This window comes from Ruegeria marisrubri (genome assembly GCF_001507595.1).
Taxonomy (GTDB): domain Bacteria; phylum Pseudomonadota; class Alphaproteobacteria; order Rhodobacterales; family Rhodobacteraceae; genus Ruegeria; species Ruegeria marisrubri.
In genome coordinates this window covers 1-114191 of record NZ_LQBQ01000039.1, presented here as the reverse complement: position 1 = coordinate 114191, position 114191 = coordinate 1, and the positions used below count along the sequence as shown (strand labels likewise).

General features: G+C 63.7%; 100 protein-coding genes and 3 tRNA genes (1 of these 103 running past the window's edge). 49 read left to right on the top strand and 54 right to left on the bottom strand.

The genetic code is table 11. The annotated features are described in order from the left end of the window. On the bottom strand, nt 1–728 hold the 5' portion of the coding sequence (locus AVO45_RS19035) for an MraY family glycosyltransferase (RefSeq protein ID WP_068350193.1). Its footprint begins 265 nt before the window's first position; the window shows 728 of its 993 coding nt (coding positions 1–728); the start codon lies at nt 726–728; the stop codon falls past the left edge of the window. A 449-nt stretch (nt 729–1177) separates the two neighbouring features. On the opposite strand from AVO45_RS19035, the gene AVO45_RS19030 reads away from it, so the two are divergent. Continuing rightward, the gene (locus tag AVO45_RS19030; protein ID WP_068350191.1) at nt 1178–1456 is read left to right on the top strand and encodes a hypothetical protein; all 279 of its coding nucleotides are present in this window, start codon (nt 1178–1180) and stop codon (nt 1454–1456) included. 283 nt (nt 1457–1739) lie between these two features. Then, nucleotides 1740–2201 (top strand): hypothetical protein, encoded by a 462-nt coding sequence (locus AVO45_RS19025; RefSeq protein ID WP_099045755.1) that lies wholly within the window; start codon nt 1740–1742, stop codon nt 2199–2201. A gap of 33 nt (nt 2202–2234) precedes the next feature. Here AVO45_RS19025 and AVO45_RS19020 read toward each other — a convergent pair whose 3' ends face one another. The 7 genes from AVO45_RS19020 to lpdA form a co-directional block, all read right to left on the bottom strand. Beyond that, on the bottom strand, nt 2235–3233 hold the full coding sequence (locus tag AVO45_RS19020; RefSeq protein WP_068350189.1) for a GlxA family transcriptional regulator: 999 nt from the start codon (nt 3231–3233) through the stop codon (nt 2235–2237). A 95-nt stretch (nt 3234–3328) separates the two neighbouring features. Continuing rightward, nucleotides 3329–6184: an aminomethyl-transferring glycine dehydrogenase gene (gene gcvP / locus AVO45_RS19015; protein ID WP_068350188.1), complete on the bottom strand. Its 2856-nt coding sequence runs from the start codon at nt 6182–6184 to the stop codon at nt 3329–3331. An 82-nt stretch (nt 6185–6266) separates the two neighbouring features. Further along, a complete protein-coding gene (gcvH, locus tag AVO45_RS19010; RefSeq protein WP_068350186.1) occupies nt 6267–6632 on the bottom strand; it encodes a glycine cleavage system protein GcvH in 366 nt (121 codons plus the stop codon). A 16-nt stretch (nt 6633–6648) separates the two neighbouring features. Then, nucleotides 6649–7746: a glycine cleavage system aminomethyltransferase GcvT gene (gene gcvT / locus AVO45_RS19005; protein ID WP_068350184.1), complete on the bottom strand. Its 1098-nt coding sequence runs from the start codon at nt 7744–7746 to the stop codon at nt 6649–6651. Nucleotides 7747–8000: 254 nt separating this feature from the next. After that, nucleotides 8001–9371: an alanine/glycine:cation symporter family protein gene (locus AVO45_RS19000; RefSeq protein WP_068350182.1), complete on the bottom strand. Its 1371-nt coding sequence runs from the start codon at nt 9369–9371 to the stop codon at nt 8001–8003. 23 nt (nt 9372–9394) lie between these two features. Then, nucleotides 9395–10339: a lipoyl synthase gene (lipA, locus tag AVO45_RS18995; protein WP_068350180.1), complete on the bottom strand. Its 945-nt coding sequence runs from the start codon at nt 10337–10339 to the stop codon at nt 9395–9397. Between the two features lie 13 nt (nt 10340–10352). Then, on the bottom strand, nt 10353–11735 hold the full coding sequence (gene lpdA, locus AVO45_RS18990) for a dihydrolipoyl dehydrogenase (RefSeq protein WP_068350178.1): 1383 nt from the start codon (nt 11733–11735) through the stop codon (nt 10353–10355). Between the two features lie 175 nt (nt 11736–11910). On the opposite strand from lpdA, the gene AVO45_RS18985 reads away from it, so the two are divergent. From AVO45_RS18985 to AVO45_RS18975, 3 genes are all read left to right on the top strand, one after another. After that, entirely contained in the window at nt 11911–12525 is a 615-nt protein-coding gene (locus AVO45_RS18985; protein ID WP_068350175.1) for a helix-turn-helix domain-containing protein, read from the top strand. A 153-nt stretch (nt 12526–12678) separates the two neighbouring features. Next, the gene (locus AVO45_RS18980; RefSeq protein ID WP_068350173.1) at nt 12679–13818 is read left to right on the top strand and encodes a DUF819 family protein; all 1140 of its coding nucleotides are present in this window, start codon (nt 12679–12681) and stop codon (nt 13816–13818) included. A 3-nt stretch (nt 13819–13821) separates the two neighbouring features. Beyond that, complete coding sequence (locus AVO45_RS18975) at nt 13822–15243, top strand: pyridoxal phosphate-dependent decarboxylase family protein (RefSeq protein ID WP_068350172.1); 1422 nt, start codon at nt 13822–13824, stop codon at nt 15241–15243. A 12-nt stretch (nt 15244–15255) separates the two neighbouring features. Here AVO45_RS18975 and AVO45_RS18970 read toward each other — a convergent pair whose 3' ends face one another. From AVO45_RS18970 to AVO45_RS18955, 4 genes are all read right to left on the bottom strand, one after another. Further along, nucleotides 15256–16929 carry a sulfatase-like hydrolase/transferase gene (locus AVO45_RS18970; RefSeq protein ID WP_068350171.1) on the bottom strand — a complete coding sequence of 558 codons (1674 nt, stop codon included), beginning with the start codon at nt 16927–16929 and terminating at the stop codon, nt 15256–15258. 92 nt (nt 16930–17021) lie between these two features. After that, nucleotides 17022–17264: a (Na+)-NQR maturation NqrM gene (gene nqrM, locus AVO45_RS18965; protein ID WP_068350170.1), complete on the bottom strand. Its 243-nt coding sequence runs from the start codon at nt 17262–17264 to the stop codon at nt 17022–17024. Between the two features lie 15 nt (nt 17265–17279). Next, entirely contained in the window at nt 17280–18305 is a 1026-nt protein-coding gene (locus tag AVO45_RS18960) for an FAD:protein FMN transferase (protein WP_068350168.1), read from the bottom strand. A 66-nt stretch (nt 18306–18371) separates the two neighbouring features. Further along, nucleotides 18372–18557, bottom strand: coding sequence for a hypothetical protein (locus tag AVO45_RS18955; protein WP_068350166.1), 186 nt, complete (start codon nt 18555–18557; stop codon nt 18372–18374). A gap of 125 nt (nt 18558–18682) precedes the next feature. Between AVO45_RS18955 and AVO45_RS18950 the strand changes: the two genes are divergently transcribed. The 3 genes from AVO45_RS18950 to tviB all read left to right on the top strand — a co-directional run bounded on the left by AVO45_RS18950 (nt 18683) and on the right by tviB (nt 21693). Beyond that, nucleotides 18683–19207: a CBS domain-containing protein gene (locus tag AVO45_RS18950; protein WP_068350164.1), complete on the top strand. Its 525-nt coding sequence runs from the start codon at nt 18683–18685 to the stop codon at nt 19205–19207. Between the two features lie 173 nt (nt 19208–19380). Continuing rightward, a complete protein-coding gene (locus AVO45_RS18945; protein WP_068350162.1) occupies nt 19381–20394 on the top strand; it encodes a GDP-mannose 4,6-dehydratase in 1014 nt (337 codons plus the stop codon). Nucleotides 20395–20409: 15 nt separating this feature from the next. Further along, nucleotides 20410–21693 carry a Vi polysaccharide biosynthesis UDP-N-acetylglucosamine C-6 dehydrogenase TviB gene (tviB, locus tag AVO45_RS18940; protein WP_068350160.1) on the top strand — a complete coding sequence of 428 codons (1284 nt, stop codon included), beginning with the start codon at nt 20410–20412 and terminating at the stop codon, nt 21691–21693. 93 nt (nt 21694–21786) lie between these two features. Here tviB and nqrF read toward each other — a convergent pair whose 3' ends face one another. Genes nqrF through AVO45_RS18910 form a run of 6 tightly spaced genes read right to left on the bottom strand, consistent with a single transcriptional unit; the run spans nt 21787 to nt 27646 of the window. Then, nucleotides 21787–23007: an NADH:ubiquinone reductase (Na(+)-transporting) subunit F gene (gene nqrF, locus AVO45_RS18935; protein WP_068350158.1), complete on the bottom strand. Its 1221-nt coding sequence runs from the start codon at nt 23005–23007 to the stop codon at nt 21787–21789. 12 nt (nt 23008–23019) lie between these two features. Then, nucleotides 23020–23628, bottom strand: a complete 609-nt coding sequence (gene nqrE / locus AVO45_RS18930) for an NADH:ubiquinone reductase (Na(+)-transporting) subunit E (RefSeq protein ID WP_068350156.1) — start codon at nt 23626–23628, stop codon at nt 23020–23022. Beyond that, nucleotides 23628–24281: an NADH:ubiquinone reductase (Na(+)-transporting) subunit D gene (locus AVO45_RS18925; RefSeq protein WP_068350154.1), complete on the bottom strand. Its 654-nt coding sequence runs from the start codon at nt 24279–24281 to the stop codon at nt 23628–23630. The genes nqrE and AVO45_RS18925 overlap by 1 nt, the downstream gene beginning before the upstream one ends. Then, entirely contained in the window at nt 24281–25096 is an 816-nt protein-coding gene (locus AVO45_RS18920; protein ID WP_068350153.1) for a Na(+)-translocating NADH-quinone reductase subunit C, read from the bottom strand. Before AVO45_RS18920 ends, AVO45_RS18925 begins: the two co-directional genes overlap by 1 nt. Further along, on the bottom strand, nt 25089–26297 hold the full coding sequence (locus AVO45_RS18915; RefSeq protein ID WP_068350152.1) for an NADH:ubiquinone reductase (Na(+)-transporting) subunit B: 1209 nt from the start codon (nt 26295–26297) through the stop codon (nt 25089–25091). Before AVO45_RS18915 ends, AVO45_RS18920 begins: the two co-directional genes overlap by 8 nt. A gap of 5 nt (nt 26298–26302) precedes the next feature. Then, complete coding sequence (locus AVO45_RS18910) at nt 26303–27646, bottom strand: Na(+)-translocating NADH-quinone reductase subunit A (protein WP_068350151.1); 1344 nt, start codon at nt 27644–27646, stop codon at nt 26303–26305. A gap of 302 nt (nt 27647–27948) precedes the next feature. On the opposite strand from AVO45_RS18910, the gene AVO45_RS18905 reads away from it, so the two are divergent. Together AVO45_RS18905 and AVO45_RS18900 are read left to right on the top strand one after the other, a co-directional pair. Continuing rightward, the gene (locus AVO45_RS18905) at nt 27949–29064 is read left to right on the top strand and encodes a THUMP domain-containing class I SAM-dependent RNA methyltransferase (RefSeq protein ID WP_068350279.1); all 1116 of its coding nucleotides are present in this window, start codon (nt 27949–27951) and stop codon (nt 29062–29064) included. Between the two features lie 147 nt (nt 29065–29211). Continuing rightward, nucleotides 29212–29288 (top strand) — tRNA-Pro (locus AVO45_RS18900). Nucleotides 29289–29909: 621 nt separating this feature from the next. Here the strand turns inward: AVO45_RS18900 and AVO45_RS18895 are convergent. Genes AVO45_RS18895 through AVO45_RS18875 form a run of 5 tightly spaced genes read right to left on the bottom strand, consistent with a single transcriptional unit; the run spans nt 29910 to nt 34105 of the window. Beyond that, nucleotides 29910–30428 (bottom strand): DUF3299 domain-containing protein, encoded by a 519-nt coding sequence (locus tag AVO45_RS18895; protein ID WP_240482179.1) that lies wholly within the window; start codon nt 30426–30428, stop codon nt 29910–29912. Further along, on the bottom strand, nt 30425–31498 hold the full coding sequence (locus AVO45_RS18890; RefSeq protein WP_157770200.1) for a hypothetical protein: 1074 nt from the start codon (nt 31496–31498) through the stop codon (nt 30425–30427). The genes AVO45_RS18895 and AVO45_RS18890 overlap by 4 nt, the downstream gene beginning before the upstream one ends. 44 nt (nt 31499–31542) lie before the next feature. After that, nucleotides 31543–32796 (bottom strand): ABC transporter permease, encoded by a 1254-nt coding sequence (locus AVO45_RS18885; RefSeq protein ID WP_068350145.1) that lies wholly within the window; start codon nt 32794–32796, stop codon nt 31543–31545. Further along, nucleotides 32793–33518, bottom strand: a complete 726-nt coding sequence (locus AVO45_RS18880) for an ATP-binding cassette domain-containing protein (RefSeq protein WP_068350141.1) — start codon at nt 33516–33518, stop codon at nt 32793–32795. Before AVO45_RS18880 ends, AVO45_RS18885 begins: the two co-directional genes overlap by 4 nt. Nucleotides 33519–33520: 2 nt before the next feature. Next, nucleotides 33521–34105: a DUF2796 domain-containing protein gene (locus AVO45_RS18875; protein WP_082688874.1), complete on the bottom strand. Its 585-nt coding sequence runs from the start codon at nt 34103–34105 to the stop codon at nt 33521–33523. Between the two features lie 695 nt (nt 34106–34800). On the opposite strand from AVO45_RS18875, the gene AVO45_RS18870 reads away from it, so the two are divergent. Then, nucleotides 34801–36843 (top strand): hypothetical protein, encoded by a 2043-nt coding sequence (locus AVO45_RS18870; RefSeq protein WP_068350139.1) that lies wholly within the window; start codon nt 34801–34803, stop codon nt 36841–36843. 1317 nt (nt 36844–38160) lie between these two features. Here the strand turns inward: AVO45_RS18870 and AVO45_RS18865 are convergent. The 4 genes from AVO45_RS18865 to AVO45_RS18850 form a co-directional block, all read right to left on the bottom strand. Beyond that, nucleotides 38161–38236: transfer RNA gene (locus AVO45_RS18865), tRNA-Val, on the bottom strand. 91 nt (nt 38237–38327) lie between these two features. Beyond that, nucleotides 38328–39584 carry an aminotransferase class V-fold PLP-dependent enzyme gene (locus AVO45_RS18860; protein WP_068350275.1) on the bottom strand — a complete coding sequence of 419 codons (1257 nt, stop codon included), beginning with the start codon at nt 39582–39584 and terminating at the stop codon, nt 38328–38330. A 180-nt stretch (nt 39585–39764) separates the two neighbouring features. Beyond that, entirely contained in the window at nt 39765–40406 is a 642-nt protein-coding gene (locus tag AVO45_RS18855; RefSeq protein ID WP_068350138.1) for a YjbF family lipoprotein, read from the bottom strand. Further along, entirely contained in the window at nt 40403–42487 is a 2085-nt protein-coding gene (locus tag AVO45_RS18850; protein ID WP_082688872.1) for a YjbH domain-containing protein, read from the bottom strand. The genes AVO45_RS18855 and AVO45_RS18850 overlap by 4 nt, the downstream gene beginning before the upstream one ends. 154 nt (nt 42488–42641) lie before the next feature. On the opposite strand from AVO45_RS18850, the gene AVO45_RS18845 reads away from it, so the two are divergent. Together AVO45_RS18845 and AVO45_RS18840 are read left to right on the top strand one after the other, a co-directional pair. Next, nucleotides 42642–43373 (top strand): metallophosphoesterase family protein, encoded by a 732-nt coding sequence (locus AVO45_RS18845; RefSeq protein WP_068350137.1) that lies wholly within the window; start codon nt 42642–42644, stop codon nt 43371–43373. 201 nt (nt 43374–43574) lie between these two features. Continuing rightward, the gene (locus AVO45_RS18840) at nt 43575–44234 is read left to right on the top strand and encodes a sugar transferase (RefSeq protein WP_240482178.1); all 660 of its coding nucleotides are present in this window, start codon (nt 43575–43577) and stop codon (nt 44232–44234) included. On the opposite strand, the gene AVO45_RS18835 is transcribed toward AVO45_RS18840, so the two are convergent. Beyond that, the gene (locus AVO45_RS18835) at nt 44150–45307 is read right to left on the bottom strand and encodes a glycosyltransferase family 4 protein (protein ID WP_068350136.1); all 1158 of its coding nucleotides are present in this window, start codon (nt 45305–45307) and stop codon (nt 44150–44152) included. The genes AVO45_RS18840 and AVO45_RS18835 overlap by 85 nt on opposite strands. Then, nucleotides 45304–46449: a glycosyltransferase gene (locus AVO45_RS18830; protein ID WP_169796029.1), complete on the bottom strand. Its 1146-nt coding sequence runs from the start codon at nt 46447–46449 to the stop codon at nt 45304–45306. The genes AVO45_RS18835 and AVO45_RS18830 overlap by 4 nt, the downstream gene beginning before the upstream one ends. Nucleotides 46450–46572: 123 nt before the next feature. Between AVO45_RS18830 and AVO45_RS18825 the strand changes: the two genes are divergently transcribed. From AVO45_RS18825 to AVO45_RS18805, 5 genes are read left to right on the top strand one after another with little or no spacing between them, the layout of a single operon-like run. Next, on the top strand, nt 46573–47289 hold the full coding sequence (locus tag AVO45_RS18825) for a sulfotransferase family 2 domain-containing protein (protein WP_068350133.1): 717 nt from the start codon (nt 46573–46575) through the stop codon (nt 47287–47289). Next, nucleotides 47286–48572, top strand: a complete 1287-nt coding sequence (locus tag AVO45_RS18820; RefSeq protein WP_068350132.1) for an O-antigen polymerase — start codon at nt 47286–47288, stop codon at nt 48570–48572. The genes AVO45_RS18825 and AVO45_RS18820 overlap by 4 nt, the downstream gene beginning before the upstream one ends. Continuing rightward, on the top strand, nt 48565–49566 hold the full coding sequence (locus tag AVO45_RS18815; RefSeq protein ID WP_068350129.1) for an acyltransferase family protein: 1002 nt from the start codon (nt 48565–48567) through the stop codon (nt 49564–49566). Before AVO45_RS18820 ends, AVO45_RS18815 begins: the two co-directional genes overlap by 8 nt. Next, complete coding sequence (locus tag AVO45_RS18810; RefSeq protein ID WP_068350127.1) at nt 49563–50750, top strand: oligosaccharide flippase family protein; 1188 nt, start codon at nt 49563–49565, stop codon at nt 50748–50750. The genes AVO45_RS18815 and AVO45_RS18810 overlap by 4 nt, the downstream gene beginning before the upstream one ends. Then, nucleotides 50747–51865, top strand: a complete 1119-nt coding sequence (locus tag AVO45_RS18805; RefSeq protein ID WP_068350126.1) for a GumK N-terminal domain-containing glycosyltransferase — start codon at nt 50747–50749, stop codon at nt 51863–51865. The genes AVO45_RS18810 and AVO45_RS18805 overlap by 4 nt, the downstream gene beginning before the upstream one ends. On the opposite strand, the gene AVO45_RS18800 is transcribed toward AVO45_RS18805, so the two are convergent. From AVO45_RS18800 to AVO45_RS18765, 8 genes are all read right to left on the bottom strand, one after another. Continuing rightward, nucleotides 51805–53151 carry a hypothetical protein gene (locus AVO45_RS18800; RefSeq protein ID WP_068350124.1) on the bottom strand — a complete coding sequence of 449 codons (1347 nt, stop codon included), beginning with the start codon at nt 53149–53151 and terminating at the stop codon, nt 51805–51807. The two genes, AVO45_RS18805 and AVO45_RS18800, sit on opposite strands and share 61 nt — an antisense overlap. Then, nucleotides 53151–53420, bottom strand: coding sequence for a spike base protein, RCAP_Rcc01079 family (locus tag AVO45_RS18795; RefSeq protein WP_068350269.1), 270 nt, complete (start codon nt 53418–53420; stop codon nt 53151–53153). The genes AVO45_RS18800 and AVO45_RS18795 overlap by 1 nt, the downstream gene beginning before the upstream one ends. A 106-nt stretch (nt 53421–53526) precedes the next feature. Next, the gene (locus AVO45_RS18790) at nt 53527–54429 is read right to left on the bottom strand and encodes a LysR family transcriptional regulator (protein ID WP_068350120.1); all 903 of its coding nucleotides are present in this window, start codon (nt 54427–54429) and stop codon (nt 53527–53529) included. Nucleotides 54430–54441: 12 nt separating this feature from the next. Further along, nucleotides 54442–55842, bottom strand: a complete 1401-nt coding sequence (locus tag AVO45_RS18785; RefSeq protein WP_068350118.1) for a Glu/Leu/Phe/Val family dehydrogenase — start codon at nt 55840–55842, stop codon at nt 54442–54444. A 176-nt stretch (nt 55843–56018) separates the two neighbouring features. Beyond that, complete coding sequence (locus tag AVO45_RS18780; RefSeq protein WP_068350116.1) at nt 56019–56321, bottom strand: hypothetical protein; 303 nt, start codon at nt 56319–56321, stop codon at nt 56019–56021. A 92-nt stretch (nt 56322–56413) separates the two neighbouring features. After that, nucleotides 56414–58096: a D-lactate dehydrogenase gene (dld, locus tag AVO45_RS18775; protein ID WP_068350114.1), complete on the bottom strand. Its 1683-nt coding sequence runs from the start codon at nt 58094–58096 to the stop codon at nt 56414–56416. Nucleotides 58097–58110: 14 nt separating this feature from the next. Further along, nucleotides 58111–60180, bottom strand: a complete 2070-nt coding sequence (locus tag AVO45_RS18770) for a TRAP transporter large permease subunit (RefSeq protein WP_068350112.1) — start codon at nt 60178–60180, stop codon at nt 58111–58113. Nucleotides 60181–60333: 153 nt separating this feature from the next. After that, entirely contained in the window at nt 60334–61386 is a 1053-nt protein-coding gene (locus tag AVO45_RS18765; RefSeq protein WP_068350110.1) for a TRAP transporter substrate-binding protein, read from the bottom strand. Between the two features lie 321 nt (nt 61387–61707). Here AVO45_RS18765 and AVO45_RS18760 point away from each other — a divergent pair, with 321 nt between their 5' ends. Further along, nucleotides 61708–62481, top strand: coding sequence for a FadR/GntR family transcriptional regulator (locus AVO45_RS18760; RefSeq protein ID WP_068350109.1), 774 nt, complete (start codon nt 61708–61710; stop codon nt 62479–62481). Here AVO45_RS18760 and AVO45_RS18755 read toward each other — a convergent pair whose 3' ends face one another. From AVO45_RS18755 to AVO45_RS18745, 3 genes are all read right to left on the bottom strand, one after another. Continuing rightward, complete coding sequence (locus AVO45_RS18755; RefSeq protein ID WP_068350107.1) at nt 62482–63246, bottom strand: slipin family protein; 765 nt, start codon at nt 63244–63246, stop codon at nt 62482–62484. Then, complete coding sequence (locus tag AVO45_RS18750) at nt 63246–64679, bottom strand: NfeD family protein (protein WP_068350106.1); 1434 nt, start codon at nt 64677–64679, stop codon at nt 63246–63248. Before AVO45_RS18750 ends, AVO45_RS18755 begins: the two co-directional genes overlap by 1 nt. 144 nt (nt 64680–64823) lie before the next feature. Beyond that, a tRNA-Leu gene (locus tag AVO45_RS18745) sits at nt 64824–64908 on the bottom strand. A gap of 340 nt (nt 64909–65248) precedes the next feature. On the opposite strand from AVO45_RS18745, the gene AVO45_RS18740 reads away from it, so the two are divergent. From AVO45_RS18740 to AVO45_RS18685, 12 genes are all read left to right on the top strand, one after another. After that, on the top strand, nt 65249–65692 hold the full coding sequence (locus tag AVO45_RS18740) for a hypothetical protein (RefSeq protein ID WP_068350101.1): 444 nt from the start codon (nt 65249–65251) through the stop codon (nt 65690–65692). Between the two features lie 3 nt (nt 65693–65695). After that, complete coding sequence (locus AVO45_RS18735; RefSeq protein WP_068350099.1) at nt 65696–67708, top strand: dynamin family protein; 2013 nt, start codon at nt 65696–65698, stop codon at nt 67706–67708. A gap of 8 nt (nt 67709–67716) precedes the next feature. Further along, nucleotides 67717–69399, top strand: coding sequence for a dynamin family protein (locus tag AVO45_RS18730; protein WP_068350098.1), 1683 nt, complete (start codon nt 67717–67719; stop codon nt 69397–69399). A 131-nt stretch (nt 69400–69530) separates the two neighbouring features. Beyond that, nucleotides 69531–69932 (top strand): hypothetical protein, encoded by a 402-nt coding sequence (locus tag AVO45_RS18725; protein ID WP_068350096.1) that lies wholly within the window; start codon nt 69531–69533, stop codon nt 69930–69932. Nucleotides 69933–69954: 22 nt separating this feature from the next. After that, entirely contained in the window at nt 69955–70821 is an 867-nt protein-coding gene (locus AVO45_RS18720) for a hypothetical protein (RefSeq protein WP_068350095.1), read from the top strand. A 70-nt stretch (nt 70822–70891) separates the two neighbouring features. Next, nucleotides 70892–72934: a dynamin family protein gene (locus AVO45_RS18715; RefSeq protein WP_068350091.1), complete on the top strand. Its 2043-nt coding sequence runs from the start codon at nt 70892–70894 to the stop codon at nt 72932–72934. After that, the gene (locus AVO45_RS18710; protein WP_068350088.1) at nt 72931–74235 is read left to right on the top strand and encodes a dynamin family protein; all 1305 of its coding nucleotides are present in this window, start codon (nt 72931–72933) and stop codon (nt 74233–74235) included. Before AVO45_RS18715 ends, AVO45_RS18710 begins: the two co-directional genes overlap by 4 nt. Before the next feature lie 348 nt (nt 74236–74583). Next, entirely contained in the window at nt 74584–76833 is a 2250-nt protein-coding gene (locus AVO45_RS18705) for a protein kinase domain-containing protein (protein WP_068350086.1), read from the top strand. 215 nt (nt 76834–77048) lie between these two features. Further along, on the top strand, nt 77049–78053 hold the full coding sequence (locus AVO45_RS18700; RefSeq protein WP_068350084.1) for an FHA domain-containing protein: 1005 nt from the start codon (nt 77049–77051) through the stop codon (nt 78051–78053). 3 nt (nt 78054–78056) lie between these two features. Next, complete coding sequence (locus tag AVO45_RS18695; protein WP_068350082.1) at nt 78057–78842, top strand: PP2C family protein-serine/threonine phosphatase; 786 nt, start codon at nt 78057–78059, stop codon at nt 78840–78842. Nucleotides 78843–78863: 21 nt separating this feature from the next. Beyond that, entirely contained in the window at nt 78864–80126 is a 1263-nt protein-coding gene (locus tag AVO45_RS18690) for a transporter substrate-binding domain-containing protein (RefSeq protein ID WP_068350081.1), read from the top strand. 42 nt (nt 80127–80168) lie between these two features. Continuing rightward, complete coding sequence (locus tag AVO45_RS18685) at nt 80169–81272, top strand: transporter substrate-binding domain-containing protein (RefSeq protein ID WP_068350080.1); 1104 nt, start codon at nt 80169–80171, stop codon at nt 81270–81272. Between the two features lie 312 nt (nt 81273–81584). Here AVO45_RS18685 and pcaQ read toward each other — a convergent pair whose 3' ends face one another. Beyond that, complete coding sequence (gene pcaQ, locus AVO45_RS18680; protein WP_068350079.1) at nt 81585–82493, bottom strand: pca operon transcription factor PcaQ; 909 nt, start codon at nt 82491–82493, stop codon at nt 81585–81587. Nucleotides 82494–82583: 90 nt separating this feature from the next. Between pcaQ and pobA the strand changes: the two genes are divergently transcribed. The 6 genes from pobA (at nt 82584) to AVO45_RS18650 (ending at nt 87147) form a co-directional block, all read left to right on the top strand. After that, entirely contained in the window at nt 82584–83753 is a 1170-nt protein-coding gene (gene pobA, locus AVO45_RS18675) for a 4-hydroxybenzoate 3-monooxygenase (protein WP_068350077.1), read from the top strand. Nucleotides 83754–83787: 34 nt separating this feature from the next. After that, a complete protein-coding gene (pcaC, locus tag AVO45_RS18670) occupies nt 83788–84165 on the top strand; it encodes a 4-carboxymuconolactone decarboxylase (RefSeq protein WP_068350075.1) in 378 nt (125 codons plus the stop codon). 46 nt (nt 84166–84211) lie between these two features. After that, nucleotides 84212–84940 (top strand): protocatechuate 3,4-dioxygenase subunit beta, encoded by a 729-nt coding sequence (gene pcaH, locus AVO45_RS18665; RefSeq protein ID WP_068350073.1) that lies wholly within the window; start codon nt 84212–84214, stop codon nt 84938–84940. A 62-nt stretch (nt 84941–85002) separates the two neighbouring features. Next, on the top strand, nt 85003–85623 hold the full coding sequence (gene pcaG / locus AVO45_RS18660) for a protocatechuate 3,4-dioxygenase subunit alpha (protein ID WP_068350071.1): 621 nt from the start codon (nt 85003–85005) through the stop codon (nt 85621–85623). 12 nt (nt 85624–85635) lie between these two features. Beyond that, on the top strand, nt 85636–86472 hold the full coding sequence (locus AVO45_RS18655; protein WP_068350069.1) for a 3-oxoadipate:acetyl-CoA acetyltransferase: 837 nt from the start codon (nt 85636–85638) through the stop codon (nt 86470–86472). Between the two features lie 63 nt (nt 86473–86535). After that, nucleotides 86536–87147: a glutathione S-transferase N-terminal domain-containing protein gene (locus AVO45_RS18650; protein WP_068350067.1), complete on the top strand. Its 612-nt coding sequence runs from the start codon at nt 86536–86538 to the stop codon at nt 87145–87147. Between the two features lie 27 nt (nt 87148–87174). Here AVO45_RS18650 and AVO45_RS18645 read toward each other — a convergent pair whose 3' ends face one another. The 3 genes from AVO45_RS18645 to AVO45_RS18635 are packed head-to-tail and all read right to left on the bottom strand — an operon-like array spanning nt 87175 to nt 90270. Then, entirely contained in the window at nt 87175–88212 is a 1038-nt protein-coding gene (locus tag AVO45_RS18645) for an ABC transporter substrate-binding protein (protein ID WP_068350066.1), read from the bottom strand. Beyond that, nucleotides 88209–89606: a sensor histidine kinase gene (locus AVO45_RS18640; protein ID WP_068350065.1), complete on the bottom strand. Its 1398-nt coding sequence runs from the start codon at nt 89604–89606 to the stop codon at nt 88209–88211. Before AVO45_RS18640 ends, AVO45_RS18645 begins: the two co-directional genes overlap by 4 nt. Continuing rightward, nucleotides 89599–90270 (bottom strand): response regulator transcription factor, encoded by a 672-nt coding sequence (locus tag AVO45_RS18635; protein WP_068350064.1) that lies wholly within the window; start codon nt 90268–90270, stop codon nt 89599–89601. Before AVO45_RS18635 ends, AVO45_RS18640 begins: the two co-directional genes overlap by 8 nt. A gap of 119 nt (nt 90271–90389) precedes the next feature. Here AVO45_RS18635 and AVO45_RS18630 point away from each other — a divergent pair, with 119 nt between their 5' ends. Genes AVO45_RS18630 through AVO45_RS18620 form a run of 3 tightly spaced genes read left to right on the top strand, consistent with a single transcriptional unit; the run spans nt 90390 to nt 93423 of the window. Further along, nucleotides 90390–91379 (top strand): Bug family tripartite tricarboxylate transporter substrate binding protein, encoded by a 990-nt coding sequence (locus AVO45_RS18630; protein WP_068350062.1) that lies wholly within the window; start codon nt 90390–90392, stop codon nt 91377–91379. A 60-nt stretch (nt 91380–91439) separates the two neighbouring features. Further along, entirely contained in the window at nt 91440–91871 is a 432-nt protein-coding gene (locus tag AVO45_RS18625) for a tripartite tricarboxylate transporter TctB family protein (protein WP_068350056.1), read from the top strand. A gap of 13 nt (nt 91872–91884) precedes the next feature. Continuing rightward, on the top strand, nt 91885–93423 hold the full coding sequence (locus AVO45_RS18620; RefSeq protein WP_068350054.1) for a tripartite tricarboxylate transporter permease: 1539 nt from the start codon (nt 91885–91887) through the stop codon (nt 93421–93423). 86 nt (nt 93424–93509) lie between these two features. Here the strand turns inward: AVO45_RS18620 and AVO45_RS18615 are convergent, their stop codons facing one another. Next, nucleotides 93510–94376, bottom strand: a complete 867-nt coding sequence (locus AVO45_RS18615; RefSeq protein ID WP_068350052.1) for a fumarylacetoacetate hydrolase family protein — start codon at nt 94374–94376, stop codon at nt 93510–93512. 212 nt (nt 94377–94588) lie between these two features. On the opposite strand from AVO45_RS18615, the gene AVO45_RS18610 reads away from it, so the two are divergent. From AVO45_RS18610 to AVO45_RS18600, 3 genes are read left to right on the top strand one after another with little or no spacing between them, the layout of a single operon-like run. Next, nucleotides 94589–95830, top strand: a complete 1242-nt coding sequence (locus tag AVO45_RS18610) for a class I adenylate-forming enzyme family protein (protein WP_068350044.1) — start codon at nt 94589–94591, stop codon at nt 95828–95830. Then, nucleotides 95830–96948, top strand: a complete 1119-nt coding sequence (locus tag AVO45_RS18605; protein ID WP_068350042.1) for a thiolase family protein — start codon at nt 95830–95832, stop codon at nt 96946–96948. Before AVO45_RS18610 ends, AVO45_RS18605 begins: the two co-directional genes overlap by 1 nt. After that, nucleotides 96945–97499, top strand: coding sequence for a hypothetical protein (locus AVO45_RS18600; protein ID WP_068350040.1), 555 nt, complete (start codon nt 96945–96947; stop codon nt 97497–97499). Before AVO45_RS18605 ends, AVO45_RS18600 begins: the two co-directional genes overlap by 4 nt. Before the next feature lie 33 nt (nt 97500–97532). Here AVO45_RS18600 and AVO45_RS18595 read toward each other — a convergent pair whose 3' ends face one another. From AVO45_RS18595 to AVO45_RS18585, 3 genes are read right to left on the bottom strand one after another with little or no spacing between them, the layout of a single operon-like run. Next, on the bottom strand, nt 97533–98084 hold the full coding sequence (locus AVO45_RS18595) for a biotin transporter BioY (RefSeq protein ID WP_068350039.1): 552 nt from the start codon (nt 98082–98084) through the stop codon (nt 97533–97535). Nucleotides 98085–98098: 14 nt separating this feature from the next. Beyond that, a complete protein-coding gene (locus AVO45_RS18590; protein ID WP_068350038.1) occupies nt 98099–98707 on the bottom strand; it encodes an energy-coupling factor transporter transmembrane component T family protein in 609 nt (202 codons plus the stop codon). Beyond that, nucleotides 98682–99440, bottom strand: coding sequence for an energy-coupling factor ABC transporter ATP-binding protein (locus tag AVO45_RS18585; RefSeq protein WP_068350037.1), 759 nt, complete (start codon nt 99438–99440; stop codon nt 98682–98684). The genes AVO45_RS18590 and AVO45_RS18585 overlap by 26 nt, the downstream gene beginning before the upstream one ends. A 259-nt stretch (nt 99441–99699) precedes the next feature. Here AVO45_RS18585 and nadA point away from each other — a divergent pair, with 259 nt between their 5' ends. From nadA to nadC, 3 genes are read left to right on the top strand one after another with little or no spacing between them, the layout of a single operon-like run. Continuing rightward, nucleotides 99700–100752, top strand: a complete 1053-nt coding sequence (gene nadA / locus AVO45_RS18580) for a quinolinate synthase NadA (protein WP_068350267.1) — start codon at nt 99700–99702, stop codon at nt 100750–100752. A gap of 8 nt (nt 100753–100760) precedes the next feature. Then, nucleotides 100761–102329, top strand: a complete 1569-nt coding sequence (locus AVO45_RS18575; RefSeq protein WP_068350035.1) for an L-aspartate oxidase — start codon at nt 100761–100763, stop codon at nt 102327–102329. Further along, nucleotides 102326–103174 (top strand): carboxylating nicotinate-nucleotide diphosphorylase, encoded by an 849-nt coding sequence (gene nadC / locus AVO45_RS18570; RefSeq protein ID WP_068350033.1) that lies wholly within the window; start codon nt 102326–102328, stop codon nt 103172–103174. Before AVO45_RS18575 ends, nadC begins: the two co-directional genes overlap by 4 nt. Before the next feature lie 107 nt (nt 103175–103281). Here the strand turns inward: nadC and AVO45_RS18565 are convergent, their stop codons facing one another. Continuing rightward, the gene (locus AVO45_RS18565; protein ID WP_099045754.1) at nt 103282–105609 is read right to left on the bottom strand and encodes a Tex family protein; all 2328 of its coding nucleotides are present in this window, start codon (nt 105607–105609) and stop codon (nt 103282–103284) included. Nucleotides 105610–105945: 336 nt separating this feature from the next. On the opposite strand from AVO45_RS18565, the gene AVO45_RS18560 reads away from it, so the two are divergent. Further along, complete coding sequence (locus AVO45_RS18560) at nt 105946–108159, top strand: NADP-dependent isocitrate dehydrogenase (RefSeq protein ID WP_068350031.1); 2214 nt, start codon at nt 105946–105948, stop codon at nt 108157–108159. A 159-nt stretch (nt 108160–108318) separates the two neighbouring features. Next, entirely contained in the window at nt 108319–108921 is a 603-nt protein-coding gene (locus AVO45_RS19545; RefSeq protein WP_205627916.1) for a YfbK domain-containing protein, read from the top strand. 64 nt (nt 108922–108985) lie between these two features. Here AVO45_RS19545 and AVO45_RS18550 read toward each other — a convergent pair whose 3' ends face one another. Genes AVO45_RS18550 through AVO45_RS18535 form a run of 4 tightly spaced genes read right to left on the bottom strand, consistent with a single transcriptional unit; the run spans nt 108986 to nt 113316 of the window. Beyond that, on the bottom strand, nt 108986–109654 hold the full coding sequence (locus AVO45_RS18550) for an ABC-type transport auxiliary lipoprotein family protein (RefSeq protein ID WP_240482177.1): 669 nt from the start codon (nt 109652–109654) through the stop codon (nt 108986–108988). Continuing rightward, nucleotides 109651–111366, bottom strand: a complete 1716-nt coding sequence (locus AVO45_RS18545; RefSeq protein ID WP_068350029.1) for an MlaD family protein — start codon at nt 111364–111366, stop codon at nt 109651–109653. The genes AVO45_RS18550 and AVO45_RS18545 overlap by 4 nt, the downstream gene beginning before the upstream one ends. 8 nt (nt 111367–111374) lie before the next feature. Next, nucleotides 111375–112190 (bottom strand): ABC transporter ATP-binding protein, encoded by an 816-nt coding sequence (locus tag AVO45_RS18540; RefSeq protein WP_068350028.1) that lies wholly within the window; start codon nt 112188–112190, stop codon nt 111375–111377. Nucleotide 112191: 1 nt separating this feature from the next. After that, nucleotides 112192–113316 (bottom strand): ABC transporter permease, encoded by a 1125-nt coding sequence (locus AVO45_RS18535; protein WP_068350027.1) that lies wholly within the window; start codon nt 113314–113316, stop codon nt 112192–112194. Between the two features lie 6 nt (nt 113317–113322). Between AVO45_RS18535 and AVO45_RS19925 the strand changes: the two genes are divergently transcribed. Next, the gene (locus tag AVO45_RS19925; RefSeq protein WP_169796028.1) at nt 113323–113598 is read left to right on the top strand and encodes a hypothetical protein; all 276 of its coding nucleotides are present in this window, start codon (nt 113323–113325) and stop codon (nt 113596–113598) included. 131 nt (nt 113599–113729) lie between these two features. Here AVO45_RS19925 and AVO45_RS18530 read toward each other — a convergent pair. Beyond that, the coding region (locus AVO45_RS18530; protein WP_420819940.1) for a calcium-binding protein at nt 113730–114191 on the bottom strand (462 nt) is incomplete at its 5' end.

Sequence of the window (114191 nt, the reverse complement as noted above, 5' to 3'; positions counted from 1 at the left end):
ACCAACTGGTGGAAATGCAGCCGGTCGGCCGTATCAATGCTGACGCCCTTGCGCCGGCGCCGGTAAATCGCGAACAGCGTGTCCGCCAACGGCCAGAAGAACAGCAGGAACATGGCCCAGGTCGAGGTTTCCGGCGCGACATGCAAGATCACCAGTGCCGTCCAGGTCAGCATGTAGCCGATGATGTAGGCCCCGCCATCGCCAAGGAAGATACGCCCGAAAGGGTAATTGAACAGAAAGAACCCCGCGATGGAAACCGCCGTGATCACGGACATGGTGATGATCTCGGCATGTCCGATCTGGGCACCGATGGCGGCCAGACCGGCGGCGATCAGGATGCCGGTCCCCGAGGCCAGCCCGTTGAGGCCGTCGATCAGATTGAAGGCGTGGCAATAGCTGGCCACGACGAACAGGGTCACCAGAATTGCCGCCGGCATGAAATAAAACAGCCATTCCAAAACATAGGAATCGGCGGTGGTGATCCAGATGCCCAGGATCCATACCGCGAGCAGCGCAGATAGCGCAGTCGAGGCATAGCGAACCCTTGTGGAGATATGGCGGAAAAGGTCTTCGGCCAGACCGGTTGCGTACATCGGCAACGATGTCAGCAGAAGAATCAGGTAGAGCGGCTGGCCCTGAAGAAAGGCAATTCCTGCCCCGACCAGCATCCCCGCCATGACCGCCACGCCGCCAATCCGCGGCGTCGGCGCTGTGTGCGAGGCCTGCACGGCAAATGTATCCTGGCCAGAGCCAGTCAGTTTCAGATGCCTTTTCTTGGTGTACACGAGAGCGGCACACGCCAAGAAGGACACGAAAAAAGAAGCCCAGAAAATAAGCATTACCAGATTCTACGGATGTGGTGACTCGAGTTACAAAACTCTTGGTTGCGGGAGTAACTTGAAATCGGAAGAGAGGTAAACCGGGTGGAGGTGGATTTTCCTGCACGTCTCAAACAGCAACTTCCGGTCTGTTGCCTGCCGGACACAGCGCGACTTGGCGGAGGCAAGCCGATCAGACCGCTTGGACCATTGATTTCAATACGATACTACAAAATTTTCCACAACCACTTGTGAGGAAGACAGAAAATCATCCCATTTTTCTTTGACCTTTGGCCAGTACCCTGTTCATATCGCTCTCGACTCATGCTACGCGCGCAGCGATTGGAAGGAGATTCTTTATGGCGTTACGCAAAACCCTGATTTTGACTGCAACGCTGGCTGTGACCGCAAATTCCGGACTTGCACAGAGCTCTGGGGAGCCGCAGCCGCTACCGACCGAGATCACGCGGGAGTTGTGCCTGAAGCCCGAGAATGCCGAGCGTCCGGAATGTACCGCCCTGCTGGAGAACGCGCAGAACTTCGTTCCCTTGATCGGCGGTGCCGCCGGTCTCCTTGCGCTCGGGGCCTTGGCTGGCGGCGGTGGCGGCTCGACTACCAGCACCACAGGCACAAGATGAGTTTTCGCTCTTCGAAGTCACCCTGGCCCGCCGATCGGCGGGCCTTTTTCATGAGGCTTTCCAGCGAACTCGACTTCCAGCCCACAAACTGTTAAGATTTTCCACGTTTTACCAAGCTTGCTAACTCCCGCTTAGGTCTCTTTCGCTAGCCTGCGAAAGAGTGTGGGTGGAACCGTTTCTGCGCGGTTCGATTGAGGGAGAGTTTGAATTTATGAAACTCATTAGACAGGCCGCATTGCGGCCACGGAAGAGTTGTGTCCGAACATCCGAAGCCGTGCGGTGCTTGCATCTATTCAAGTCCGCAATCGCCGCGTTTATTCTGGTGCTCTGTGCCGGTGCGGCGGTGCAGGCAACGGCTCAGACCCAGTCGCAAGAGCCCTTCGTGGTCGGAAATGACCGGGGCGGGTCGATCAAGGAGCGCCTCTATCAGCTGCACAAACTGCGCAGCACTGGCCAGCGCGTCGAGATCCGCGGCAGGATCTGCTATTCGACCTGCACGATGCTGCTTGGCCTGCCCGAAACCTGTGTTCTGCCCGAGACGCAATTCGGCTTTCACGGGCCGTCGTTGAATGGACGGCGCCTTGCGCCGGATCGGTTCGAGTATTTCTCGCGCGTCATCGCCCAGTATTATCCACGGCCGCTTCGGGACTGGTACATGGACACCGGCAGAAAGCGGCTGAACCGGATTTACAGAATCTCGGGATCGGAAATCATAGCCATGGGCATCCAGGCCTGCGACCTGTGACAGGCCGCGCCCCGCGAGGCGACGTGATCTGCGCTAAACCGGCCTGACCGACCTGCCGCTGAATGCGCGTTGGCGCGCGGCCTGCGGAGTTTCTCCGTATTCACGCCGGAACCAGCGGGCCAGGTTCGAGCAGGTTCCGAACCCGGTCGCCACGACGACCTCGGACAGCGACAGGCTGGTGTGAACCAGCAACTGCCGCGCGCGCTCGACCCGCAGCGCGCGATAGGCGGTCAGGGGGCCGGTGCCTGTGCGTTCGAGAAACCGTCTTTGCAGCTTGCGGGTCGAAACACCCAGCTTCTCTGCCAGTTCGCCGATTTTCAGAGGCTCTTCGATGTTGTCGCTCATCAACTCGATCGTATGGTCGATCAGTTGATCCCCGCCAGCCTTCTGGCGCAGTTCCAGCGACACCTTGCTCTGGGGCTTGGCGCCGTGCGCGCTGAGACCGACATAGTCGCCCAAGGCACCGGCGACGAATTGCCCGTGATCCTTGCCGATAAGCTCCAGCAACAGGCGCAAGGCGGCAAAGCTGCTGATCGCGCTGCAGACCGTTCCCGAGACGGCATAATGCACCCCGGCCGCCGGTTCGCAAAGCGACTCCTCGGCAGCCGCAGCCGCGAAGTTCGGGTGAATGGACACGGTGTGGCGCTCTTGCATCCCGGTCTCGCACAGCAGGAAGATGGCACTGCCGACCAGCACCGAGCGGTTCGCCAGGCGCAGGATCTGGTGGACCCGGTTTCTCTCGTCCGGGGTCAGTGTCCAGCGTGCATGGATATCGCCCAGGAAGATCACCGTGCGGCGCGACCAGTAACGGGAATCCTGTGCCGGCTGGGCCGACAGATCGCGCACCGAAACCCGGTAGGGCGCGTCGTTCAACAGGTCATTGCAGGCGTCAAACAGGTCGGCCACGATCCGCCCCGCCGACGCCGGAGTTCCGGTGGGCAGGATGATGTCAACGTCAAGGGTGCGGCGATCGGTTCGCGGGAATGCCACGACCGTGGACTCTGCCTGTGGGACCGAAGCGAAATAGGTCATGTCTGCCTCCTCCTGTGGATGAGAAAGGACACGGGATCATCCGGTGATGATGGACCGCCCCGCCGGTGTCCCGGCGGGGCCTTGGCTGCCTGAACTCAGGCGACCTCTTCTTCGTAGTCGGACATCGGCGGGCAGGTGCAGACCAGGTGACGGTCGCCATAGGCGTTGTCCACCCGGTTGACCGGCGACCAGTACTTGTCGACGCCCAGGTTGCCGGCCGGGAAGCAGGCCTCCTCGCGGGTGTAGGGACGATCCCAGTCGCCCACCAGGTCGCGCACCGTGTGCGGCGCGTTCTTCAGCGGGTTGTTCTCGGGGTCGATCTTGCCGTCGATGATGTCCTGCGCCTCTCGACGGATCGAGAGCATGGCGTCACAGAAGCGGTCCAGCTCGTCCTTGGGTTCGGATTCCGTGGGCTCGACCATCAGGGTTCCGGCCACCGGCCAGGACATGGTCGGCGCGTGGAATCCGCTGTCGATCAGGCGCTTGGCGATGTCGTCCACGGTCACCTTGCCCTCTTCGTTCAGCGGCCGGGTATCCAGGATGCACTCATGCGCGACCCGACCGTCCTTGGAAGTGTAGAGGATCGGGTAGGCATCCTTGAGCCGCGCGGCGATGTAGTTGGCGTTCAGGATCGCCACCTTGGTCGCCTGGGTCAGACCCGCGCCGCCCATCAGCAGGATATAGGCCCAGGACACGGGCAGGATCGAGGGCGAGCCGAAGGGTGCCGCCGAAACCGGTCCCACGGCGGATCCGTATTCCGGGTGGCCCGGCAGATAGGGCTCCAGATGCGCCTTGACGCCGATCGGGCCCATGCCGGGGCCGCCGCCACCATGCGGGATGCAGAAGGTCTTGTGCAGGTTCAGGTGGCTGACGTCGCCGCCGATCTTGCCCGGCTGGGCCAGCCCCACCATGGCGTTCATGTTGGCGCCGTCGATATAGACCTGCCCGCCGTGGTCATGGGTGATCTGGCAGACCTCCTGCACCGTTTCCTCGAACACGCCGTGGGTCGAAGGATAGGTGATCATGCAGGCCGCCAGGTTGCCCGAGTGCTTCTCGGCCTTCTCGCGGAAATCGGCGATGTCGATGTTGCCGTGCTCATCCGCCTTCACCGGCACCACCTGATAGCCCACCATCTGCGCCGAGGCCGGGTTGGTTCCGTGGGCCGAGGTCGGGATCAGGCAGACATTGCGGTGCCCTTCGCCGCGCGCGGCGTGGTAGTTGCGGATGGTCAGCAGACCGGCATATTCGCCCTGCGCGCCCGAGTTGGGCTGCTGGCTGATCGCGTCATAGCCGGTGATCTGGCACAGCTTGTCGTTCAGATCGGCGATCATCTCGTGATAGCCCTGCGCCTGATCTTCGGGCACGAACGGGTGCATGTTGGCGAATTCGGGCCAGGTGACCGGGATCATCTCGATCGTGGCGTTCAGCTTCATGGTGCAGCTGCCCAGCGGGATCATCGCCCGGTCCAGAGCCAGGTCGCGGTCGGCCAGACGGCGCATGTAGCGGGTCATCTCGGCCTCGGCCCGGTTCTTGTGGAAGATCGGGTGGGTCAGATAGGGCGTCTCGCGCAGCGCATAATCCGGCAGGCGGTACTGCTTGTTCGAGCTGTCGTCCTTCTTGTCGATGCCGAAGGCGCCCCAGACCGCCTCGATGGTCTCGGCGCGGGTCTGCTCGTCAAGGCTGATGCCGACCCGGGTCTCGCCCACCTTGCGCAGGTTGACGCCGCGCGCCACCGCCGCCTCCATGACGGTCTTCTGCAGCGGGCCGACCTCGACCGTGATGGTGTCGAAGAACACCTCGGGTTCGACCTTGAAACCGTGCTCTTCCAGCCCCGCAGCCAAGCGCGAGGTCTTGCGGTGCACCGACTGGGCAATCGCCTTGATCCCGTCGGGGCCGTGATAGACCGCATACATCGACGCCATCACCGCCAGCAGCGCCTGCGCGGTGCAGACGTTCGAGTTGGCCTTTTCGCGGCGGATGTGCTGTTCGCGGGTCTGCAGCGCCAGGCGGTAGGCCTTGTTGCCGCGGCTGTCGATCGACACGCCGATGATCCGCCCCGGCATCGCCCGCTTGAGCTTGTCGGTCGTGGCCATGTAGGCGGCGTGCGGGCCGCCAAAGCCCATCGGCACGCCGAACCGCTGGGTCGAGCCCACCGCGATGTCGGCCCCCATCTCGCCGGGGCTTTTCAGCAGCGCCAGCGCCAAGATGTCGGCGGCGACGATGGCGATCGCGTTGTGTTCATGCAGGGCCGCGATCTCCTTGGTGAAGTCACGCACATGGCCGTAGGTGCCCGGATACTGGAAGATCGCGCCGAACACCGCGCCGGGATCCAGATCGTCGGGATCGGCGACCTTGACGTCGATGCCCAGGGGTTCGGCCCGGGTCTTGATCACCGCGATGGTCTGCGGGTGACAGTTCTTGTCCACGAAGAAGGCGGCGTTGTTCGCCTTGGAGCGCCCGCCCCGCTTGGCCATCGCCATGGCCTCGGCGGCGGCGGTGGCCTCGTCGAGCAGCGAGGCATTGGCCACGTCCAGCCCGGTGAAGTCGCTGACCATCGTCTGGTAGTTCAGCAGCGCCTCGAGCCGGCCCTGCGAAATCTCGGGCTGATACGGCGTGTAGGCGGTGTACCAGGCCGGGTTTTCCAGGATGTTGCGCAGGATCGGCGCCGGCGTGGTGGTGCCGTAATAGCCCTGCCCGATCAGCGAGGTGAGAACCTTGTTCTTCGAGGCCACCTGTTTCATGTGGTAGAGCGCGTCGCGCTCGGTCATGGCAGGGCCCCAGTCCAGCGGTTCCTTTTGCCGGATCGCAGGCGGGACCGTTGCGTCGATCAGCTGGTCCAGCGTCTTGAAGCCGATGACCTTGAGCATGTCGCGCATCTCGGCCGGGCTGGGGCCGATGTGGCGGCGGTTGGCAAAGTCGTAAGCTTCGTAATCGGTCAGTTTGAAGGCCATTGCAGCGCTCCTGATTGAAACTTTGCGCCCGCCGGAAAGCCCGGAAGCCTCCGGCGGGAGTATTTGGGAAAAGATGAAGCGGTCAGCCGATCAGGGCCTTGTAGCCGTCCAGATCCATCAGGTCTTCCAGCTGCGAGGCGTCCGACAGCTTGATCTTGTAGATCCAGGCGTCGCCCTCGGGGCTTTCGTTCAGCGCGCCGGGATTGTCGGCCAGCGTCTCGTTGACCTCGACCACCTCGCCATCGACCGGCGCATAGATCTCCGAAGCAGCCTTGACCGACTCGATCACGCCGATCTCGTCGCCCTTTTCGAACTCTTCGCCGGCCTCTTTCTGCTCGACGAACACCACTTCGCCCAGCTGGTCGGCGGCGTGCTGGGTGATGCCCAGCGTGGCAATGTCGCCCTCGACGGTGATCCACTCATGCTCTTCCGAGTAATAGGTTGCCATGTTCTCTCTCCTGGCTTCAGCGTTTGTAGTTCTGGGTGACGAAGGGCAGCGCGACGACCTCGGCCGGTTGCGCCTTGCCACGGATGATCAGGTTGACCTTCTGGCCAGGCTCGTTGTGCCCGGCGGCGACGTAACCCATGGCGACCGGGCCGCCGACGGTTGGGCCGAAGCCGCCCGAAGTGATCTGGCCGATGGTTTCGCCTTCGAGGCTCTGGATCTCGACGCCCTGACGCGCCGGGGCGCGGCCCTCGGGCCTGATGCCGACGAGTTTGCGGGACGGGCCTTCGGCCAGTTCCTTCTGGATGCGGGCAGCGCCGGGGAAGCCGCCCTCCTCCTTGCGGCGTTTCTGGATCGCCCAGGCCAGGTTCGCCTCGACGGGCGAGGTGGTCTGGTCGATGTCATTGCCGTAGAGGCACAGGCCCGCTTCGAGCCGGAGGCTGTCGCGCGCGCCCAGACCGGCCGGCTCGCAATCCTCGTGCGCAAGGAAGGCCCGGGTGATCTCGACCGCCTTGTCCTCGGGGATCGAGATTTCATAGCCGTCCTCGCCGGTATAGCCGAGGCGCGAAACGCGGCACTCGACGCCGTTGATCTCGGCCAGGGTGGTTTCCATGAATTTCAGGTCACGCGCTGCCGGACACAGACCGCCGACGACATCCTCGGCCTTGGGGCCCTGCACCGCGACCAGCGCGCGGTCGAAGATCTCGGTCACTTCGACACCTTCCAGGTTCGCCTGCATGTGCGGAATGTCCTGGTGGCGCAGGGCGGCGTTGACAACGACGAAGAAGTGATCGCCCGCGTTCGAGACGATCAGGTCGTCCATGATGCCGCCCTCGTCATTGGTGAAGAAACCGTAGCGGGCCTTGCCCTCTTTCAGGGTGGCGTAGGCCTGCGGGCAGAGCGTTTCGAGCTTCTCTCCCACGTTCTCGCCGCGCAGGATCACCTGCCCCATGTGCGACACGTCGAACAGCGCGGCCTTTTCGCGGCACTGCTTGTGCTCGCCCATGATGCCCATGGGGTACTGCACCGGCATTTCCCAGCCGGCAAAATCGACCATCTTGCCGCCAAGCTCGACATGCAGGTCGTAGAGCGGGGTGCGTTTGGGCGCGTCAGTCATGACAAGTGCCTTTCTCGTGAGTGTTCAGGTCAGTCGCGGACAACCCTGGACGTGCAAAGAGCCTTGCACACGACACAGGTGAGGTTAGGGCCGAATCCGGAATTGGGAAAGCCGCCAGTGTCCGAGGCCGCCGCCGACCGGCGCGATCCCTGTCTCAGGTTCGGCGTCAAAGCAGTGCTGGCCATTGGTTGCGTCCTCGGAACGGATTTTCGTTTTCGGGGGTGGCGGGGCCTGTGGCGGCCCCGCCGGTTGGTTTACTTGGCCACGTCGGCTTCGGGTTCCGTCGCGCCGCCCGAGGCGAAGAACTCGCGGGTGACCTTGAAGACGACCGGGCTCAGCAGGGCCAGCGCGATCAGGTTCGGAATCGCCATCATGGCGTTCAGCGTGTCGGCCAGCAGCCAGATGAAGCCCAGGTTCAGGGTCGCACCGACCGGGATGGCGACGCACCACAGCAGGCGGAACGGCAGCAGCGCCTTCACGCCGAAGAAGAACTCGACGCATTTCTCGCCATAGTAGGACCAGCCCAGGATGGTGGTGAAGGCAAAGATCGACAGCGAAATCGCGATGATGTAGCCGCCGATTCCGGGCAGGGTGGTCTCGAAGGCCAGCGAGGTCAGCGCAGCACCGGATTCGCCCGAGGTCCAGACGCCGGATGCGATGATTGCCAGGCCGGTGATCGAGCACACGATGATGGTATCGATGAAAGTGCCCAACATGGCCACCAGGCCCTGATTGACCGGACCCGCGGTTTCGGCTGCGGCATGTGCGATCGGGGCCGAGCCGAGGCCGGCTTCGTTCGAGAACACGCCGCGCGCCACGCCGAAGCGGATCGCGGCCCAGACCGCCGCACCGGCAAAGCCGCCTTCGGCTGCCGACGGGGTAAAGGCATGGGTGAAGACAAGGCTCAGTGCGTTGCCCAGCGCGCCGATGTTCAGCAGCAGGACCAGCAGACCGGCCAGGATGTAGGTCACGGCCATGAACGGAACCAGCTTTTCGGCGACGGCGCCGATGCGGGTGATGCCGCCCAGGATGACGCCTGCGGTCAGAACCATCAGGACCAGACCCGTGGCGACCTCGGGCACACCAAAGCTTTCGTGCATCACGTCGGCGACGCCGTTGGCCTGCACGCCGTTGCCGATGCCGAACGCGGCGATCGCACCGAAGCCCGCAAAGGCCGGGGCCAGCCAGTACCATTTCCGGCTCAGGCCGTTCTTGATATAGAACATCGGGCCGCCGATATAGTTGCCCTCTTCGTCCTGCTCACGGTATTTCACGGCGCAGACGGCCTCGGCATATTTGGTGGCCATGCCCACCAGTGCCGTCATCCACATCCAGAACAGCGCCCCCGGACCGCCGAGGAACACGGCGGTGGCCACGCCGGCGATGTTGCCGGTGCCGATGGTTGCCGACAGCGAGGTCATCAGCGCCTGGAACGGCGTGATCTGACCGGCGCCATGGCCCGCGCGGCCATGCCACAGCAGGGCAAAGCCCTTGCCGATCTTGAAAATGGGCATGAATTTCAGCCCGACCTGCAGGAAGAAGCCGACGCCGAGAATGAGGACCAGCATCATCGGCCCCCATACGACGCCATTGATGGCCCCTACGATTGAATTTAACGCTTCCATGGATTCCCTCCCATTGCGTCAGGTTATGCCCCTTGAGCGAGCGCCCGCTGGCGGGCCTGCTTCAGGGCGGCGAAATCTTCGTCGGCGTGGAACGACGACCGGGTCAGCGGCGTGGCCGACACATGCACAAAGCCCTTGGCGCGGGCGATCTGTTCCAACTGCGCGAATTCCTCGGGCGACCAGAACCGGTCGATCGGGTGATGTTTCGGCGTGGGCTGCAAATACTGCCCCACGGTCAGGAAATCGACATTGGCCGCGCGCAGATCGTCCATGACCTGCCGCACGTCGTTCAGTGTTTCCCCCAACCCCACCATGAGTCCGGATTTGGTGAAGATTTTCGGGTTGGCCCGTTTGGCATCGTCCAGTAGCCGCAGCGACGCATAGTAGCGCGCGCCGGGGCGGACCGTGGGATAGAGATGCGGCACGGTTTCAAGGTTGTGGTTGAACACGTCCGGCGCTGCGTCAAAGACGATATTGGCGGCGCCCCCCTTGCCCAGGAAGTCCGGCGTCAGGACCTCGACGGTCGTTTCCGGGTTCTGATGGCGCACGGCACGGATGGTCTGGGCTATGTGCGCGGCCCCGCCATCGGCCAGATCGTCGCGATCCACCGAGGTGATGACCACATGGCGCAGGCCCAGCTTTTTCACGGCTGCTGCGACCCGCCCCGGCTCGAACTTGTCCAGCGCGTCGGGCCGGCCGGTGGCGACGTTGCAGAACGAACATCCGCGCGTGCAGATCTCGCCCATGATCATCATGGTGGCGTGCTGCTTGGACCAGCATTCGCCGATGTTCGGACAGGCCGCCTCTTCGCAAACGGTCGCCAGGTCATGATCCCGCATCAGACGACGGGTTTCATAATACTCTGCGCTTTCGATCTTCTTCTTGCGGATCCACTTCGGCTTGCGCGGGATCTCGCTGTCGGCCTTCTTGGCCTTTTCCGGGTGGCGGGGGCGAAGCTGGATGGTCATCTGGCGCCCCCGTTCACGCGTGGATCGCGCGGCCCATGGCGTCGAGGCAGGCCTCCTTGACTGCCTCTCCCATGGCCGGGTGCGCGTGGCAGGTGGCGGCAACCTCGGCAACTGTCGCCCCCATGGTCATAGCCAGAACCAGCTCCGCGATCAGGTCGCCGCCATGCGCGCCACAGATATGCGCGCCCAGGATCTTGCCGTCGGCGGCGGCCAGAACCTTGACTGCACCGTCGGTTTCCCCGGTCGAGCGCGCGCGCGAGTTGGCCATGAAGGCGAACTTGCCGACGCGGTAGTCGATACCGGCCTCTTTCAGCGCTTCTTCTGTCTGACCAACCGAGGCGACCTCGGGGTCGGTGTAAACGACGCCCGGAACGGTGTTGTAATCGACGTGCCCGGCCAACCCGGCCAGCATTTCGACGCAGGCGACACCGTCCTCTTCCGCCTTGTGCGCCAGCATCGGGCCGGGGATGCAGTCGCCGATGGCGTAGATGCCCGGAACCGAGGTCTGGAACGATCCGTCCACCTCGATGAAGCCGCGCGCGTTCACCTCGACGCCCAGGTGTTTCAGGCCAAGACCACGGGTCACCGGCCTGCGCCCCACGGCGACAAGCACCTTGTCGGCCTCCAGCAGTTCTTCCTTGTCCTTGCCCACGCGGTCGAGCGTCAAGGTCAGCCCGTCACTGGTCTTTTCAACGGCCTTCAGCGCCCGGCCCAGCTGGAATTTCAGCCCGCGCTTGGACAGCGCCCGCTGTGCCAGCTTGGCGATTTCACCGTCGATGCCGGGCAGCACGCGGTCGAGATATTCCACGACGGTCACCTTCGCGCCGAGCCGCGCCCAGACCTGACCCAGTTCCAGACCGATCACCCCCGCGCCGATCACCACCAGATGTTCCGGCACCGCACCCAGCGACAGCGCGCCGGTAGAGCTCAGCACATCCACCTCGTCGATCTCGATGCCCGGCAGCGGCGTCGGCTCCGAGCCGGTGGCGATCAGGATGTTCCTGGCCTCGTGAAGGTCATCACCAACCTTGACCTGACCGGCGGCCGGGATGCTGGCCCAACCTTCGATCAGATCGACGCCGTTCTTCTTGAACAGAAAGGCGATGCCCTTGGTCAGATCGCCCACGATCTTGTGTTTGCGGCCCATCATGGCGCCCAGATCGACGCTGGCCCCCTCGACCGCAATGCCATGGGAGGAGAGGTGGGAGAGTTCGGCATATTTGGCCGAGGAGGTCAGCAGGGCTTTGGAGGGGATGCAGCCCACGTTCAGACATGTGCCGCCCAGCGCGCCACGGCCTTCGACACAGGCCACCTTCATGCCCAGCTGCGCCGCCCGGATCGCGGCCACATAGCCGCCCGGGCCGCCGCCGATCACGATCAGGTCATATGCGCTCATCGGTGTGTCCCCCCCCTGAAAACATGTTCGAAAACAGGAATATATCCGCCGTATGCAACGGTATGTCCCCTTTAGGAAACTTTTTCCCTATAATCAACAAAAGATATTCAGGGGAAATTTTGACTGGAAAAGGCATCAAAGCTAAGCTTCGCGAGAATCAGGAGAATTTGAGCGCATGGAACCGGTTCAACCAGAAGAAACAGGACCCGCAGCCGAGGCGATGGAGGCTCCGGACGGGGAACTGTTGGGAAAAATGATTCGCGACGCCCGCAAGGAAAAAGGGCTGACGCTGGAGGAAGCCGCCAAGGCGGCGGCCATCGGGCGCTCGACCCTGTCGAAGATCGAGAACAACCAGACGCGCCCGAGCTTCGAAATCATCCGCCGCCTGATGCAGACGCTGGATCTGGAAACGCCGCAGCTGTTCGTGCAGTCGGCGCAGAGCGACATCTCGGGCCGCCGCGACCATACCCGCGCGGGCGAAGGCGAGCATCAGGTCACCCGCACCTATGATCACGAGCTGCTGTGCAACGAGCTGACCACCAAGCGCATGGTCCCCTATATCAGCACGATCAAGGCGCGCGACGTGACCGAGTTCGACACCTGGGTGCGTCACCGGGGCGAAGAGTTCATGTATGTGATCAGCGGCGAGGTCATCCTCTATACCGAGCATTATCGCCCCTTGCACATGAAGGCGGGCGACTCGGTCTATTACGACAGCGGCATGGGGCATGGCTGCGTTTCGACCAGCGAAGAAGACGCCAGGGTGCTGTGGGTGTCTCTGTCCGACTGAGCGGCGAGGGCTTCGAAGCTACGTGTGTTCCCTTTCACGAGCAGGGTATTCCATACTCTGCCATGGCTGGATCGGCCGACAAACCTTGCGTCAAGGCGTCTTGCCTGCCTGTGCCCACGCCGCCTAGTCTCACGCCGAGAGGGGGGATGGGACGTGCAGACGGATCAGGTATTTCTTGCGGCACTGTATCTGCTCGCGCCGGCGGGCCTGGTGCTGCTGGCCCTGCGGGTGTCGCTGTTCGCCAAGGTCGGGCCGATCGTTCTGTGTTACGCCGCCGGGCTGTTGCTGGGGCTGACCGGGCTGCTGCCGGAGAGCGGCGCGGAAATTCGCACCTCGATCACAGAGGCAAGTCTGGGTCTGGCCCTGCCCCTGCTGCTGTTCGCCGTGGATGTGCGCGCCTGGGGTCACGTCGCCGGGCGCGCGATGCTGTCGATGCTGCTTGCGGTCATCGCGGTGGTGGCGCTGGCAACCGCTCTCTACCACCTGTTCACCAGCCAGGGCGTCGAACGTGTCGAGCAGCTTTCGGGCATGGCGGTCGGGATGTACACGGGCGGCATCGCGAACATGGGGGCGATCAAGCTGGCGCTCGGGATCCCCGATGCGCGCTATCTGTTGTTTGCGACGGTGGATACCGTGGTCGGGTCGATCTATCTGCTGTTCGTGCTGACGATGGCGCCACGGGTTCTTGGCGGTTTCCTGCCCGGATTCACCACGGACAAGAACGCAGATCCAGAACCGTTGCCGACTGAAGCGCAAAATCGTTCCGGCATGGTCGTGCCCGGACTGGTCGCCTTCTCAGCGGCTGTGCTGTGCGTGGGGCTGGCGGTTGTACTTGCGCCGATGTTGCCTTTCGCCAACCCGCAGATCCTGACGATCGTGCTGTTGACCACCTTCGGCATCGCCGGCTCTTTCCTTCCGGCGCTGCGCCTGAACCGGGCCGCGCCGCATATGGGCATGTATCTGATCTATGTCTTTTCCTTCTGCGTCGCCGCCTCGATGGACCTGACGGCGCTGGCGGGAATGGACATGTCGATCCTCGTGTTCTGCGTCGCCGCCACCTTCGGCAGCTTTGCCCTGCACGCCCTTCTGGCGCGGTTCGCTCGGATCGACCGGGACACCTTTCTGATCACCTCGGTCGCCGCGGTCATGTCGCCTGCCTTCGTGCCGATGGTGTCGCGCAGCCTGCGCAACCCGGCGATCCTGATGTCAGGCATGGCGACCGGCATTCTGGGCTTTGCCATCGGCAACTATCTGGGGATCTCGCTGGCCCTGCTGCTGGCCGGGAAAGGATAAGAAATGGACCATCTGAAACTGCCCGAGCACGGCCGCCCGGAAGACGACGTTCTGGAAAGCCTCAAAGGCTTTGCCGAAAACGACCCGAACTATCGCGAAGGCCGCACCTGGAGCCTCGTCTATCATCTGGACGATGCGCATGACGCCTTCACCGCCAAGGCCTATGGCGCGTTCTCCTCGGCAAACGGCCTGAACCCGGCCGCGTTCCAGAGCCTCAAGCGCATGGAGACCGAGATCATCTCGGTCTTGGCCGGCCTGCTGCACGGCGGCCCGGACACATGCGGCGTGGTGACGGCGGGCGGCACGGAAAGCTGCCTGATGGCGGTCAAGGCCTACCGGGACATGGCCCGCAAGACCCGCAAGGTCACCCGGCCCAACATGATCATCCCGGCCACGGCGCATGTGGCATGGTTCAAGGCGGCCGAGTATTTCGGGGTCAAGGCGCGGCTCCTGCCGATGAACAGCGACCTGTCCACCGACATTTCCAGGCTGAAGCGCATGATCAACGCGGGCACGGTGATGGTGCTGGGCTCGGCGCCGGAATACCCGCATGGCACCATCGACCCGATCTCGGAAATGGGGCAGATCACGCGGGCAAAGGGCGTGCCCCTGCATGTCGATGCCTGCGTGGGCGGCCTGATCCTGCCCTTCATGGAGAAGAACGGCGTCGAACTGCCCGAATGGGATTTCCGCGTGCCGGGCGTCACCTCGATCTCGGCCGACCTGCACAAATACGGCTATGCGGCCAAGGGCGCCTCGACGATCCTGTATCGCAACCTCGATCTGCTGAAACACCAGATGTTCGTCTACCAGGACTGGCCGGGCGGGGTCTTTGCCTCGCCTGCCCTTTTGGGCACCCGGCCCGGCGGGGCCTATGCCGCAGCCTGGGCGGTCATGCAGAAGATGGGCGAGGACGGCTACCGCAAGCTGGCGCGCGACACGGCCGAGGCCGTCGAAACCTTGAAGGCGGGCATCGCCGACATCAAGGGGCTGCGGATACTGGGTAACCCGCAGGGGCCGCTGCTCGCCTACGGGTCGAGCGACCCCAAGCTCAACATCTACGCGGTCGCCGACCAACTGGAGCAGGCCGGCTGGAACGTGAACCGGGTGCAGAACCCGGCGGGCATTCACTGCATGGTCACAGCCAAGCATCTGGGCGTGGCCGGGGAATACCTGAGCGACCTGGCCAAGGCGGTGGATACCGTGCGCGCCAATCCCGATCTCGCCAAAACCGGGGGCGCGGCTGCCTATGGCATGATGGCGCATGTGCCGCTGCGGGGCATGGTGAAGTCCAAGGTTCTGGACATTTTCGCCGAGATGTACCGGGCCGGCGGGGGCAATTTGCAACTGGACGAAGGCAAGGCCCCCGGCCTGCTGGAGCGGGGCATGGCGCGCTATGTCCAGTGGAGGTCGAAAAGGGGCTAGAAGCCCGCCGGGTCAGCCTTTCTGCAGGTAATCCTTGTAGGGCTTCGCCTTTCGTCCGCGATACTTCACCGTCAGCTCCAGCGGCGCGTCGTTCTCGTCGTAGATCCCCAGCACGACGCCACGGCCACGGCTTTTCGTCCGCATCTCGATCAGTTGCTCGGCCGACCGCGTGGTGCGCTGCGCGGGACGGCGTGCCCAGGCGAACAGGTGGTCATACAGCTGGTCGATGATCGCGGCATGCTCTTCGCTGTCGCCCAGGTCCACCAGTTCCTGCGGGTCGTTTTCCAGATCGAACAGGATCGGGCGATATCCGCCCTCGCAATGGATCAGCTTCCAGCGTTTGGTGGCGATCATGAACATGACCGCCTCACGCACATCGGCGTTCAGCTTTTCGGCGACCGGCGAGGCGGAATAGTCATATTCGCAGATCACGTAGTCGCGCAGGGTCTCGCTGCGCTGCCCATGCAGGATCGGCAGCAGGCTTTCGCCTTCGAGGATGTGCGAGGCCACCTGCCCACCGGCCACCTCGACGAATGTGGGGGCGAGATCGATGGATTCCACCAGCGCGTCGCAGACCATCCCGCGGGTCGCATCCGCCTGCGGTGAAGGGTCGTAGATGATCAGCGGAACCTTGGTCGAGGCATCGTGGAAGAACGTCTTTTCGCCCATCCAGTGATCGCCCAGGAAATCCCCGTGATCCGAGGTCAGCACGATCATGGTGTCCTTGTCGCGGCCGGTTTCCTCGAGCCATTTGAACAGCCTGCCCATCTGGTCGTCGGCCTGCTTGATCAGCCCCATATAGGCCGGGATCACCGCCTCGCGCACGTCCTGCCGGGAAAAGGCCTCGCCCACCTTGGTGTCCATGAATGCCTTCAACACCGGATGGGCGCTCTGCCGCTCGGCCTCGGACCGGTTGACCGGCAGCACATGCTCGGGGCCGTACATCGAGGCATAGGGCTCGGGCACGATATAGGGCCAATGCGGCTTGATATAGCTCAGGTGACAGCACCACGGGCCCTGATGGCGTTCCATGAAGGCCATGCCGCGCCCGGTGAGATAGGGCGTTTCGCTGTCTTCCTCGGCGATGTTGGCAGGTTCCGGCGCGTTTTTCAGAAACCAGCCAGACAGCACATTGCCATCTTCGTCCAGACCGGAATTCGCGAAATCATGCCAGGGATTGTCGCTCTGATAGCCCTTTTCGCGCAGATAGCGGTTGTATTCCTTGGCCCCGTCTGGGTCGTAATAACCGTCCGGCCCCTCGGGCAGCATGCCGTCGTCGCGCTCGAACACGTCGAATCCGCATTCGGCGACCCGCGCCCCGATCAGGCTGTCCGGCTCCAGCCCCAGCCGCGCCATGCCTTCGGCGTCGGCCCGCATGTGGGTCTTGCCGACCAGCCAGCAGTCCATGCCCGCCTTGCGCAGATGGTCGCCCATGGTCATCTCGCCGACCTTCAGCGGAATGCCGTTCCATGACGCGCCATGCGAATGGACATAGCGCCCGGTATAGGTGGACATGCGCGAGCTGCCGCAGATCGGGGACTGGATATAGGCCCGGGTAAAGCGCACGCCCTTCGCGGCCAGCCGGTCAATGTTGGGCGTGTGCAGGTGTGGATGGCCGTAGCAACTTAGATAGTCCCAGCGCAGCTGGTCGAACATGATGAAGAGGATGTTCCTGGCTTTGGCCATGGCCGTGCGCTCCGGTCGAAAATTCCTTCACTTGCTAACTTATCTGGAATTCCGACGATCGCGAAAGCGCAATTTGATCCGAATGGATCAGTTCAGGACTCGGCCGTCCGTTCCATCTGCCGGACCATCTTGCGCGCCCGTTTGCATTGCAGCTTGTCGCGCAGCGGGCTGTCTGGGTCGATGTCCTTTTGGCAGACGACGCATTTGTCGGCGCCGGAAATCGCGTTCAGGCCACCACAGCTGCCCTTGATCGTCTTGCCCATCAACATGACTCCAAGGGACATGCCGACCACGATGATCATCAAAAGCACGAACGCCAGGATAAATGTGCTCATATCGGCCCTGTCCCTTCAGTTACCTTCCAGCGCGTCCTTGAAGGCGCTGCTGTGCACCGTGATATAGGCATCTTCGCCGCCTGTCACATCCCGCGAGATGAAGAAAACGGCCAGATCGTTGGCTTCGGCGATTTTCAGCCCTTCTTCCTGCCCCAGCGCAAGCATCGCCGTGGCCCATGCGTCGGCCATCATCGCGCTGTCGGCCAGAACGGTGACCGAGGTTGTCCGGTGCGTGATCGGCCGGCCCGTCGTCGGGTCGATGATATGCGAATAGCGCACGCCGTCCTGCTCGAAGAAGTTCCGGTAGTCACCGGATGTGGCCATGCCCAGATTGCTCACGGGCACCACCAGTTGCACGGTCTGCGAGCCGGGCTCGGGCTTTTCGATGCCGATCCGCCAAGCCTCTCCCTTGTCGTTCTCGCCCCGGGTGACCAGATCGCCGCCGATTTCCACCATGTAGTCCTCGATACCCGCCGCGCGCAGGGTCTCGGCAACGGCGTCGATGCCATAGCCTTTTGCGATTGCGGACAGGTTTATACCGACGCTGGGGTCGGATTTGGCCAAGGTTCCGGCCTTCTGGTCAAGCGACAGAAGCCTGCCCTGCCCGACACGCTCGAGCGCGGCTGCGATCTCGTCGTCAGATGGCACCGGGTCCTCGGGCTTGCGCGGACCGAAGCCCCACAATTCGATCAACGGGCCAAGGGTGACATCGAATTTGCCGCCGCTTTTCTCATGCACTTCATTCGCCGCGGCGATCACCTGCGTGAATTCGGCGGAAACCGCGATGGGATCGGTGCTGTCGGACGCGGAAAACTTGGAAACTTCCGAGTTCTCGTCCCAGTTCGACATCTTGGCGTTCACCGCCGCCAGGGTGTCTTCGACCGCTTTGGCAAGCGCCTCTTCGTCCAGGTCCTCGCCGATCACGGTCACGTTGTAGGTCGTCCCCATGGTCTGCCCCGACAGGCGCACCACCTCGGGTTCCTTGTCGAACAGGCAGCCGGAAACAAGCAGGGCCACGGCCAGGACGGACCATTTGCGCATCGAGACGACCTCCAGAGAAAACGCATCCGGCGTATGCCAGCGCCCCTGTTCGGAGTCAAACCGCCTTCAGTATTTCAGGGGCAGGAAGGCCAGCAGCAGCAGGCCGATCGCCGCCGGAACCCCGAAAAACCAGGCCCTGCGCTGCCAACCCGGGGCCTGCTCTTTCCAGGCCAGGCGGAAGCGGTGGCCGCAGACCACCACGACGAAAACGATCAGGGCACCGGTGAGCGGGGTCAGGTGGAGGTCCTGCAAGATGATGAAATCCCTTGTTCTTCTGCATTTGTCGGCGGGTGTGGCGCATTTGCACTCTATACAGGTCGCGCACCTGCGGTAAGGTGGAAGAGACGATTGCGACTGACACAGGAGGAGACCGACCCATGGCACCCACCTCTTACCAAGCCCCGATGCGCGGAGACAAGCACGAGCAGGAAAGCCACAGCCAGACCGTCGAGTCGAATTTGTCGCACACGCAATCGACCGTCACCAAAATTCTCGAACGCAAGGGGGATGCGATCATTGCCGTGAGGCCCGCCGACACGATTCACCATGTCGTCGAGCTCATGAAGGACAAAGGCATCGGCGCCGTGCTCGTGACGGACCAGAATGGCGACCTGCAAGGCATCTTGTCCGAGCGCGACATCGTTCGCCGCCTCGCGGAAACGCCCGGCCAGACCCTGCCGCAGAACGTCGCGGACCTGATGACAAAGGAAGTCGAAACCTGCACGCCCGATGACTTGTTGATCGACATCCTCAAACGGATGAATGAGGGGCGCTTCCGCCACATGCCCGTCATGAAGGACGGGCGCCTCTGCGGTGTGATCTCGATCGGCGACGTCATCAATTTCCGGCTCAACGAACTGGAATACGAAGCACTGCGCATGAAGCAGATGATCGTCGGCTGAATCTGCGACGCCGCCCCTGCGCCCTCGTTTGCTCTGGCCTTCCACGCTCGGCCCCACGGCAGTTCATGTTGGCCAAAGGGCCGTCGCCTGCGCCTCCGGTGCGGCCTTCAACACATTGACCTTGTGGCCGATATCCGCTTTGAACAGCGACGCTGCCGACGATGGGGAAAGACATGAAGAAAGCGCTGGTCACCGGAACCGCCGGGTTCATCGGCTATCACCTCGCCAAACTGCTGCTGGCCGAAGGGTTTCGCGTGCATGGCTATGACGGGATGACCGACTATTACGACGTCGATCTCAAGCGGCGGCGCCACCAGATGCTGCTGCAAACCCCCGGTTTCTCGGCAACCGAAGACCTGCTGGAAAATCACGAGCGCCTGTTGCAGGTGGCGGATGAGTTCCAGCCGGACGTCATCGTGCATCTCGCGGCGCAGGCGGGGGTGCGATACAGCCTCGAACACCCGCGCAGCTATGTCGACTCGAACGTGGTCGGCACCTTCAACGTCATGGAGGTGGCCCGCCAGCACGAGGTCGAACATCTGCTGATGGCCTCGACCTCGTCGGTTTACGGGGCGAACGAAGACATGCCCTTTACCGAGGTTGAAAAGGCCGACACGCAGCTGACCATCTATGCCGCCACCAAGAAGGCGAACGAGGCGATGGGGCATTCCTACGCCCATCTGTGGAATCTGCCGACCACCATGTTCCGCTTCTTCACGGTCTACGGCCCGTGGGGGCGGCCCGATCTCGCGCTCTACAAGTTCGTGGATGCGATCCTCGAAGACCGCCCGATAGACATTTACAACCACGGCGACATGTATCGGGATTTCACCTATGTCGACGATCTGGTGCGCGCGATCCGGCTGCTGATCGACGCAGCGCCCGTTCGCCCCGACAGCAAGGAAGACATCGCCGAAGGCGACAGCCTGTCGCCCGTTGCCCCGTTCCGTGTCGTCAATATCGGCAATGCCGACAAGGTGCGGCTGCTGGATTTCATCGAGGCGATCGAAGAGGCTTTGGGCAGGAAGGCGATCCGCAACTACATGCCGATGCAAAAGGGCGACGTTCCGGCGACATGGGCCGATACTTCGCTGTTGCAACGCCTGACCGGGTATCGGCCGCAGACCGATTTCAAGGACGGCATTGCCCGTTTCGTGGAATGGTTCCGCGACTATCACGACAAGTAGGGGACGAGTGACCGCATGACAGCATCCAACCCCGAAACGCGGCGGATCGCCGTCATTGGCCTGGGCTATGTCGGGCTGCCGTTGGCGGTCGCCTTCAGCCGCGTCGGACCGGTCGTCGGCTTCGACATCAACCCGACCCGCATCGAGGAGTTGCGTCACGGGCTGGACACGACGCTCGAGGTCGAGCCTGACGAACTGGCAGCGGCCGGCCAGCTGAGTTTCACCTCGGACCCGGCCGGGATTGCCGAGTGCGACACCTATATCGTCACCGTGCCGACACCGATCACCGCGAACAAGCGGCCCGACCTGACGCCGCTGCGCCGCGCCTCGGAAACCGTCGGCGGCGTGCTGAAACCGGGCGATCTAGTGATCTTTGAGTCCACCGTCTATCCGGGATGCACCGAAGAGGATTGCGTGCCGGTGCTTGAGCGGGTCTCGGGCCTGCGTTTCAACACCGACTTCTTTGCCGGCTACAGCCCCGAGCGGATCAATCCCGGCGACAAGACGCACAGGTTGGAAAACATCTGCAAGGTCACATCCGGTTCTACGCCCGAAATGGCCGAACTCGTGGATGCGCTCTATGCCCGGATCATCGAGGCCGGCACCCACAAGGCTGAAAGCATCCGCGTGGCCGAGGCCGCCAAGGTGATCGAGAATACCCAGCGCGACCTCAACATCGCGCTGGCCAACGAACTGGCGATCATCTTTGGCCGCATGGGGCTGGACACCCAGGCCGTGCTGCGCGCGGCCGGCACCAAGTGGAATTTCCTGCCGTTCCGCCCCGGCCTGGTCGGCGGACACTGCATCGGGGTCGATCCCTATTACCTCACGCACAAGGCCGAGGCGCTGGGGTATCACCCGCAGATCATCCTTGCAGGTCGTCGCCTGAACGACGGCATGGGCGGCCACGTCGCCACGCAGCTGGTCAAGCACATGACCCGCAAAGGCATCAACGTGGGTCAGGCGCGGGTTCTGGTCATGGGACTCTCCTTCAAGGAAAACTGCCCCGACCTGCGCAATACACGCGTCGTCGATGTCATTGACGAGTTGAAAAGCTACGGCATTGCCGTCGACGTACATGACCCGCATGTAGACCCGAAGGCGGCACAGGCGGAATACGGCCTCACACTGACCACGGAACCGGCGAAAGGCGCCTATGACGGCATCGTTCTGGCCGTTGCACACGATGAATTCGTGCAACTCGGCCCGGACGAGATCCGCGCGCTCGGAAAGCCCGGAAACGTGCTCTACGACGTGAAGTCCTGCCTGCCGCGAGAAGCCAGCGATCTGCGCCTGTGAACGGCCACGCCGGCCGGGGCAAGCCCGCAGATCCCCACAGGTCATATCCTGGAAAGAAAAAACCGGCGCAGGAAGCACCGGTTTTCTTGTTTCTTACCCGCCGAAATCGTCGAGCATGATGTCTTCGCGGTCCACGCCCAGTTCCAGCAGCATGTTGATGACCGACTGGTTCATGATCGGCGGACCACACATGTAGAATTCGCAATCCTCGGGCGCGGGGTGGTTCTTGAGGTACTGCTCGTACAGCACGTTGTGGATGAAGCCGGTGAAGCCCTCCCAGTTGTCGCCCGGCTGCGGGTCGGACAGGGCGACGTGCCATTCGAAATTCTCGTTCTCGGCCGCCAACTGGTTGAAATCGTCCACATAGAACATCTCGCGCCGCGACCGGGCGCCGTACCAGAAGGTGATCTTGCGCTTGGTCTTCAGGCGCTTGAGCTGGTCGAAGATGTGGCTGCGCATCGGGGCCATGCCCGCGCCGCCGCCGATGAACACCATCTCCTTGTCGGTGTCGCGCGCGAAGAACTCGCCGAACGGACCCGAGATCGTAACCTTGTCGCCCGGCTTCAGGTTGAAGATGTAGGACGACATCTGGCCCGGCGGGATGCCCTCGGAGCCCGGCGGAGGCGAGGCGATCCGCACGTTGAGCATGATGATGCCCTTTTCCTCGGGGTAGTTGGCCATCGAATAGGCGCGCTCGATCGGTTCCGTGACCTTGGACTTGTACTGCCACAGATTGAACTTGTCCCAATCCTCGCGGTACTCCTCGGCGACGTCGAAATCCTTGTAGTCGACCTCGTGCGGCGGGGCCGCGATCTGGATGTAGCCGCCGGCGCGGAAATTCACGTCCTCCCCTTCGGGCAGTTCCAGCACCAACTCCTTGATGAAGGTCGCCACGTTGTCGTTCGACCGGACGGTGCATTCCCATTTCTTGACGCCGAAGACCTCTTCGGGAACTTCGATCTTCATGTCCTGCTTGACCGCCACCTGGCACGACAGGCGGTCGCCATGGGCGGCCTCGCGCTTGGTGATGTGGCTTTCCTCGGTCGGCAGGATCGACCCGCCGCCTTCCAGCACCCGCACCCGGCACTGCGCACAGGTGCCACCGCCGCCGCAGGCCGACGGGACGAACAGTTTCTCGGCCGCCAGCGTCTGCAGCAGCTTGCCGCCCGCGGGCACCGAGATGGTTTTCTCACCGTTGATGGTGATGTTGACGTTGCCTGTCGAGACCAGCCGCGACCGGGCCACCATGATGATGGCCACCAGCGCCAGCACGATCAGGGTGAAAAGGACAACGCCGAGCGAGAAAGTTTCCATGCCCCTGCCCCTTTAGAGTTTGACGCCCGAGAAGGACATGAAGGCCATCGCCATCAGCCCCGCGGTGATGAAGGTGATGCCCAGGCCCTGCAGCCCGTCCGGGATGTCGGAATATTTCAGCTTTTCGCGCACGCCCGCCATGGCGGTGATCGCCAGCGCCCAACCAAAGCCGGAGGACAGGCCATAGGTCGCCGCCTCGGCAAAGTTGTAGTCGCGTTCGACCATGAACAGCGAGCCGCCCAGGATGGCGCAGTTCACCGTGATCAACGGCAGGAAGATCCCCAGCGCGTTGTAGAGCGGCGGGAAATACTTATCCAGGATCATCTCGAGGATCTGCACCATCGCCGCGATCACGCCGATATACGAGATCAGGCCCAGAAAGGTCAGGTCCACATCCGGGAACCCGGCCCAGGCCAGCGCGCCCGGTTTCAGCAGATAGCTCAGCAGCAGGTTGTTGGCCGGCACGGTGATCGCCTGCACCAGCATCACCGAGATGCCCAGACCCAGCGCCGTCGAGATCTTTTTCGACACGGCGATGAAGGTGCACATGCCGAGGAAAAAGCTGAGCGCGAGGTTTTCGACGAAGATGGCCTTTACGGCCAGTGAGATAAGCCCTTCCATCAGTGCGCCTCTACCTGCTGGATCTTGTATTCACGTTCCTCGACCTGGTTCGGCTTCCACGTGCGGAAGGCCCAGATGATCAGGCCGATGATGAAGAAGGCCGACGGCGGCAGCAGCAGCAGGCCGTTGGGCACGTACCAGCCACCATTGTTCACGGTCTGCAGGATGGTCACTCCGAACAGCGAGCCCGAGCCGAAAAGTTCCCGGACGATCCCCACCAGCATCAGGATCAGGCCATAGCCCATGCCGTTGCCCAGACCGTCGATGAACGAGTCGAGCGGCGGGTTCTTCATGGCGAAGGCCTCGGCACGGCCCATCACGATGCAGTTGGTGATGATCAGGCCGACGAAGACCGACAGGGTTTTCGAGATCTCGAAGGCGTAAGCCTTGAGCACCTGATCGACCAGGATCACCAGCGACGCGATGATCACCATCTGCACGATGATCCGGATCGAACTGGGGATCTGGTTGCGCAGCATCGAGATGAACATCGAGGAAAATGCCGTCACGAAAGTCACGGCCAGCGCCATCACGAAAGCCACCTGCAGCGAAGACGTCACGGCCAGCGCCGAGCAGATGCCCAGCACCTGCAGGGTGATCGGGTTGTTGTCGACCAGCGGATCGACCAACATCTCTTTCCTTGTCTGGGACATCAGATCTCTCCCGCTTGCAGCTTGTTCAGGAACGGGGCGTATCCCTGATCGCCCATCCAGAACTTCACCAGGTTGTCGACGCCGACGGTGGTCAACGTGGCGCCGGCCAATGCGTCGATGTAAAAATCAGGCCCGGCTGCCGGCTGCGTCTTGGCCACCGTGATCTGCAGCTCGCCCGCATCGTCGCGCAGCTTCTTGCCGTTCCACAGCGCCTTCCAGCGCGGGTTGTCCACCTCGGCACCCAGGCCCGGCGTTTCGCCGTGCTGATAGAATTGCAGCCCGAAGATGTCGTTGCCGTTCTCTTCCAGCGCGATGAAGCCATACAGCGTGGACCACAACCCGTAGCCGTGGATCGGCAGGATCACCTTGTCCAGTTTTCCGGCCTCGTCCCGCAGCAGGTAGATCACGCGGTATTTCGCCTTGCGGCCGATCCCCGCCGGGTCGTTTTCCAGAGGCTCGCTCAGCTCGGGATCGCTGGCGGCGGCGACGTCGTCAAAGGTGTTGGGATCGAAGCGGTCATCGACGAAATTGCCGGTCTCCAGCTCCAGAACATGCGGCTCGAAGGCCGCGAAGGCCTCTGCGATGTCGATGCCGGGCTCATAGACGCCCGCCACCTGCAGAATGTTGATCTGCTTGTCCTTGAGCTTGTTGGCTTCCTGCACCGGGCGCAGGCTGACGGCGGCGGCCGAGACGATCATCGAGGCCACGAGGCAGACGGCCACCGCGATGAAGATCGTCTTGCCGACCGAATCCGGCGAAGCTGCCAGAAACCGCGCAATCAGGCCCTTGGGCTCTGGGGTTTGCGTGTCAGACATGGCGACGCGCCCTCCGTTTGATGTTCGCCTGAACGACAAAGTGGTCGATCAGCGGCGCAAAGACGTTTCCGAACAGGATGGCCAGCATCATGCCTTCGGGGAAGGCCGGGTTGACCACGCGGATCAGCACCACCATCACGCCGATCAGCGCGCCGTAGATGTAGCGGCCCATATTGGTGTGGCTGGCCGAAACCGGCTCGGTCACCATGAAGGCCAGGCCGAATGCGTATCCGCCCAGCACGACATGCCAGTACCACGGCATCGCGAACATCGGGTTGGTGTCCGACCCGATCAGGTTCAGCAGCCAGGTAAAGGCGATGGTGCCCGCCAGACAGCCGACGATAAGGCGATAGTTGGCGATCTTGGTGAGCAACAGGAAGGCGAGGCCGATGATGCAGGCCAGCGTGGAGGTTTCCCCGAAACTGCCCTGGATCGTGCCATAGAAGGCGTCCCACCAGGTGACGCCGTTGGCTGCCAGCTGCTGATAGCCATCGGCCGCCGACACCGCCAGCGCGGTGGCGCCTGAAAACCCGTCCACCGGGGTCCAGATCGAGTCGCCCGACATGTTGGCCGGATAGGCGAAATACAGGAAGGCCCGCCCCACCAGCGCCGGGTTGAGGAAGTTCTTGCCCGTGCCGCCGAAGACCTCCTTGCCGATCACCACGCCAAAGGAGATGCCCAGCGCAACCTGCCACAGGGGCGCGGTTGCCGGCAGAATCAGCGTGTAGAGCATCGAGGTGACGAGGAAGCCCTCGTTCACTTCGTGGCCGCGCACGGTAGCAAAGATGACCTCCCAGATGCCGCCCACGATCAGCGTCGTCAGGTAGATCGGCAGGAAATACAGGAACCCGTGCGCCACGTTTCCAAGGATGCTGCCCGGGTCCATCGAGACGCCCAGCGCCTGCAGGATGGCGATCCGCCAACCGGTCGCGGCTTCGGGGCCCATCACGGCAAGCGCCGAGTTCGCCTGGTAGCCGGTGTTCCACATGCCCCACAGGATGCAGGGGATCGTGGCGATCACGACATAGGTCATGATCCGCTTCATATCCACGTAGGAACGGGCATGAGGCGCGACGGTGGTCACCGATTTCGGCGTGTAGATGAAACTCTCGACCATCTCGTAGATGGGAAAGAGTTTCTCGTATTTGCCGCCCTTGGTGAAATGCGGCTCGATCCGGTCAAAGAAGCTGCGCAAACCCATTCGGCTCAGCCCTCCTTTTCAATCTTGGTCAGGCAGTCGCGCAGCGCCAGCCCGTATTCATACTTGGCCGGGCAGGCGAAACCGACGAGGCCCAGATCCTCTTCGTCCAGTTCCAGCGCGCCCAGCGCCTGCGCCGTGTCGGTGTCCATGACCAGAAGCGCGCGCAGCAGCTGCGTCGGCAGGTAGTCCTGCGGCATCAGCTCTTCGAAGGTGCCGGTCGGCACCATGGCACGGCGGCCGCCGTTCAGGTTGCTGGTCAGCGCGAACAGCTTGCGCGAAAAGGCCGAGCCCAGAACCGGCTGCACCGCGTATTTCGACGGCATCGGCCGGATCCAGCCCATCGGGATCTGGTCGCGATCTTCGCGGATCAGCGCGATCTGGCGGGCAAATCGGCCCAGGTAGGCGAAGGGCCCATGGGCATGGCGTCCCGACAGGATCGAGCCCGAAATGACCCGGACGGGCCCGTCGATGGCGATCTCGTCGCGGGTCAGATCCTCGGTCGAGGCGCCCATGACCGTGCGGATCAGGCGCGGCTGGCGCGCGGCCGGCCCGGACAGGGCGATCACGACGTTCGGGTCCAGATGGCCGGTCTGGATCAGGCGGCCGATGGCGATCACGTCCTGATAGCCGATCGTCCAGACCTGCGAATCCGCCTTCACGGGGTGCAGGAAATGGATATGCGTCCCGGCAAGGCCCGAGGGGTGCGGCCCCGAGAAGGCCACCGCCTCGACGCCGGGCAGATCGCCGCCCGGAATGCTGTCTCCGGATTTCTGGCACAGATAGGTCTTGCCGTCGGTCAGCCTGGAAACCGCGCCAAGGCCGGTGGCGAAAGCATCGCCGGCCTCCGTGATGATGGTGGCGGCATCCGCGGCCAGAGGCTCGCTGTCCATCGCGGTCACGAAAATCGCCTCGGGCTTGTCGCCCGGCTGGGGCATCTTGGAATAGGGCCGGGTGCGGAATGCGGTCCACAGGCCCGCGGCGCACAGCTTGGCGGTCACGCCTTCGGCGGTATCGGCATCACCGACGCCCGAGAAATCCAGCCCGGCATCATTGGCGTCGGACACCTCGATCACCACGCTCTGCAACACCCGGCGCGCACCGCGGTTGATCGCGACGACCTTGCCGGTCATCGGCGCGACCATCATCGCGTCCGGCGCGTCCTTGTGGCAGAACAGCGGCGTGCCGCGTTTGACCTCGTCACCGACCTGCACCAGCATCCGCGGCTTCAGCCCGATGAAGTCAGATCCCAGAACCGCGACCGAGGAAAACTCGGGTCCCGGATGGATCTTCTGTTCGGGGGCGCCTTCGACCGGCAGGTCCAGCCCTTTTTTGAATTTGAAAGTCTGCATGTCGCTACGTTCTTTCGAGCCCCATTCCCGTGCCAGTTTGTCCCTACTGGATGACCTCGGCCAGCAAATACCCGGACGCCCAAGGAAACACCTTGGCAAATCCGCCAGAATTCGGCGGGAATCCGCAGGGCCGGCTTTGGTCAGGCACCGTTTACGCATGGTCGGCCCCAAAGGCAAACCTGTTACCGCCAAAATGAACGGCAAATCTCGGCAAATGGGCGAAAGTGACGCAATGAGCCCCGATCGTGCCGCCCGTGAATTTGCAGGTCGCGCAAATGGGGCTGCCGGTATATGCAGCGTTCATGACAAACTCCGACGATCTCGACATCTTCCTGGTGGCCACGCCCGGCCTGGAATCCCCCCTTGCCGCCGAGGCCTCCGAGCAGGGGTTCGCCGCCGTGCGGATCGTGCCCGGCGGCATTGCCTGCCGCGGCAACTGGTCCGAGGTCTGGCGCGCCAATCTGCAACTGCGGGGCGCCAACAGGGTTCTGGCCCGGATCGGGTCCTTCCCGGCCGTGCATCTGGCGCAACTGGACAAACGCGCACGGAAATTCCCCTGGAGCGACGTTCTGCGCCCGGACGTTCCGGTCAGGGTCGAGGCAACCAGCCGCAAATCGCGCATCTATCATGCCGGCGCCGCGCGGCAGCGGGTGGAAAACGCGATCCGGGAAACGCTGGGGGCACCGATTTCGCCCGAGGCCGAGCTGCGCGTGATGTTGCGGATCGAAAAGGACATCTGCACCTTCTCGGTCGACACCTCCGGTGAACCGCTGCACAAGCGCGGCCACAAAGAGGCCGTCGCCAAGGCACCCATGCGCGAGACCATGGCCGCGATGTTCCTGCGCGAATGCGGCTTTGACGGATCCGAACCGGTGCTGGATCCGATGTGCGGCTCGGGCACTTTCGTCATCGAGGCCGCCGAAATCGCCCTTGGCCTCAACCCCGGTCGCACGCGCAGCTTTGCCTTTGAGCAGCTTGCAACATTCGACGCAGCAGCCTGGCGGGACATGCGGGGAACGGCTGGCGGAAGGGAAACCCAACTGATGTTCCACGGCTCCGACCGGAACGCGGGCGCGGTCGAGGCCAGCCGCGCCAACGCGGTGCGGGCTGGCGTTGCCGAGGTAACCCGATTCCAGCATCGCCCGGTCAATGACCTGAAAGCGCCCGAGGGCCCTGCGGGTCTGGTAATCGTCAACCCGCCCTATGGCGCCCGGATCGGCGACGAAAAACGTCTTCGCTCACTGTACGGGTCACTCGGGAAGGTGCTGATGGAGCGGTTCAAGGGCTGGCGCGTGGGCATCGTCACCAGCAGCCAGGGGCTTGCGCGCTCAACCCGGCTGCCACTGCTGGCGCCGGGCCCGGTGGTGGATCACGGCGGCACCAAGATCCGCCTCTACCGGACCGACGCGCTTGGCTGACACCGCAAGGCCGGAGAGCGCCCCAAGCCACCGGGGCCGCCGGGAAATGGATGCGAGGCGGTTGGTGGCCGCAGAAGCTTTCCCATTTTTCCGCTCAGAATCCCTCTTGCGCATTCCGTTTTACAGGTATAGACGACCCGCCACGGTCGGAGTGTAGCTCAGCCTGGTAGAGCACTGTCTTCGGGAGGCAGGGGTCGGAGGTTCGAATCCTCTCACTCCGACCAGTGGAATCAACCACTTAGCGCGAATATCCCAGCCCGAGAAAACGCGGGTTTTTGTTACTCGCAACGGTTTGCGCCCACCTGCGATACTCAGAATCGCTGTTTTCTCGCTCGCAGATTCGGACACGGTTTCAGATGTGTCTGATGCGGGACGCCACGACGCCTCCATTCCCCAAAAGACCAGTGGTGTGGATACGGCTGCATCGCACCGGTTCGCCGGATCAGCGCACAAGTGATAGCTGGGCTATCCCGAATGGGTTATCACTGTTGCCGAACGCCGAGGTCAGGCTGTCCTCGCATGCTGCAAACGCGTTGTCGCTGCCATATTCGATGTAGTCCGAAGCCTCGCCATAGACGCCATTGATACTGTTGTTGTTCGAACTCAGCTTGATGTAGCCTTGCGAAGCCAGATCCGCAGACTCTCGTTATGAATGAGGGAGCCTTGGGGGGCAGGTCACTGACCCAGAGTGATAGTCGGAGAGCGCAGATCCTAGCCGGCCCAATTAACGCAAATAACTATGGTGGGGCAGTGCTTTCCTTCATGTGCCATCAAGATGGTCGGCAACAAGGGGAAGGGATCCTGCTCTTGCCGAAGTCAGTTTTCATCGGCCTGAAATCAGGCTGTCACGAATATGGCACGATCTCGTCGGCGGACAGCGCGTAGCCCACTTCGGCGAGTTGGGTGTTGGTTGCGGCGGTGCCGAACATTCCGGTCACGTAAACGGGTTCGAACAAGGACTTGCTTTCGTAGGGTGTTTCGGTCGTCACGAATATCAACTGGTTGGGTGGCGGCGGAGGGACGTGGATGCAGGCGCCGACATACGGCACAAGCAGGGCCGAGATGACGCCCTGTTCCTTGTATTCAAGCGGAACCAGATAGCCCGGAATACGCACGCGCTTGCCGTTGTAGTCCGTGGTTACCTGTGCATTCATTTCCTGGTCGAACGGGGTGCTCAACTGACCGTGCTGCACCACGCCTTGTTTGCGGAGCGCCTCCATCGCCTCGCCTCCTGTGTCAGGGGCAAGATCGGACCAATTCAATTCGATCGTAACATCTTCGGCTCTTGGCAGCCCCGCCGAGGCCGCCACGGCGCAGCCTGCCAAGACGGTATGGCGCAGAAAAACGCGGCGCGGCATTTTCATTCGAGAACTCCGCCGTCCGGCACGACACTACCCCCAATGCTTGACCCCGCCGACACACCTTCAGCCAAGGCGATGTATTGGCTGATGGCCAGCACATCCGCGATCGAGCGAACTGAGCCGCTGCGAACCAGCGAGGAAAGCGTTTCGCTCTGCGACCAGACCCCACGTGCACCGAATTGCCGGGCAACGGCAGGGGCCAAGTCTGGCGCAACTTCTAGTGCTTCGCCCATGGCTTCAGCCACGGCGGACCGCATCGTCTCGTCTCCGTACTGGCTGTGCAGCGCCAGTGCTTCCACGATCATTTCCTTTGAGGCGGCGGAATAGGTCTGATCGGCGAGATAGGTTTCTGCTATGATCCGCACGCTTTCGGGACCGTCCGTTTCGATCACCGCCGTTGCAAATGCACCCAGTAGAGTGCTTTCCAGTTGCGCCGAACGGTTTAGTCCGCGTTTCAGGTAGCCGCGTGCCGTGTCGTCTCCGGCTATGCCCAGCAGAAGAACTCGTATGGCGCGAAGGTCCATTTCGGTCCGATTGCCTATTCTGGACAGGGTCTGCGCGGTATCGATTTGCAGTTTGTGCGAGACAAGAAATCCATAGTCGGCTCGATCGAGTTCCCTGAGGGCCAGTTTTCCTACAACCGGGTCGGGATGGTTCAGTAGGTCGGCAAACGTCTGGAACCTGCTGACATCCTCGCCCAGTTTCCAATCGGGAAGATGGTCGAGAACTGATCGAAGAACCGGCTGCATGGTCGAATCGATATACGCGACGCGCAACCACGGACCATATGCGCCTTCGCGGGCGAACAGCACGACATCGTCGCCATTCTGTGTCAATCGGCGCCGAGTGGTGGAATCGACGAGGTTCGGTATGTCCGCGTCCGCTTCCACGCCCGACAGGTTTTCAACCACCTTGTAACGAAACGGGTTTGCCGGATCCTGCCTGACCAGAACCACATGCTCGCTGTCAATCAGCCGGTCGACCATCGTTGGTTGCGGCACGTAGTTGTGGAACCCGCAGGCACCTGCCGCCGAGGCGGTGCACACCAGGAATCCGACCAGCAATGCGGACAAGCGAGACATGCACGAATTCTACCTGTTTTGGTGACCGAGAGAAATCACATTTTGACCATCATGCCATCCGCCAGGGACATCCGGTATGCCCGAATGGCGGGGAGCAGGCTGACAAGTGCTGATGCAGCCACGACCGCGATGAGCAGCAGGCCCTCTTGGGCTGTCAGAGCGGTAATCGGCAGGTACAAGCCATACGTGTAATCTAGCCAAGGCTGAACGGCTATCAAACCGAGATACAGCAGGACCACGCCCGTTGCCGAGCCGATGGCCCCCATCAAGATCGCCTCAATCATCAACAACGCCACCACCGCCCTAGGCCCGGCCCCCATCGCGCGGAGAATTGCCATCTCGCGCCGGCGCGCATTGAGGCCCGACAGGATCATGGCCGACATGCCGATCAAGGCCGTGACAACGACCATAGCCGAAACGCCGACCAGAGCGGTTTCGGCAATTCCGACGATCCCCCACAACTCCTGCAGTGCGACGCCGGGCAGGACGGCAAGTAGGGGTTCCTCGGGATACTCGTTTATGGCGCGCTGAACGGTAAAGATTTGCAGGGGTGACTCGACTCCGAGCATCGCAGCCGTGATCGCTGCGGGCTGCAGATCCATTTCCCTGAGCCGGTCTGCCGACGTGGGCGCGCCGGGCCTCTGGGCGCCGCTTTGCCAGTCGACGTGAATGGCTTCGATGGCTTCGAGGCTGACGACCACCGTCCGATCGACCGGCGTTCCGGTCTTTTCCAGAACACCCGAAATGCGGAACGGTGTATCCTCGTGCTCAGTGAAGGAGGCCAGACCATGGGCCACGATGATCGGGTCGCCCACCTTGTATCCGAGTTGTTCCGCGACATCTGCGCCAACGACGGCATCGAACAGGTCGGACATCACCCGCCCCTGTTGGAAATCCAGCCGCCGACCACCGCGATAGCTATACCGTTCAAAGTATTCCGGCGTCGTGCCCATGACTCGAAACTGTCGGTGACTGTCACCCAGAGAGATCGGGACCGCCCATGACACCTCGGGTCTGGACGCTATGTCCTGAAAGCTCTCCCAGGTCACATTGTTGGTCGCGTTGCCGATGCGGAAGACGGAATAGAGCAGCAGTTGCACGCTGCCGGACCGGGCCCCCATGATGAGGTCGGTGTCCGAGATCGTGTCAGTGAAACTGGCTCTTGCACCGGTTCGCAGCTTTTCCACGCCGAGGAACAGAACGACCGACAAGGCAATGGCAAGGATCGTCAGGCCGACCGTCATGCCCCGACTCTTGAGCGACAGAAATGCCAGCCTGAACAATGTCATGCCACCGCCACGCCGCTCGTCACGACGAGATCGGAAAGTTGAACCGTGCGGTCGAACCGATCCGCCAACCGCTCGTCATGACTGACCATGATCAGAGTGCTTCCCGCCTGCGCGACCTGATCGAACAGAAGATCGATGAACTCGGCCTGAGACTTCTTGTCCAATGCGGAGGTCGGCTCGTCCGCCACGATAATCTCGGGCCGGCCGATCATGGCGCGCGCCACCGCGACCCGCTGTTGCTGACCTGCTGACAGGTTCGACGCCGGCTCATCCGTGACGAGGTTTCGTGGCAGGCCTAACGCTGCGGCGAGTTCCAGTGCCTCGTCTCGGGGTGTCGTGCAGCGCGTCCGGCGTTCAGGCGAAAAGCAGAGCGGAACAAGAATGTTCTCAACCGCGCTGGCATAGGGCAAAAGGTTGAACATCTGAAATATCACGCCGATCTTGTTCGCGCGCAGACGGTCACGCCTAAAAGTACTCAGGTTCGTCAACTCCTGACCGGCGACGCGGATCGAACCCTGATCCGGAGAAACGACGCCGCATATCAGGCTGAGAAGCGTCGATTTACCCCCGCCGCTTTCGCCAAGCAGCAGCAGCTTTTCCCCACGCTGCACGCGGAATTCAGAGACGGTCATCGAAAACGCGCTGTTTGGCCAGGAAAACCGAATGTCACTGGCTTCTATCGCGCATGTATCGGGCTGGGCCGGGGCCGCGCCATGATCCATGATCAGAACATTCCCCTCAGGTCGAGATCCGCAGCCGATCGTTCGACTTCATAGGCCCGTGCGCCTTTCGGCGACACGACCTGAACGTCCAGTTCCTGTGAATTTGGGAACCGCTCGAAATAGTCGAAGCGGATACTGTCGATCGCATCGATGTTCTGACAGGTTATCAAGTACTCGGCATGAAACTCGCTGTGCCGTGTCTCCTGATCTTCCGAGTGCGCGTGTCCCTCGGTGGCCTCGTCGGAATGGTCGCCACCCGCCTCGTGTTTGCCGATCTGCGCCATGGCCAACGCGACGTTGGCAGATTTGACGGTACAGCCGGCCTCGTTGGGCACAACGAACAGGCTCAGAGGTTTGGCGAGATCCGAAATCGCCGCCTGCACCAGGTCGCGATCCTCGGCGCTCAGCGCCGCATGTTCGAAACCCACGATATCCGCTCCCGGTGCCTCCAGCGACAGCGAGAACTCCGTTCCGGAAAAAGCGATCCCGAGTGTGCCGGCACCGTGCATATGCGCGTCGAGGGATCGGGTCTGCTCGGCGGACAAGGCGGCGGGAAAAACGGAGAGGGCGAGGACGAGATGTTTCATTGGCAGTCATCCAGGGTACCGGGTGTTACGACCAACAGTAGTCAATGAATACGACGTTTCTGTCAAAGGAAAGCGGTAGCCCCGGTTAGGAAGCGCGAAGGAATTTCGCGAACGCGGCATGCTGCGGAATCCTGTCTTCTTACTCTGATGTATAACTTCGATGTTTTGGACTAGATCCTAGCCGGCCCAATTGACGCAGATGCCAAGGCGCCCGTGCGCAGAATCGCTGGCAGGCCTACGCACGAGATGGCCATGGCGGGAATCGCGAACTTCGGGACCGCGATCCCCGAAACTTCCGATTCAGCATTCTCAAGCGTCTCGCCCGGACCTGCCGCCCGAGGACGTCATCGCCAGAGAAAACACCTGGAAGCTGAGGCTTCACTCTCACCAACCATTCGGACCGAACGCCAACTGACAAACCGGCGATCTGATCACCCGAAATGTAGCACACCAACATCGGTATCACGCCTGCATTCCGGTTGACGAAAACCTCGACTGGTCGATCGGCGGTCCGCGAATACTCGGCCTCCGTTCAGTCACAGTGGCCGTCCCGCGTGCCATCGATCGAAAGCGCCGTGCCAATACTGGCGCTGAATGCGGCGAATATCGCGTCAGTGAAGGATGCGGCGTCATGGCGAATTTGGGTTCTGCTGCCAACCCTCCAGTCTGCGGGCATCCACTGCACGCGAGCCGCCATGACTTCGAATGACTTACTTCCTCCAGACCTGATCGCCTCAGGACTGGGCCTTGCAGCCAGGGACGAGCTTTGCGGTCTTATTGCCCTTCTGGACACGGTCTCGATCTTCGAGGCGATGCGCGGGATCGGCGAAGGCCTAGGACAGAAGTTGGGGGCCGACCTACCAACTGCGGCCGACCGGATGGCGATCACAGCGGCAAGGCTCTCGGAAAGCGGGACCGACGACGCGGTGCTGCGACACCGCCTCTGGGTCACCCTTGCTGAGGCACTCGGAGCTCCCGACACCCTCCCCTTGTCAGAGCGACGACTCTCTGAAGAAGCGGCTGCGCTGGGTGTCCTGGCCGCTCGTGATCTGTCGCCAGGCATTCGCGCCCGCATTCAGCTCCGAGCTCGTACCGATGAGCAACGCGCTCCCATTCTAGAAAGGGTCCGGCGTCGAGCGCGTGAGATTGCGAGCAAACCCGGGCAGCTTTGGCAGAAGAAAGACCCTTTGCTGTTCCCGCAAGTGGTCGCATACGAACTCGCAGAGCTTCTTGATGGTATCGATCTTGATGGCACAGATGAGAATCTCGACCCGCGAATCGTAGACGCACTTCGGCGCGGTGGAACGCATGGCTGGGCTGCTTTAGCCGCAGCAGGTGGGTGGATGGGCTTGGCGGCCGCGGTGAACGGCGCCGGTTTTGCCCCGTACATCCTGGCGGCCAAAGCCTCTGCGTTTCTGCCTTTCTTGGGTGGCCCGGCCGCGGATTCTTTCCTCGCGGTGATGGTGAACCCGCTCACCATCGCCGCCGGCCTTCTCGCATTGGGTCTGGGTGGCCAGAGGATCGGCAACATCATTCGCGCTCAGACCGCATCGCGTATAGCTGTTCTCCTCGCAGTTCGCGGACAAGAAGACCGCCGCAACGGCCTTGGCTGCCTTGCCTCAGATTTCCGGAGTCTCTGCGCGCCGGGTGCGCAACGTCCAGCGCATGTATCACCGACGAGGTGGAAAGCCCATCGATCACGAATGATCAGGCTGGAATCTGTCGCATCGGGACGCATTGAGGCAGCACCGGGTAGTCCGCCTCGCGACTGGAGGGGAGGCCAGTACCGGAAGAGTCAAAACGACGCCCTTGAGACGCTGGCAACACTTGGGCTGACTGCCGCCGACATGCTTCATAATGCGGCCGCTATCGACCCGCGTGTCGTCACCGGCGCAGATTTCTGGAGATCAGCAGACATCGGCAACCCGCTCGAATTCGCGCAGCACGCCGCAAACTTTGCACTGCATGGCTCCGACATCGCACTGCGTGGCTACACCGCCGAACAGTTCGTCCTCGGTAAGCTGATCGAAGACGGACATCACGTTGCCCTTCCGGGAGCCAGCAACAATCCGGGCTTTGACCTGATCGTCGACGGCAATCCCGTGCAGGTCAAATGCGCTCAGAACATGTCGCAGCTGGAAGATCACTTCGACAAGTACCCGGACATTCCGGTCATCGCCAATGCCGAGCTCGCCGCACAAGCCGCGGACAAGGATTGGGCCGAGCAGGTAATTACAATCGAAGGCTTCGAACTGGAAACCATAGAAGCCCTTATGCAGCGCTCTGTTGACGCTGGCCTCGATCTTGCAGACCCGGATTTGCTTGGCTTGGCCGTAGGTGTGGGAGCGGTTGGTGGAGTGATCCGCGCGCTCAAGGGCGAGATTCCGGTAGAGCACTTGCCTGCCTGGATGGTCGTAGACAGCGTGCTGCGCGGCACATTGGTCCTCGCCGCCGGCAAGTTCGGCGCAGGTCTTGGTTTGATTGTGATTGGCCCAGCTGGTGCACTCATGCTCGGCCCGGCGTTGGGCGCCGCTTCAGTGCTCGGGGTCGGTATGTTGCGTTCCGAGGTTGACCGGCGCATCAACCGAGAATGGCATGACAAGCTTCGCTCCAATGCAGCGGCGCTGCATGAGCAGCTTGTCTGCAGCCTAAAGAAGCGCATTGACTTGCAGCTCGACCGGCATCGGATCCTCTCCAACAAAACACCGCTAGCTTTACCTGAAGACCTTTACCTGTAGATCAGACGGAGAGCCGGCGACGATTTTCTCTATGCCGCCGAAACCCTTGAAGAGCTGGGACCCGCGCCGACTGGAATTCGCGAGATACTGGAACTGGAATTGATTGCCGCGCGTCATACCCCTGCTGACCCGGATGTCCTGTCCGCCCGCAAGCGTATCCGAGATGTACTTGCCAACCCACCTGCCCCTCTCGACGGTGTCCTCGACCGAGTTGCTGGCGCGATGGCCAGTCCGAGGCAGCCTATGTGAACATGAGTTTGGTCGGCTCTGGTCACTTGCGGGAGGCTCTATCACGGTCCGGAGTTGTCTTGCGGGAAAGACGCAGCGATCCTTGCGCGTTTGCGTAGCAAGAAAGCAAATGAGAAATAACCGGTTCTACTTGTTGTGGGACAATCATAATCCGCGTGTCGGGGGTTGATGAACACGTCCCCATTGCCGAAGGCAAAGCCTAAATGCGTGCGCAGAGATTGTGATGACCTCTGTAAGGTTCCGCGCCAATTTGGGGTTTCTCTGGAGGGACCGCGTTTTCTTGTATTCCGCTTCCACCTAGGACTTCGCACCGCCTTGCTTAAAGCACAACCGGGGCGGGGCATGCCTTTCCCAAATTCTGTTGGGACGTATGCATGTAATGATCGTGATAAATTCCAGCGCGGCCCGCTGGCTTTAGGGAACAACAATTCTCGGCTTCCGGCACATAGCGGCCATTCACTGTGTTTTGCATGTGGCTCCTGTCGTCGGGCTATTATTGCATTAGCGTGTCCGCGAAAGGTACACCGGTGCTACGGTAAACAAGAGGGCCAATACGCTTGACTCAGCCATTTGGGGCGGGGTTGGCACGGGTATCATTCGGGGTCAATCGGCATCAAACGTTGTTGGAGGTTTTGGTCGAGCATCGGGCTACGTTTCAGTTTCTCAATTGGTCGGGCAATGATGTGCAGAGCTTAGAGGCGTCAGTGGCAATCAACCCTCTCGCGGCTGTAGATCTAAGTTTTCGAGTATCGCCATGCGTTTTCGAACTACAGGTTAATGCTAACCGGTCCTAGCCTTATACTAACTATTAGAACAGTGAAGCATGTTGGTTCAGAAAGCTCAAGTACTCGCGGCGTGTGCGCCATTGTTCCAATTTCTTCGAACAATGCCGTTTCCGCCGCGGATGGCGAAGAGCTGTATGTATCGAAAGTGGCGTCCGTATCGGCGGCTTGCAGTCGGCTCAAGAGGGCATTTACCTGTTGTGATTCCGCCACACGGATTGCAGCGCCATTTGCTACACACGCCGCCAATTGCAGCCGTGTAAGTAATTGATTTATAATGGATAAGTGGTGGGTGATGAGAGACTCGAACTCCCGACATCTTCGGTGTAAACGAAGCGCTCTACCAACTGAGCTAATCACCCGTGAGGGGGGATGTAGCCAAGCCGGCGGGCACGTGCAAGGGGGGAGCGCAACTTCCCCGAAGGAATTTGCCCGAAAACTCCCGTCGCGCCTTTACTGACTTTTGATATCCTTCAGCGCCGCCAGCAGCTGTGCCACCTCGTGCTCGGTGTTGTAATGGCAAACCGAGATACGGATGCAGTCGCTCAGGCCCAGAGGGTCCAGCACGTTGCCGCTGTAGTGGTCCGCCTTTCGGGTATGGGTGCGGATGCCCTGCCGGTTGAGGCGCGTCACGACCTCGGTCGAGGGCATTCCGTCGACAACGATCGAGACCAGCCCTTCGCGCGCGGGGTTGTCCGCGCCCGCAAGGATCGTGACGTGATCCATGTCGCGCAGCCCCGGCAGGTTCCCGGTGCCATCGATCATCGCGTTGGTCAGCCGCGTCTCGTAGGCGCGGATGGCCCGTCCGGCCGCCTCGATCCGGGCGCGGGGGCCGGTCTCGTCCGAGACTTCTCCACCAAGCCAGTCGAAATAGGCAACCACATCCGACATGGTGGCATAGGCGCCGGTGTCGCGGGTGCCGAACTCCCAGCCTATTTCCGGCGCGCCCAGCAGCATGTCATGCGGCAGAGCTGTCAGCCGGTCGGAAATCCAGGCAATCCCGTAGCCATGGCGTGAAAACACCTTGTAGGGCGAGATCGCGTAGCCATCGACGCCATAGCTGTCGATATCCATCTGCCCATGCGCCGCATGCTGGATGCCATCTACGATGATGAAGCAATCAGGCGCGACCTCTCGGATTGCCTTGGCGATTGCGCCCACATCCATACCCATCCCGGTCACGGGAGAGGCGTGCAGGATCGTGGCCACCGATACGTCGGGGGTCATCAGCGCGGCATAATCAGAGGCCGTTACCAAGCCGGCTTCATCGTCATGCGGCACGTTCACATAGTCCAGCCCGGCGATCCCGGCCCAGCGGCGCGCGGCGCTCCGGCTGGCCGGGTGCTCGATCGAACTGCCGATCACCTTGGTTCCTTTCGGCGCGTTCACGCAAGCGGTGCGGATCATGCGGAACAGCAGTTCGGTTCCGCTTTCGCCCACGAAGAACTGGCCGGACGAGGCGTTCATGAAAGTGGCGAGATCGGATTTCGCCTTGTTGATGATGTCGACCAGCGCATGGCTGGCCACGTTGTCCCGCCCCTGGTTGTCCGGGATGGCCGCGAACCTGGCGGAGGTCTCCACCACCGAGTTCAGCGTCAGCGCCCCGCCGGCATTCTCAAAGAAGATGCGCGGGCCTTGGAACGGGCAGGCGTCCACATGGGCAAAACGCGCGCGGATGGCTTCGATCAGCCCGGCTTTTTCATGCAGCATGTCCATAGTCCCGTTTCTCAAACTGTGTTCGGAGTGCCCGTCAACGGCCGCAACTCACGTCGCAACGCGATTCGCTCCATCGCGACCGGAACACGAATAGGCATTCGTGCGTCATTGGCAACTGGCTTTCCGAGGCGGGCACGCGAAGGCTGCCGGGAATTTACCGCAGGAGCGGCGGCCTCAGGCACCCTGCCCGCGGACTTCCCGCATGGTCACCACACCCAGAAAATCACCCAGCCACTGGCGGGACTGGACCATGCGCCCGCTGGCCCGGCTGAACCAATACAGGTTCAGGAACTCGTGATCTGTATTCCGGCAGGTCTCGCGCATCAGCCGCGTCGCGACCGGTTTGCCCTGGACAAGGATCTCTTTCTCGCCGCGGTCCTCGATCCGGCACTTGTAGCTGCGCGTCACGATCTCGTCATTGCCGGTCAGGAAAGAGTGAAAGCGCGTCACCTCCCCTTCACGGCCGGACCGGATCGCCGCAAGCGGCTGCGACACGTCCGAGGACATCAGGCCGCCGCCGAAGCCTCGCTCGGCGACGACCATGCCGTCGCGGGTCAGCAGCGCCGCGCCATCCACCGACAGCCATGTCCTCACCCCGTCACGCTCGCCTTCCAGCACCATCGTGCCGGCCAGACCGCTCTTGAGGAACCCCACCTGCAACCGCGGCGCACCCGCATCGATCAGGGACTGCACCCGCGGGTCGGGGCGTGCATCGCCCTGCCCGATGGCAGTTCGCAAGGTCTCGATCTCGTAGCTGGTGTTGCTGCAGGCGACCATCAGGTTCAGCAACACGGCGATCAGAATGGCCCGTTTCATCGATAGAACCGCCCCCATTGTCCGACCAGCCGCCCGGCCCGTTCTTCGCGCACGTAGTCATACAGCCGGTTCTCGACCTGCAGGCGGGCGCCACCGTCGCGCAGGATCGGGCGGATCGTCTGCTCGGCCTTGGTGCGAGTCGAGCGGCCGGTCATCCAGGCGACCGGGATCTCGAACCGGATGCCCTTGTCGAACGAGCCTTCTCCGAACTCTTCCGACGACACATCCGTGAAGGTGGCGAAGGCACCGATCCTGAAGCCGTTGTTGAACTCGCGGTCCAGCGACAGCGTCGCGCCCCAGTCTCCGGCCAGATAGCGACCGGCATCCACCTGCAGGCGATAGTCACCGGCAAAGTCGTAATACGCCGAGGCGTGCCCGGTCACGATGTCATAGTCCTGGAACCCGAACAGCATGTCGAAATCGCGTTGCTTGGCATAGTTGATCTCCGCCCCCAACGCGAGCTGGTCGCCAGAGGGATACCACAGCAATTCCGCCGAGAACCCGCCATACATCTCTTCGAGATAGCCGGCGGTGACACGGGCAAACAGGTCCTTTCCCGGCCTCCACAGGTAGGAGGCGGTCAGGTGGTTGATCTGAATGTCGGATTCCTTCGCATATCTCGCCCAGTCGGACCTCACATGCGGCAGCACCGAATCCGACACCCGGGTGGTGTCGTCGAGCGTGCTGAAGATCGGCAAGCGGGCAAGCCCCGACAGCAATATGCCCGGGCGCGGAACATAATCGGCGGTGAAGGCGGCGCCGATTTCATAGCGCAACGGGTCATCCGGGTCGAAAAAGGAGAACCGCGCGTAGGGTCCGAAGCGGTAGGCGACATGCGGATAGGCCCCCTCCACCGACCCGTCCGGGCCCTCTGTTTCATCGCGTATCTGACTGCGCGCCAGCGTGCGCCAACTGCCGTCCAGATCATGCTCCAATTCGTAGAGATCGCCACGCGCGAGCGTGACCGACGAGATCGGCAGTCCGTTGCGCGTCAGCGTGATCTCGAAACCTTCGATTTCGGGCGGCAAGGTGTTGGCCATGATCCGCGCCGTGCGCCCGACCGCCTGGGCGGCCGCATCGTAGCGGTTGTTCTCGACCTCGACAGACGCGCGGCCGCCCGCGATCCGGTAGCCCACCATGCGCAGCCCCTGAGACTCCAGCCGCGCCCGCAGCACGTCGCGCGCGGTCAATCCCTCGCCCCCCCGCTCCGGCAGGTTCCAGCTGGCGGCCGCCACCCGATCGACCGGCTGCAACATCGGCGGCGCCTCGTCGATCCCACCCGGGCCGGCGGGTTTGCGGCGCGGGTCGATCGCACGGCTCAACTGGAAACCGATGGTCGAGCCGTACATGTAGTAGGCGTTCAGGTTGACGCCGTTTTCGAACCGATAGTTCAGGCCGAAATTCATCGGGAAGTCGGCATCGAATCCGGTGCGGCTCGTCTCGTAGGAATAGGTGTCCGAGGAATATTCCGCCAGCACCGACAGCCGGTCGTTGACCTTATACTCCACGCCGCCAAACAAGGCCGCCGGGCCGCGGAACCACTGGTCGGCCGACAATTTGCCGCCTTCGCCGGCATCGTTTTCGGGGCGTGTTTCGAAACGGTCGTCGATGACGGCGAGCGGGTTTTTGAAACTGTTGCGCTCGCCCAGTCGCCCCCAGCCCATGCCGCCGGTCACTTTCCAGCGGTCCGCGAAGGTCTTGCTCAGGACGATGTACTCGCTGCCATAGACGCCGGTTCCGCCGAAATCCCGCAAACCGACTCCGACGGCCGGCCCGTACTCGGTCTCTTGGCGCAGTCGAACATGGATGTCGAAGCTGCGGTCATAGAGGCTGCCGGGCAGCGTGTCGTCGAAGTCGGAGATGTACGCATAGCGGAACGACCCATAGACCCAGGGCAGCAGCTGGAAGGTCAGTGTGCCGCGTGCGGTGTTCTCGAACACCGCCCCCGTCATCGCCAGATTCCCGTCCGGCAGCACCTCGGCCGTGGGCATGTCGATCAACCCCGGCGTGCCGTAGGTCGAAAGGTTCTGCGCCCGCGCGGTTCCCCCGGTCAGCAGCGCGCAACTGATACCGAAAACCATGCATATCGCTTTACGCATGAACCTGCCTGCTCGAAAAGGTTGTCTGTTGCTCTGGCCCGGGCGCTTCACATACTTCTGCCCATCACTTACAGGATCCAGTACAACCGAGTTGCAAACACCACAACCCCTGCCAATGGGTGACCGGAGCCTCTGAATGCTGACATCATGGATTGCCAGGCTGCTCGGCAAATCTCCGGCGTTTCCGCCGGTGGCGCCTGACGCCCCATTTCATCTAGTCGGCGACGTTCACGGCCGGGCCGATCTGCTGGAGCGCGCGCTGGCGCAACTGCGGCCTGACCACCCGGTCGTCTTCGTCGGGGACTACATCGACCGCGGCGAGGACAGCGCCGGCGTTCTGCGCCTCCTGATCGACAGGCCGAATTCTTGTTTCCTGCGCGGCAACCACGAGGAAATGCTGCTCAACTTCCTCGACGACCCGATAACCCACGGCCCCCGCTGGCTGCGTTACGGCGGGTTGCAGACGCTGGCGAGTTACGGTGTCACCGGCGTGACCGAAACCAGCAGCGGGCCGGAACTCGAAGGGGTACGCGACGCGCTTTCCCAAGCCATGGGCTCAGAGCAGATCTTCTGGCTGCGCACCCTGCCGCTGTCGCATCGCAGCGGCAACGTCGCCGTCGTCCATGCCGGCGCCGATCCCCGGCTCGACCTCGACAGCCAGGACCCGCGCACGCTCGTGTGGGGGCATCGCGACTTTGGCCGGGTGCCGCGCCGGGACGGCCTGTGGGTCGCGCACGGCCACACGATCGTCGACGAACCCGTCGCAAAGGCCGGCGTCATCTCGGTTGATACGGGCGCCTTCGCGACGGGACGGCTTACCGTTGCATGTATCGGTGAGGACTCGGTGGAGTTTCAGGCCATCCGCTGAAGCCGTCGTCAGGCGGGAAATCTCTCTGCCCCTTCGCTGGTGAAAACAATCCCGTGTGCTTCCAGCGAAGGCAGGACGCTGGTTCAGGTGCCGAATCGCCGCTCGCGCCGCCTAGCCCCGCATTAACAGCCTGTTAACCACAGATACGGTTAATGGAGCGTGAATGACCGCGTGGGTGGGAAACACGACGGAGTTCACCAAATGACGCATTTCGACCAGCTCGATTGCGGCACCGGGGCGATGCGGCCCGATTTTTATGCCCGGGCCGGCAAGCGCCTGCTCGATCTGGGGCTGTCGCTGCTGCTGCTGCCCGTGCTGTTGCCCGTCATCGCCCTGAGTTGGGCGGCCACGAAGGCACAGGGCGGGCCGGGTTTCTACGCGCACAGCCGCATCGGCCAGCATGGCCGCGTCTTCCGTTGTTACAAGATTCGCACGATGCTCCCCGATTCCGAGCGAATCCTCCATGAACACCTGCGCGCCAACCCGCAGGCGGCCGAGGAATGGGCGCTCAACCGCAAGCTCCGGCACGACCCCCGCGTGACAAGGCTGGGCCGCTTCCTGCGCCGCACCTCGCTGGACGAGCTGCCGCAGATCCTCAATGTCCTGCGCGGCGAGATGTCATTGGTCGGCCCCCGCCCGATCACCGCAGAGGAGTTGGACTATTACGCCCCGGCTCCCGCCACCTATCTCGATCAGAGGCCCGGGGTCACCGGCCCTTGGCAGGTGCACGGGCGTCTCGACGGGTGTTACAGCACGCGGGTCCGGCTGGACCGCGCCTATCGGCGTGACATGAGCCTCGCCGTCGATTTGGACCTGATCTGGCGCACCGCGCTGACACTGGTCCGCCCTACGGGCTGCTGAAGCTGCTCCAGCAGTTTTGCCAGACGGGCCGCGCTGGCCTCCCAGGTGAACGCCAAAGCGCGTTTTCGGCCGGCCGCCACCATTGCAGCCCGATCCGCCGTTGAGAGCCCCGCGAAGTTTCGCAGCGCGCGGGCCATATCCACCTCGTCGCGCGGATCGAACCAGATCGGGGCCCCGCCCAGCACCTCCGGCAAGGCTGAATCCCGTGCCGCCAGCACCGGCACGCCCAGTTCCATCGCCTCCAGCGGCGGGATGCCGAAGCCTTCGTAGAGCGAAGGAAACACGAAGCCCGCCGCGCCCTCGTAGAGCGCCCGCAACTCGCCATCCGTGACCCGCCCCAGAAACCGCGCGCCCGTTTCATCACCTGCGCGGGCCAGTCCCGGCACCGCGCCGCCCGCAATCACCAGCTGCGGCAGCGCCGGGCCTGCCAAACGATGCGCCGCCACCAAACGCGAGATGTTCTTGTTGGAACTGCGGTTGCCCACGGTCAGCAGGTATCCTGCCCTTTTCAACCCATGCCGTTGCAGCGCTGACGCGTCCGGGGCCACCGAACGGATATGCACCGCGCTGTTGGGGATCACGCTGAACCGGTCCGTCCCGACCCGCAGCCGTGCCGCCAGTTCGCTGGCCGAATACCGGCTGACCGTTATCAGCGCCGCCGCCCGCCGCGCCAGTTGCGGTCGCAGCACCCGATGCAACATCCGATACCGAAGCGAAAAGGCCTCGGGCACAAGCCAGACATTGGCGTCGTGGAAACAGATGACCTGGCGGCGATGCAGCAGCGGCCCGCTGTTGCCGAGGCTCAGCAGAACCCCGTCGCGCGCCGCGCGCGCCAGCGCGGCCTGTTCCCACAGATGGCCGTTGCCATCAGGGACCGGGCGCCGTTCGATGACCGTCCATCCGGGATCGGCGACGGGTTCAGCCGGATGCAGCGCCACCACCGGCCCCAACCTTCTCCGCAGGTCCGGATCGGCCGCCAGCGCCCGGTCGAGCGCGGCGAGCAATTCGCGGGCGTAACGTTGCACCCCGGACAGGGGCTGGGTCAGAAAGCGGGCGTTCACATAGATCGTCATGCCACCCGCCTTTCCGTCGGCATTTGATAGAGTTCCGTCGTCCGCCGCCCCAGTTCCTCAAGCTGCCAGTCGCTCAGATCCGTGGTCGCCGCCCCCCGGCGCAGTTCGTCCAGGGCGCGACGATCCGCGAGCAGATCGACCAGCCGCGCCGCCAGCCCGTCCAGATCTCCGGACGGACGGATCCTGCCGTTGACACCGTCGCGGACGACTTCGGAGATCCCCGGCAGATCGCTGACCAGAACGGGTGTTCGGGCCGCCAGCGACTGCACGACCACCCGCGGCAAACCCTCGCGCACCGAGGCCAGCACCGACAGGTCCGCCAGGGCCAGCAACGCCTCGGGGTCGGGACGGTACCCGCAGAGGATCACCCGGTCCTGCATTCCCAGCGCGCGAATCTCGGCCCGCAGAGCCGCTTCGCCCGGCCCCTGCCCGGCCAGCAGCAACCGGGCGTCGCCCCGCGCGGCGCGGGCGAAGCTGCGCAGGAACGGCAGGTGCCGCTTGCGGGGCTCGAAAGAGGCCAGCATCACCGCCACCGGCGGCTTGGCATCGCCCGGGCGCAGGCGCAGCAGCGCCCGCCAGTCCGACGGCGGCACCGCGGCGCGAAACCGGTGCAGATCCATGCCGGAGCGCACGCAATGCACTTGATCGGGCCGGGCAATTCCGGCCTCGACATAGGCCTGCCCCACGGCTTCCGATACCGCGATGAAGAGATCGGTCCGCAGCGCGGCACGGCGCTCGGCCGCCAGATAGAGCGCGCGCCGCACCGCATCGACGCCGTGGAACGGCACGATGTGGATACCATGCACGACCCGCGCCGCCGGCACCGCATCCGAGGCCCGGCGCCCGAGGATGCCCGCCTTGCTCTGGTGCGTGTGGATCACGTCGGGCCGCAACGCGCGATAGAGCCGCCGAAGTGCGGCCAGCGCCCGCCAGTCCGACCGAGGATCCAGCCGATGCACCAGCGGCGGCACCCGCACAAGTTCCACCCCGGGCACCGGGTTGTCATACCACCATGTATCGAAGTCGGCGCCGTGGAGCAGCGTCACCCGGTGCCCGGCCTGCGCCTGCCAGCGGCAGGTCTCCAACGTGTTTTCCTCGGACCCCGCCCGCAGCAGCCGGGTCACCAAGTGCACGATATGCATGTCCATCTCCCCCGAGTTTCCGCCCGGCCTTGACGGTTAAGGTCGCGTTAACCTTGAGCGGCGATCCTTAACAAAACGGAAACGAGCCGGAGAATTTGCCGGGGGGAACGGGCAGGGCGCACGATGCGGGGCATCATCTACATCCATGTGCCGAAATGCGGCGGGTCGAGCTTTGGGGCGGCGCTGCGGCTGCGGCACCTGACCAGCCAGGCCACGATCGGCCTCGGCCGGCGCCGCACCCTACCCCAGGTCGATGCCCGGCTTTCCGGCGAGGACCGGATCGAAGCCGACTACGCCCTGCGCGATGCCGAACTGGCCCGGCTGGTCGGCCGCGGCACCCGCTGTATCGCCGCCCATGTGCGCTACAACCCCGCGCTGCACGATACCGCGGCGCGCGATCATGCCCATGTGACCCTGCTGCGCGACCCGGTCGAACGGTTCGTGTCCCATTACCGCTACCTGCAGCGCCGCCACCCCGACCCGACCCGCGCACCGACATTGGAGGCCTTTCTCGACACACCGGATGCGGCCCGGCTGGCGTCGCAGTATCTTTTCTATTTTGGCGGCCGGTCACAGACCCGCTGCCGGGACCTGCCCCGGGCCATCGAGACCGCCATCGCGTCGCTGCGCCGGTTTGACCTGGTGGGTGACCTTTCGGACCCTGCCGCATTTGCCGCCGGGCTGCGTCGGCTCATAGGCCCCTTGCCCCATCTTCGGCGCAACCGCGCCCCGACTCCGACCGTTGTGCCCGAGGCGCTGGCGCCGCAGATCAGGGAACTCTGCGCACCGGACATCGCGATCTACCGCGCGGCCCGAGAACTTGCGGCGACGTCGGGATGAAATGGCTCTCGCCCCTCTTTCTGCTTGCCGTCTGCTGGGGCCTGACCTTTGCCTTCGCCGGTCTGGCGCTGGCGTTGCCGAAGACCTTCGACCTGCTGCCCGTGTTTCTGGCACGCGAAGGTCTGGACCCCGCCGCGTTCACCTGGTTGGGCGGGCTGTGGGTGATGACCGCCATGGCGGCGCTGCTGACCGGAAATCTCGCGGCTCGCGTCGCGCTGCCGAGGCCGCGCCCGTGGCGACATGAATTCAACCTTCCTCGCGCCGCCCGCCTGACGGCATATGCGAACACGCTGTTCCTCGTCACCACCCTGTGCTGGGTGGCGCTCACCGCGGCGCGCAATGGCGGGCTGGCCAGCCTTGTGTCACTCGCTGCGCAGGACACGCTGGGCGCCCGCGACCTGCTGTTGCAGAACAAGCTGTTCACCGGCATGCGCCTCATCTATGCCGCACTGCCGGCAACCGGCTGTCTCGCGGCCGGAATCCTCGCCGCAGGAGGCCGCAGCCTGCCCCGCCGTGCCCGCCGGGGCTGCGTTCATGTGCTTTTTCTGAACGGCATCGCTCTGTTCCTGCTGCCGGTGGTGATGAGCCAGCGCCTGCTGCTGCTGCAATTCGTGCTCTCGGCCTATCTGGTGACCTGCCTGATCCGCCGACGCCTTGTCGGCCTGCGCTGGCTGATGCTGGGCGTGCTGGTGTTCCTTTCGGTCTGGACCCTGCGCGAAAGCCTCACCAACCCGCATTTTGACCGCCCCGCCATGGACATCGCCGCGCAGAAGCTCGCCTTTTATTTCGTCAACGACCTGTGGAACTCCTTCGCGCCGCTGATGGCCGAGGCTCCACTGACACTGGGCGCCCACTCCCTGCATGGGCTGATGGTGCTGTCTTTCACCGACGGAATCTTCGGGCCGATGCTGGCCAACCGGGTAGATGCAGCTCAGGGCCTGCGCGGCGGCGGCGAGTTCTCGTTGCTGACCGCGCCCTATGTGGATTTCGGCCCGTTCGGCGGCGCTACCACCCTGGTCGCTGCTGGTTTCGTCCTGCGGCTGGCCTACCACCGGGCGCATGGAAACCTGCTTTGGGCGGCACTCTATGCGCAGATCGGCGCGGCGCTGCTTTTCTCGTCGCATGGTCTGTATGTGACGCATCAGAACAGCCTGTTCTCGATGCTGGTGATTGCCGCGCTGTGCCGGTTGTCGCGGATGCGAAGGACTGCAGTTGCCCTGCCTGCACAGGAGCTTCTCGCGCACGCCCGCTCAATGCCGGACAGGAGGCGCGCCCATGCCTAGACTCGCAGGTCTGCAACTGCTGCGCGCACTGGCCGCGCTCTTGGTGCTGACGGGCCACGTCATCGCCGAGGCCGAGCATTATCTTGCAATTGATCTGGCGGGCGACAGTATGCCCTGGACTCGCGGCGTCGACATATTCTTCGTCATCTCGGGCTTCATCATCACCCTGTCGGCCAGCCGTTACGCAGAGCGCCCCGCCGCCTTTTTCCGGCGGCGTCTGCTGCGGGTGGTGCCGCTCTACTATCTGTTCACCACCCTGATGGTGATGGTGCTGCTCCTGGCTCCGGCTGCCGCCAAGGATACCAGCCTGGAACCCGGCCAGATCCTCAGTTCCTACCTGTTCCTGCCCTACGCGCGCGCGGACGGCCGCATCGCGCCCGTGTTGTCGCTGGGCTGGACCCTGAACTACGAGGTCTTCTTCTACACGCTTGCCGCCCTGTCGCTCACGTTGCCGAGACCCTGCCGCGTGCTCGCGGTTCTGCTCATCGGCCTCAGCGCCCTGTCGCTGGCCGGTTGGAGCGGCACGGCGCTCAGGTTCTGGACCAACCCGCTGATCCTCGAATTTCTCTACGGCATCGCCTTGGCCCGGCTCTGGCAGCGCGGCTATTGCCGCCCTTCAACCCCACTGGCCCTGTCGGCCGCGGTGGCCGGTCTTGCCTTGCTGGTGGCGCTCGATGCGGCACCGCTGCCGCGTTTCCTCGCCGCCGGTCTGCCGGCCGCGCTGCTCGTCGCCGCCGGCACCCTGCTGTGCCCGAACAGGCAGTTGCCGTTTCAGAGGCTGGGCGACGCCAGCTACGCGCTGTATCTTTCGCACCGCTTCACGCTGCGGCTGCTGACCCTGATCCTGCTGCCGGCCCTGCCCGCCGGAGCCGCCTGGCTTTACGTCGTGCTGGCCTGTGCCGCCTCCATCGCCGTCGCCCTTGCCACGTACCGACTCGTCGAGCGGCCGCTGATGCGCACCATCGACCGCCCCCTCAAGGGAGTTTTCGCATGAGCCCGACCTTCTGGTCCACGGTGCTTCAGTTTTCGCGCCTGGCGGTGAATGCGAGCCTGTTGCTGGTCGCCAGCCGTTTTCTCACCCTCGCCGAAATCGGTACCTTCGCCACCGCCTTTGCCCCCGTCCGCCTGACGCAGGGGGTGCTGCGGGCAGGGCTCGGAGATGCCGCCATTCTGCACGGCGAGCGCCGGAACGCGCTGATCGCGCTCTCCTTGACCCTCGGCCTGACCGTCAGCCTGATCCTTGCCGGCGCGGCCCTGCTGCTGCCGCCCCCGGTCGGGCCGACACTTGCCGCCCTGGCGCCTATCCCGCTGATCCAAAGCATCGCGCAACCGTCCGAATCCTATCTGCGCCGGCAGATGCGCCTGCGCGCGCTGGCCATGCGCACCATGGTCGCGCAATCCACCTCCGCCGCGCTGGCACTCTTGGTGCTGGCCCAAGGCGGTGGCACCTTCAGCCTAGTGACCTTCGCGCTCGCCAATACGGCATTGACCGGGGCGTTGTCGATCTGGCTGTCGCCCATCGGCCCGAGCACCCGCCCTCACTGGCGTGAAATCCGCGCCATCCTGCCCGACACGCTGCGCCTGTCGCTGCGGGATCTTGCAGGGAATGCGACGCTGCCGCTCCTGCAACTGGCAATCGGCGCTTGCCTCGGCCTGGCCGCCGCCGGCGCCTTCCAGATCGCGGCCCGTTTTCTGAGCCTGATCGACGCGCTGGCCATCGCGCCAATCCGCTATGTCGCGCTGCCACGTTTCGCCGGCCTGCCGCGACCCGCGCTGCGCGAAGAACTGACCCGCAGCATGTCCGTGACCGCGCGGGTCGCCTGCCTCGTCTACCCGCTCGCCCTGCTTGCAGCCCCGAAAATTCTGGCCATCGCGGTCGGACCGGCCCATGCCGCCTCCGTTGCGCCCCTGATGCCAGCCTTCTGCCTCACCGGATTGCTGACCGCGCTCGCCATGCCGGTCACCCAGGCGCTCAGCGCCGCCGGAGCCATCCGCCTGACCCTGACCCGCAGCCTCGCCACGCTGGGCATGACCCTGATCCTGGCCCTGCCCGGCCTGCAGACCACGCTGAACACCGCCATCTGGGCGTTGCCGACTGCGTCCCTGCTGGTGCTGCTCTGGTATATCAGGGCCGCCCAGCGCTGGTTGCGGCCCGCTCCGGCGAGGGCCGCCGCATGAACCGTGCCGTCCTGCTCACCGGCCATTTTCCCGGACAAAAACGTCGGCCCAGCTTTCTTTGGATATCTGACGAGTTGCAGAAACTGGGATGGCACGTGACCTTCGGGACGGTCGGCTACAGCTGGTTGTCCCGCGTATTCGGGGACAAGCGGCTGGCCGTGCTCGAGACGCCGCCCAGACCGGGCACGCACCGCTTGAGCGAGCGCCTGACCGCACTCTTCGGCTATTCCCCGATCCATCCGCTGCGCACGACGCTTGACCCACTGCTGAACCCGGCGCATTGCCTGTTCCCGGCCTATTGGGCATCGCGCCTGAAAGCGCCGCTGGCCCGTGCAGATCTGGTGCTGATCGAAAGCGGCGCGCCGGTCATGCTGACCCCGCTCGCCCGTCGTCTGGCGCCGCAGGCGCGCTTGATCTATCGGGTCAACGACGATATCCGCCTGCTCAATCCGCCCGGCCTCCTGATCCGCGCCGAGCAGCGATACGCCTGCCTTTTCGACCGGATCAGCACGCCCTCGCCGCGTCTGGCGCAACGGTTCCCGCATCCGAAGGTGACGCTCGACCCGATGGGAATCCCACGCGAAGCGTTGGCGCGGCCCCAACCAGACCCCTACGAGCCCCGAGCGCAATTCGAGGCTGTCTGCGCCGGCACCACCCAACTGGACATCCCTGCCCTTCTGCGCATCGCCCAATCGCGCCCCAACTGGCGGCTGCATGTACTGGGCCGGCTCAAGTCCACCCCGCCCCGGCTGCCGAACCTGTTCTTTCACGGCGAACAAAGCTTCGACACCACGCTTGCCCACATCGCCCATGCCGATATCGGCCTCGCGCCCTATGTCGACCGGCCCGGCATCGAGTACCAGACCACGAACTCGAACCGGATCCTGCTCTATCGCCATTTCGGGCTGCCGATCCTCGGACCGGACCGGCTCTGCCACCCGTCCCTGCCTGCGATCATCGGCTACGGCCAGCCCGGCGCCCTTGACCGATGCGAGCGCCGGGAGCGCCGGCCCGAGGCGTTGCCCGACTGGTCGGAACTCGCCCGCCGGCTGGCTCAGAACGGCGAAACCGTCCCACCGGAACTGAGGCTCACATCGCCCGCCACGGTCACATGACCACGGGTCAGAACCGTGCCGCCATTGGCCTCGATGGCATGGTTCTGCACAACCCCGCCCGCCGCGTCGGCCCGCGTGTCCTGCAGCCACATCTTGCTCTGGTTCGAGCATTTGAACGCCACGCAACTGCCATCGACATCCCGCGCGGTCGCCCGCGTGCCGGCCATCCAGCTCTGGGTGGTCTGGATGCAGTGTATCTCGGTGCCGTTGCGCGACCATCCATAGGCGCCGTTCAGGTCGATCAGGCGTACCCCGTCATGGGTCGTCAGGCCGTTGCAGCTGGTCGCCGCGAAGGCGCCATTGCCGAACCCGGTGCAGTCCTGCAGCAGCACATGCATGCCCGGATGGCCATCCTCGTGAAAGGACCAGCCGTCGTCGGCGCCGCCCGAGGCGTCGCAACCAAAGAACGCGACCAATCCGTTGGTGCGCCGAAGCTGCACCGCGTCGAGCGGGTTGTTCACATTCGACGGCGCCGAGTAGCGGAAACTGCAATCGACCCCCACCACGTTGCGATCCGCCACCGCGTCCAGATGCAGCGCGCCAGTAATGCCGCCCTCGCAATGGATGTTCTCGAGATAGAGGTCGTGAACATGGGTCAGGAACCGCGCACCGTGAAAACTGCGGATCACCGCGATATCCGTGGCGCCCGGGGCCTTTCCGATATTGACATGCAGCGTGCCGCCATCGGGAAACCAGCTGTTCACCGTCCCCTGGCATGTCGCCAGATCGGCAACCTGCAGCAGTTCCGTGAAAAGCCCCTGCCCGGTCTGCTGGTCGGTGCGGAACACCCGCCGCACCGCGCTGATCGCGGCGGTATGAGTGCCTCCGGCATCGCTCCAGCCGACCGAAAACGGCCCGGTGCGATAGCGCACCGCGCCACCCCAGCCGATGATGGCCACAGGTTGCGAGGGTTCCTCGTTGCCGTTGCGGCTAAAGGCGCTCTCTTCGTATTCGCCGGCTTTGACGATGACCCGATACGGGGCAGCGGTAGCATTGCCCGCGACAAAGGCCGCGTGGATGCTGCGTTTGGCATCCGAGAAATCACCCTCGACCGCTCCCAGCCCCGAATTCGCATCGTCGCCGGTGGCGCTGTCAACGTGAATGGCGGCTCCGGTCCAGATGGCCGGATCGACCAGATCGCGCGGCATCACCTGCGCGCGATAGGCGCCTGCGCTCTTGCGAATGGCCAACGGGAACCGGGCGCCGTCCCAGCCGAACCCCGCGGGAAGCGGCACCGGCAAATCGGCGAGATCCCCCGGCTTCAGGCCCAGCGACAGGCCCAGCATCAAAACAGCCCCTTGACGCCAGTAGCGGTTGTGCCGCTGGAAAGGATGCGCACCGGGCGCAGCGGATAGATCACGCCGGGCGTCAGGCCGGGCAGCACCAGAGACGAGCCGTCGCGAAACTGCACCGCCACATCGCCGCCGCCGGTCACCATCAGCGCCCGAGGCAGGGTCGGCAGATCCACGTTGTCGTCCGGGGTGATGTCGAAACCACCGACGGCCGGGCCGGTCAGGTTCGGGGTGAAAGTGTCATAGGGGTCAGTTACGGGCATGAGATTTCCTCCGATCATCAATCGGCGGAACCATCCGACAGCCGGATTTCCATAAGCCGAACGAAGCGTCCGGTGGTGTTGCCTGCTGCGTCTCCACAGGTCGGCTTCAACTCGCCATGTCCGCCTGCAACGCCTGCCAAATTCCCTCGATCTTCGGCCCCTGCCCCGCGCGCGGGCGAAAGGCGCAGATGTCCACGTCCAAGCACCATTCCGGCCCGCCTATCGGAGCGATCTGCTCCGCCGCCGCTTCGTCCACGGCACTTTCCGGCAGCCAGCCTACGCCATAGCCGGCGACGATGACCTCCTTGAGAACATCCGACATGTCGCACTGGACCCGGACCTTGTGCGGCAGGGCGCAGTGGCTGCGCTCGAGCACATGTTCGAACAGGCGGGCAAAATAGGCCCGGTGGGAATAGGCCACCATCGGGAAGGGCTGACGCGGTGTTCCGGGAAAGCCAAAGGCCTCGCGTCGCGACTCGTCGCGCGTCGCGTAGGGCATGAACCGGTCGCTGCGGATCACCAGCCGCTCATGCGTATCCAGGCTTTCATGGGTTGGAATCGCCCGGCAGTCATGGGCGAACAGGATGTCGGCATCCCCGGCGAGATAGCGCGCCACCACGTCGCTGGTGGTGCCGACGATCACCGAAAACGAACTGTTGGCCTTGCGCCCGATGACGCCCAGAACCTGCTTGAACTCGGACCGCGCCAGCACGTTCGGCATGGCGATGCGCACCTGGCTCATTACGTCGAACTGGCTGGCCCGGATCGAGGAACGCGCCTCGAGCAGCCGTTCCACCGCCACCTGCGCGTTCTCGCGAAACTGCTCGCCCGCCTCGGTCAGGCGGACGGGCACCGCACCCTTGACCACCAGCGCCGTGCCCAGCCACTGTTCCAGCGACTGGATCCGGCGCGAAAAGGCGGCCTGAGAGACATTGCGGAACTCGGCGGCGCGGGTGAAGTTCCGCAGCTCGACCAGAGCCAGAAAATCCTCGAGCCACCGAACGTCCATTCCACCCAGTCCTTACAGTCCGATCGCCCTGTAATACTCGGCGATCCGCGCGATCGTAACGACGTAGGCGGCGGTCCGCAATGTCACGCCGTTCAAGGTTTTCTTGCGCTCCATGATGTCGTCGAAGGCGCGGATCATGATCTCCTCCAGCCCCGAGCGCACCATGTCGATCTCGCCGGTTTCGCGGGCGATCTTCGCGCGGTGGCTCTCGCCCAGCGGCCGGCCCGCGATCTCTTCCAGCGCCGAAACGACGGCAGCACCCGAACTGACCTTCTGGCGTTTTTCCATCAGGCCGAACGGCAGGTGGGTGATGTTCTTGACCCATTCGAAATAGCTGACGACCACGCCGCCCGCGTTGACATAGAGATCGGGCAGCACGGTGATCCCGCGACGGGTCAGGCACTCTTCGGCTTCGGCCGTCACGGGGCCGTTCGCCGCCTCGACGATCAGGCCGTAGTCGACCTGCTCGCAGTTTTCCGAGGTGATCGCGTTTTCCTTGGCCGCCGGGATCAGAATGTCCGCCGCCATGTGGGTCAGACCCTGTTCGCTGGGCACCGTCTCGGCGCCCGGGAAGCCACCGACCGATCCGGTTTCACGGCGGAACGCCGCCACCGCCTCGACATCCAGCCCATCGGGGCTGAAGATCGCCTTGTCATGCTCGACGATGCCCACGATCCGGGCACCGTCCTCGGCCAGGAACTTGGCGGCGTGATAGCCCACGTTGCCAAAGCCCTGCACCACGACGGTCATCCCTTTGAGCGTTTTTCTTCCGTTGACGCCTGGAGTGTCGGAGTGGTTGAGATAGGCGTGCAGCGCATATTGCAGGCCGCGCCCGGTCGCCTCGACCCGACCCTCGATGCCGCCACGCACGACGGGCTTGCCGGTGACGCAGGCGTTCTGGTTCATCGCGTCCGACCGGCCGATGCGCCGATATTCGTCGGCCATCCACGCCATCTCGCGCTCACCCGTTCCCATGTCGGGGGCCGGCACGTTGCGGCCGGGATGGATCAGGTCGCGGCGGGCCAGCTCCTGCGTGAAGCGCCGGGTGATGCGCTCCAGCTCATCCTCGGTCCAGTCGGCGGGGTTGATCCTGAGCGCGCCCTTCGAGCCACCGAAGGGCACGTTGACCAGGGCGCATTTCAGGCTCATCAGCGCGGCCAACGCCTCGACCTCGTCCTGATCGGCGTCGGGGGCGTAGCGGATACCGCCCTTGACCGGCTCGATATGCTCGCTGTGGACGGCACGCCATCCTTCGAAACTGTAGATCCGCCCGCGGAGTTTCACCCCGAAACGGACCGAGTAGGTCGAGTTGCACTGTGCGATCCGCTCGGCCAGACCGTCGGGAAGCTCGACGTGGCGCGCGGCGTTGTCCATGAATTGCTGAACACTGGTGAGGAATTCTTGCTGGCTCATGATGGTTCCGTCTTTTGCGGGTCCGTTTGCCGGACTGACGCCGCAAGGCAAACGGCATGGCTGGACGGAAGTCCAATGCAGTTATTGCATCGCCCATGTGATCTGCGATGACACAGGGGAATACCCCGTCAGCGGACTAACCGCCCCGGTTTATGCGATGGAAAGAGAATGACGGATCAGCGGGCCAGCAGCAAAATCCGTGTTGCCGGAAGTCTGGCGTTGCGTGCCGCCATACGTTCGCGCGCCGCCTCGAGCTTCACCAGCGCCACGTTCAGCCTCTGAAGCGCGCGGTCGCGTCTTTCATAGAGGCGGCGGACGGGTGAGCCGGGATTGCCGATGCTCCAGTAGTACCGGCGATGAGCTTCGGGGACCAGTTCAGCAGCGCGCCGCACCTCGGCGCGGTATGCGGCGTCGGCCTCGTCATAAGCCAGACGGGCGCGAAAAACGACCGAGCGGCGGGTACGCAGATCGGGATGCATCTGTACCTCCTGTTCCTGACAAGCGCGATTGCATGGTCTTGCCTTGGGTCAGGCTAGCGCGATGATCGGGATTCGGTCAAATCACGCCCGGGTCAGGCCCAGTTTCGTCTGCGCGAGGTCTTGCCCAGACCCGGGTTGAAGCTGTTGGTGGGGTCGATCTCGCGGTAGAAGGCCGCAAGGTCGGGCTTGGCTGCATAAAGGTGCCCGACATTGTGCTCGGCGGGGTATTCCGCGCCGCGTTCGTCCAGCAGGGCCAGCATCTCGGCCTTGAGCGCCGCAGGGTCCACACCCTTCTTGACGATGTAGTCCTGATGCAGGACGTGGCACATGAAATGTCCGTAATAGAGCCTGTGCAACAGTTTGCCGGCGATATGCTCGGGCAGCTCTTCGAACCAGTCCCGGTCGTTGCGCCGCAGGGCGATGTCGAGGGCGAGAATGTCCTCCACCTCGGAGCGGTGAATGTTCATGTAGCGGATCGCCGCGCCCGCGGCCGCAAAGCGGTGCAGGCCCGCGATCCTGGCCTCGCGCGCATCGCAGGCGAAGTAATCCAGCAGGCCTTGCGCCTTCATGTCGTCCAGCAGACGGCGCGCCTCGTCCACCCCGCCGTCCCGCATCTTCAGGATCAGGTGGTGCTCGTAGCGGTCGCGAAACTCCTTCATCCGCCGGGGCAGAACCGAGGGCCAGAGTCGGGACAGGACCTGCATGAACCGGTCGGTGAAGCCGCCAAGACCCGGTATCCGGTTCAGCCGCGCATCGACAGCCCCCTTGATGGCAAAGAAGGTCGGCAGCCGGTCGGTGCCCAGCTTGTCGATCATCACCACCGTGTCCTTTCCATAGACCTCGGTGATGTCGAAAATCTCGCGATGCATGTATTCGGCACTGACCGGCAGGGTGCGGAACTCGGCCAGGATCGTCCGCCGCAGCTCGGTCAGGGCCTGCGTGTCGTTGGTGCCGACATAGAAGGTCTGCTCGGTCTCGTTCTTCGGATAGGTATCGAGCCGCACCGCGAACACCGCCAGCTTTCCCGCACAGCCCGCCGCCTCGTAGAGCCGCCGCTTGTCGGCGTTGAACCGGGCCGGGCTGTCGGCGTCCACGTCGCGCACGCGGGTCGCATATTCGGTGTCGGATGCCTTGCGGTTGTCGTCCAGCACCTTCGCGTCCGAGAAATCGCCCGATTCCAGCCGTGTCAGGATCTCTTCGGGGTTGTCGCCCAAGTCGATGCCGAGGTGGTTGACCAGTTCCAACTGCCCGCTTTCGGTGATGCGGGCGAACAGCGACAGCTCGGTATAGGACGGCCCACGCTCGACCAGCGACCCGCCCGAGTTGTTGCACACGCCCCCCACGACCGAAGCACCGATGCAGGACGAACCGATAACCGAGTGCGGAACCCGGCCCAGCGGCGCCAGCAGCTTTTCCAGCGCGAACAGGGTGGCGCCGGGGAACGAGATCACCTGGCGCCCCCCCCGGATCAGGTGCAGCCTGTCCATCCGGCAGGTGTTGATCAGCACCACGCCCCGGTCATAGCTGCCCTTGGGGGTCGATCCCTCGGTCAGGCCGGTATTGGCCGCCTGCATGATCACGATCTTGTCGGCGGCCACGCAGGCCTGCAGAACCCGCCATTGCTCCAGCAGACTGCCGGGCCGGACCACCGCCAGCGCCTCTCCCTCGCCCGACCGGAACCCCTTGCGGAACCGCTTGGTGCGTTTCTCTCCGGTCAGAACGTGTCGGCGTCCCACGATGGCGCGCAGCTGGCGGATGAGATCCTGATCGGTCATGGCGTCCTCCCGCTTCAGTAGGCCACGGAGGGCAGCCATGTGGCAAGCGCCGGCCACAGATAGACCAGGGCCAGGCCCGTGAGCTGCAAAAGCACGAAGGGAATGATGCCCCTGTAGATGTCGGTCAGCCGGATCTGCGGCGGGCAGACGCCCTTGAGGTAGAACAGCGCGAACCCCACCGGCGGCGTCAGGAACGAGGTCTGCAGCGTCACCGCGACCAGGATCACGAACCAGACCAGCGCGGGCTCGTCCAGCACGCCAAAGCCGGGGATGTCGATGCCGAGGCCGTTGACGATCGGGCGCATCAGCGGCAGCACGATCAGGGTGATCTCGATCCAGTCCAGAACGAAGCCCAGCAGGAACACGATGCCGAGGATCACGAGGACGGTGCCCTGCGGACCGAGACCGGTGCCGGTGATCATCTCTTCGATCAGAGCGTCGCCGCCCAACTCGCGCAGCACATAGGAAAACACCGTCGCGCCGAGGAAGATCGCAAAGATATAGGCGGTGGTGTTGAAGGTGGCTTTCAGCACGTTGACCAGCTTGGCCAGTGTCAGCTTGCGGTATCCCAACGCCAGCAGCGTCGCCCCGAACGCGCCGATCCCCGAGGCCTCGGTCGGTGTGGTCAGACCGGCGAAAATAGATCCTAACACGGCCAGAATCAGCCCAAGCGTCGGCAGAACGGCAATCAGCACGTCCTTGACCGCGCCCCAGTCCGGCCGGGTCGCGCCGGCGGGCACAGGGGCCACGTCGCGTTTGATCAGCGCGATCACGAAGATGTAGATCAGGTAGAGCGCGCCGATGATCACGCCGGGGAACACGGCGGCCATGAACAGGTCGCCCACGCTCAACGCCATCTGGTCAGCCATGATCACCAGCATGATCGAGGGCGGGATCAGGATGCCCAGCGTGCCGCTGGCGCTGACCACGCCGGCGGCCAGACGCGGCGAATATTTCTGCTCCATCATCGAGGGCAGCGACAGCACGCCCAGCAGCACCACCGAGGCCCCGATGATCCCGGTCGAGGCGGCCAGGATGATGCCGATCATGGTGACGGTGATCGCCAGCCCGCCGCGCACGGTGCCGAACAGGCGCTGCATCGAGGTCATCAGCCGCTCCGCGACCCCGGATTCGTCCAGCATCAGGCCCATGAAGATGAACATCGGCAGCGCCACCAGCACCGCGTTGGACATGGTGGCATAGACCCGGTTCACCACCGCGCCCAGGGTCAGATAGTCGAGGCCGGTCAGCGTCTCCTCCAGCCCGGTCCAGTTCATCAGACCGTTGTCGAACAGGTAGGCGAGACCGCAGAACGCCACGCCCACGCCCGCCAATGTCCAGGCCACCGGGAAGCCGGTGAACAGCAGCGCGATGAAGGTCAGGAACATGGCGATGACCAGCTTTTCCTCGGTCGTGTGCACGAGGAAGGTCAGCGCCACCGCCACCACGGCAAAGCCCAGCAGTGCCCAGAGGATCAGGCGCAGGCCCTTGCCCTGTCTCTCTTCCTCCAGGTTCAGCCACAGGGCGTGCGCATCATGGGTCAGCCGGGCCACCGCCGCCAGCGCCAGCAGGACGAAGCTGACGGGGATCACCGCCTTGAGCGCCCAGCGCGCGGGCAGGCCGGTGGGGCTGTCCGAGCGTTCCCCCACCCGCCAGCTTTCGTAGAAATAGTCGAACCCCTGATCGATCATCAGGTAGATGAAAGGTGCCAGCAGGGCCAGGATGCCGAGGATCTCGATGATCCGCTGTCCGCGGCGCGACAGCTGCATATGCAGCAGGTCCACCCTCACATGGCTGTCGGTGACCAGCGCGTAAGAGATGCCGATCATCGTCACCAGCCCGTAGAAATGCCACTGGATCTCGTCGAGCTTGGGATAGTTCTGGTTCAGCAGATAGCGCAGCGCAACCTGCGCCACGATGGCCCCGACCAGCAGCAGGTTGGCCCACATGACCACGTTGCCGATACCCTTGACCCCTTTGTCGATCGCAACCGCCACTCTCTGGCGGTCACGGTCGTCATGCTCAAGGATATGCTCATAGACCTCGATGGGGTCGTCGGTCTGCGTCAGAGTATTCTCGGCCATCTGATCCTCCTCAGGTCAAGGCGCGATCGGGCGGGAATTGCCCGGGAAAGCTTGGAAAAGGGCGAAAATCGCAAAATTGGGGGCGGCTCGGGTGGAGAGGGGAGGGCCGCCCCCAGGGGTTGCACGGGCCCATCGGGGCCCGCGCAGGGAGATTTACTTGCGCGGCAGGAAGGCGTTCTCCTTCCAGATCGCATAGCCCTCGCGGAACTCGTTCATGTCGGCGAACACCTTGGCAAAGAAGGCGTCATTGGCCGCTTCTTCCTTGGCAACCTCCTCCCAGGTTGCGCGGAAGGTGGCCAGCATCTCGTCGCTCCACGTCTTGATCTGGACGCCGTTGTTCTCGACGTTGTCGATCAGGGCCGCGTGCTGGATCGCCTCACCCTCGGCGAAGGAGTCGGCCATCGACGCCTTGCAGGCGTTTTCGATGATCGCCTTGTGCTGGTCGGACGCTTCGTTCCACGCATCCTTGTTGATCAGCAGCTCGAAAACGGTCGCCTGCTGGTGCCAGCCGGGGAAATAGTTGAACTTGACCAGCTTGTGGAAGCCAAGGCGCGCGTCGATGGCCGGCATCGAGAACTCGGTGGCGTCGATCGCCCCCTTCTCGAGCGCCGGGAAGATCTCGCCGCCCGGCAGCAGCGAGGTCGCGACGCCCAGTTTCTGCATCACCTTGCCGCCAAGGCCAAAGAAGCGCATCTTGAGGCCGCTCAGGTCTTCGGGGCTGTTGATCTCCTTGGCGAACCAGCCCGAGGTTTCGGGGGCGATGATGGCGCAGGGAAGAACCTTCACGTTATAGCCGGCCTGGTCATACATCTCCTGGTACAGGCTCAGCCCGTTGCCATAGTAAAGCCACGCCATGTATTCGCCCGCCTCCGGCCCGAAAGGCACGGCCGAGAACAGCGGCGCGGCCGGGATCTTGCCCGCCCAGTAGCCGGCGGTGGTGTAGCCCGAATTGATCTTGCCCGAGGACACGGCGTCGAGGATCTCGAAGGGCGGAACCAGCTTGCCGGGCTCGTAGACCTTCATCTTCAGGCTGCCGCCCGACATCAGGTCAAGCTGTTCGGCGACGCGCGGGATCGGCGAGCCGAGGCCCGGCAGCGCGGTGGAAAATGCGATCGGGGTCTTCAGCAGCAGCTTGTCCGCCGCCATCGCCGCCGGCGCGGCCATCAACGCGGCCGCGGCCACGAGCGAGGTCAGGGTCTTTTTCATGTTGTCTCCTCCAGGTGGGTGGCGCCCGGTGCGGCCGCCTGCCCGCCGCGCCTTGCGGCGGTTGGGGGTGGTAAATATTATTTACCGGCAATACTGGTCAACAAAAAACTTTACCACTATACCCGCTGCATCGCATGATACAGACGAGACGAATTTGCGCCGTGAAGACGAGAGATTTCCCTAAAAAACCGGAAAAGCGTTAAATTTCAGAATTATAAAGTAGAAATTCATCTACGGGTTTTTGGGTATTCGTCATTGAAGTTCGGAGAGAAATTGGTAAATTAAAAATACAACTCATCAGCCCGGATCTTCTTCGAGACCATGACCGAAACCAGCGCCTTTGAACCCGTCGGACATGAATCGCTCGCCGAGGCGGTGGTCGATCAGATCGAATCGATGATCGTCGAAGGCATCCTCAAGGAAGGTCGAAAACTGCCTTCGGAACGGGAACTCAGCGAGGCCATGGGCGTCTCGCGCCCCAAGCTGCGCGAGGCGCTGCAAATCCTCGAAAGCCGCGGCCTCGTCACCGTCCGCCACGGCGAAGGCAGCTTCATCGCGCCACTGACCGGCCGCGCGATGTCGCCGGCGCTGCTGGCGCTCTATGCCCGGCACGGCGAGGCGTTCCATGACTACCTGGAATACCGTCGCGAGCAGGAGGCCTTTGCCGCGCGGCTGGCGGCTCAACGCGCGACATCGGCCGACAAGGAACGCCTGCGCGAGATCATCGCCGACATGACCGAAGCCTGGAAGAACGACGACCACGACGCCTCGCGCGAGACCGATTTCCGCCTGCACGCGGCCGTCGTCGATGCCAGCCAGAATACCACGCTGATCCATATGATGGCCTCGATCTACGACCTGACGCGGCAGGGGGTGTTCTACAACCGCGACTTCCTGCGCAGCATGGACGGGTCCGGCCGCGCGCTGCTGGATCAGCATATCGAGATCGCCGAGGCCATCATCGCCGGGGATCCCGATCGCGCGGAACGCGCCGCGCGAGCGCATATGGATTTCGTCGAGGACAGTTTCCGCAAGGGCCAGGAACAGCAGCGGCGCGAGAACCTGGCGCGCAAGCGCAAGCAGCTGGCCGATTGATCAGCCTTCCTGCGTCTTGCCCTTGGGCAGCAGATCGACCGGCAGCGGAAAGACGACGGTCGAGGTCTTGTCGGTGGCGATGTCGCTGAGCGCATTGAAATAGCGCAGCTGCATCGAATTGGGCTGCGTCGCCAGCAGCTTGGCCGCATCCACCAGCTTGGCGGCGGCCTGGTATTCGCCTTCGGCATTGATGACCCGCGCGCGGCGCAGCCGTTCGGCCTCGGCCTGCTTGGCGATGGCACGCACCATGCTTTCGTCGATATCCACATGCTTTATCTCGACATTGGCCACCTTGATACCCCAGGCGTCGGTCTGGCGGTCGAGGATCTCCTGGATGTCGGCGTTCAGCTTGTCCCGCTCGGCCAGCATCTCGTCCAGCTCGTGCTTGCCCAGAACCGAGCGCAGGGTGGTCTGGGCCAGCTGGCTGACCGCGGCGCGGAAATCGGCCACGTTGATGATGGCGCGCTGCGGATCGACGATGCGGAAATAGATCACCGCATTGACCTGGACCGAGACGTTGTCGCGGCTGATGACGTCCTGGCTGGGCACATCCTCGACGAACATGCGCAGATCGGTGCGCACGAACTGCTGCACGAAGGGGATGATCAGCACGAAGCCCGGCCCGGATACCCGCGTGAACCGGCCCAGGGTGAACAGCACGCCGCGCTCATATTCCCGGAAGATGTAGATCGCCGCCTGCAGGAACAGGATCAGCAGAGCAAAGCCCAGAAGATAGGTAATCCAGTCGAAAACGAAAACTTCCATCATCCTCCTCCTTGAATTGGCGCCGGGTCATTCCGGTTGTCCGCCTCGACGTCCAGAATCAGCCCATCCATCCCGCGGACATGCACGATCTGCCCGGGGCGCAACCCCGCCCCGCCCCGCGCCCGCCAGCGTTCGCCCTCGACCCAGACAAAGCCGGCATCTCCCGACCATTCGAGAACCCGGCCCTGCGCGCCCAGCATCCGGGCCGACCCGGAAACCGGCTGCCGCCGGTAGGTGCGGATCGTGTATCCCAGGAGCACCACCAGCACCGAGGCACTGACCAGCGCCATGGTCCCGATCAGCCACCAGGAAATCCGATAGGCCGCTACATCGGTATCCACCAGCATGGCGGCGCCGATGGAAAAGGCGACGATCCCGCCAAGGCCGAGGATTCCGAAACTCGGCGAAAAGGCCTCGGCCACCATGAAGGCCACCCCGAGCCCGACCAGCGCCAGCCCGGCGTAATTCAGTGGCAGCTGGTTGAGGGCGTAAAGCCCAAGGGTCAGGCAGATCGCGCCCACGACACCGGGCACGATCGCGCCGGGGTTCCAGAACTCGAACATCAACCCGTAAATGCCCAACATCATCAATATCAGAGCCACATTCGGGTTCGACAGGACGCTCAGGATCCGGGTCACCACGCCCATCTGAACCACCTCGACCGGCTGGCCGGCGGTGGAAAGCTCACGGCGGGTCTCACCCATCACCACGCTGCGCCCGTCCGCCTCGCGCAAAAGCGCCGGCAGGTCTGCGGCGACCAGATCGATGACATTCAGCTCCAGCGCCTGCACCGCGGACAGGCTCCGGGCCTGGCGCACCGCCGTTTCGGCCCAGTCCGCGTTGCGGCCGTGGATCTCGGCCAGGCTGCGGATCAGGGCCACGGCGTCATTGGTCGCCTTGGCCGTCATCGCGTCCTGCGGTTTCAACGGATCGGCGGCCTCATCCTCGGCGGCCTCTTTGTCCTCTTCGCCCCCTTCATCGGGCGCCAGATCGGGAAACCCTTCGGGAAGGCCGCCGATCGCAACCGGCGTTGCCGCGCCCAGATTGGTGCCCGGCGCCATCGCCGCGACATGGCTGGCATAGACGATATAGGTACCGGCACTGGCCGCATGCGCCCCGGGCGGCGCCACATAGGTGATGACCGGCACCGGCGACACGAGTATCTCGGAAATGATCTCGCGCATCGCATCCGCCAGACCTCCGGGCGTGTTGAGCTGCAGCACCACCGCCTCGGTGGGCTTTTCCCTTGCCTGCCCAAGGACTTGCGAAATGTGATGCACGGTCGCCGGCCCTATCGGGCCCTCGACCACCGTGAACAACACTCGGGTCGTGGTCGTCTCTGCCCTTTCAGCCTGGCCCCCCGAACGATCGGGGAACAGGAAGCACAGGATGACGAGGCAGAAAAGCTGAAGCAGACGTTTCGCAAATTGCATGTTTGCCTTCCCATGCAACAAGTTAGCACATTCAAGGCGCTTCTCAAATTCGCATGGGACCCAGGTGGAAAAGAGTGCATCCTGTCAGAGGCCCCTCTGACGGGGCTGCCTGTTTGCGGCCGGCCTTTTCAGGGATTTTGAATCTGGTGCGGGTGAAGGGACTTGAACCCCCACGCCTTGCGGCGCCAGAACCTAAATCTGGTGCGTCTACCAATTCCGCCACACCCGCACGCGCAGGGCATGACCCTGCGTGGCGCGCTCAATACCAAAGCTTTCTACAGAGTGCGAGTGGGAATCTTGCGCACCGCGCGAATTGCCTGCCTCCTCTCCCCTGCCGCCCGCGCCGCAATGCACCCGGCGCGATCGCCAACGGAGCCGCAATTCAACCACACGACAACTGCCCCTGAGGGCGGACCGAAAGGGCGACCACAATTCGGCCTTATTCCAGGCGCCAAAAATTCTCATTCGGGTCAAACAAACACCGCCTTGAGGGTCATTCTGTCAAATATGGAGTTAATGAGTCCGTTTTCGCCACCCCGGCGATCTTGCCAGTTTTCACTCAACTCCGAATGAGGGCTTTTATCGTGGGCAAACAATTCGAAGCTGATGAAACAGAGCAGGAAACGATCCTCCTTGCTCGGCAAAGCTTCATTCGAGAGCTGAAAACTCTCAACCGCCAGTACCCCGGCACCGGCTTTGGTGTGTCGCTGCGCACGCATTCCGGAGAGCATTATCTTCTGGCCAATTCCCGGATGCCGTTGCCGGTCGACAAGTCCAGGGGCTTTCCCACCGGCCGGCGGGTGGCGTTTCTGGAAAACGGCGAACGGTTCCGGTCGGTCGAGGTGCTCGCCGACGCCCACGCCTATGAAAACCTTTCCCCACAGACCGAAGCAGAGATCCTGTTCGACGTGCTGGAGCTGATCGCCAGGATCGAGGCCCCCGCCGCCCGTCCGGCGGGACGTCGGAACGCCGAGGTCGAAAGAACAAATATCGCTACAGGCACCGGAGGCTAAGAAATGGCGCGCAATGACCATCTGCTGTCGGTCGGGAACGAGGCGCTTGCGCCGATGACCACGGCCATGTCCTCACTGACGTCTCAGATCGACCAGTTGACCGCTGTCGCCGATGCGCGTTCATCCGCGCGGCTGGCGTCGCTCAAGACCAAGATGGAGAACTTCGTCGCGAGCGTCACCTTCGTCGGTCAAGTCAAGGCCGGCAAGTCCTCGGTGGTGAACATCATGGCCGGGCATCCAGGCCTGCTGCCCTCGGACGTGAACCCGTGGACCTCGGTCGTCACCACGCTCAACATCAACACCAAGGCGCCGGGCGACACGAAGGCGCGGTTTACCTTCTTCGAGCAGGAAGAGTGGGACAACCTCACCGTCGGGGGCGGACGTCTGGGCGAGTTGGCCAACCGCGCCGGGGCCGACGACGAAATGGAGGACATCCGCCGCCAGATCGCCGAGATGAAGGAGAAATCCGAAGAACGCCTCGGCAAGCATTTCGACCTGATCCTCGGCCAGAGCCACCAGTACGACTACTTCGACGAAGAGCTGGTCCAGCGCTACGTCTGCCTGGGCGACGAGGATGATCCCGACATCAATCCCAAGACCGGCCGCTTTGCCGACGTGACCAAGGCCGCCGATCTGTTCATGGACATCCCGCAATACCCGATCGCCCTGAAACTGTGCGACACGCCGGGCGTCAACGACACGTTCATGGTGCGCGAGCAGATCACGCTGCGCAGCCTGCGCGGCTCCGAGGTTTGCGTGGTGGTTCTGGCCGCCAGCCAGGCCCTGACCACGATGGACATGGCGCTGATGCGGATCATCGCCCAGTTCGAAAACCGCCAGATCATCCTGTTCGTGAACCGCATCGACGAGTTGGAAGACCCGGTCAACCAGGTTCCGGAAATCCGCGACCGGATCACGGAGACCCTCAAGCAGAACAACATCTCGACCGATACCAGCGTGGTTTTCGGCAGCGCTCTCTGGGCCGAAGCGGCCCTGACCGGCGACCCCGACATCCTGACCGAAGACTCGCGCAAGGTGCTCAACAGGTTCTATCTGGCAGCCGGCTTCGGGTCCGAGGCCGCGTCGCTTGACAAGATCTGGGCCCTGTCGGGCTTCCCCGATCTGCTGCTGGCGATCAACGAGCGCATCGCCCAAGGCTCGGGCGCCCGCTTGATCGAACGCATTCGCAACCGGGCGCGCAACGTCGCCAGCCAGATCCGCGCGACCAGCGTGGCCAAGAACATGACGGGCGATGACAGCGTTCTGCGCGATCTCGACGGCATGCCGCCGGAAGAGGCCATTTCAAAGGTCATTTCGAGCTACGAAGACAAGGCATCCGAGTTGACGTCGGCGCTTCGCAAGAAGGTCATGGAGCGCCTTGCGGGTGCCGAGGCCAGCTTTGTCAAGCGGGCGACGGATTCCCTGATCGCCCATCTCGAGGAACACGGCGAGCAGGGCACATGGCAATACGAACCGGCCGGCCTGCGGACCTTGCAGAAGGCGGCGTATTTCAGCTTTGCCCGCGCCATGCGCAAGGAGGCAGGGGCGCTCTACACCTCAGCGGCCAAAGATATCGAGGCGATCTACCACCAGCTTCTCGGCAACCATCTGGGCGAATTCAGCATCGAGGCCCCGATCGTGCCGCGTGTTCCGCCGCCGCTGGGCATCGGCCGCACGATCGCGCTGGACCTGCAAAGCACCTGGTGGCGGCGATGGTGGCAGCGGCGAAAAGGGTTCGAGGCCTATGCGGCAGACTACACCCGCCTGATCGCATCCGAGGCGAACTCGATCACCAAGGACATCGAAGAAAACCAGATCGCGGCGGTCCTGGAAAATGTCCGGGCAACCTTGGCGGACTTCATGCGCGAGCAGAAAGAGACCCTGCTGAGCATCGCCCAATCCGCCGAACAGGGCTCGGACAATCCTGCCGGTCTGCTGGCCGGATTGCAGCCTGAAAAGTCACGGGACGAGATTCTCGGCGACATCCTGAAAGACCTGAGCACAGAAGCAGCGTGAGAAGACCAATGGCAAAAGAAAACAAAATCCGCTTCGTTTCTCGCCAGCAGCACGAACGCCTCGAGCAGTGGTCCCGCCGCAAGCCCGTGTTTGTGCTGATGGGGGAATTCAGCGCCGGCAAATCGACCCTGATGAATTTCCTGCTCAGACGACAGGCTCTGCCAACGCAGGTCACGGCGACTCAGCTGCCGCCGGTCTGGTTCTCGTGGGGCAGGCGACCCGCCTATGTGCAGCACCATGACGGCACCAAGCAGACGATCGAACTGGATCAGTTGAATGAGGTCGGCGTCAACGACGCGCAGTTCATCCGGATCTATCTCGAGGCGGACATACTCGAGGCGGTCGATCTGATCGACACGCCCGGCATTTCAGACCCGAATATCTCGTCGGATGTCTGGCAGCGTGCGGTGGGCCAGGCCAACGGGGTGCTGTGGTGCACCCACGCGACCCAGGCGTGGCGCGAAACCGAGCGCGCCATGTGGATCTCCTTGCCCGAGCGGGTCCAGCAGCACTCGCTTCTGCTGATCACCCGCGCGGACGCGCTCAACACCAAGGACCGCCAGAAGGTTCTGCGGCGCGTGAACCGCGAAACCGGATCTTTGTTCAACCGCTCCATCCTCTTTTCTGCCCGCGATGCGATCACCGCACGCGACAAGACCTGCGACGCCGAGCTTTGGGTCCGCAGCGGCGGCGGCAAGGTCATCGACAGCTTTCTGGAAATCACCGAAAGCATCATGGACCACAGGGCCGAACTGCTGGCACGCTACCATGTGGACGCGGGCACCGTTTCCCCCAGGAGGGAGGTCCCGGTCAAGGACCTCGAGGCCACCTTCGCCACCTCCGACTACCAACCGGAGGACCAGGTCTCGGCAGCCCCGCTCAAGCTGCTCAACCCGCTCTCCGAGGATGGCGCGGCCAGCGGGGAACCGGGGTCCATCACGAATTTCCCCATACGTCCGTCGCGCGTATCGCCTCGTGACGCGGACGCCTCCGACCGCTCGGCGCGACGCCGCATAGACGCCGCAGAGGCCGACAAGCTGCGCGCTCAGGTCAACCCTGAGCCCATCGTGGAAGAACACTCTGGCGTCACCGAGGATAGCTTGCGTGCGTTCTTCCGGGATTCGGCCGAAGGCGAAGAGACGCCTGATCTCGCGGACGCCACGGTTCAGGGGATGACCGGGGCATCGGATGTGATCGGCGATACCCCGGACATGTCCGATGATCTGCCGGATCTCGGCCCCGTCCAGCCTGGTCACGAGGAAGCCGAGCAACTGTCGAACGATCTGGCGGACCCGGCATCGCCGGCCGCACTGGACGAGGACGACAGCCTCGCAGATTTCGGCAAGTCGGCACAAGACATGGACGGGGCGGAAATTCTGCCGATTTCGCGCCTCATCAGGGACGCGGCCACGCATTCTGAAGGCGACGGCACGACTAAGGGTGAGACCGCACTGCACAACGCCCTGGAGTCGTCCGACGGAGCACTGCTGAGCGCCTCGCAGATGTGGAAGGCCGTCGTCGAAACCGGAGACCTGCCCGAGACCCGCCAAGAGCTTCTGGACGTGTTCGAACTGTTCCTGGAAGAGTTCGACCAAGTCGCAGCGGAACATCTGCCGCATGGGAACCTGGATGCGGACGAAGACGCCCGGCAGGATGGCGGGTTGAACGAGGCCGGATGGCGCGTCCTGTAACAAAAAGAGAAATCGTGATGGCGGCGGGATTGATCGTTCCGCCCCATGCCTTGCCATGTTAACGATCGGTCCGGCGCAGTTCGATACGCGCCGTATCTGAAGAAACCCGAAACGGATAGCCAGACGTCGCCATGTCCATTGAAACCGCACTGAAAGCCGCGATGGAAACCATCCCCGACTGCATCGCAGCCGGGTATGTCGACATGGGCACCGGGATGCTGCTGAGCGTCCAGGGCGAAGATCCGGAATGCGAGGCCGCGCTGGGCAATCTTGCGATCGCGGTGGCCAACCTGTTCCAGGGCCGCGGCGTGCAGGCGTTCGAAGAGATGCTCCGCGCCGCCGGCGCGCAGGATCCCGAGTCACCGGGTTTTGGCGAGATCGCCGTGTTCTCGAACGGCCGGTTGCACGTGTTCCTTCGAACGCCGCAATACCCGGACCACGTCGTCTGCTACATCTGCCGCGACAGCGCGAATCTCGGTCTTGCCCTGACAAAATCACATTTGAGCCTCGGACCGGTCGCGGCGGCGGTCTAGAGCGGGTTGAGAGGATGATGGGATGGTAGACACGCAAATACTCGACATGCTCGCCGAAATCGGCCGGTCCGTGTCGGCACGGGTGTCTCCTGCCGTGCATGTTCAGGGCGAGACCGCCGAACTGCGCCGCAGCGCCATTCTCAAGACGATTCGCGGCACCGTCCTGCCGCGCAGGCTCGAATTCACCGCGGCCAACGGCGATCTTCTTGCCCTCGAGGTCGGAAGCTCGCGCGTGACGGACGTGATCGAGGGCAGCCAGGGCGAGTTGCCCGATTTCGAGACCGATTCCCGAGAGGAAATCACCGAAAGGCTCGCCAGCCTCATTTCTGCGATCAGCAGTGCGCCGGCGCCGCTTGAACTGGTTTCCCTGCGCCCGGATACCGATCCCGATGCGGATGACGTCGGGATCACGATGAGCGAGATCGAAAAGGCCTGTGCGGCAATCGAGCTGCCCGGCGATCCGCGTGTCGCCGTCGTTTCGGACGATTCCGTGCCCGAATCCGCGCCCGAACCGGTCGCGGAGCCGCAAGACCGATCCCTGGCCCGGGACTTTTTTCAGGGTTCGGAACGCTTTGCCACCGGCCGTGTCCTGATCGACTCCAGCTCGTTGGAGCCGGTCGAATCCGACGGCCTGTGCAGCGCCGGCGCCCCGCTCTGCCCCAGCGCCGACGCGCTGGCCCAGTTCGCGCGGGATCTCGCCGGCTGGGACGCCGACAGCGCCTCGACCCTGACCCATCCCCAGCTGATCGTTCTGCGGCCCTCGGGCGGCAAGGCGGCGGGGCTCGCCATTTTCCGCGATGGCAGCCTTACCTCCGCTGCGGTGCACGAGACCCGCAAGCTGGGGGCCGTCGTGAGCCTGTGGAAAACACTTGCGGGTGGCTCGACATGAGGTTCCGCCCAACCGTTAAAATTGTTCCTGTCAAGAGTTGCCGGCGAATACGCCGTCAAAAGGTAGTGTCATGAGTGAAGCCAGTCGCCGGGAATTGATCCGGATAGCCGAAGAAATGAACGAGACGGCCAGCAGCGAAACCTGCCAGTTCATATCGCGCATCATCCGGGATCTGTCGGATCTCAAACCCGGCATTGCCTTCGTCGGTCAGATCAAGGCGGGCAAGTCACGTCTTATCAACGGCTTCACCGGTCAGGCCGATTTTCTGCCCTCGGACGTGAACCCCTGGACGACCGTGATCACCGACATGCATTTCGGTCACCCTTCGGGGCGGACATCCGGCGCCGAGTTCCATTTCTTCGACAACAAGCAGTGGCAGGCGCTGATCGCCGAGGGCGAGGAACTGCGCAACATGTTCCCCGACGACGAGGACAGCTACAAACGCGAGCTGATCGAAGAACAGGTCGAGGCGATGAAGACCCGCGCCCGGCTGCGTCTCGGCGACAGCTACGAGGCGCTGCTGGGTCAAAGCCACGACCTCGAGGACCTGACCTCGGAAGATCTGGCGCGCTATGTCTGTGCCGGGGACGAACCGGCCGAGGGCGAAGAGCAGGGCGGCGGATCCGATCGCGGACTTTACAGCGACGTGACCCGCAAGGCCGACGTCTATTTCGAGCTTGGCCATTTCCCGTTTCCGCTGACCGTGACCGATACCCCCGGCGTCAACGACCCACTGCTGATCCGCGAAGAAATCTCGCGGCAGTATCTCAGGGAATCGGATTTCTTCGTCGTCGTCCTGTCGGCGCACCAGGCGTTGTCGCAGGCGGATCTGAAGCTGTTTCGCCTGATGCAGGCATTGGAACTTGGGCAGATCGTTGTCTTCGTCAACCGGGTGGACGAGCTGGGCAACGGCGCAGAGGACGCGGAGATGGTGCGCGCCAGCGTCGAGGAAGGGCTGGAAAAGGCGCTGGGCCAGACGGACATCAAGGTGTTGATGGGCAGCGCCCAATGGGCACACTATGCCCTCACCGGAGATGACGGCGACATCGACCACAATCAGATCCTGGCATGGCTCCGGGCGCATCCCGAGCAGATGAGAACCTATCTCGACGGCGTTCAGGAGATGAAACAGGGGTCGGGCCCGATCAGCCGCGACGCGGTGCTGCGGCTGGCGGCGATGACGGCCTCCGGCCTGCCTGACCTGCGCAACCATGTCACCACGGCCCTTGCGGCCGGACCGCGCGGCGAGCAGTTGCAGATGGCGTGGCAGCATCTCGACAGCTTTGCCCGCGGCGAACTCGATCGCTGCGAAGCGAGGTTGCGGGCCCTGCAGCAAGAGACCGGCACGGAATCCTCCGAACAGGGCGGGAACAACAATGCGCTTGCCGCGCTGCGCGAGCTGGTCGCTGCGAAATCGGCCGAGTTGACCGAGGAGATGGACAACATTTTCGCAAACCTGCGCGGTCTGATGGACGACACGATCAGCGAGTCGGTGGCCCTGGTCGTTCGGGGCCCAGACGGAAAGTCGCCCCTGCTCGCGAAAGGTGGCGCGACAGAGCTGAATTTCACGGCTCTGCGTCAACGCATGCGGGAACTGCTCCTGGATGCGACGCAGGTCATCCGGCAACGGATGCTCAGCGAATTCTACGCCATCGACATGCAAAGCAACGCGGTTGTCCATGCCCTGCCCGGCTGGCAGGACTCGCCCGACAACAAGATGAACACAAGCGCCGTGCGCTGGTTCAAGCCCGACACGACGCCCCTGACCCGCGGCATCACGGTCGAATTGCGCGTCACCTGGCTGTCCCGCCTGATCTCGCGCAAGAATGTCGTGGACCGGGCCGAGACGATGATCATCGAGGAATTCGAGATGATCGGCGACGATCTTGTGGATACCGCGCGAACCGATCTGCTGGAGCGGATGGAAACGGTTCTGGAACACCACATGGCCCTGCTGGCAGGCCATCTCGAAAACCGGCCGGAACGGGGCCGGGCGAACCCACGGGCCGATGCCCAGGTCGCATTGAACCGCGCCCGAAGGATCGTGGAGGAACTCGGCTCCGTGTTTGGCCCGGTGGCCGAGGAAAAAAGACTGACGGAGGCAGCAGAGTGATCGAATTCCCAGGAACGGAACAGGAAGTGCGGCAACTGGAACGCTTTCTGTCTGCGACCGAAGAGGGTCCGGTTTCGAAAGAGCTCGACGCCCTGCGCGGCCGCGCCAAGGAACATGCCGAACGGCTGTCGAGCGCCGTCTCGATCGGCTTTGCCGGCGAATTCGGCGCCGGAAAGTCGAGTCTGGCGAACATGCTTGCCGGTGCCGACATTCTGCCAACCGGGCCGCAGCACCTGCCGCTGCCGCTGGTCATCGTGACCCACGCGGAAGAACCGGAAACCACGGTGGGCTGGTGGGACAAGCCGACAAAGACCTATGCCGGCGTGGCGCTCGAGAAAGCCGCGGCCGACGAGCCTGATTTCATCTCTGTCGGCGTGAACTCTCCGGCGCTGCGCGAGATCTCTCTGTTCGACCTGCCCGGCTCGGGCGCGCTGGATGACAGCTACAAGAAGACCCTTGAGCTTCTGAAATTCGTCGATTGCGCCATCTGGTGCACCAATGGAACCAACGCATGGCGGGAAACCGAGCGCCATCTCTGGTCGCAGGTTCCGCAGGAGCTGCGTGACAACAGCCTGCTGGTGGTCACCCATGCCGACCTTCCGACGGTGCGCGATTCACTCGATCGTGTTCTGGACCGATTGGAGAGCGAACGAGACGGCCTGTTCCAGTCGGTGATTCCGATCGGAACGCCGGTCGCCGTAAAGGCAATGTCCAATGAGCCCGAACCGGATTTCGCCCTGTGGGAATCCTGCGGCGGGCAGCGTCTGGCGGAACAGGTTCTCGAAACCGCCTCGACCCGCCGCAAGCGGGATATCGCGGCGGCCCGGGCCGATATCGAAAACCTGTTCCTGCCTGCCCTGGCAGAGCTAGAACGCCAGACGGAGGCGGATGATCCCGAGACGCCGCGCCCAGAGGCAACCGCGCCCACGCTTCAGGACAGTCTCTCGACGGTCATGCCGCCCTTGTCGAACCCGGTCCTGCAGGACTGGCTGGATGCGATCGCGGGGATCTACGATGACCTCAAGGAATCTTCGGACATCCCCCCGGCCGATTTCCTGCGCAGTTGTCAGGAAATCGTCGAGGACTTTGCCGAGCGGCTGGAGAACGGCGCCGAGATCGACCCCGCGGCAGACTGGATTCCCCGCGAATTCGAAAAGGCGACGGATCTGTTGCTGCTGCTGCAATTCGAAAGCGGTGACGCCCCGCTCCGGGATGCTGTCAGCATCCTGACACAGCTTGGCGACAGCCTGGCATGGGCAGGTACCCTGGCCGCCGCCCCCCAGTCCAGGACGGGCACCTGACAGCGGCCTGTCTGGTCCGGCCGCGTTGCGCCGCTTCGAGGTCGAATCGAAGCCGGGAGAATCGCCCGCCATTGTTTCGAATTCGTTGACCAATCGCCGTTTTTTTGGGGAAGCCCCCCAATTTCCGGCACAAAAGAATCAATATATAGCGCCAAAGATTCAGGCTGACGCAATATGTTGATAGAGCCATTTTCCGATCCATAGTGACGCCACGGGGCGGCCCAAATTAGGACGCATTTGAGCAGTCTAACCGAGTCCTGAAAGGACTGCGGTTGATTTCGCCTTGAGCATCCGGGCCATTTGCCCCGTCATCCCGGCCGCAGAAACGAGTATTACGGGCAGGAAGAAATGAGCCACAACCAGGCTGTCGGACAAACGCATGACGCAAACCACATCGAAGGGTTGAAGCCGGGGGCAAAGCTCCTGCGCGGTCAGTATGAAATCATTCGATTTCTCAGCAACGGCGGTTTTGGGATCACCTATCTGGCGCGTGACAGCCTCGACCGCGACGTGGTGATCAAGGAATGCTATCCCGGCGCGCTGTGCTGCCGGAACGGCGATGCTGTCGAGGCGATCGACCCGGCGCACAAGGACGATCTGCGCGCGATCATCGACCTGTTCATCCAGGAAGCCCGCAACCATGCGCGGCTGGTGCACCCCAATATCGTGGATGTGCACCAGGTGTTCGAGGACAACCAGACCGCCTATATCGCGATGGACCTGATCCGGGGCTGCGACCTGCTGGATTATGTTCAGGACCCGCTGAAAAAGACCTCTCCCGACTTCATCGTCCAGGTGACGGAGAAAATGCTGTCGGCGGTGTCGTTCATCCATGACAGCGGCATGCTGCACCGCGACATCTCGCCGGACAACATCCTGATCGACGAGCACGGAGAGCCGATCCTGATCGATTTCGGCGCCGCCCGCGAGCAGGCCGCCAACCAGAACGCCGCCCTGCTGACGCTGCGTGTCATCAAGGACGGGTATTCACCGCATGAATTCTATGTTCGGGGTTCCCAGCAGGGTCCCAGCAGCGACCTGTATCTGCTTGCTGCCACGCTCTATCACACCATCAGCGGCGAGCGTCCGGTTGACGGCCAGACACGCCTCAATGCCTTCAACACCGGCCAGCCCGACCCCTATGTGCCGCTGGCCGGGCGGTTCCAGGGCTACCCGAAGGGTTTCCTCGAAGCGATCGACAAGGCGATGGAGGTTCATGCGGCGGACAGGCTGCAAACCGCCCTGGACTGGTTGCGCATGTTCCGCGGGCCCGGCGTTGTCTTCGAAACCTTCGGCTATCGACCCGTTTCGGTGATCGTCGCGGTCGACCGCGAGGACGAAGAGGAACTGAGCGAAGCAGAAAAAGAGCGCATACGGGCAGAGACCGAAAACGCCGAGGCCGTCGTAAACGCCCTGCTGGCCGGCAACCCGGACATTGCCCTGAATGCCGAGGAGGAAGCAGCGCAGGCAAAGACCGGGTTCACCGGCAAGGAAGAGCCCTTGGCGGCCGTCGATACGGTGGTTCAGAGCGGAGGGCGCAGCAAGGGCACAGTGCTTGCCGGGGTTGCGGCAGTGATCGTCGCATTCGCGGCGGGTGGCATCTTTGCCCTGTCCGGCGGCGATCGCGGAAAGCCGGCGGACTCTGCGGGCGCACCGGTCGAACCAGCGGAATCCATCGCCGTTTCCGGGGCGGAACCGCCCGTCGGCAACCCCGAAGAAGAAGCAGCGGCTGCAGAAGACGTTCAGACCGCCGCGACCGAGGCCACCGTCGAACCAGAAACCGTTGCACAGGAAGCCGGTACACCGAAAACCACCGGCCAACCCCTCGCCGAACAGCCCGCCGCCGCGCCGGCCGCCAAAGAAACCGCGGCCGTGGCCCCTGCCCAGGCAGGCGAAGAGACCGCGCCCGAGGCCGTCAGCGTTGCCGAGCCGGTCGAGGAGCCCGCGGCAAGGCTGGAAGAGGCCGCTTCGGCCCCGGCCGAGCCGGTGAACCTGAAAGAGGATCAGGTGGCATTCGCGCATTGGGACATCGACCCGCCCTTCACCACCAGCATCCGCCGCCTGTCCACCGCCAACGTGGTGGCCATCACCGGCGTGGATCCCCAGGCCGACATGTCGGTGGTAGGTGACTGGGTCAGCAAGGGCGATGTCATCTACACGCTGAACGGCGAGCCGGTCCGCGATGGCGCCACGTTCGCAACCCAGGTTCTCGACAATCTCAACGTGGATCCCGACGGCCATATCCGCGTGGTCGCCCGCTATCGTCCTATGGGTGAAACCAAGGTCGTCAACGGCCTGCTGGCCCTGCCCGCGGTCAGGGTGTTCGGGCTGGCAAACGGCGTCACCCTTGCGGCCACAAGCGACGGCAACGGCACCTGGAGCACAAAGGTCACACAAATCGGAGCCGCCGACACAAGCGATCTGAATACTGGCGATGTTCTTCTGAACGAAGCCATTACGGGCCAGCAGATCGACACTTCGGAAAGCCTGGACAAGATCCTTGCGGCGCTCGTTGCCGAAGGCCAGTCCGAGGCGCGCCTGACAGTGCTGCGCAACGGCGCCGAAGTCGAAGCGACCATGCGACTGGCCGAGGAGTGATGAGACCGGTGCAATAGATATCCGCCAGCGTGTTGTTGCTGCGGGGGGCGCCCAGGGCACCACCCGGACGGGGAACCGGCCCCGGCGCGGAGAGTGAAGGTTCTTTGGGTATCTCGTGACACGTTCGTTTCCGTGGACGCCAAGCGGCGCGGCGGACAGGTAGCAGCCCCACGTGACGCAAGTTTCGTGGCCAGACATCGGAAGGTATCGACACCATGTTCAAATACAAAAGCCCACTCAGCCGGCTTCTCGAAGGTGGCGGAAAAACCAGGGACGCTGCAGAGGACGCCTCCACCCCGCCCGAAGCCGAAAAGCCGGAACCGATCGCCGACTTCAACGCCCTGCGGGCGGTCCTGACCGGGGGCAACGCTCCGCAGGAGGCATACGATGACTCCGACGAGTTGATCCCCGAGGAAACCATGCCGGAATTCGACGAGGCCGCGCCGGAAGCCGGCGAAGCCGAGTCGGAAGCCGAAACCGAGGAAGCCCTTGACGTCGCCGAGGCCGAAGAGGTCGAGACGGAAGAAATTTCCGACAAAGACGAAGCTGACGAAACCGAGCAGGTCGTGACGCTTCACATGAACGAGGCGCCTGCCCAGACAGACACGCCGAAGCCGGCGGCGGAGGTCCAGTCCGAGCCCGAGGCTCCAGCGGCGACGGATCCCGAGCCGGCATACGACGAGGTGATCTCGGCGGCGGTCGCGGCCACTGCAGCCAAGCCGGAACCTGAAACTCCCGAGCCCCAGCCCGCCGCCCCCGCCGAAGACCGCCGGGGCCGGGTCAAGACCACGTTCCTGGGCTTCGAACGGCCTGACACCCATGTGCAGGACCTGATGGACGGCAGCCCGGTGGCGAAAGCCACGGTCGCCCAGGCGACCTACCCCGTCGGCTGGCTGGTCATCACATCCGGCCCCGGACGCGGCACCGCCATCGTTCTGACCGAGGGGCTGATGCAGATCGGGCGCAACGACGATCAGGCCATTCAGCTCGATTTCGGCGACACCGGCATTTCGCGCAGCAACCATGCGGTCATCGCCTATGACCCGGAAGACCGGAAATGCTATCTGGGCCATGGCGGCAAGGCCAACCTCGTGCGCCTGAACGGCGGCCCGGTCCTCAGCACCGTGCCCCTGTCTCATGGCGACACGATCCGCATCAGCGAAACCTCCATGCGTTTCGTTGCGTTCTGCGACGAAACCTTCGACTGGCGGGACGCCTGATAGATGCTGGCCTTTCCGGCATATGACATCGCGCTGCTCACCGACCGTGGGCAGCGTGACACACAGGAAGACGCGATCGCCGCAAGGGTCTTTGATGCCGCGAAGGCCGGCTATGTGGTGATCGCAGACGGCATGGGCGGCCACGACGCCGGAGAGGTCGCCTCGGGTCTGGCGATTTCCTCCTGGCGCGACGTGCTCGACGATCTGCTCGAAGACGGGACGCCTTCCCAGAACGCGCTGCTTGACGCCCTTCCGCTGGCGGCGATGCAGGCAAACATCAACCTGGCGGGGCACCTGGAGAAACAGCAAGGCGGTTTCCGGATGGGCACCACCCTGCTGGGGGTCCTGCTGCTCGGGTCGCGCCTGTTCTGGATTTCGATTGGCGACAGCCCCCTTTACCTGTTCCGCGACGGGCGCCTGGTGCAGATCAACGAGGACCACTCGATGGCGCCGGTGATCGACGCGCAGGCCAAAGAGGGGCTGATTTCGGCCGAAGAGGCCCGGAGCCACCCGCAGCGGAACCAGCTGACTTCGGTCATCATGGGCGGTGCGATCCCCAAGGTGGACTGCCCCGAAACGCCCTTGGACCTGCGGCCGGGCGACATCGTCATCGCGGCCAGTGACGGCCTGCAATATCTCGATGACGGCGCCCTCCAGACAATTCTGCGAGAACAGGGAGAGAACCTTGCTCAGGACATTGCCTATGCCTTGTTCAGTGAACTCGTCAAACTGGGCGATCCCGACCAGGACAACGTGTCGATCGCGGTGATCAAGCCAGCAAGCATCTAATCCACGAAAGAAACGGGAACCATGAAGAAGTATCTGTTCGTATCCAGCCTGGCTCTGGTCGCGGCGGCTGGTTCAGCCTTCGCGCAAGAGGCCTGCTCGAGCTACGTCATCCAGCGTGGCGACACCTTGCGCCAGTTGGCCCTGCGGGTCTATGGCACCGAGGACTACCGGCCGATCTACGACGCCAACCGGGACACCATCGGCAAGAACCCCAACATCATCCGCCTTGGCGACACGCTGCAGATGCCCTGCGTCACCGCCGAGGCGGGACCCGCAGCGGTAGCGGAAACGGAGGCCGAACGCATGGCCGCCGATATGGCCGCCGAATTGATCCGCGCGGCCGAGGAACGCGCCGCCAAGGCGATCGCCGAGGCCGAGGCCCGCGTCGCGGCCGCCGAGGAAGAGGCGCGCAAGGCGAGCGAGGAAGCCGTCATCGCGGCCAGGGCCGCCGCCAGGGCGGAAATCGAGCAGGCCCGTGCCGAAGGCGCGGCGCTGATCCGCGAGGCCGGCGACGAGGAACGCCCGGCGATCCGCGACCGTCAGCTGTTGCTCATCACGGGCGGCGGATACGCCCCCTTCACCGATGAATCCCTGCCCAACCGCGGACTCTATACCAAGCTGGTGGAAACCGCATTTCTGCGTGCCGCGCCCGAGCAGGCCTACAAGATCCAGTTCGTGAACGACTGGAACTCGCATCTGGACCTGCTGATGCCGACGCTGGCCTTCGATGCGACCTTCCCGTGGTCGCGCCCCAATTGCGAAGAGGCCGAGACCCTGTCGGAAAGCGACCGCAACCGGTGCGAGACCTACAATTTCTCCAAACCCTTCTACGAGGTGGTGGACACGTTCTTCGCCCTCGACGGCTCGGGCTATGAAACGACGCTGACCTATGCCGATTTCGCCGGTGCCACGATCTGCCGTCCCGAAGGCTGGTCGCTGTCGCACATGGATGCCGTCGGCCTTTACGAACCCGCGATCAAGCTGTTCCGGCCGCTTTCCCCGGACGAGTGCTTCCACGCGGTGATGGACGGGCGCGCCGACATCGTCGCCGTCGAGGCCCACCTGGCGGTCGATGCGATCAAGCGGCTCGGATACGAGCACCAGATCATCGAGAACCCCAACCTGGCGGCGATCAAGCCGCTGAACATCATGACCCATGTCGACAACCCGGATGGCGAGGCGATCCTCGAGACGCTGAACCAGGGACTGGAGATCATGCAGCAATCGGGCGAGTGGCGCGACATCGTCTCGACCGCCCTGCGCAATCAAATGGAAAGCGGCTGAGGCCCGCGACAGCGACACAGCACAAAATCTGGAGGAAGAAACATGCTCGAATTCACTCTCAAAAGGATTGCACTGGCAACGGCTGCCGCCGCAGCCCTTTCGGCAGGGGCGGCAAGCGCACAGGAAGCCTGTACGAACTACACCGTGACCGACGGGGACACGCTGGCCACCATTTCGATCGCCGCCTACGGCACGTCGAACTACCAGCCGATCTTCAACGCCAACCGGAACATCATCTCGAATCCGACCGAGCTGAAGCCGGGCCTGGTGCTGGCGCTGCCCTGTGAGGACGGCAGCCTGCCGAACGGCCAGAGCGCGCAGGAACTGATCGCCGCGGAAGAGGCGCGCAACGCCAGCAACCGCGTGTCCAACGTCTATGAACCCCCGATCAAGATCGTGACCGGCGGCAACTACGCGCCGTTCGCCGACGAGGATCTGACCGGCGGCGGTTTCCTCGTGCGTCTGGCGACGACCGCGCTGAACCGTGCCGGCAACAGCCGCGACTATTCGGTCAGCTTCGTCAACGACTGGAGCGCGCATCTCGATACGCTGCTGCCGCTGGGCGCCTTCGACGTGTCGCTGGCATGGTACATCCCCGACTGCAGCAACCGCAGCTATGAATGGTCGGAAGAGACCAACAAGCGCTGCACGCAGTTCGACTCGACCGTCAGCGTCTATGACACGGTCATCGGATTCTACACCCTGCCCGACAGCGAATACGCCAAGGCCCGCTCCTTCGAGGACTTCAAGGGCGCGACGGTCTGCCGGATGGATGGCTGGTTCACGCACGACCTCGAAGAAAACGGCGTCTACGAGCCGAACGTGACGCTGCTGCGGCCCGTCACCGCGACCGAATGCATGGATGCGGTTCTGACCGGTGTGGCCGATGTGGCCTCCTTCGAGGTTCAGCTGGCCGCCGACGCCATGAGCGACATGGGCCTGACGCCGAACGACATCGTCGAGAACCCCTTCGTCAACACCGTTGCCGGTCTGCGTTTCGTCACCCACCGGACCAACCCGTTCGGCCGTCAATACGTGGCGATGCTGAACCGCGGTCTGAACGAGATGCGCGAATCCGGCGAATGGTACGCGATCATTTCGGACACGCTGCGCGAGCACAACGAAAAGCTGACCGCCTCGAATTGAACGTCCACTCGCACGATTCGGAAATCCGGGCCAGTCATATGACTGGCCCTTTCTTGTTCATGAGCAGACATATATGCTGAAATCACCCAAAGATTGCAAAATTTCCAACCCGCTCTACGGGAAACCCCTAATGTTCAGGGCGGAGCTTTCTGCTAGGGTGAAAGGCATGGAATTCCGGTCCGGCATTACCGTACCACTCACTCAGAAAGGGGCTGGCATATGGGGTGCCGGCCCCTTTCTCGTTTCGTCACCGCTCCGGGGAACCGTCGGAGGCCGCAACAGCCGGGCTGCGGTATCGGCCCCAATCCGCGTTCACTTCATCCCGACGACATTCCGCACCGCGATGCGGAACACGTCCTGAACCGGCGTCGCAACCGCATCCGGCCGCGTCATGAGGCCGACGGGGCCTTGGGTAATCTCGGTGTCGAAGGGCAGTTTGACCAGCCGCCCTTCGGCAATCTCGTTGGCGACGACGCCGCTGGAAATGATCCAGACGGCATCGGACTGGCGAGTATATACCCGGCCGAAAGCACCCGAGACGGTTTCCAGACGGTTGGCGATTTCGCCGATGCCATTGGCGATCAGATAGCGTTCGACCAGCGGGCGGATGGCTGACCCCTCGGGCGGATAGATGACCTGCCACTCGGCGATCCGCCGCAGTTCCGGCTTGTCCAGCAACGGATGTCCGGGGCGGACGACGAACAGCACCTGCTCGTTGTAGAGCTGCGTGAAGGAAATCCCCTGCATGGTTTCCGGGCGGCCCAGCCGGCCGAGAACCAGATCCAGCTCTCCCAGTCTCAGGCGATCGACCAGATACCCGTGCGGACCATCCATGATCCGCAGGATCGCGTCCGGGGCCAGCGCCGCGAATTCGGTGGCGACCTTCGGCATCAGCCAGGCCGCCACGCTGGGCAGCGCGCCAACCGTCAACCTCTCCTTTTCGCGCCGGCCCGCGCGCTCGACCCCGTCCAGCCCCTGCTGCAGGCTGGCCAGCGACATCTGGGCGAAATGCAGAAAGACCTGCCCTTCCTTCGTCAGGGCCACGCCCGACCGGCTGCGCTCCATCAGGGTCGCGCCGATGATCTCTTCCAGTTCTTTCAGCGTTTTCGAAATCGCCGGCTGCGTCAGGAACAGCTTTTCCGCGGCAAGCTTGAGGCTCTTTTCCCGCGCGATTTCCACGAAACACTGGACATGGCGGAACTTGATGCGTCGGTCGATCACTTGGTTTCCGTTTTTGGCAAGTTTATCGCAAAATATCTCATTTTACTTGACCATCGCAATCATTCACCCTCTCGGCTGAGGAGGTCCAGCATGAAAACACAGGTCGTCATCATCGGCGGTGGCCCGTCGGGCCTGCTGCTCAGCCAGCTTCTGCACCGCAAGGGCATCGACAGCGTGGTTCTGGAACGCAGGACCCGCGACTATGTGCTGAGCCGGATCCGCGCGGGCATTCTCGAGGTCGGGTTCGTCAACCTGATGCGCGAGGCGGGCGTGGGCGCCCGGATGGACAAGGAATGCTTCATCCATGACGGCACGGTCATTTCCTATGGCGACCAGCAGTTCCGCATCGATTTCGAGGATCTGACCGGCAGCCATGTGGTCGTCTATGGCCAGACCGAGGTGACGCGCGACCTCTACGATGCGCGCGAGGCGATGGGCGGCAAGATCGTCTTCAACACCGATCACGTCGAAATCCACGATGCCGACACCGACAAACCATACGTGACCTATGAGGTCGACGGCACCGAACACCGGATCGACTGCGAATTCGTGGCGGGCTGCGACGGGTTCCACGGCGTCAGCCGCCAAACCATCCCCCTGACCGTGCGGCGGGAATACGAGAAAGTGTATCCCTTTGGCTGGCTGGGCGTGCTGTCGGAAACGCCCCCCGTCCATGACGAGCTGATCTATGCCAGTTCGGAGCGCGGTTTCGCGCTCTGCTCGATGCGCAACGCCAATCTCAGCCGCTACTACATCCAGTGCTCGCTGTCCGACAGCCCCGAGGACTGGACCGACAAGGCCTTCTGGGCCGAACTCAAGCGCCGCATCCCGACCGAGGCCGCCGAACGGCTGGTCACCGGCCCCTCGATCGAGAAATCCATCGCGCCGCTGCGCTCGTTCGTGACCGAACCGATGCGCTGGGGGCGGCTGTTCCTGTGCGGCGATGCCGCCCATATCGTGCCGCCCACCGGGGCCAAGGGGCTGAACACGGCGGCCAGCGACATCCACTATCTCTATCACGCGCTGGTGCAGTTCTATGAAACCGGCGACCCCGAGGGCATCGTCCGCTATTCCGAAAAGGCGCTGGCGCGGATCTGGAAGGCCGAACGCTTCAGCTGGTGGATGACCAACCTGCTGCACCGCTTCCCCGATCAGTCCGAATTCGACCTCAAGATGCAGCGCGCCGATATCGAGTTCCTGCGCGAGAACCGCGCGGCGCAATCGGTTCTGGCGCAGAACTATGTGGGGCTGCCGTTCTGATGCGGCGCCCGGCGCAACCAACAGGAGGTGAGTGATGTCCGACCGCCATGAACGGGGCATGCAGGTGCGCCGCTGGGTTCTGGGCGACGCCCATGTGGACCGGGCCGAGGCAGCCAAGACCGCCTTTGACGAGCCGTTCCAGACCTTGATCACCGAAAGCGCCTGGGGCACGGTATGGGCCAGCGACGGGATCAGCCCGCGGGAGCGGTCGATGCTGACGCTGGCGCTTCTGGCCGCGCTGGGCAATTTCGACGAGATCCCAATGCATATCCGCGCCACCGCGCGCACCGGGGCCAGCAAACAGGACGTGCTCGAGGCGTTTCAGCATGTGGCCATCTATGCCGGGGTGCCGCGCGCCAACCAGGCGCTGAAGCTGGCCAAGCAGACCTATGCGGAGATGGAACAGGAATGACACCGGAAACGCGCACCCGCCCCGCCCTTCAGAGGAGAAAGCCGACATGCTGAAACCCGGCGAATTCTACCAGCGCGACCGCGAATGGCACCCGCCCGCCTATGCGCCCGACTACAAGACCTCGGTGTCGCGCTCGCCGAAATATTCGCTCATCAGCTTGGAAAACACGGCAAGCGAGATCACCGGGCCGGTCTTTGGACACAACGACATCGACCCGATCGACAACGATCTTCTGTCCAACTACGCCAAGCCCGGAGAAAGCCCGATCGGCGAGAGGATCATCCTGCATGGCCGGGTTCTGGACGAAAACGGCCGCCCGGTGCTGAACACGCTGGTCGAGATCTGGCAGGCCAATGCCGGCGGGCGCTATCGCCACAAGAAGGATACCTACCTTGCGCCGATCGACCCCAATTTCGGCGGCTGCGGCCGGACGCTGACCGACGAGAACGGCTATTACTATTTCCGCACGGTCAAGCCCGGCGCCTATCCGTGGCGCAACTGGGTCAACAACTGGCGGCCCGCCCATATCCACATGTCGATCTTCGGCACCGCCTTCGCCCAGCGCCTGATCACCCAGTGCTATTTCGAGGGCGACCCGCTGATCGCCAGATGCCCGATCGTGAACACGATCCCCGACCCCGAGGCCATCGAAAGGCTGGTCGCGCCGCTGGATCTGAACGCCACGATCCCGCTCGACAGCATCGCCTACAAGTTCGACGTGGTCCTGCGCGGGCGCCGCTCGACCCTGTTCGAAAACCGTCTGGAGGGGAACTGAAGCGTTTTCGGACAAAGTGGGAACCGGTTTGCCGGTTCGAAAACGCGACAACGGAGAATACGATGCCGCAGAAACTCGACTACCTCAAGGAAACCCCGTCCCAGACCGCAGGCCCCTACGTGCATATCGGGCTGGCCCCGGGCGCGGCCGGCTTTGACATCTACCGGCAGGAACTGGGCTGGGACATCGCCGGCCCCAATGCCGAGGGCGAGCGCATCCGCGTCGAGGGCATCGTGATCGACGGCACCGGATCGCCGGTCAAGGACGTGATGCTCGAGGCGTGGCAGGCCAATTCCAAAGGCGTCTATGCCCACCCCGAACATCCCGGCGAGGTCGAAGAGGGGTTCCGCGGCTGGGGCCGGGTGATCACCGATTTCGAAACCGGCGAATGGGGCTTTGACACCGTCAAGCCCGGCCCGGTGCCAGGACGGTCGGGCACGATGATGGCCCCGCATATCAACCTCTGGATCGTCGCGCGCGGCATCAATGTCGGGCTCAATACGCGGCTCTATTTCAGCGACGAGGCCGAGGCCAATGCCGCCGACCCGGTGATCAACCTGATCGAGTGGGAGAACCGCCGCCAGACCCTGATCGCCCGGCGCATGGACCGGGACGGACAAATCGTCTATCGCTTCGACATCCGCCTGCAAGGCGAGAACGAGACCGTCTTCTTCGACATCTGACCCGGAGGCCGCATGTCCAAACCCTGCATCATCTGCGTCGCCATCACCGGCTCGGTTCCGACCAAGGCGAACAACCCGGCGGTGCCGATCACGGTCGAGGAACAGATCGAAAGCACGCATGAGGCCTTCGAGGCCGGCGCCAGCATCGCCCATTGCCATGTGCGCAATGACGACCAGACCCCCACCAGCGACCCCGAACGCTTTGCCCGTCTGGTCGAGGGGCTGAAGAAACACTGTCCCGGCATGATCATCCAGCTTTCGACCGGCGGGCGGTCGGGCGCCGGCAAGGAACGCGGCGGGATGCTGCCGCTCGGGCCCGACATGGCCTCGCTGTCGGTGGGCTCGAACAACTTTCCCACCCGCGTCTATGAAAACCCGCCCGACCTGATCGACTGGCTCGCCTCGGAAATGCGCCGCTACGAGATCACCCCCGAGATTGAGGCCTTCGACCTCAGCCACATCCTGCACGCCATCCGCCTGCACCAGCAGGGCGTGCTCTACGGCAAGCTCTATGTGCAGTTCGTCATGGGCGTGAAGAACGCCATGCCCGCCGACCGCGAGGTGTTCGATTTCTACGTCAACATCATGCGAACCCGCGCGCCCGAGGCGGAATGGTGCGCCGCCGGGATCGGCCCGAACCAGATCGTCGTCAACGAATGGGCCATCGCCGCCGGCGGGCACACCCGGACGGGACTCGAGGACAACATGCGGCTGGACAAGGGTACGCTCGCGCCCTCGAACGCGGCCCTTGTCAGACGCGCCGCGGATCTGTGCGAGAAATACGAACGCCCTGTCGCCACCTGGCAGCAGGCGCGCGAGATCCTCGGCCTGCGCCCCGTCGCGGCATAGCTCTGGGGCGGTGCCTTCCACGGCCCCGCCCCGTCACCGAATATTCTGTCCGGAGTCCGCCCCATGAACCGCCTCTATTACTCTCCCGCCTCGCCCTTTGCCCGCAAGGTGCGCGTCGCCATCCTTGAAAAAGGTCTGGAGGACCGGTTCGAACTGGTCGATGTGGCGACCTCGCCGCTGGACACCGACCCCGAGCTTGCCGCCCGCAACCCGTTGGGGAAAATTCCCTGCCTGCAATGCGCCGATGGCCGCGTGATCTATGACAGCCGCGTGATCCTGCGGTTCATCGACAGTCTCGGGGACGAGGTTCGGCTCTATCCTGACGGGGATGCGGCCTTTGACCGGCTGACGCTGGAAAGCCTGGCCGAAGGCGTGATCGAGGCCGCTCTGCTGTGCGTCTATGAACGGCGCTTCCGCGATGCGGCGCATGTCTCGGAGGCCTGGCTGGACGGGCAGGCGGAAAAGATCACCCGCGCGCTCGACTGGTTCGAGGCCCACGTCCCCGAGGCGCTGGACGACCGGTTCGATGCCGCCGCCATCGGCCTGGCCTGCGCGCTGGGCTATCTGGACTTCAGACAGCCGATCGATGACTGGCGCACCGGTCGCCCGCGTCTGACCACATGGTACAAAACGGTCTCAGAGCGCCCGTCGATTGTACAAACCAGACCAAACTGACGATTTCACCGGTCCAGCACCGGGAACCTATTGCGCAAACACCTCGCGCCAGCGCCGGATGAAGCGCGTGGCATTGGCCTGATCCACGGCAACCAGCAGCGAAGGCGACAACCGGATCGGTCGCCGCGCCGTCTCGTTGTCGGACGCGTCAGAACCGCTTTCATCCTCACCACCGCCCGAGATGAGAAAACTTCGGGCCATGGCGATCTTGCCTTCGGTCGATACCAGGTAGTCCAGAAAGGCGCCGGCCTCTGGCCGCACGTCGGGGCCGGGCAGCATCGCGGCGCGGGACAGAACGACCGTGTAGTCCCTGGGCTCGACGATGCCGAGCCTGCTATCAATGGCTGCAACCGAACGCGCGTAGGATCCCAGCACGTTGTAGGCGATCAGGTAGTCTCCCTCGATGACGCCTCCGATGATCTCGGCGGAACAGCAGGTCGCGATTGCCCCGGTGCGGGCGAAGGTCTCCATCAAGGCGCCGAAGGTGGAGGCTTCCTGCGAGTCGATGAAGGCGAAAAGGAAACCAAGCCCCGAGGCCTCGATGTCATAGGTCGCCACGCGCCCGGCATATCGCGAGTCCTGTGGGCGCAGCAGGTCCAGCAGGTCAAAGCGGGTCAGCGGCACCTCGTCCGGCGGAACAAGCGCGCGGTTGTAGACCATGACGGCCGGTTCACGCGTGATCCCCCACAGCTCGTCCCGCCATTTCAGACCCGAGGGCACGGCCTGGGTTGCCGGAGATCGCCACGAGGCCGCGCAGCGGTCGTTGACCAGCTTGACCATCTGATGCACGGCCGAACTGATGATGATATCGGCCGCCTTGCGTCCGCTGGCACAATCCTCGCGGCTGAGCGCATAGAGGTCGTTCGACCCCCACTGCTCGTAGAGGATTGCGACCCCGGGGGCGGTATCCAGAAAGGCTTCGACCGTGGGCGCGAAAATCGCGATGTCGGTGGTCGTGCGCAGGCGCAGGGTCACAGCGGCATCTTCGGGGCCGAAGCGTTGCACCGCCTCCTGCGCCGGGGCAGCCGAGGCGAACAGCAGGAAGCAAAGGGCGAAGCGGATCATCGGCCGTCCTCCGACGCGGTCAGAACGATCGAGATGCGAAATCCGCCTGCCCCTGCGTCCCACTCCAGCCTTCCTCCGAACGCTTCGGCGACGGCACCCGCGATGGACAACCCCAGACCCGCGCTTTCCCCGCGTGAGGCCGCGCTGCGCAGGAACCGTTCTCCGAGGCTTTCGAGAACCGCCTGGGACGGTCCCTCTCCGGCATCCGCCACCCACAGCATTGCCTTGCCATTCGACAAGTCGGCCCCGACCGTGACCGGCGCCCTGCCATGGGCAAGAGCATTCCCCAGCAGGTTCTTCGCCGCCTCTGTCAGCGAGATTGCATCGGCCTTGACATTCACGGGCTCTGGCCCGACCTCGACGCGCACTTCGGTTCCCGGAGCGATCAGCATGTGGTCACCGGATTCCACGATGTCGAGCGCGATGTCGCGCAAATCGACGATCTCGCGCCGGGCACTTTCCAGCCGATGGATCACCAGCGCGCGGCTCAGCATCTGGTCCAGCAAGCGCCCAAGGCTGACCGTGCGACGGTGGATGCGCTCGACCAGGCGGTTGCGCCGCTCGGGGTTCTGCTCGTGCAGGGCCAGATCTGACTGCGCCCGCAGCGCCGCGACCGGGGTGCGCAACTGGTGCGCGGTGTCCGAGATCAGGTTTCGCATCGCATCGAATTGCTGGTCCAGCCTGCGCATGAACCCGTTGATCGCATTGGCGGTGACGGCGATTTCCCTCGGGCCGCGCGGGTCCAGCGGGGTCAGGTCCTGCGGATCCCTCGCCGCGATCGTACCCGCGAGATCGCCAAGAGGCCGAAGCGCGGAGCGAACCATCAGCAGCGCAAGCATGATGATGGCGGCTCCGCCCATGGCCAGACCGACCAGCGCATTGCGGGTGATGTCATAGGCCAGTTCATTCCGAGCCAGCAGCGTCTGTCCGACGATGACTTCGACATCACCCGACAGGCTGCGTTCGGCAAAGCGCCGCGTCAGGCGCAGGAACCGCGCGGGCTCTCCCTTGAAACCGGCGTCGAAAAAGGCCTCGTCCGGCCCCGGCTGCTGCGCCCGGGTCGGCACCGGCAGGTCGTCGTATCCGGTCAGGACCCGACCATCGACCCCGCGGACCTGATAGGCGATCCGGTCGTCCTTCGCGAGCGCGAGCAGTTCGAAGGCCGAAACCGGCAGGTCGATCACCAACTCGCCATCGCTGATCGAGATGGACTCGGCGATGTCATTGGCGGCACCGACCAGCAAGCGGTCGAACGCCTCGCGCGCGGCGACCCGGCCATAGGCAAAAGCCGCCAAAGCCAAAACGACGCCGCCGACAAGCAACAGCGCCACCAGACCGATGGCGAGGCGCGAGGTGAGCGACAGGCTGCGCCCGTTTGGGGCTGGATCAGTCATCGACTTCCAGCTTGTAGCCAAGCCCCCGCAGCGTCCGGATACCGACCCCGGAATTGACCAGTTTCTTGCGCAGCCGTGCGACGTAAAGTTCGATCGCGTTCACCCCCACGGCCGCATCATCAAAGGAATACAGCCCTTCGAGCAGCCGTTCCTTGCTGAGAACCTGGTCGCGCTGGCGCACGAACATGCCCAGCAGCGCAAATTCACGGCGGGTCAGGTCCAGCCTTTCGCCATCTGCGCGGACGACACCCGAGACCGCATTGTAGCTGAGCCTGCCGATCACGGTATCGCCGGACTTGTCGGCCTGCTGGCGCCGCGCCATCGCATGCAGCCGCGCCTCGAGTTCTCGGTGATCGAAGGGTTTGACCAAGTAGTCGTCGGCGCCCAGCGCAAAGGCCGAAACCTTGTCATCGACGGAAAACTGCGCCGTCAGCATTAGCACGGGCACGTTGTTGCCGCCCCTGCGGAGGTTGCGCAGCAGATCGGTGCCCGAACCGTCGGGCAGGTTGATATCGAGGATCACCACGTCGTAGCGCTGAACGGCCAGGCAGTCCCCGGCCTCGGCGACATTGGCCGCCAGGTCGCAGGCAATCCCGTTCCGGGCCAGATGGCCTTGCGTGGCCTCGGCCAGGTCCACCGCGTCCTCGACAAGCAATATGCGCATCCACCCCTCCGTCTGCGGCCCAAAGGGTGTGACAGGTTCATGACAGGTTCAAGCCGTAAATTCCGGCCATCATCCGGCTGCGGAACCCGCGGACCGGATCAACATGTGGAGGAAAATACATGGCATTCAAATACATTCGCATGGCCCTGGCCGTGGCGGGACTCGGCATGGCCGCCAGCATGGCCGCCGCGCAATCCTACGAGCCGGAAAACCCGGAATGCATCGCGCCGGCGAACCCGGGCGGCGGCTGGGACTTCACCTGCCGCCAGGTCGGCAAGTCGCTGCAGGATCTTGGGCTCATCAGCAAGACGATGCAGGTGGTGAACCTTGCCGGTGGCGGCGGCGGCGTTGCCTTTGCCGAGGTGGTGAACAAGCGCAATGACGACAACGACCTGATCGTGGCAGCCTCGTCGGCGACCGCGACACGTCTGGCGCAGGGCGCATATCCCGGCAACACGATGGATCAGGTGCGCTGGCTGGCCACCATCGGCGCCGACTACGGCGTGATCGCCGTGGCCGCCGACAGCCCGGTCCAGACGCTGCCGGAACTGCTGGACCAGATCAAGGCGGACCCGACCGCCGTTTCCATCGCGGGCGGCTCGGCCGTTGGCGGCTGGGATCACCTGAAGGTTCTGATCGCGGCCAATGCCTATGGCATCGAAGATGTCCGTTCGGTCAAGTACATCGCCTTTGACGGCGGCGGCGAGGCCGTGACCCAGCTGCTGGCCGGTTCGGTTCAGGCCTTTACCGGTGACATTTCCGAGGCCAAGGGCTTTGTCGACTCGGGCGACATCCGCGTGATCGCCGTGCTTTCGCCCGAACGCCTGCCGGGTGAATTCGCCGATTTCCCGACCGCCAAGGAACAGGGCGTGGATGCGATCGGCGCCAACTGGCGCGGTTTCTATGCACCCGGCGGCATGTCGGACGAGGCCTACAACGCGTGGGTTTCCAAGATCGCCGAGCTCTATGCCAGCGACGAGTGGAAGGAAGTGATGGCGGCCAACGGTCTGGCCCCGCTGGACCTGCAGGGTGACGAATTCCAGGCTTTCGTGGCCGACTCGGTCGCCAAGATCCAGGCGATCTCGCGCGAGATCGGCATCATCAAGTAACCAGGAACCTGACTGCGGCGGGGCATTCCGGCCTCGCCGCGGCCCTTACGGGAGATAGACATGAGCGACCGCATCTTCGGAACCTTCGGGCTCCTGCTGGCCGGTTTCTATGCCTGGGCCACGCTCCAGATCGAAGAGAGCTTTCTGTCCGACGCGGTTGGCCCCAAAGCCTTTCCGCTGATCATTGCGTCCATTCTGGCGCTGTCCTCGCTGGCCATCATCCTGCGGCCCGACGAGGAACCCGAATGGCCCGCCCTCGGACGGCTGGCCGAGATCGGCGCCGCGATCGTCGTGATGATCCTCTATGCCGAGTTCCTGCCCGAGATTGGCTTTGTCATCGCCACGGCGCTGGCCGCCACCTATCTGACCTGGCGGTTGGGAACGGCCCCGCTGCAATCGGTCGTGGTCGGTGCCGGGACCTCGCTGGGCATCTACACGGTTTTCCACCTCGTCCTTGGCCTGTCGCTGGCCAAAGGCCCGCTCGGTTTCTGAAGGAGCCTGAGACATGGACACGCTTTCTTCACTCGCCGACGGTTTTCTGATCGCGCTGACCTGGCAGAACCTGCTGCTGGCGCTTCTGGGCTGCTTTCTCGGCACCGTCATGGGCGCATTGCCCGGATTGGGGCCGTCGAACGGTGTCGCCATCCTGATCCCGCTGGCCTTTACCTTGGGGCTTGGCGCGACGCCCTCATTGATCCTGCTGACCTCGGTCTATTACGGCGCCATGTATGGTGGGCGGATCAGTTCGATCCTGCTGAACATCCCCGGTGACGAACCGGCCATGATGACCTGCCTCGACGGCTATCCGATGGCGCAGAACGGCCGCGCGGGCGAGGCCCTGTCACTGTCCGGCATCGCGTCCTTCGTCGGCGCCTTTCTGGCGACCTGGGGCCTGGTTCTATTGGCGCCGCAGCTGGTCAAGATCGCGCTGCTGTTCGGCCCGGCCGAATACTTCGCCCTCTTTGCCCTGGCCTTTGCCACGCTCGGCGGGGTCTCATCTTCGAACCAGGCGAAATCGGCGTTTGCCGCGATGCTGGGGCTGGGCCTTGCGATGATCGGCGTGGACACCCAGACCGGCGTGCCCCGCCTGACCTTCGGCGAGGTGCACCTGTATGACGGGATCGATTTCCTTGTCGCCATCGTGGGGCTGTTCGCGCTGTCGGAAGTGTTCATCTTTCTCGAGCACCGCCACGGCAGCGCCGAGGCCGACACCAGGAAGGTTGTCATCGGCCGCCTGACCCCTGCGCCGGGCGTTCTGAAGGCCTGCACGCCGACGATGCTGCGCACCTCGGCCTTGGGCTTCGTCGCCGGGGTCCTGCCAGGGGCCGGGGCATCGCTTGGCTCGTTCATCTCCTACTCGATGGAGAAACGGCTGGTTGACCGGGAAAACACCTTTGGCACCGGCGATCCGCGCGGCGTCACCGCGCCCGAGGCGGGCAACAATGCGGCGGCCGGGGGCGCGCTGGTGCCGATGCTGTCGCTGGGCGTTCCGGGGTCGGGGACGACCGCAGTGCTGCTGGCGGTGCTGCTGTCGCTGAACATCACACCGGGACCGCTGCTGTTCGCAAACAATCCCGACGTGGTCTGGGGCCTGATCGCTGCGCTGTTCATCGCCAACATCATGCTGCTGGCCATGAACATCCCGATGGTGGGCCTGTTCACCCGCGTGCTGATGGTGCCGCCGCGCATCCTCATGCCCATCGTCGCCATGGTCAGCTTTGTCGGCATCTACGGCATCTCGGGGTCTAGCTTTGACCTGCTGGTCATGATCGGCTTTGGCGTCGCGGGGTGGGTCCTGCGCAAGCTCGACGTCCCGCTGGTGCCCATCATCCTTGGCACCCTTCTGGGCAACACGATGGAGAACAACCTGCGCCGGGCGGTGACGATCTCGAACGGAGACTGGTGGACGCTGGTCGACAGCCCGCTGTCGATCACGCTGTGGGTCATCGCCTTTGTCGGCTTCATCCTGCCGCTGTTCGTCGGGCGGGTGATCCGGGCGCGGATGCATGCGCGACGGGACGAGGAAGGGGCGATTTCCGACTGAGGCTCGTTTCTGACCAGAAGGAAATAGGCGGCACCCCGGTGGTGCCGCCTTTTTGCCTTTCCGCCTGATCGGATTTCCGGTGTCAGTCAGTCGCCGGGCGTCCAAACCCTGACGGCCTGTGTCTGCACGCCCAGCCCCTCGATGCCCAGGCGCATCACCTCGCCGCCTTTCAGGTAGACCGGTGGCTTTTGCCCCATGCCCACACCGGGAGGCGTTCCCGTCGAGATGATGTCGCCCGGCTGCAGGCTCATGAACTGGCTGCAATACGAGATCAGGTGCGGCACCTTGTAGACCATCGTCGCGGTCGTGCCGTCCTGATACCGGTGCCCGTCCACCTCGAGCCAGATCTTGAGGCTGTCGTAATCTCCCACCTCGTCGGGGGTGACCAGCCACGGGCCGATGGGGCCGAAAGTGTCGTTTCCCTTGCCCTTGTCCCAAGTGCCTGCGCGGTTGAACTGGTAGTCGCGCTCCGTCACGTCATTGACCACGCAGAACCCTGCAACATGGCCCAGCGCATCGCTTTCTTCGATGTATCGGCCGCCCTTGCCGATCACGATGCCCAGCTCGACCTCCCAGTCGGTCTTCTCCGCGCCGCGGGGAATTTCCACGCCGTCGTCCGGCCCCGAGATGGCTGAAGTCCACTTGCTGAAGATCACCGGTTCGGGCGGTATGTCCATTCCGGCCTCGGCGGCATGATCGGCGTAGTTCAAGCCGATGCAGACGAATTTGCCCACCTGTCCCACGCAAGGCCCAAGGCGCAAATCCTGCTGAGGGATGCCCTCCACCAAGGGCAGATCCTCGGGTTTCAGTGCCGACAGGCGCGCAATGGTTTCCGGCAACAGCGCATCACCGGCTATGTCCGCCACATGGTCGGACAGGTCGCGCACACGCCCGGCATCATCCAGAAGACCGGGCCTTTCCGCACCAACCGGCCCATATCGCAGCAGTTTCAATCTATCATCCCCCTCAGCTCATTCCGGCACTCGATTTCGGCGCGACTGTAAAACGTCTTTCTCCGACCGTATAGAAGGGTTTTCGGCTCCTGCGGGGGCCCGACATCCCGAGGGCCGAAGCGCGCAACCGGTCAAATCTGGTTTGGCAACTCCATCCCCGGTATCTAGAATTGGCCGAGAACCCACCATCGGCACCGGGGAAAAACCGCACCTTGTTTCGAATTCACCCGCAAGCTGAACTCTATCTGCCGGGTCGTCGCCTTCCGCTGGATGCAACGGCCGAAGACCTGTCACAGGACGGGTGTGTGCGCTTCATCCTCCCAAAACCTGTAGGCGATGCTGTTCCTCAACTGCTGACCTGCCTGGCGAGAGGGCAGGAATTCTGCATTGGTCAGGCAACGGGGCAACCCGCCGAAAGGAGCGGCGAGGCAGGTTTCTTCCAGTGCTCCAGTTCGGGAACCACCGCTGCGCCGAAACTGATCCGGCGCAGTCACCGGTCGTGGATCGCAAGTTTCGAGGTCAATTCGCGGCTTTGGGATCTGGGCCCGGCGGATGTCTATGCGGTGGTCGGCGGCCTGCAGCATTCCCTGTCTCTCTACGCTCTGATCGAAGGATTGCACATAGGTGCGCGGGTGAGCATCCTTTCTGACCTAACCCCACGCCGCCAATGGGTGGAATTGCAGGGCATTCAGCCGACCGTCCTCTATGTGACGCCGACCCAGTTGCGGCAATTGGGCGATGCGGCAGGCGACACGTCCCTGCCGTCGCTGCGCAGGCTTTCCGTGGGCGGAGGTTTTCTGGACGAGGAGACGAAGTGCCGGGCTGCGCAGATGTTCCCAGCGGCTCGGATATCGGTGTTCTACGGTGCCTCCGAGACCAGTTTTGTGACTATTTCCGACGACACCTGCCCGCCAAGCTCGATCGGGCGGGCCTATCCCGGTGTCGAGATCCGAATATCGACGCCCGAGGGGGCAGACTGCGGGCCGGGCGAGATCGGGTTGATCTGGGTGCAAAGCCCGTATCTGTTCCACGGCTACGCCGCCGGGCAGTCGCCTGACACGCGCTGGCGCGACGGTTATCTCACGGTCGGCGATCTGGGATATCGCGACGGGCGGGGGAACCTGTTCCTGACAGGACGCATCAACCGCATGTTCACCGTGGCCGACCAGAATGTCTGCCCCGAGGAGATCGAGGCTTTCCTGCGCGAGCAACCGAATGTTTCACAAGCTGCGGTCCTACCCCGTCAGGATCCCAAACGGGGTGCAGTTCCGGTAGCGTTCGTCGATGCGGCCCTGGGTCGTCAAGGCCTTGCAGATTTGCAGGCCGAGTGTCGCCGCAAACTGGGGACTATGAAGGCGCCGCGCAAACTGATCCGTCTGAAGGACTGGCCTCGCCTCTCGTCCGGCAAGACCGACCTGCGGCAGCTTGCACAGCGACTGGAAGAGTTGACCTGATGCAGGCGCATGTCATCGCAGCCCGACGTACGATCGTCGCCTCCCGAGGTGGCGCCTTGGCGGGGCTCGAACTGCACGAACTGGCCGCGCCGGTGCTTCTGGCCTGTCTCGAGGATGCCGGTCTAGGCACCGACCAGGTGGACGAGGTCATCGTGAGCAACGCCATGGGCGGCGGCGGCAACCCTGCGCGTCTTGCGGCCTTGCAGGCAGGCCTGCCCGAGCGGGTCGGCGGTCTCAGCATAGACCGGCAATGCTGCGGCGGGCTGGATGCGCTGATGCTGGCCCGTGCGATGGTGCTGGCCGGTCAGGCCGAGGTGGTGCTGGCCGGCGGGGTCGAGAGCTATTCACGCAGGCCGATCCGGATGCGCAGCTTTGCCGACGGATCGGAGCCACAACCCTACGACCAGCCACCCTTTGCTCCGTGGCCCGACCGTGACCCGGACATGGCCGAAGCCGCCGAGGCCCTGGCGAAACAGCTGGACATAGGCCGCGGCAGGCAGGACGAATGGGCCATTTGCAGCCACCAGAAAGCACTGGCCGCGCGCGACGAACTTGCGCGGGAAATCCTGCCTTTGCAGCCCGACCAGGGCCAATGTGATCCGTTCACACGGCGGCTTGGTCCGCGCCTGTGCGCCCGGGCGCCGGTGGTCTGCGGCTCGATCACGACGGCCAACATGGCAGTCGCGGCAGATGGCGCGGCATTTTGCCTTGTCGTGTCAGAGCGGGTCCGGAAAGAGTTGGGCCGGTCCGGTGCAACGATCTTGGGCGGGGCCTCCCGCGGCGGCCCGCCCGAACTGCCCGGCATCGCTCCGGTCGCGGCCATCAGGGAAACACTCGACGGTCTGTCGCTGTCTCCATCGGATCTGGCGCAGGCAGAGATCATGGAGGCATTCGCGGTGCAGGCCATCGCCTGCGTCGAACAGGCCGGTCTCTCGGAAGAGATCGTGAACCGCAGGGGCGGCGCTCTGGCCCGGGGGCACCCGATCGGCGCCTCGGGGACCATACTCGCCGTGCGTCTGTTTCATGACCTCATGCGGACCGGCGGCCTGGGGCTGGCGGCAATCGCGGCGGCAGGCGGCCTGGGAACGGCATTGGTTCTGGAGTGGAACGAAGCATGACGGATTTTGCAACCCGAGCCGAACTGGATGCGTTGTTGCCATCCATCTCGGCCGCGCCGAAGGACGAGGCGAGGGCCGAGGTGATCTGCTACCGCCCGGATTTCAGGCAACGGGTCTTTGCCGAACGGATCTCGTTCTGTCCCGAGCGTGGCGTCGTCGGAGACCGCTGGCGCGACAAGGCCTGGTTGCGAGACGCGCAGGGCAATCCTGACAGGCGCATCCAGGTCTGCATACTCGGGGCCCGAGTTTATCACGCGGTCTGTCGCCGCGGCCCGGAAATACCGCATCCCGGCGATACGATCATCGCGGACCTGAACCTGTCGGAGGAAAACCTGCCGACCGGAAGCCTGCTACAAGCGGGGTCCGCGCTGTTGCGGGTATCGGATGTTTTCAACGATGCCTGCGTGAAATGGCGCACGCGCTATGGGGCGGATTCGGTCGAATGGATCAACGATCCACGCAACAAGCCGCTGCGGCTGCGCGGGATTCTGTGCGAGATCGTCGAAGCCGGTGACCTGGAAGTGAACGGGCCGATCCGCAAGCCGGGCTAACGGGCAAACGGACCGGCAGAGTCGGTCGGCCGGTCAGTGCGCGGCGCGCGACAGCAGCGCCTCGGGGCGTGCCTTGGCCAGGGCCGAGGTCAGCACCCCGGCGATCCCCGCCTTGATCAGGTCACCGGGCAGGAAGGGCAGCGCCAGCATCGCCGCCTCGGGCAGCGACTTGTCCAGCGTGATCGCCATGCCGATGATACCGGGGATGTAGAGCGCAACGATACCGCCCAGAACGGCCCCCAGGAATGCGGCGGCGGCCAGCGGGAGGCCGACGGCCTTTTCGACCACGAGTCCGGTAACAAATGCCGCAAGCGGAAAGCCGATGAGGAACCCCGCCGAGGGCGAAACGAACAGGCCTAGGCCCCCGCGGCCACCGGCCAGCAGTGGCAGCCCCAGCGCCACCAGCAGCAGAAACAGCAATACGGCCAGCGCACCGCGCCGCGCCCCCAGAACGGTACCGCAGAGCATCACACCCAAACTCTGCGCGGTGATCGGAACGCCCGAGATCAGATCGATCTTTGGGATCATCCCCAGCACCGCGATCAGCGCGGCAAACAAGGCGATCAACACCACGTTCTTTTCCATGTTCTGCGTTCTCCTCAGTAACCAGTGTCCAGCCCGCCCCGGGCGCGCAGGGCCTCGGAGACGTGATCGGCATCGTCGAGCGCGATCAGCGTCAGGGGAAGGATGATGTTCCAGCGCGCCCGCCGCGCACTCCGGGCGCGCCATGCTTCGGCCAATCGGGACCCTTTTTCCAGCAGGACCGGCGCGAAACGAACCACCAGCGCAACCGAAAAGGCAAGAATGTCGGGCGAAAGGCCAAACCGCCGCAAGGGCGCGAAGAGCTTTCGCACCACGTCCAGCATGTCTTCCATCCGCGTCGTCAACGTCACCAGATTGGCAAGCGAAATCGCGACGACCAGACGCAGACAGATCGTGACACCGGCCCCGACATCACCCGTGGCGATGTGCCAGACCAAGACAATCGCCACGAAAAACGAAACCGGCCGCAGCAGGCGCAGGCCCTCTGTCCAGAACGGGCGGCCGGGGATCGCAAACAACAGCGCAACGACTGCCAGCGCCGCCAACATGAAAACCCATGTCTCGACCGCGAACAGCAGGAAGGTGACCAGCGACAGCACCAGCAGCTTCGGCCCGGCGGGAAGCCGGTGATAGGGCGTCCTAACCGGAGAAGTCAGCGAAAGCATCTTGCTCTCCTTCCCGCTCCATGCGCTCGACGAATCGCGCCAATACAGATTCGGCCGAGCCCTGCTCTTCGATCCGTCCCTCGGACAACCAGATGACGTGGTCATAGTCCGCCAGGCTGACGGGGTCATGCGTGACATGCACCAGTGTCGCCTCGATCCCATCCAACTCGCGGCGCAGGGCCCGGGTGGTGGGAATGTCGAGCCCGGAAAACGGCTCGTCCAGGATGATGACTTTGGGCTGCATGGCCAGAACGGACATCAGGCAGACCAGATGCCGTTGCCCCTGCGACAGCGCCTGAACCGAACGGTCATACCAATCCGCCCGGCCGAAACGGTCGAGCGTCGCGCGAGCCAGCTGCTGTGCCTCGGACTTGGAATGACCCAATTGGCGCAAGCCAAAGGCGACTTCTTCGCCAACCGTGGGAAAGATGATCTGGTGATCGGGGTTCTGAAACAGGATGCCCACCGTGCGCAACGCCGCCCGGCGGTCCGCAAAGCAATCCACTCCGTCCACCCGGACGTGACCCCTGTCGGGTGCGATCAGGCCGCAGAGAAGACGTACAAGCGTCGATTTCCCGGATCCGTTACGCCCTACGATGCCGACGCGCCGAACGCTCAGGTCCAGTGCAATATCCTTCAGGATATCGACCCCGGCCTTGCCATAGCACACCCCCGCCATTTCGAGGCGCGCGCATGTCCGGGTGTGGAGCGGTATGTCCAGGGGGGCATTCATCTTGTCGGTTCACTGCGTAAACTCTGACGGCGGCCAGAGCAAACATTTTGTCTGAACAACAGGGTGATGCGCAAGGATATCCGTCCGGGTGCCGCCCCTGCCGACACCACAAGCCACAGGATGGCTCGCGCGACATGCCTGCCCCCGAAGATCGATCGCCCGTCGGCGGGCCAAGAACGGCGTTCCGAATCAAAGGGTGGAAATCCCCCTGCAAATGGACTATCTGAACACCGATCTAACAGGCAGAAAATACAGACCCGTGTTCGACCTCCCCGCGCTGCGCGCAACTCTCTCCGAAAAATACGATCTCGCACCCTCGCCGGAACTGGCGGCCGAGATGAGCGACATCTACGCCCGCATGAGCCGCGTGGTTTCACCGGCTGACTGGGCAATCTATGCACCCTACGTCAGGGCCATCAACGCGCTCAAGAAAGAGCGGAACGCCGTCATTCTGGGCCACAACTACATGACGCCCGAGATCTTTCACGGTGTTTCGGATTTCGTGGGCGACAGTTTGCAGCTGGCCATCAAGGCAACCGAGGTCGAGGCGGACGTTATCGTGCAATGCGGCGTGCATTTCATGGCCGAAACCTCCAAGATCCTCAGCCCGGAGAAAACCGTGCTGATGCCGGACATGGAGGCGGGCTGTTCTCTGGCCGAATCGATCACCGCCGAGGGTGTCGAAGAAATGCGCCGCCGCTATCCCGGCGCTCCGGTCGTCTCCTACGTGAACACCACCGCCGAGGTGAAGGCGGCATCCGACATCTGCTGCACCTCGTCCAACGCCGCGCAGATCGTCGCGGCGCAGGAGAGCGACACGGTGATCATGACGCCGGACCAGTATCTGGCGCAGAACGTGGCCAGGCAGGTGCCGCAGAAGAACGTGGTCTGGTGGGAAGGATCGTGCATCGTCCACGAGCAATACACCGCACAGGATCTGCGCGAGTTCCGCGAATGGAACCCCGGCACCCGGCTGATCGCGCACCCGGAATGTCCGCCCGACGTGGTGGCCGAGGCGGATTTCTCGGGCTCGACCAGCGGCATCATCAAATATGTCACCGACGAGAAGCCGGAAAAGGCGCTGTTGATTACCGAGTGCTCGATGGCGTCGAACATCGCGGACGAATTGCCCGAGGTCGAGTTCGTCGGCCCGTGCAACATGTGCCCCTACATGAAGAAGATCTCGCTCGAGAAGGTTCTTTTTGCACTCGACACCATGACCGGCCAGGTCGAGGTGGACCCCGCCGTCGCCGACAAGGCGCGGCTGTCGGTTCAGCGCATGATCGACCTCAGCCGCAAGCTGGGGCTCTGAAGACGCCGATGCGGACCGTCACCACCGACCGGGTGGTCATCGTCGGTGCGGGTCTGGCCGCGGTCTATGCGGCGTTGAAACTGGCCCCGCGCCCGGTGGTGTTGATTTCCCCTGACCCCCTGGGAACCGGCGCAAGTTCGGCCTGGGCCCAAGGGGGCGTCGCGGCCGCGATGAATCCCGCCGACAGCCCCGAGGCCCATGCCGAGGATACAGAGCGCGCCGGCGCAGGCGCCGTTCTGCGAGAGGTGGCGGATTACGTCACCCGCGCCGCCCGCGACCACATCCTCGACCTGACGGATCTGGGCACCGGTTTCGACCGGACGGCCAGCGGCGACTACGTCCTGTCGCGCGAGGCCGCCCACAGCATCGCGCGCGTGGTCCGGGTCAAGGGCGACCAGGCCGGGGCCGAGATCATGCGGGCGCTGATCGCCGAGCTGCGCAAGACACCCTCGGTGCAGGTTCTCGAAGGGGCGCAGGCGGTACGGCTGGAAACCGATGGCACGCGCGTTACCGGCGTTGTTCTGACGTCTTCCTCACCGGAAGGTTCACAGCCCGTATTGCTGCGTGGCCCGGCCTTTTTGCTGGCAGGCGGTGGATCAGGAGGGCTCTATGCGCTGACCACCAATCCGCCCCGCATCCGGGGGCAGGTGATCGGCATGGCGGCCCGCGCCGGGGCCGAGATCGCCGATGCCGAGTTCGTCCAGTTCCACCCGACCGCCATCGACGCGGGCGAGGATCCTGCGCCGCTTGCCACCGAGGCATTGCGTGGTGAGGGCGCCGTTCTGATCGACCGGAACGGCCATCGGTTCATGCCCGACGTGCATCCCGACGCCGAGCTTGCCCCGCGCGACGTGGTGGCGCGCGCCATCTATGCCCAGACTCAGGCAGGCAATCGCCCGGCGCTGGATACCCGAAGGGCGATCGGCGACCGGATTACCGACCTGTTCCCCTCGGTCGCACAGGCCTGCATCCGAAATGGAATTGATCCCATAACCGATCCGATTCCGGTCGCGGCGGCGGCGCATTATCACATGGGCGGCATTGCCACCGATCTGAAAGGGCGCGCGTCGCTGGGCAATCTCTGGGCCTGCGGCGAGGCGGCTTCGACCGGGTTGCACGGTGCCAACCGGCTTGCCTCGAACGGATTGCTCGAGGCGCTGGTCTTTGCCCGCGCCTGCGCGCTTGACATCGCGGATACCGTGGCTGCCGCCGACGACGCCCCCGAGGTGGAGGTGAGCTTCGAACCCGGCGGCACCACACCCGATCCGCAGACCGTTGCCGCTCTGCGCCAGACGATGACGGACAAGGTGGGCGTCGTGCGCGACGCGGCAGGGTTGCAGGCCGCACTGACCGGTATTGCCCGGCTCGAGGCCGCGCATGGGACTGACGACAGTTTCCGCAACATGACTGCGACCGCCACGCTGATCGCTGCCGCCGCACTGCTGCGCGAAGAAAGTCGTGGGGCACATTACCGATCCGACTTTCCCGAGACCCTGCAGGCGCCCGGCCGGAGGTCGCGGATGACGCTGCGCGAAGCCATGGCGCTTCGGGACGAACTTGCAAAGGACATCGCATGAGCCACGCTGCCCTCCCCGACCTGATCCTGGAACCGCTGGTGCGGGCCGCCCTGATGGAAGATCTGGGCAGTTACGGCGATATCACCACCCGCACCGTGATCTCCTCGGGAACCACCTATACCGCCCGCCTGAACGCGCGCGAGGATGTGGTGGTGTCCGGCATGCAGGTGGCCGGGCTGGCGTTTCGACTGGTGGACCCGACGCTGGACGTTTCCGCTTTCGTCGCCGATGGCGACACTTGTTCCAAGGGCGATACGCTGATGGAAATCCGGGGCAGCGCCGCGTCGATCCTGAGCGGCGAGCGTGTTGCCCTCAACTTTGCCGGGCGGCTCTGCGGGATCGCGACACAGACGGCAGCGCTGGTCGCCGAGACACGAGGCACCAAAGCCCGCATCACCTGCACGCGCAAGACCACACCCGGTCTGCGGATCGTCGAAAAACAGGCCGTGCTGCATGGGGGCGGCTTCAACCATCGCTATTCGCTGTCGGATGCGATCCTGATCAAGGACAACCACATTGCCGCCGCCGGTGGCGTGCGCGCGGTGCTGGAAGCCACCAAGGCCACCGCCTCGCACATGATGAAGGTCGAGATCGAGGTGGATCATCTGGAACAACTGGCCGAGGTGCTGGAAGTCGGCGGCGCCGACGCGGTGCTGCTCGACAACATGTCCCCCGACATGCTGCGCGAAGCGGTGGCGATGATCGACGGGCGGCTGGTGGCTGAGGCCTCGGGCAACGTCACCCGCGAAACGGTCGCCGACATCGCGGCGACCGGGGTCGACTACATCTCGTCAGGCGCCCTCACCCATTCCTACCGGACAATGGACCTGGGCCTGGATTTCTGAACGAAGCTGCCCGTCGCCTTCGCGCGGGTAATAGGGCTTCACTCCAACCGCCCTTTGAAAGGGCGTTTCCCAGACCTTGGCCGCTCTTTCGATACGGCCAGCCAGCCTCAACGTTTCCGAAAGGCATCCATCAGGGCCGCGCCCAGCGCGCCATTGCCCTCACCGCCTTTCTGCGCAGGGCCTTTGCCTGATTTCTGTCGCGTCTGGCTCTGGTTCCGGGAAGGCCCCCACGCGGCCTTGTCCTCGCGGGCCGAGGCTCCTCCATCCTTGCGCATTGACAGGCCGATCCGCTTGCGAGGCACGTCCACCTCGACCACGCGCACGCGCACGACCTGACCCGCCTTGACCACCTCGTGCGGGTCCTTGACGAAGCGGTCGGCCAGCTGGCTGACATGAACCAACCCGTCCTGATGCACGCCGATATCGACGAAGGCGCCAAAGGCGGCAACGTTGGTGACGGTGCCTTCCAGGACCATGCCGGGCTTGAGGTCGGTGATCTCTTCGACACCGTCCTTGAAGCTGGCGGTAACGAAGCTGGGGCGCGGATCTCGGCCAGGCTTTTCCAGCTCGGCAAAGATGTCGCGCACCGTGGGCAGGCCGAACCGCTCATCCACGAACTGTTCGGCGCGCAGGCCGCGAAACGCACCTTCATTGCCCATGATCTGCCGGATGTCGCGGCCGCAGGCCTGCACGATGCGGCGAGCCACGTCATAGGCCTCGGGGTGGACGGCCGAGGCGTCCAGCGGTTCGTCCCCGTCGCGGATGCGCAGGAAGCCCGCGCATTGCTCGAAGGCGCGGGGGCCAAGGCGGGCGACCTTCAGCAGATCCTGCCGCGACCGGAACGCGCCGTTCAGGTCGCGATGCGTCACGATTGCTTCGGCCAGGCCGGGGCCCAGGCCCGAGACATGGGCCAGCAGCGGCGCCGAGGCGGTGTTCAGATCGACGCCCACGGCGTTCACCACGTCCTCGATCACGGCTTCCAGAGACTGGCTCAGCCGGTGTTGGTCAACGTCGTGCTGATACTGGCCGACACCGATGCTCTTGGGTTCGATCTTGACCAATTCGGCCAGCGGATCTTGCAGGCGGCGGGCGATCGACACCGCCCCGCGCAGCGAGACATCGAGATCGGGAAACTCGCGCGCGGCCAGTTCCGAGGCCGAATAGACCGAGGCCCCTGCCTCGGACACCACGACCTTGGTGGGCGCCTGCACCCCCTTGGGCAGCAGTTTCAGCGTGTCGGCCACCAGCCGTTCGGTCTCGCGGCTGGCGGTGCCGTTGCCGATGGCGATCAGTTCGACCTTGTGCGTGGCGATCAGGTTCAGGATGGCGGCCTGCGCGCCGCGCAGATCGTTCCTGGGCTGGAACGGATACAGCGTGTCGGTCGCCACCAGCTTGCCCGTCGAATCCACCACCGCGGCCTTGACGCCAGTGCGGATGCCCGGGTCCAGCCCCAGGGTCGGCCGCGGGCCAGCCGGTGCGGAAAACAGCAGGTCCTTGAGGTTGCGGGCAAACACCTGAATGGCCTCGTCCTGCGCGCGGCTGCGCAGATCGGCCATCAGCTCGACCATCATCGACAGCGACAGTTTTACCCGCCAGGTCCAGCCCGCGACCTTGCGCAGCCACCCATCGCCCGGCCCGTCGCCGCGCGTCTGCAGATGGGCCGCCACGATCGCCTCGGCCCGCGCCGCGCCAGTTTCGGGGTCAGGGGCGATGTCCAACGTCACGATCCCCTCTTTCGAGGCGCGCAGCATCGCCAGCGCCCGGTGCGAAGGCACCTTGGCCCAGGGCTCGGCATGGTCGAAATAGTCGCTGAACTTGGCGCCTTCCTGTTCCTTGCCCTCGATCACCTTCGAGGTCAGAAGCGCCTCGGCCTGCATGAAGCTGCGCAGCTCGCCCAGAAGGGCCGCGTTTTCGGTCAGACGCTCGGTGATGATGTCGCGCGCGCCGTTCAGCGCGTCCTTGGTGGTGGGGACGGCCTCGGTCACATAGGCCTGGGCCAGAGCCTCGGGCTCGGCGCTGCGGTCGGCCAGGATCGCGTCGGCCAGCGGCTCCAGCCCGTTTTCGCGCGCGATCATCGCCTTGGTGCGACGCTTGGGTTTGTAGGGCAGGTAGATGTCCTCGAGCTGCGCCTTGGTCTCGGCGCGGGCGATGGACTTGGCCAGATCGTCGGTCAGCTTGCCCTGATCCTTGATCGAGTTCAGGATCGTCTCGCGCCGCGCCTCAAGCTCGCGCAGATAGGCCAGCCGGTCGGACAGGGTGCGCAGCTGGCTGTCGTCCAGCCCGCCCGTCACCTCTTTGCGGTAGCGCGCCACGAAGGGCACGGTGGCGCCTTCGTCCAGCAGCTTGACCGCCGCGTCCACCTGTTCGGGGCGGGCATTGATTTCCGTGGCGATGGTGCGGGCGATACGGTCCAACTGGGCCTCCGTCGAATGCATAGGGAAGAACTTCTTAGCCAGCGCTGCGAGAGAGGGAAAGGGCAGGAAATGCGGATCGGAAGAAAACCGCGTCCGCACCCGATTCCCCGCACCTCGGTGGAAAGCGGTCGCACCGACGCCCGAAAAAGCATCACGCACGCGTTTTTTGGCGAACTGGGGCAAAATGCGCAGCTTCAGTCGATTGATCCGGGACGCTTGGTGTTTTAAGGGGAGCCTGTCAAATCAGAGTCACCCCCGGACCGGTCACCACAGAACCGCTCCGCGCGCGCCACGGCAACAGTGGCACCACACACTCGGATCCCACGCCCCATGAAAGGCAAAAAAAGGTAAGGAAATATGGCAGAAAAATCGAACTTCGATATATTGTATACCATTGTAGACGAAGCGCCCGAGCTGGCGAGCGCGTCGTTCCTTCCGATCATCCGCAGCTTTGCGTCGGCCGCAGGCGTAAGCGTCGGCACCAAGGACATTTCGCTGGCCGGCCGCATCATCGCAGCCTTCCCCGAAAACCTGACCGAAGAACAGCGCCAGCCCGACGACCTGGCCGCACTGGGTGAACTGGTGAAGACGCCGGACGCCAACGTGATCAAGCTGCCCAACATCTCGGCCTCGGTGCCGCAGCTGGTGGCCGCGATCAAGGAATTGCAGGGTCAGGGCTATGACATTCCGAACTACCCGGAAGAGCCCAAGACCGACGAGGAAAAGGCGATCCGCGCGCGTTATGACGCGATCAAGGGCTCGGCCGTGAACCCGGTTCTGCGCGAGGGCAACAGCGACCGCCGCGCCGCCAAGGCGGTCAAGCGCTATGCCCAGCAGCACCCGCATTCGATGGGCGAATGGTCTGCCGACAGCAAGACCAAGGTGTCGTCGATGCCGGGCAACGATTTCTATGCCAACGAGAAATCGGCCACCATCACCGCAGATCAGGCCGGTGACGCGCGGATCGAATTCGTGGGCAAGGATGGCGCCGTGACCGTCCTGAAAGACGGCTGGACGCTGGAGGAAGGTACCGTTGCCGACGCCACCTTCATGTCGGTCAAGGCGCTGTCGGAGTTCCTGGATGCCGCGATCGAGGACACCAGGAAAGACGGCACCATGTTCTCGCTGCACCTGAAGGCGACGATGATGAAGGTCAGTGACCCGATCATCTTCGGCTATGCCGTCAAGGCGTGGCTGGCGCCGGTGTTCGAGAAATTCGGCGACCGCATGGCGCAGCTGGGCGTCAACCCGAACTCGGGCCTGGGCGACCTGCTGAACCGCGTCAAGGATGACGCCGAGATCATGGCCGCAATCGAGGCGATCAAGGCCGAGCGTCCGTCGATGTACATGGTGGACAGCGACAAGGGCATTACCAACCTGCACGTGCCGTCGGACGTGATCATCGATGCTTCGATGCCCGCCGTGATCCGCGCGGGCGGCAAGGGCTGGGACGAAAGCGGCAAGAAGGGCGACACCAACTGTGTGATCCCCGACCGCTGCTATGCCACCGTCTATGACGAGACCATCAATTTCTTCAAGGCGAACGGCGCGCTGAACCCGGCAACTGCCGGTTCGGTCGCGAATGTTGGCCTGATGGCGCAGAAGGCCGAGGAATACGGCAGCCACCCGACCACCTTCGAGGCACCCGCTGACGGCACGATCCGGGTCGTCTTGGCCAATGGCGAGTTTCTGCATTCGCACGAGGTCGAGAAGGGGGACATCTGGCGCGCCTGCACCGCCAAGAAAGCCCCGATCGAGAACTGGATCCAGTTGGCGATGGATCGTCAGCGCCTGACCGGCTCCGAGGCGATCTTCTGGCTGGACGAGAACCGCGCCCATGACGCCGAGCTGATCAAATACGTCAAGCCGGCGCTCGAGGCCGCAGGCGTGGCCGACAAGTTCCAGATCCTGGCCCCGCGCGAGGCGACCCGCCAGACGCTGGAAACCATCACCGCCGGCAAGGACAGCATCTCGATCACCGGCAACGTGCTGCGCGACTATCTGACCGATCTGTTCCCGATCCTCGAACTGGGCACTTCGGCCAAGATGCTGTCGATCGTCAAGCTGATGAACGGTGGCGGCCTGTTCGAAACCGGTGCTGGTGGCTCGGCCCCCAAGCACGTCCAGCAGCTGGTTGAGGAAAACCACCTGCGCTGGGACTCGATGGGTGAATTCTGCGCCCTGGGCGAGTCGCTGAACTTCCTCGCCGACAGCAAGGGCAACGCCAAGGCCGGTGTTCTCGGGGCCGCGGCAGAGGCCGCGACGCAGGGCATCCTGGACAACGACCGCTCGCCCAGCCGCAAGGTCGGCGAGCCGGACAACCGCGACAGCCACTATTGGTTCGCCCGCTACTGGGCCGAGGCGCTGGCCGCGCAGTCCGACGATGCCGAACTGGCCGCGCATTTCGCGCCGATTGCCAAGGAGTTGGCCGACAAGGAAGAGCAGATCCTGGGCGAGCTGCTGGCCGTTCAGGGCAAGCCGGTCGATCTGGGTGGGTACTACCACACCGACCCGGCAAAGACCGCGGCGGTCATGCGCCCTTCGGCCACGCTGAACGCCATCATCGGCTGATCCTTCCCGCTTTGGGAACTCAAAGAGCCCCCGGAGTTTTCCGGGGGCTTTTTCGTCATTCCGGCCCAAAATGATTTCCCGGAATCGGGGAAACCGAAGAAAGTTACAATTCTCACCAAGGATTGACCTTTCGGCCGCGTCCTACCAATCGTTATGCGGATGATGACCTCGGACGAGGCATTAGCCCGGGCGGCGGCCAGCGCTGACAGGGACGCCTTTGCCACGTTGCTGACGCGGCACTATGACCGGATGTTTCGTCTGGCCTTTCGCCTGACGGGGCGGGCCGAGGCTGCGGAGGATCTTGTTCAGGATATCTGCGCCGCCCTGCCTGCCAAGTTCGCGAGTTTCCGGGGCGACGCCAAGTTCACCACATGGCTCTACCGCGTCATCTTCAACGCGGCCGAGGATGTCGGGTCGGATGCGGTGCGAAATGGCCCACTGCGCTATGCCACCGAAGATGCGCCTGAAGAAGCCGACGAGATCGGCTATTTCAAGCTGCGCTACATGACAGCCGGCGAGACGGATAGCCGCTTGATCGAGCAGCCTATCCTGCCGGGCACAGGTGAGGTTTCCGACGATGTGCGTTTCTCGACCGCGATTGCCGGTTTCGGCCAGTTGCTGCGCGGCGGCGCGTATTTGGGCGGCTGGGCCTACAATGACGCCATCGCGCTGGCCAGCGCGGGCAAGGGTGACGATCCGTTCGGATACCGCGCCGAGGCCATCACCCTGATGCGGCTGGCAGAAACCTTGTCTCAGCAGTAGCTGTGCCCCGAAAATGCAGGCGCGGGTCCGGCCGTGGCCGGGCCCTTTGCGTTTGTTTCGGCAGTCAGTTCAGCGTTGGTCGCGGGTTGCGGGCCGCGTGCGCGGAAATGCTGCGAATGCTCCATTCGACCGCATCGCGCATGGCATCCCCGAGGGCCTCGTCGAATGCTGCGGCCAGATCCGGCGCCGCATCGCTGGCTGACGGCTGGTATTCCTGGAACGAGCGCGACCCGATGATCCGATCCTCGTAGGCGTCCACGATCTTGATGTTCAGCCGGACATTTACCCGAAGCGTCTGATCTTGGCTGGCCCCGGGAACCACATGCGCCTGAAATTCCCTCAGCTCCGGGACGATCATGTATTCCGCGCGCAACCCGACCGCTGACCGCCCGACCGCCGCGACTTTACCCGTGTTTTCGAAACTTTCGATCAGCAAGGCCTGAACCAGCAGCGGGGCGCGGTCCACCCAGCGGGCCTGCGGCAGATACTGAACCTGCAACGGGGTCGGGTGAACGGCGATCCGATCGGTATCCACCGCCGCGGTGGCGGTAGGCTCTTCGACCTCTATCTGATTGCTGACGCGCGGAAGCGCGGGCGAAAAAGTGCTCTTGGGCGTGAGCACATAAAGATCGTTTGGCTGCTTGACCGCCTTGGTGAGCGAACCGAGACCGGTGCAGGCGTTCAGAGACACGAATGCGACCAGCGCAACCATCATACGGGCGGGCCATTTCATTGGCGAAACTCCGAGCTTTGGGTGCCGAGCAGGAAGCGCGCGGGATCGCGTTCGACCCGATCGACCAGACGATCCATGTTGACGACGAGACGCCGCGACTCTTCGATGAAGCGTTGCAGTTGCGGCAGGCCGAACCGCAGGAAATCCCGCAGCGGGCGGCGGTTTTCCTGCACGATTTCATCCACGGTTCCGACCAGATCCGATGCCGAATGGGCGGCGTCCATGATCTCGACGGATATCGTGTCGAAATTGTCGGCAACCCGCGTTGCGGTGGCCGAGATGGAGTCGACTGCCTCGCGCACATCGGCCACGATGGGTTCCAGATCCTCGTCCACGACACGGCCCACCGAGTTGAAGGTTTCTTCCGCGGCGCCAAGCGTGACTTCGGCGCTGTCCATCGCGCTTGTGATCGCGGCCAGCGTGTCGTTGGCATTGGAAAAGGTCTCGGTCGCAGCCGCCAGCGCGGCGCTGCCCTCGTCCGAGAACAGCACCAGCCGATCGGCGACTTGCGACACCTCGGTGCCGACCTCGTCGATGACCCGGTTTGCGGTCTGGGCGGCACCACGCAACTCTTCCATCAGGCCGGGCAGGTCCTGCTGGACCGCCGCGTTGACGGTTTCGATCGCCTGTTTCGCCTCGACCGTTGCGCCCTCGAAGGAGGCGATCGCGCTTTCGGCCTGCTCGAGGCGGGCCTGGGCGGTGGCGCCCACTTCGTCATAGCGTTTCATCAACTGCGAAGCGTCGGTTCCGATCGTGTTGACCTGCTCTTCCAGAACCCGTGCCGTTTCCTGCACCTGGTCGGCCAGTTCGGGCAGTCTCGTTTCGATCAGGCTCTGTGCGGCTTGGACCGTGGCCGTGACCGATGGCTCTAGGTTCTTGACGGTCGTATCCAGCGTGCTGGCGGCCTCCGAGCCACGCTGCAGGAATTCGGAGAGTTCGTTCTGCATGAGGCCATCGGCTGTGGCAAAGGCCTCCTTGGCGGTATCGAGGGTTCCGACGGCCGTATCAGCGGCATCCTTGGCGGAGGTCAGGGTCTCGGTCGCCGTGGCCAGCGTGGTTTCGGCGGTGTCCGATAGCTCCCGCAACCTGTCGGTAAAAGACGCGATCTCGCGGGCCGCGCCGCCAAGGTCGTCGGAAAGGGCTTCGAAGTCACTCAGGGCATTGTCGAGCCTGCCGGAGGCCGAGGCGAGATTGTCCAGCAGTTCGTTGACGGCCTGGCGGTTCTGTTCATCGACGACGGATTGCAGGTCCTCCAGCAGGTCGATGGCCTTGTTGAGAAGTTCCGGCGCGCCTTCGAACAGGGATTGCAGCGCACTGCGTCGGCTTTGAATCACTTGGCCCGGCTCCAGCAATTCGGCCTCGGGCGATCCACCTGTCAGGGCCACATAGCTGACCCCAGTCACCCCGAGCGACTGCAATTCCGCGATCGTGTCGGTCTTGATCGGAGTCTGGGCATCCACTTCCAGCCGGACGCGAACCTTTGAGGGGTCGTCCTCGTCGAGCCTGAGCGACACGACCTGCCCGACCGGTAGCCCGTTGAACCGGACGTCGCCGGCCGTGGACAGGCCGGAAACGTTGTCGAAAAGAACATCGTAGTAGGCGTATTGCCGGGTCACCTCGACCTTGGCCAGCCACAGCAGAAACCCGAATAGGCCAAGAATGCCCGCCAGCGTGAAGGCGCCTATCAATATGTAGTTTGCCCTGGTTTCCATCGCCGTTCCTAACTGCCCCGACCCTTGTTGCTTGCCGCCCGCGCCCGCGGGCCGGTGAAATACTCCTGAACCCAGGGGTGATCGACCGTGGCCATCTTCTCTATCGGACCCTCGACCAAGACGCGCTTTTCCGCAAGCACGGCGACCCGGTCACAGATCGCGTACAGGCTGTCGAGGTCATGGGTTACCATGAATACCGTCAGGCCCAGCGCACGTTGAAGCTCGCCGATCAGATCGTCGTATGCAGCTGCGCCGATCGGGTCCAGTCCTGCCGTCGGCTCGTCGAGGAACACGATCTCGGGGTCCAGCGCCAACGCGCGGGCCAGTGCCGCCCGCTTGCGCATGCCGCCCGACAGTTCCGAGGGAAACTTGTTGCAACTCGACAGGGGCAAGCCGACGAGGCTGATCTTCAACTCGCCCAGCGCCCGCATCAGTCCCTTGCTGAGTTTCAGGTGTTCGCGCATCGGCGCCATGACGTTCTGCAAGACGGTCAGCGAGGAAAACAGCGCCCCGTACTGGAACGCCACACCCCAACTTTTCTCGATCCGCCGCCGATCGGCGTCTGAGCCGTGCAGCACATCGACCCCCAGAACCTCGATGCTGCCGGCGGCCGGCTTGTTGAGGCCCACGATGCTGCGCAGGAGAACCGACTTGCCGGTGCCCGAACCTCCGACCACGCCCAGGACCTCGCCGCGCCAGACGTCGAGATCGAGGTTCTCGTGAACGACCTGCGGCCCGAACCGGTTGGTCAGGCCGCGCACGCGGATCACCGCCTCGCGCTGTGCGTCGGCGCGGGTTGGTTGCGTGTCCGGGGCGCCATCCATGTCAGACCCCCACTTCCGAGAAGAAGATCGAAAACAGCGCGTCCAGCGCGATGACCGTGAAGATGGACTGCACCACCGACGCCGTCGTGCGGCGGCCGAGGCTTTCGGACGAACCCTGAACCTGCATGGCCTGCCAGCAGGCGATTATGCCGATCGCCAGCGCAAAGAACGGCGCCTTGATCATGCCGACGGCAAAATGCCAGACATCGGTGTTCTCATACAGCCGCGTCATGAACATCCCGGGGCTGACGCCCAGGTCGATCCAGCTCATCAGAGCGCCCCCGATGAGGCCGGCGAGATCGGCGATGAAGCCCAGAACCGGCAGCACGATGAGCAGCGCCAGAACGCGCGGGACGACCAGCACTTCGATCGGGTCGAGTGCGAGGGTCCGCATCGCATCGATCTCTTCCTGCACCTTCATCGAGCCGATGGAGGCGGTAAAGGCCGAGCCGGAACGGCCCGCAACGATGATCGCCGTCAGCAGGATGCCCAACTCGCGCAGCATCGAGATCGAGATGAGTTCCACCACGAACACTTCCGCGCCGAATTGCTGGAGTTGCGTGGCCCCTTGGAAGGCAAGCACGACCCCGATCAAGAACCCCATGAGCGCGACGATGGGCACCGCCTGATACCCGGTTTCTTCCATCTGCGTGAACAGCGACGCGCCGCGCAGCCGCCAGGGCATGATGATGCCCTGCAGCAGCCTGTGCAGGGTGAGGCCCAGGAAACCCAGAATGGACAGAGTGTCTTTCCATGCGCCAACCACGCGCTCGCCAAGCCTTTCCAGCCAGACGACAAACCCGCCCGGCGGGGCCTCTGGGGCAAGCTCTTTGGGCATGTTCCGGGTCACCGTTTCGAGCAATGCGGCCTGTGTCGGCGTGATGCCGGTGATCTGCACCTTCATTCCTTCGCCCTCGAGCCTGCGCCGCAGATCGGCAACCACCCACGCGCCACTGGTGTCCAGGGCTTCCACCTCGGACAGGTCAAGCAGGGCCTCGTCCCCGGCCGGGCGCAGTCCGGCCAATGCGCCCTCGATGCTGCTGATCGACCGTGTCAGCAACTCTCCGGCAAAGCGAACCAGCAGACCGCCTGCCGTGAGCTCCGATGTAAGAGATGGGCGGGTCATGGCGAGATGAGAAAGGGCAAGCCTGAAAGCCGCAATGGTTTTGTTTCAAAGGAAGGCATTTCTTCTGCTGGCCGTGTCCAAAAGTTACAGTTCATAACCCGGCCTGCCCCCATCCGTGTCGCCCGCGTGGCGGTGCGGTTTTTTTTGCCAAGGGAACCGGCATTTTCTCGACCGAATGTCGCGAGTTTCCTGTCTCCGGACAAACTCGGCTGTCGGCAGATGCCGCGGCACCGAATGCGCAACATGGTGCATGCCTTGTCGCTGCATTCGATTTCCGCATAGGGGCCGAGGGTACGGTTTCGATACGGTTTTGGCGGCTTGTCGCCGCCACTGCCGCTGTGGCGGCGGTTATCGTGGCAGCGTGTTGCCAGCGAGTCATGCCCGCCGACACCCCGCCCAAGCAGGAATGCGGCCTAGGAGAAAATGAAATCGTAGCTACTCAGGCTGGACGGGGCCACTCCGTCGAGCACGATAGTGCCCGATCCCGTGTCGATCATGGCATTTTCTCCAACTGCGGTAACGCGCAAGGCCTCATAGTCCTGTCCGGCAGCGGCCAACTGGATCTTGTCCACGCCCAGGACAAAATCGACGATCCGGTCATTGCCGTGCAAGGCACCGAAGACAAAGACATCGCTCCCAGCCCCGCCCCACAGCGTATCGTGGCCCAGGCCGCCGACCAGAACGTCATTGCCGGCCTCACCCCAGAGCGCATCATTGCCGCCGTCGCCCCAGATCCGGTCCCCCTGCGCGCCGCCCCAGAGCCGGTCATCGCCATCCCCACCCCAGAGCGCGTCATAGCCGACACCGCCCCAGAGCCGGTCATCGCCCGCCTCTCCCTTCAGCGTGTCGCGGTCCTCTCCGCCCAGAAGAGAATC

Excerpts from the sequence above, each read along its gene's own strand:
- pobA (WP_068350077.1), top strand. The coding sequence starts at position 82,584 with ATGAAAACACAGGTCGTCATCATCGGCGGTGGCCCGTCGGGCCTGCTG.
- AVO45_RS19030 (WP_068350191.1), top strand. The coding sequence starts at position 1,178 with ATGGCGTTACGCAAAACCCTGATTTTGACTGCAACGCTGGCTGTGACC.
- AVO45_RS18820 (WP_068350132.1), top strand. The coding sequence starts at position 47,286 with ATGAAATGGCTCTCGCCCCTCTTTCTGCTTGCCGTCTGCTGGGGCCTG.
- AVO45_RS18975 (WP_068350172.1), top strand. The coding sequence starts at position 13,822 with ATGGACCATCTGAAACTGCCCGAGCACGGCCGCCCGGAAGACGACGTT.
- AVO45_RS18585 (WP_068350037.1), bottom strand. The coding sequence starts at position 99,440 with ATGAATGCCCCCCTGGACATACCGCTCCACACCCGGACATGCGCGCGC.
- AVO45_RS18755 (WP_068350107.1), bottom strand. The coding sequence starts at position 63,246 with ATGGAAGTTTTCGTTTTCGACTGGATTACCTATCTTCTGGGCTTTGCT.
- AVO45_RS19020 (WP_068350189.1), bottom strand. The coding sequence starts at position 3,233 with ATGACCTATTTCGCTTCGGTCCCACAGGCAGAGTCCACGGTCGTGGCA.
- AVO45_RS18560 (WP_068350031.1), top strand. The coding sequence starts at position 105,946 with ATGGCAGAAAAATCGAACTTCGATATATTGTATACCATTGTAGACGAA.
- AVO45_RS18700 (WP_068350084.1), top strand. The coding sequence starts at position 77,049 with ATGTTCAAATACAAAAGCCCACTCAGCCGGCTTCTCGAAGGTGGCGGA.
- dld (WP_068350114.1), bottom strand. The coding sequence starts at position 58,096 with ATGACCGATCAGGATCTCATCCGCCAGCTGCGCGCCATCGTGGGACGC.
- lpdA (WP_068350178.1), bottom strand. The coding sequence starts at position 11,735 with ATGAGCGCATATGACCTGATCGTGATCGGCGGCGGCCCGGGCGGCTAT.
- AVO45_RS18880 (WP_068350141.1), bottom strand. The coding sequence starts at position 33,518 with ATGGATCATGGCGCGGCCCCGGCCCAGCCCGATACATGCGCGATAGAA.
- AVO45_RS18545 (WP_068350029.1), bottom strand. The coding sequence starts at position 111,366 with ATGGAAACCAGGGCAAACTACATATTGATAGGCGCCTTCACGCTGGCG.
- AVO45_RS19000 (WP_068350182.1), bottom strand. The coding sequence starts at position 9,371 with ATGGAAGCGTTAAATTCAATCGTAGGGGCCATCAATGGCGTCGTATGG.
- AVO45_RS18685 (WP_068350080.1), top strand. The coding sequence starts at position 80,169 with ATGCTCGAATTCACTCTCAAAAGGATTGCACTGGCAACGGCTGCCGCC.
- AVO45_RS18960 (WP_068350168.1), bottom strand. The coding sequence starts at position 18,305 with ATGCGCAAATGGTCCGTCCTGGCCGTGGCCCTGCTTGTTTCCGGCTGC.
- AVO45_RS18715 (WP_068350091.1), top strand. The coding sequence starts at position 70,892 with ATGAGTGAAGCCAGTCGCCGGGAATTGATCCGGATAGCCGAAGAAATG.
- gcvP (WP_068350188.1), bottom strand. The coding sequence starts at position 6,184 with ATGGCCTTCAAACTGACCGATTACGAAGCTTACGACTTTGCCAACCGC.
- gcvH (WP_068350186.1), bottom strand. The coding sequence starts at position 6,632 with ATGGCAACCTATTACTCGGAAGAGCATGAGTGGATCACCGTCGAGGGC.
- AVO45_RS18695 (WP_068350082.1), top strand. The coding sequence starts at position 78,057 with ATGCTGGCCTTTCCGGCATATGACATCGCGCTGCTCACCGACCGTGGG.
- AVO45_RS18645 (WP_068350066.1), bottom strand. The coding sequence starts at position 88,212 with ATGATCCGCTTCGCCCTTTGCTTCCTGCTGTTCGCCTCGGCTGCCCCG.
- AVO45_RS18795 (WP_068350269.1), bottom strand. The coding sequence starts at position 53,420 with ATGCCCGTAACTGACCCCTATGACACTTTCACCCCGAACCTGACCGGC.
- pcaC (WP_068350075.1), top strand. The coding sequence starts at position 83,788 with ATGTCCGACCGCCATGAACGGGGCATGCAGGTGCGCCGCTGGGTTCTG.
- AVO45_RS18895 (WP_240482179.1), bottom strand. The coding sequence starts at position 30,428 with ATGAAAATGCCGCGCCGCGTTTTTCTGCGCCATACCGTCTTGGCAGGC.
- AVO45_RS18735 (WP_068350099.1), top strand. The coding sequence starts at position 65,696 with ATGGCGCGCAATGACCATCTGCTGTCGGTCGGGAACGAGGCGCTTGCG.
- AVO45_RS18750 (WP_068350106.1), bottom strand. The coding sequence starts at position 64,679 with ATGCAATTTGCGAAACGTCTGCTTCAGCTTTTCTGCCTCGTCATCCTG.
- AVO45_RS18950 (WP_068350164.1), top strand. The coding sequence starts at position 18,683 with ATGGCACCCACCTCTTACCAAGCCCCGATGCGCGGAGACAAGCACGAG.
- nadC (WP_068350033.1), top strand. The coding sequence starts at position 102,326 with ATGAGCCACGCTGCCCTCCCCGACCTGATCCTGGAACCGCTGGTGCGG.
- AVO45_RS18970 (WP_068350171.1), bottom strand. The coding sequence starts at position 16,929 with ATGGCCAAAGCCAGGAACATCCTCTTCATCATGTTCGACCAGCTGCGC.
- AVO45_RS18925 (WP_068350154.1), bottom strand. The coding sequence starts at position 24,281 with ATGTCCCAGACAAGGAAAGAGATGTTGGTCGATCCGCTGGTCGACAAC.
- AVO45_RS18640 (WP_068350065.1), bottom strand. The coding sequence starts at position 89,606 with ATGACTGATCCAGCCCCAAACGGGCGCAGCCTGTCGCTCACCTCGCGC.
- AVO45_RS18830 (WP_169796029.1), bottom strand. The coding sequence starts at position 46,449 with ATGCATATCGTGCACTTGGTGACCCGGCTGCTGCGGGCGGGGTCCGAG.
- AVO45_RS18550 (WP_240482177.1), bottom strand. The coding sequence starts at position 109,654 with ATGAAATGGCCCGCCCGTATGATGGTTGCGCTGGTCGCATTCGTGTCT.
- AVO45_RS18630 (WP_068350062.1), top strand. The coding sequence starts at position 90,390 with ATGGCATTCAAATACATTCGCATGGCCCTGGCCGTGGCGGGACTCGGC.
- AVO45_RS18810 (WP_068350127.1), top strand. The coding sequence starts at position 49,563 with ATGAGCCCGACCTTCTGGTCCACGGTGCTTCAGTTTTCGCGCCTGGCG.
- AVO45_RS18910 (WP_068350151.1), bottom strand. The coding sequence starts at position 27,646 with ATGCAGACTTTCAAATTCAAAAAAGGGCTGGACCTGCCGGTCGAAGGC.
- nqrF (WP_068350158.1), bottom strand. The coding sequence starts at position 23,007 with ATGGAAACTTTCTCGCTCGGCGTTGTCCTTTTCACCCTGATCGTGCTG.
- AVO45_RS18600 (WP_068350040.1), top strand. The coding sequence starts at position 96,945 with ATGACGGATTTTGCAACCCGAGCCGAACTGGATGCGTTGTTGCCATCC.
- AVO45_RS18915 (WP_068350152.1), bottom strand. The coding sequence starts at position 26,297 with ATGGGTTTGCGCAGCTTCTTTGACCGGATCGAGCCGCATTTCACCAAG.
- nqrM (WP_068350170.1), bottom strand. The coding sequence starts at position 17,264 with ATGAGCACATTTATCCTGGCGTTCGTGCTTTTGATGATCATCGTGGTC.
- lipA (WP_068350180.1), bottom strand. The coding sequence starts at position 10,339 with ATGACCATCCAGCTTCGCCCCCGCCACCCGGAAAAGGCCAAGAAGGCC.
- AVO45_RS18785 (WP_068350118.1), bottom strand. The coding sequence starts at position 55,842 with ATGAGCCAGCAAGAATTCCTCACCAGTGTTCAGCAATTCATGGACAAC.
- AVO45_RS18815 (WP_068350129.1), top strand. The coding sequence starts at position 48,565 with ATGCCTAGACTCGCAGGTCTGCAACTGCTGCGCGCACTGGCCGCGCTC.
- AVO45_RS18625 (WP_068350056.1), top strand. The coding sequence starts at position 91,440 with ATGAGCGACCGCATCTTCGGAACCTTCGGGCTCCTGCTGGCCGGTTTC.
- AVO45_RS18905 (WP_068350279.1), top strand. The coding sequence starts at position 27,949 with ATGACAAACTCCGACGATCTCGACATCTTCCTGGTGGCCACGCCCGGC.
- pcaG (WP_068350071.1), top strand. The coding sequence starts at position 85,003 with ATGCCGCAGAAACTCGACTACCTCAAGGAAACCCCGTCCCAGACCGCA.
- AVO45_RS18825 (WP_068350133.1), top strand. The coding sequence starts at position 46,573 with ATGCGGGGCATCATCTACATCCATGTGCCGAAATGCGGCGGGTCGAGC.
- AVO45_RS19925 (WP_169796028.1), top strand. The coding sequence starts at position 113,323 with ATGAGAAAGGGCAAGCCTGAAAGCCGCAATGGTTTTGTTTCAAAGGAA.
- AVO45_RS18770 (WP_068350112.1), bottom strand. The coding sequence starts at position 60,180 with ATGGCCGAGAATACTCTGACGCAGACCGACGACCCCATCGAGGTCTAT.
- AVO45_RS18945 (WP_068350162.1), top strand. The coding sequence starts at position 19,381 with ATGAAGAAAGCGCTGGTCACCGGAACCGCCGGGTTCATCGGCTATCAC.
- AVO45_RS18590 (WP_068350038.1), bottom strand. The coding sequence starts at position 98,707 with ATGCTTTCGCTGACTTCTCCGGTTAGGACGCCCTATCACCGGCTTCCC.
- AVO45_RS18725 (WP_068350096.1), top strand. The coding sequence starts at position 69,531 with ATGTCCATTGAAACCGCACTGAAAGCCGCGATGGAAACCATCCCCGAC.
- AVO45_RS18800 (WP_068350124.1), bottom strand. The coding sequence starts at position 53,151 with ATGCTGGGCCTGTCGCTGGGCCTGAAGCCGGGGGATCTCGCCGATTTG.
- AVO45_RS18875 (WP_082688874.1), bottom strand. The coding sequence starts at position 34,105 with ATGAAACATCTCGTCCTCGCCCTCTCCGTTTTTCCCGCCGCCTTGTCC.
- AVO45_RS18855 (WP_068350138.1), bottom strand. The coding sequence starts at position 40,406 with ATGAAACGGGCCATTCTGATCGCCGTGTTGCTGAACCTGATGGTCGCC.
- AVO45_RS18720 (WP_068350095.1), top strand. The coding sequence starts at position 69,955 with ATGGTAGACACGCAAATACTCGACATGCTCGCCGAAATCGGCCGGTCC.
- AVO45_RS18885 (WP_068350145.1), bottom strand. The coding sequence starts at position 32,796 with ATGACATTGTTCAGGCTGGCATTTCTGTCGCTCAAGAGTCGGGGCATG.
- gcvT (WP_068350184.1), bottom strand. The coding sequence starts at position 7,746 with ATGACTGACGCGCCCAAACGCACCCCGCTCTACGACCTGCATGTCGAG.
- AVO45_RS18575 (WP_068350035.1), top strand. The coding sequence starts at position 100,761 with ATGCGGACCGTCACCACCGACCGGGTGGTCATCGTCGGTGCGGGTCTG.
- AVO45_RS18730 (WP_068350098.1), top strand. The coding sequence starts at position 67,717 with ATGGCAAAAGAAAACAAAATCCGCTTCGTTTCTCGCCAGCAGCACGAA.
- AVO45_RS18690 (WP_068350081.1), top strand. The coding sequence starts at position 78,864 with ATGAAGAAGTATCTGTTCGTATCCAGCCTGGCTCTGGTCGCGGCGGCT.
- AVO45_RS18765 (WP_068350110.1), bottom strand. The coding sequence starts at position 61,386 with ATGAAAAAGACCCTGACCTCGCTCGTGGCCGCGGCCGCGTTGATGGCC.
- AVO45_RS18620 (WP_068350054.1), top strand. The coding sequence starts at position 91,885 with ATGGACACGCTTTCTTCACTCGCCGACGGTTTTCTGATCGCGCTGACC.
- AVO45_RS18565 (WP_099045754.1), bottom strand. The coding sequence starts at position 105,609 with ATGCATTCGACGGAGGCCCAGTTGGACCGTATCGCCCGCACCATCGCC.
- pcaH (WP_068350073.1), top strand. The coding sequence starts at position 84,212 with ATGCTGAAACCCGGCGAATTCTACCAGCGCGACCGCGAATGGCACCCG.
- AVO45_RS18860 (WP_068350275.1), bottom strand. The coding sequence starts at position 39,584 with ATGCTGCATGAAAAAGCCGGGCTGATCGAAGCCATCCGCGCGCGTTTT.
- AVO45_RS18760 (WP_068350109.1), top strand. The coding sequence starts at position 61,708 with ATGACCGAAACCAGCGCCTTTGAACCCGTCGGACATGAATCGCTCGCC.
- AVO45_RS18650 (WP_068350067.1), top strand. The coding sequence starts at position 86,536 with ATGAACCGCCTCTATTACTCTCCCGCCTCGCCCTTTGCCCGCAAGGTG.
- AVO45_RS18535 (WP_068350027.1), bottom strand. The coding sequence starts at position 113,316 with ATGACCCGCCCATCTCTTACATCGGAGCTCACGGCAGGCGGTCTGCTG.
- AVO45_RS18805 (WP_068350126.1), top strand. The coding sequence starts at position 50,747 with ATGAACCGTGCCGTCCTGCTCACCGGCCATTTTCCCGGACAAAAACGT.
- AVO45_RS18605 (WP_068350042.1), top strand. The coding sequence starts at position 95,830 with ATGCAGGCGCATGTCATCGCAGCCCGACGTACGATCGTCGCCTCCCGA.
- AVO45_RS19545 (WP_205627916.1), top strand. The coding sequence starts at position 108,319 with ATGATGACCTCGGACGAGGCATTAGCCCGGGCGGCGGCCAGCGCTGAC.
- AVO45_RS18840 (WP_240482178.1), top strand. The coding sequence starts at position 43,575 with ATGACGCATTTCGACCAGCTCGATTGCGGCACCGGGGCGATGCGGCCC.
- nqrE (WP_068350156.1), bottom strand. The coding sequence starts at position 23,628 with ATGGAAGGGCTTATCTCACTGGCCGTAAAGGCCATCTTCGTCGAAAAC.
- AVO45_RS18985 (WP_068350175.1), top strand. The coding sequence starts at position 11,911 with ATGGAACCGGTTCAACCAGAAGAAACAGGACCCGCAGCCGAGGCGATG.
- AVO45_RS18835 (WP_068350136.1), bottom strand. The coding sequence starts at position 45,307 with ATGACGATCTATGTGAACGCCCGCTTTCTGACCCAGCCCCTGTCCGGG.
- AVO45_RS18780 (WP_068350116.1), bottom strand. The coding sequence starts at position 56,321 with ATGCATCCCGATCTGCGTACCCGCCGCTCGGTCGTTTTTCGCGCCCGT.
- AVO45_RS18870 (WP_068350139.1), top strand. The coding sequence starts at position 34,801 with ATGACTTCGAATGACTTACTTCCTCCAGACCTGATCGCCTCAGGACTG.
- AVO45_RS18540 (WP_068350028.1), bottom strand. The coding sequence starts at position 112,190 with ATGGATGGCGCCCCGGACACGCAACCAACCCGCGCCGACGCACAGCGC.
- tviB (WP_068350160.1), top strand. The coding sequence starts at position 20,410 with ATGACAGCATCCAACCCCGAAACGCGGCGGATCGCCGTCATTGGCCTG.
- AVO45_RS18920 (WP_068350153.1), bottom strand. The coding sequence starts at position 25,096 with ATGTCTGACACGCAAACCCCAGAGCCCAAGGGCCTGATTGCGCGGTTT.
- AVO45_RS18850 (WP_082688872.1), bottom strand. The coding sequence starts at position 42,487 with ATGGTTTTCGGTATCAGTTGCGCGCTGCTGACCGGGGGAACCGCGCGG.
- AVO45_RS18655 (WP_068350069.1), top strand. The coding sequence starts at position 85,636 with ATGTCCAAACCCTGCATCATCTGCGTCGCCATCACCGGCTCGGTTCCG.
- AVO45_RS18740 (WP_068350101.1), top strand. The coding sequence starts at position 65,249 with ATGAGGGCTTTTATCGTGGGCAAACAATTCGAAGCTGATGAAACAGAG.
- AVO45_RS18595 (WP_068350039.1), bottom strand. The coding sequence starts at position 98,084 with ATGGAAAAGAACGTGGTGTTGATCGCCTTGTTTGCCGCGCTGATCGCG.
- AVO45_RS18790 (WP_068350120.1), bottom strand. The coding sequence starts at position 54,429 with ATGGACGTTCGGTGGCTCGAGGATTTTCTGGCTCTGGTCGAGCTGCGG.
- AVO45_RS18705 (WP_068350086.1), top strand. The coding sequence starts at position 74,584 with ATGAGCCACAACCAGGCTGTCGGACAAACGCATGACGCAAACCACATC.
- AVO45_RS18635 (WP_068350064.1), bottom strand. The coding sequence starts at position 90,270 with ATGCGCATATTGCTTGTCGAGGACGCGGTGGACCTGGCCGAGGCCACG.
- AVO45_RS18845 (WP_068350137.1), top strand. The coding sequence starts at position 42,642 with ATGCTGACATCATGGATTGCCAGGCTGCTCGGCAAATCTCCGGCGTTT.